Here is a 115,343-nt window from a genome sequence, read left to right on the forward strand (position 1 = left end):
GATAATGACTCTTTAGTCTTTAGTAAATTTAGTTGTGTAGTTATGAACTATATAAATGATAATCAGATTAAGTTTATTATAAACTTTAAATCAAAGTAGAATACCTCTATCAATAGAGCTTTTACTCATTCCTTTTACAAAATATTAAAGAATACCATTATCTTGGTGTTCCTATATCTCCTAAATCCATAAACCTAAAAATCATTATATTTGCGAAAAATACAACTATGAACCCTTTTATAGAAGAACTTAAATGGCGTGGTTTAGTCCACGATATGATGCCTGGCACAGAAGACTTGCTAAATAAAGAAATGACGAAGGCTTATATCGGTTTTGACCCTACAGCCGACTCACTGCATATCGGAAGTTTAATTCCTATTAAAATATTGGCTCATTTTCAGCAACATGGGCACAAGCCTATCGCACTAGTAGGTGGTGCTACAGGAATGATTGGAGACCCTTCTGGAAAGTCTGCAGAAAGAAATCTTTTAGATGAAGCTACATTAAAACATTATGAAGAATGTATCAAAGGTCAGCTTTCTCGTTTATTAGATTTTGAAAGTGATAGCCCTAACAAAGCAGAACTCGTAAATAATTACGATTGGATGAAATCTATCTCTTTCCTTGAATTTGCTAGAGACATCGGAAAGCACATTACCGTAAATTATATGATGGCAAAAGATTCTGTAAAGAAAAGATTTTCTGGCGATGCAGGTGTTGAAGGTATGAGCTTTACGGAGTTTACCTATCAGCTTCTACAAGGGTATGACTTTCTTCATCTTTACCAAAATCAAGGTGTTAAACTTCAGATGGGAGGTTCAGACCAATGGGGAAATATCACTACCGGTACTGAACTCATTAGAAGAAAAGCACAAGGAGAGGCTTATGCACTTACAGTTCCGCTAATTACGAAAGCTGATGGTACCAAATTCGGAAAGAGTGAAGCTGGTGAAAATATTTGGCTAGATGCTAAAAAGACTTCTCCGTACCGTTTTTATCAGTTTTGGCTTAATGCTACTGATGAAGATGCAGAACGCTTTATTAAATTCTATACTTTCCTTAATAAAGAGGAAATAGAAGCCCTCATAAACGGGCATAGAGAAGCTCCTCACGAAAGAAAATTACAAAAGAAACTGGCACAAGAAGTAACCTCTTGGGTACACGGAGAAGCAGAGTATCAAAAAGCGGTTAAGGCTTCTGAAATTCTCTTTGGTCATTCTACAGCAGAGGATTTGGTGGCACTAGATGAGACCACATTTTTGGATATTTTTGATGGTGTACCTCAGCAAGAACTATCTAGAAAGGAACTTGTTGGAATAAACATTACCGACTTATTAGCGGATTCAGGTTTTTTAAAATCAAAAGGAGAGGCTAAAAGAGAACTAAAAGGAAATGCCATTTCTGTCAACAAATCCAAAGTAAATGAGGAGTTTTGTCTATCTGAAAAGGATTTTATAGACGATAAGTTTATTCTTTTACAAAAAGGGAAAAAGAGTTATTTCATAGTAAAAGCCATTTAATTTTTAAATGATGGATTTGTACCACTTAGTTAGAGAGCCACAGAATATCACCTCTGAAACTCCAATGCTTGTTCTTCTGCACGGATATGGTAGTAATGAGGAGGATTTGTTTTCATTCGTGCCTAATCTACCAGAAGATTGGCTTATCGTGAGTTTTAGAGCTCCTAAGTCTACGCCTTATCAAGGTTACGCTTGGTTTGATATTAACCTTATGGACGAAAATAACCTTATAGATGTAGAACAGGCAAAAGTAGCAATAGAAGAACTTTATACTAATATACAGGCTTTAAAACAGCATTATGGCATTAGTTCTAAAGTTCATTTATGTGGGTTTAGTCAGGGCGGTATGCTAAGCTATGCTTTGGCATTTAGGTTTCCTTCATTATTTAGTAAAGTAGCTTGTATGAGCTGTTACCCTGAACTAAAATTATTGGAAGGGTATCCAAAATCAAAAAAGGAAATAGAACATCTTAGATTTTTTGTTTCGCACGGTACAGATGATGTTATTATTCCTTTGGAATGGGGACGAAAGGCAGCCGATTTACTCTATGATTTAGGGGCTTATTTTACTTTTAGAGAGTATATGAGTGGACACGGCATCAATCAAAAAAATTATATAGATTTAATGGAATTTATGGGAACACCTTAGGCGTTCCCATTTTTATTTATTTTTTCAATCAAATTGATTAGGGTGCTGAGTTTTAATGTACTCTATACTATCCAATACTTTATTTTTTAAACTTTCTTGATAATTTTCTAATGAATTAGAAATACTTTCGTCCGCTGAGCCTAAAATTTTGGCAGCTAGTATTCCAGCATTAGTGGCTCCGTTAAGAGCTACCGTTGCTACAGGTATTCCCGAAGGCATTTGTAATATAGATAGTACCGAATCCCAGCCATCAATAGAATTACTACTAAGTATTGGCACTCCAATTACAGGAAGTGTAGTACAACTTGCCACCATACCTGGGAGGTGAGCCGCTCCACCAGCTCCCGCTATAATAACTTTAAGACCTCTTTCTTTAGCGGTTTTAGCATAATCAAACATTCTTTCTGGAGTTCTGTGTGCAGACACCACCGTAAGTTCATACGGTATCTCCATAGATTGTAAAAAATCTGCTGCTTGTTGCATTATTGGTAAATCGCTTTGGCTGCCCATAATAATTCCTACCATTCTTTATTCTTTTTATATAAAATTAGATTTATTTAGCACTTACTTTTACTAATGCTTTAATTTCGGTTAATTCTTGTATCAACTGTTCCCTACTATCAGACAAAACATTAATGTGTCCCATTTTTCTACCAGGTTTCGTTTCCTTTTTCCCGTAAAGATGAACATAGGTGTTGGGGCGTTTTAGCACTTCATCCAAACCTTTATAAACTACTGCTCCAGAAGCATTTTCTTCTCCCACCAAATTCAGCATACCCGAAAATCCTCTAGTGGTAACTTCAGCGAGTGGTAAGTTTTTTATCACTCTATAAAATTGTTCAAACTGTGAGTTGTAATTGCCTTCTTGAGTTTGATGCCCACTATTATGCAAACGAGGAGCCGTTTCATTTACCCATACTTGCCCTTCTTTATCTAAAAATAATTCTATGGCAAAAAGTCCAGCAGAATCAGTGGCAGATATAAACTTAGAAACAATAGCATCTATTTGTAATTGAGTGTCTTCTGATATAAATGCAGGACAAATATTAAAATCTAAAAGGTTGAGCTTAGGGTCTGCCACCATTTCCGTTACTGGGAAAGTTTTTATTTCTCCGTTTTCGTTTTTAGCAACGATGACTGAAAGCTCTTTATCAATATCTACCAATTTTTCTAAAACAGAAGGTGCGTCCCAAAGTTTAGTTAAATCGTTCTCATTTTTAATGACTTGTACCCCTTTACCATCATAGCCTCCTTTGTCCAATTTCTGAACAAAAGGAAACGGAAAATCCACTTCCAAAGCATTATGAATGATTTGAAAATCAGGTGTTGGAATTTGATGTTTTTGGTAAAATAATTTTTGAAGCGTTTTATGTTGTATAATTTTAATAATGCTAGAGCTGGGAACAACTTTAACGCCTTGCTGCTCCAGTTGTTCTAGAGCCTCTGTATTGATGTGTTCTATCTCTATGGTAACAATATCTTTATCTTTACCAAAATTGAGTACAGTTTCGTAATCATTAAAATCACCTTGCGTAAGATTTGAAATAGACGCACAAGAACATTCAAGGCTAGGGTCTAGGGTATAAAAATCGTCATCATATTTCAGAGCTTCTTGTATTAACATTCTTCCTAGCTGTCCGCCTCCTAAAATTCCTATTTTCATTTTGTTACTTTTATTATGATTTATTTGGATATTTTACTTTTCGTAGAATTCTATCGGAAGTCCATCTGGGTCTTGCGTGAAAAAGAACTTTTTATTCGTCCATTCATCTACCCGAATAGCTTCACAACTGATATTTAATTTTAGTAACTTCTCTCTTTGCTCCTCCACAGAGTCCACAGAAAAAGCCAAATGTCTTAATCCACACGCCTCTGGTCTGGTAAGTCTTTTAGGAGGATCAGGGAATGAAAAAAGTTCAATAACATAATCACTACCAATGCCTAAATCCAATTTATAGGAGTTTCTTTCTTCTCTATAAACTTCTTGTAGAATATTTAACCCTAAAACTTCGGTATAAAAAGATTTTGAAACCGAATAATCAGAGCAAATAATGGCAATGTGATGAAGTTTCATTTAATTTTTAAAAATTTAAAAATCTATACTGTCTTTTACTACTTTTCCATTTTGGGTATGAGGTAATAATTCTTTTTCAATAAAAGTAGTTATTTTTTCAGCCTCTTGATTTTCAGGGAAAAGCAAATGCACATTAGCACCAGCGTCTAGGGTAAAGAATAACGGCAATCCTGTTGATTTTCTAAATTCCCAAATTTTATTGATGACCTCTAAAGTACCTGTTTTCATAAGGATAAATGCAGGTTCACTCATCATCATCATAGCGTGTAGTGTAAGGGCTTCGTGCTCTACTAGGGTAATGAATTTTTCTAAATCTCCAGACTTCAAAATTTCTTTTAGTGGAACAAAGTTTTCCCTAGCCTCCTGAAAGCGTCTTTCAGCGTAAGGGTTGGTATTCATTAGCCCGTGTCCTACGGTAGAGGATACGCTCTTTTGCCCTTCGTGAATAAGTAATACCCAATCGTTAAACTTTCTAAATACTTCAGCAACTTTTTCCGTAGGATAGGGTACAGCAAATAAGTCAGAGCTGCTCTCCACTTCTGGTGTTTCTCCCCAAACCACTAAGCCGTTGTATAAACTTCTACAAGCACTTCCGCTTCCTAATCTAGCTAAAAAACTAGCTTTTTTCAACCTGAAATCGTGGGTTGTAGCTTCTTTAGAAAAAGCCTCATCTATCTTCATTAAACATTTGGCTATCGCTCCAAACCCCGATGCCGAACTGGCGATTCCTGAACTATGAGGAAAAGTATTTTCAGTTCTAATTTCGTAGCTTCCGCTAAGAATCCAAGGGAGATAAGGCTCAATAGTTTTAAAATATTTTTCTATTTTAGATGAAAATTGAGTTTCTTCCTTTCCCGCCAAGTAAGTCTTTACTCCAAAAGGTTCATCAGCATTAAAAACGATATTGGTAGTTGTTTTAGCATTATTTAGTGTAAAACTGATGCTAGGGTTAGCAGGTATTTGTTGTGCATACTTTCCCCAATATTTTATCAAAGCAATATTGGACGGACAAGTCTCGGAAACTTGTATGTTTTTGACTTCAAAATCTGGCGTTCCTAAAAATTGTTCTAACATAAAATTTAATTATTAAAGTTAAAATACTTTAAAAATTAAGCATACAACTGCTCTATTAAGTTACTGTATTTAGACATTACTACATTTCTTTTAACCTTAAGCGTTGGGGTAATCTCTCCTGTATGAATTTCAAACTCACTAGGAAGTAATACAAATTTTTTAACTCTCTCAAATGCAGATAGCTCTTTCTGAATATCATGTAATATATCATGATAAAACTGAGTTATTTTTTCGGAAGAGACAATTTCATTCCAATCGGTCATAGACAACTTCATAGCTTTTACCTTCTCTTTCAGTGCTTCAAAGTTAGGAACTATAACTGCCGTTACAAAAGGTCTGCCTTCTGCCACTACCATAGCTTGTTGAATGTAGTTGCTGTTGGTTAATATATTTTCTATGACCTGTGGTGTAATATATTTACCATTGGAAGTTTTCATTAAATCTTTGATACGGTCAGTAATTTTTAAAGTACCATTCTCTATAACTCCAGCGTCTCCTGTTCGGAACCAACCGTCCTCAGTAAAGGCTTTGGCAGTTTCTTCTGGAAGGTTATAGTATCCTTTCATCACCCCACTACCTTTAACTAAAATTTCGTTGTTTTCACCTATTTTTATTTGTGTGTCACCTATCGGGATACCTGCAGTTTCGTATTCGTAATTGTATGCAGGGAAACAAGTTAAAGTAGCTGTAGTTTCAGTAAGACCATAGCCTACGGTAATATGGACCCCCATAGCATCAAAAAATTTAAGAATCTCAGGAGATATAGAAGCACCACCGCAAGGCATAAACCAAAGATTACCACCTAATTTCTGTTTTATTTTACTAAATACCAGTTTATTGGCTATTTTATTTTTAAGCTCCAATCCAAATGGTACGGATTTCCCTTGTCGTCTGTACTCACTACATTGCGTGCCTATATTGAGTGCCCAGTCAAAAATTTTCTTTTTGATAGAAGAGCCTTTCTCCACCATTTCTCTAAGAGCCCCATAAATTTTCTGATAAAACCTAGGTACAGCACACATCATTGTTGGTTTAACCTCTTCTAAAGCATGAGCTATAAGTTTCGTATTTTCTAAAAAAGAAACCTTAGCTCCTCTGCTAAGACAATACAATGTCCAACTTCTTTCAAAAATGTGGCTCAGTGGTAAAAAAGCTAAAGACGTTTCATTTTCAAAATTTTTGAATTTGAAGAAATCAGTGTGAGCTTGAAAGCAATCTATTAAATTTCCGTGAGTAAGCATCACTCCTTTAGGTGTACCTGAAGTACCTGAAGTGTAAAGTATTGTGGAAAGATCGCTTTTATCTCTTGGGTAAACTTCAAAGTCTTCGCTTCCTTTTTGAGTTAAATTTTCTAAATGAATGCTATTAGTATGTCTTAATACTATGTGTTTTTTTGCTGCCACTATAAATTTCAAAGAAGACACTTCATTCATTATCTCAGAACAAATATCGTACTGCTCCTGATTCCCAACTAGTACTACCGAAGCTTCAGAATCTTGTAAGCAATATTGTACCTGTTGCTTTCCGTTGGTACTATAGATAGGCACACTTATAGCACCTAAGGATAAAACCGCCAAATCGAAGATAATCCACTCTGCTGAATTATCAGAATAAATAGCAACTTTAGAACCTTCCTTCACCCCTTTCTCTTTAAGGGCATTAGCGGTTTTAAAGATGGTTCTTTTAAACATAGTCCAACTAAGCGATTTCCATTCATCATATTTCTTAAAACCAATGGCAGGTTTAGAGAGATATTTCTCAGCATTAACACTTACAAACGCAGCTAAATTCATTTAAAATTAAGTTTAAAATTGTATATTCAAAATAAGTGCCTAAAGGTAGGCATTTTTTTCGAAAAATAAATCTTGCAAATATTGATTTATTAATGTAACAAACTCATCATACTTAAAAAAAATAGGATTTAGCACATCACAACTATACACCTGTTAATCAATATCTTAAATTTATAATGATTTTATTTTAAATATGAGATTAAACAAAGCATCAATTTATCCTCAATTTTGGAATAATAATTGTTTATTTTGCACTACAATAATTTATCAAAACAACACCTATGAAAATTAAAACTTTATTAGGAGCGAGTGTCTTAACTTTAGGATTAGTAGCATGTGCTACCAATCCTCTTACAGGAAGAAAATCTTTCCAATTTATGGATAATAGCCAACTGGCTAGCATGTCGTTAGAACAGTACCAATCTACACTATCAAAAGCCAAAGTTATATCAGGAACTACAGAGGCTAGACAAGTGAAAAATGTAGGATTAAGAATTAAAAATGCTGCAGAGAATTATTACCGTTCAATCGGAAGAGAAGGAGATTTAGCATCGTATCAGTGGGAATTTAATTTAATAGATGATAAACAACTAAATGCTTGGTGTATGCCTGGTGGAAAGGTAGCTTTCTACACTGGAATAATGCCTATATGTAAAAACGAAACAGGGGTAGCAGTAGTTATGGGTCACGAAGTAGCTCATGCATTAGCAGGACATGGAAACGAAAGAATATCATCAGCAATGGTAGCACAGGGCTTAGGCATGGTAGCTGGAGCAAGTATAAAAAATCAAGCTTTAAGACAAGTATTCTCGGTAGCTTATCCTCTAGGTTCTCAGGCAGCACAACTTGCTTATGGAAGAAAACAAGAGTTAGAAGCTGACGAGATGGGCTTATACATTATGGCTATGGCTGGTTATGACCCAAGAGAAGCTCAGCCTTTCTGGCAAAGAATGGAGTCTGCATCTGGAGGAAGTGCTTCTAGACAACCAGAGTTTCTATCTACCCACCCAAACCCTGAACACAGAAGAGCTGATATACAGCTACATTTACCTAAAGCGTTAGAATATTATAAAACTGCAGGAGGTAAAATATAGTTATTCGAGTTAATTTTCTTATCTTTGGGAAGTAAATAAATTCACTTTGATTATGAAAAGTTTAACAACTGTAGGAATTATACTTTTAACTGTCGCTGCTCTTTTATTTTATTTCACAACTGACTTTAAAATAGAGCTTTCTCATCTTATAGGAGTTTTGGGCGGTATCGGTATCGGTCTCATTATTGGTGGGGTTATAGGATACATTAGCAAAGGTAGTGCCGTGAGAGAAGCTGCTAAAAGAAAAGAATTTGAGCGACTACAGAAAGAGAAAATTGAAATAGAAAGACAAGCTGCAGAATTAGCCGCACAACAAAATACTTACAACAAAAATACTCAGAGTTAATCTCTGAGTATTTTTTTGTTTCTTATTAAAAAAAATAAAAAGGTGTGTATTAAAACTGATAACCTAAACCTACAATAAAGAAGCTAGGACGGTTGTCATATCTTACCACTTCATCTGTACTACTAGATACTGTTCTTATAAAATCTCTTTGATCTTTAGAGAAAGCTCCTTCGTAACGAGCATTGAAAACGAAATCGGATACTCTTACATTAGCACCTATCTGATAGCCTACTGTAAATGTTTTAGAAATATTCTCTTTAAAATCTTTAAAAGTTTGCTCTGAAGTCAAGTTATAAGAAGCTACAGGTCCTGTAAATAAGCTTAGTTTTTCGCCCAAAATGTTATAACCTACTAAAACAGGGACATCTAGTCTATCACTTTTAGCTTTTAATTCTAAATCACCTAAAGATGTTTTGCTACCAAATTGTGTATAGTAAACCTCTGGCATTAAAAATAATGAAGTAATAGGTAAATTAATTTTAGCAGATAAACCAATGTTAAAACCTGTAATGTTATTACCTTTAGTATTTAATGATTCAGAAATGTTATCCTTTAAATCTGACCAGCTTGGAGAACTAGCGTTAAGTAATGCGTTAGCTCTTACCCCAAAACTCACTTGCCCCATCATCAAAGATGAAGCTGCAATAGCTAAACCTACGAATACTTTTTTCATAATGTTTTATTTTTATAAATTAGTTTGATTATTTCTTAACATTGTTTCCCTTACTTGCTTAAACAAAGCCGAAGAATAAACAAAATCTATCAAATGTTCATTTTCTGCTTTGATAATAAGGTCTTTGTTACCTTCCCACTCTTTAACACCTTTTCTTAAATAAACTATTTTCTCACCTATAGTAAGTACAGAGTTCATATCGTGAGTGTTAATAATCGTCGTCGTATTATATTCCTCTGTAATTTCTTTTATAAGCTCATCTATCACAATGGCGGTGTTAGGGTCTAAACCAGAATTTGGTTCGTCACAAAAGAGATATTTTGGATTGTTTACAATTGCTCTAGCGATTGCCACTCGTTTTTGCATTCCGCCTGATATTTCGGAAGGAAATTTGGTGTTAGCATTTTCTAAATGAACTCTTCCAATTACTTCCTTTACTCTTTTTCTTTTTTCGGTATAAGTAAGATTAGTAAACATATCCAAAGGGAAAGATATATTTTCTTCTACCGTCATAGAGTCAAATAAAGCACTTCCTTGGAACACTGTTCCTATCTCAGAACGAATTTCTTGTTTCTCCGTTCGTCCCATAATGCTTAAATTCCTTCCATCAAATAAAATATCTCCTGAAGAAGGATCAAAAACATTGAGTAAACACTTCAAAAATACTGTCTTACCAGAACCCGATTGACCAATGACAAGGTTTATTTTTCCTGTTTCAAAAGTAGTAGTAATCCCTTTGAGAACCTCTACATCATTAAAACTTTTTCTTAAATCTTTAACTTCAATCATTAGCTTAAAAATAATTGGGTTGATACAAGTTCGGCAATAATAATTGCCACCATAGTCCAAACTACCGCCTGGGTACTAGCTCTACCTACTTCTAAAGACCCTCCTTTTACATTATAACCAAAATAAGCTGGAATTGTAGCAATAAGGAACGCAAACACCACCGTTTTAAAAAAGGCATACCATATAAAATAGTCTGGGATATATCTTTGTATACCTGTAATATAGTCGGCTTCTGTCCAATTACCCGTAGCAACACCTGCTAAATAGCCTCCATAAATACCAAAAACAATACTAATGGCTATGAGTAATGGGTTAAAAATAACATTGGCTACTATCTTTGGAAGAATCAAAAAGTTAGGGGAATTAACACCCATAATATCTAAAGCATCTATCTGCTCCGTTACTCTCATCGTTCCTATACTAGACGCTATATAAGACCCTACTTTACCTGCCAAAATAAGGCTAATGATAGTAGGTGAAAACTCTAAAATAAGTACTACCTTAGTAGCATAACCTATAAAGTACAGTGGAATGGGAATGGTAGATGCCTTAAAGTTATTATACATTTGTATTGCGACTACAGCCCCCACAAATATGGAAGTAAATAATACCAAACCAAAAGAGTTAACGCCTAAATCGTTAATCTCTCTCATCAAGAGTTTAAAAAAAATATTATGTTTCTGCGGGCGTTTTATTACTTTTCCTAGTAACAAAACATATTCTCCCACAGAGGTAAGCATTCTTTTTGACAACTTTAACATTCTGCGAAGTTAATATTTTTAATTGATATTTTCAGTAACTACTGAGCATTTTCGTCTCCTCTGATAATCAAAAAAATGGTTTTTAATATAATTACGATATCTAAACTTATGCTCCAATTTTTAATATAAAAAACATCGGCTAGTAGCCTTTTTTTCATCTTTTCATCTAGATTTTCTCCACCATCACCTCTCAAACCATTTACTTGAGCTAACCCTGTTATCCCTGGTTTTACTAAACTTCGTGTACTGTATTGTTCTATCTGAGATTTATAAAAATCATCTACAGAAAGCATATGAGGGCGTGGACCTACCACAGACATATCCCCGAATAGAACATTTATAAATTGAGGCATCTCATCAAGGCTGGTTTTTCTAAGAAACCTTCCCACTTTTGTAACTCTTTTCTCACAAGATTGATAGTCATCAACCATTGTTCTGAATTTAAAACATTGGAAGACTTTCGCCCGATAACCATATCTTTTTTGTATAAATAAGATAGGACTACCGCTTTCTAACCAAATAAAAAATGAGATAATAGGGAAAAGCCAAATACCCACAAACACCAATACTAAAATTGAAAATAAAATATCAAATAACCTTTTAATTATTTGATTACTAACAAAACTTAGCGGATATCTTTCTGGAATAAGCACAGGCGATACTCCAAAATATTGAAGATGGTAGTTAAAAAAACTTTGGTTAAAGGTGTTAGGTACAAGATTTACATTAACTTTATGTATTTCTGCTAGTTTTAGTATTTTTTTTATTTGATGAGTTTCATTTTCTGAAGATAAAAATAATGTATCTATGCCATTGATTTTCCAAAAAAGAGTAAGCTCTTGCTCAGTGATATTTCCATTAAAACTATATACTTTATAGCCATAATCCTTACGCTCTAGAAGAGTTTGTTTTAAAATGGTAGAAAGATTATCATCTGAAAAAAACATCACATTTCTGTGATTTTTACCTAGACTTCTATAATATTTAAGAAGAAAAAAAGTAAACGACTTAAATGATAATATCAAAATCAAGAAATATCCCCAAAAAGTTAATTCATTTTGACTGAAATTTACTTTTGTAGACAATAACTCCAGCATCCATATTCCTAAAAAGAAAAACAAAGTATGTTTTAAAATCCTCTCTAAATGAAGTGTATAGGTAAGTGTGCGAGGCACATGATACAAACGAGTGTAACCACTTAATAATCCCCAAAATACACAAACAATAGACAAGAAAATAAGGCTTTCAGTTCTCCACAGCCATTCTCCTTCTTTATTAGGGAAAAGTATATAAAAACAAGTAATTATAGCAAAAACATCTGCTCCTATAAATAAAAATTTTAAATATCTAGAATAGCGGATATTCTGCATTCGTATACTATGGGATATTAAGATATTTGTGCGTTTGTACCGAAGCCTGCCATTTAGGATTTTCTAAAATATAATCGGTTATTTTAGGATACATTTCATCTCTTTTACTCCATTCGCTTTGGAGATAAAATTTACAATTTTGAGAAACTTTAGAGGCTTGTTCTTCAGCAAACTTAAAATCGTGATTATTGAAAACAATTACTTTTAACTCATTTGCCTTTGCATATATACTTTCTTTAGGCAAACCTGTTTTCTTAGGAGAAAGGCAAACCCAGTCTATATGCCCAGTCATTTCATAAGCACCAGAAGTTTCTATGTGTATAGTGCAACCTAAGTCTTTTAATTTTTTTGTAAGTATTTCTAAATTCCACATAAGTGGCTCTCCACCTGTCAAAACAATGGTTTTAGAATGGTTTGCTGCTATTTGGGCTACTTCTTCTGCGTCCATTAAAGGATGCAAGTTAGGATCCCAACTTTCTTTAACATCACACCAATGACAACCAACATCACAACCTCCTAAACGAATAAAATATGCCGCTTTGCCCGTATGTGCACCTTCGCCTTGTATTGTATAGAAATGCTCCATTACAGGGAGTAGCTTCCCTAACTTTAGTAATTCTTTTTCAGTATTAGTCATCATTAAAAACCTATTCTTTTGAACGTGTAAATTGTAAAAACCTACATAGAAGATTATAAACACAAAATCTACTACAAAAGTAGTGATTTTAACTTAAGCCACTAGGAAATATTAAGGAAAAACGCAATAATATCGTAATAATAATAGAAGACTTATACCTCAAATACTTCTAGAAGTCCTTCTGGCAATTGCATAGAAATTACTTTTTCATCTCTATTAACCTTCAGAATCCAATCTTTGATAATAGGAATGATAACTTCCTTACCTTGATTATTAAGAATAAAATAGTGTTGTGTGGTTTGGTCGTTAATCTCTTTGATTGAACCACAGAAGTTTTCAGATTCGTCAAAGATGTCAAAACCTATTACTTCGTGGTAATAGAATTGGTTACCGTCTAGCGGAGGTAAAGTAGAAAGTGGTAAAAAAACACTTTTACCCAGTGCTTGTTCTACCATAGCATCCGACACATTTTTAAAAGTAATGATTTTAGAGTCTGATTTTTGCCACTGCTGTTTTTCTATAAAAAAAGGAACCAATAACCCGTTGATTTCAACGAATATTGATTCCAATTTGTTGTAGAATTCGGGTTGGTCTGTATCTAACTTCAAGATAACATTCCCCGAAAGACCATGCTTACGAGTGATTTTTCCAAGAAAATAGCAATCCTCCTTTCGCATGATTAAATTTTAATTCTTAAGCTTCTGCTTCGTTTCCTTCAGTTGCAGGAGCTTCTGTACTTTCTTCAGCAACTTCTTCTGCTGGTTCTGCAGTAGCTTCAGCTTCTTTTCTAGCATTTAGTCTAGCCTCGCTTACTTTTTGCTCAGCTTCTAGTGCCGCTTTCTTAGCTTCTTCTTTAGATTTAGCTAAGTTTTCTTTTTTACCTTGTACTTTAGCTTCTTTTTCTTCTAACCAAGCATTGAATCTCTTCTCTGCTTCAGCTTCATCAAAAGCACCTTTAGCTACTCCTCCAAGTAAGTGTTTCTTGTAAAGAGCACCTTTGTACGATAAGATAGCTCTAGCGGTATCCGTAGGCTGAGCTCCTTTGTTTAACCAATCTACCGCTGCATTTACATCTAAATCAATAGTAGCTGGGTTAGTAATTGGGTTGTAAGTTCCTAGTTTTTGGATGAATCTACCATCTCTTTTAGCTCTAGAATCTGCAACCACGATGTGGTAAAACGGTTTTCCTTTTTTACCGTGTCTTTGTAATCTAATTTTTACTGACATAAAATATTGATTTTATGGGATCTCGTCCCTGTTAATAATTAGTTGGCAAAAGTAGTATTTTTTTTTGAACTAACCAACACAAAATTTACTGTTTTATAATTTGTGTAACCTGTTGAGTATTATCACTTAGAGTATATTTTATAAGATACTTACCGTATATAAGCTTGTCTAATCTAATTTCAACATAATTTGAATTAGGAAAAACCTCCATCACCTGAGCTCCAACTATAGAGTAAAAAGTAACACTTTTAACCCTTGTTGATGGATTTTTAGTTTTTAATACAATGAAATCTTTAGCTGGGTTAGGGTAAGCTACCACAAGAACATCATCAGATTTTTGTTGATTATTGATATAATCTCTCACATTCTGAGCCTTCATTATAGAAGGTAATCCAAAAAATGCAATTGATAAAAATATAGAGAATAAAAATTGTTTCATAGTATTGATTTAAAAATATTTACAAATATATCTAAAATAAAATCAGCTTACAAGATTTAATTCTGCTAAAGTCTTGTTAAATTTGCACAACAAATACAATTCCAAAAATGATTATATATTCAAGAAATAGAAGGTTAAGACAAAACGACAGTTTTAGAAGTCTTGTGAGAGAAAGCCATCTTTCTGCATCAGATTTTGTAATGCCTATGTTTGTGATGGAAGGAGAAAAAAGACAAGAAGCTATTTCATCTATGCCAGGCATCTATCGTAGAAGTATAGATTTGACGGTGGAAGAATGCAAAGAACTATTTTCTCTAGGCGTAAAAGCAGTTAATATCTATATGAAGGTTTCAGACCATCTTAAAGATAACACAGGAAAGGAAGCGTGGAATCCTAATGGGTTGATGCAAAACACTATACGAGCTATTAAGGACGCAGTTCCAGAAATGGTAGTAATGCCTGATGTCGCTTTAGACCCTTATTCCATCTACGGACACGATGGTATTGTAACCAATGGTGTGGTGGATAATGATGCTACGGTGGAGGCCTTGGTTAAAATGTCTATTTCACAAGCCGAAGCTGGAGCAGATATTGTAGCTCCAAGTGATATGATGGACGGTAGAGTAATGGCTATAAGAGAAGGATTAGAGGAAAATGGATTTCATAATGTAGGTATTTTGTCTTATGCGGCTAAATATGCTAGTTATTTTTATGGACCTTTCAGAAGTGCGTTGGATAGTGCTCCGAAGGAAACTGCAAATATTCCTAAGGATAAAAAAACTTATCAAATGGATTTTCATAATACTAGAGAAGCTATAAACGAGGTAATTAAAGATGTAGAAGAAGGGGCTGATATTATTATGATAAAACCAGGTATGCCTTACTTAGATATCGTTTCTAAAGTTAGAGAGCTAATAGATGTTCCTATTGCCGTGTATCAAGTAAGTGGAGAGTATGCTATGCTAAAAGCCGCTTCGCAGAATGGCTGGCTAGATAATGATAAAGTCTTAATCGAAAGCCTTACTTGCTTTAAGAGAGCCGGAGCTGATATGATTTTCACCTATGCAGCAAAAGAAGCTGCAATGCTTCTACAGAAATAAAACAAAATAGCGACCTGATTAACGGTCGCTATTTTTATTTATAATTATAATATAAACGATTTATCTAAAAAAATCAATTAAATTAGTTCGATATACATCAAAATTTACAGTATCTTTTCTGTCGTAAAAAAGGTAACTCACACCTAATCTTTCATTCAAAATAACTTTGTAGAACTTTTTTTGAATTTCAATGTCAATTTCATCAGTATCAAGTGTATTTATTGAATTTATTTTTCTAGATTTTATAACTTTATAATCTAGATTTTTTGATTTTAAATATTTTGTAAAACTCTCTAAATTAGTAAATTTATCAAAATCAGAATCAAGTCTGTATTCAAAATAAAAATTTCTAAAAACAATTTTATTATTTATCTCTAAATACGATAAATTTTTACCTTTTAATTCCTTATCAAAATAGTTGATGCTTTTTTTCCACTTGTGTCGCCTTATTATACCAAAAATTCTTTTGGGTAAATTTTCATCCTCTTCTAAAGGTTCTACAATCGTATAAATGTAAGAACGAAAAGAATCTATATCTTGTGGCTTGTTTCTAAAAAAACCATTATCATACTTATAATAATTATTTTTAGAAAATGGCTTGGTTTCGATAAATCCTAAATCTTGATTTTTCTTTCTCTCTTGACAGGAGATAACAAGAATAAAGATGCTGATGTAATAGATAGTCGTTTTCATTCTATTTCAATAGTTGGTTCTTTTATATTTTTAATATGCCCTGCTACAACTGTCTTTAACTCTAGAAATCTTCTCAAAGCAGAATCACCGCTATTACTATCATAACTAGAGTCTTTTACAGGTACCGGTATAATGTTATTATATAAATTAAGACGTTGATTTATATAAACTTCATCATGCACTTCGGAGATTACCACAGGACCTCTAAAGTCGAATAGTTTGTCCGTGAGCTTCATCACATCATCTACCGTGCACAAATAGCTAATTAGAGAAATACTTTCTTGTAAAGCCTTTAACCAAGGATAGGCTTTTATAGCTATCGGAATAGATACAATCCCTACAATTTTTTTTAAAATTATCCAGCATAGCCTTTTCTCCCTGAGCGATAGAATACACAAAAGACATATCCATACTGCGATTGTAGATAGACACCGTTTGTAAAAGCTTATAAAATTCGGATTAGGTATTTATTATTTTAAAGTACTTTAAGTTCTAAATCTATACTCTTCCCAAAAAACTTTTTAGATATTTTTTCAAAGTTTTTGGTTAAATCAGAAAGGTAAAACTTCATCTCTGTTGTTTTCTGTTCAGAATTAAGTAAGTGGTGTTTTTCTAAAGAGATTTTAATGTAATTAGCCACAATACTAGGCGAATCAATCACTCTTACTCTACTGCCATAATATTGCTTAATTTCCTCTAATAATAGTGGATAGTGTGTACACCCTAAAATCAGTGTTTCAATGTTCTTTAGCTTACTATTACTCAAATAATGATACAAAATAGAATGAGTAATAGGGTGATTCTTAAAACCTTCTTCTATTGCTGGAACTAAAAGTGGTGTGGCTAGTTCATCTACCTTGATAAATTTATTAAAGCGTCTGATACTTTTCTTATAAATCCCTGCATTTACAGTAGCTTTAGTTGCTATAACACCCACATTAGTATGGATTTCATAAGCTATTTTCTCTGCAACAGGATTAACCACATCAAAAACAATAGCTCTATCCCCTACCAATTCTTTAACCTCTTTCAGTGCATTAGCCGTAGCAGAATTACAAGCGATTACAATGGCTTTACAGTTTTGCTCTAGTAAAAACTCAGCTATTTTTTCTGAAAATCTAACGATAGCTTCTTTAGATTTATCTCCATAAGGTAAATGTTTGGTATCCCCAAAATAAATGATATTTTCGTGAGGCATTTGCCTTTTGATTTCTTTGGCTACAGTAAGTCCTCCCACACCAGAATCAAACACGCCTATAGGTTGCTGAGGAGAGAGGTTATCTACCAACATTAAATGATTCGTATGTTTCAATGCTAATTCTTTAGATTGCAAAAATAAGGATTTTTAAAGTTGAACCTAAACTATTGTTAATAATAAAATCCTAAAAATAAATTTTTAAGGTCATAAAATCAGCCAATAGTAGCTTTATTAAAAATAAAAACTCCTAGACATAAAATCTAGGAGTTTTATATTTAAAAACAAGATTATAATTCTAAATTAAATATGTATTACCTCACCATAAGCCGCTGCTACAGCCTCCATAACCGCTTCTGACAATGTAGGGTGTGGGTGAACAGATTTCAAAATCTCATGCCCTGTAGTTTCTAATTTTCTAGCAACTACGGCCTCTGCTATCATTTCGGTAACGCCATTACCTATCATATGACAGCCTAACCACTCACCATATTTAGCATCAAAAATTACTTTTACAAAACCATCTGTATCTCCGTTTGCAGTCGCTTTTCCACTAGCTGAGAATGGGAATTTCCCTACCTTGATATCATAGCCTTTCTCTTTGGCTTGTTTTTCGGTAAGACCAACTGATGCTATTTCAGGAAGGCAGTATGTACACCCTGGAATATTACCATAGTCTATAGTTTCTGTATGTAGCCCTTTGATTTTTTCCACACAAGTGATTCCTTCCGCAGAAGCCACATGAGCCAAGGCTTGAGTAGGAATAATATCTCCTATCGCATAATAACCTGGCACTGAAGTTTGATACCATTCATTTACTAAAACTCTACCTTTATCTGTTTTAATTCCAACTTCTTCTAGTCCTATGTTTTCAATATTAGCTGTAATACCAACTGCTGAAAGTACCACATCAGCCTCTAATGTTACGTTACCTTTAGCTGTTTTTACATTAGCTTTAACACCGTTACCAGAAGTATCCACAGACTCTACAGAAGCGTTAGTCATTACCTCTATACCCGCTTTCTTAAGAGATTTTTCTAAATGTTTAGAAACCTCCTCGTCCTCCACAGGTACGATGTTTGGCATAAACTCTACAATAGTTACTTTAGTCCCCATAGTAGCGTAGAAATATGCAAACTCTACTCCGATAGCCCCAGAACCTACCACTATCATAGATTTAGGCTGTTCTGGTAAAGAAAGTGCTTGTCTATACCCAATTACTTTTTTGCCGTCTTGAGGAAGGTTTGGAAGCTCTCTAGAACGAGCTCCTGTTGCCAAGATGATGTGCTCTGCAGAATATTCTTTTGTAGCACCATCTTTTTCCACTAAAACTTTTTTACCTTTTTGAACTTTAGCAGTACCGAATATAACATCTATCTTATTCTTTTTCATAAGGAATTCAATCCCTTTGCTCATCTTACTCGCTACACCACGACTTCTCTGAATTACATTAGGAAATTCAAAACTAGCTTCTACTTTATTAAGACCGAAATCTTCTGCATGGTTGATATACTTAAACACTTGTGCAGATTTCAATAATGCCTTTGTAGGAATACACCCCCAGTTAAGGCAGATACCTCCTAAGTTTTCCTTTTCTACAATAGCTGTTTTGAAACCTAATTGTGCTGCTCTAATGGCTGTTACATAACCACCAGGACCACTCCCTATAACTATAATATCGTAATTCATTGATTAAAAATTTAGTGCGAATTTACAAAAAATTATTGATATTAAAATTTCTAAAAAAATACACTCCCACACCTCATTCATTTCAAATATTAACTTTAAACAAAAAGCCGAAAGAAAAAATATTCTCTCGGCTTTTTATAATAATTACTCCCAATACTTACGAATGTCTAATCCACTTCCAAAGTTCTTTTAGAGTTGCTTTATTACCGTGCATTAGTATGCCTACACGGTATATTTTTGCAGCAATAAAGACCATCAGTAATGTAGTAATAAATAATAACGCAACCGACAATACCAACTCCCAAATAGACACTCCAAAGGGTATCCTTGCAATCATAGCTACTGGAGAAGTTAACGGAATCATAGAAAGCCAAAAGCCCATAGGTCCATCTGGATTATTCATAATAGAAATGCTACCATAAAGCCCCAACATCAAAGGAATGGTTACAAATAAAGTAAACTGTTGAGTTTCGGTATCGTTATCCACCGCAGAACCAATAGCAGCATAAATAGAACTATAAAAAATATAGCCTAAAAGGAAAAACACAAGAAACACCCCAATAATAAGCCCATAATTGAGTTCCAACAAAGTATGAGATATATGAGCCACTACCTCCTGTATATTTTCCATTTGTTCCAAAGTGTTTCCAGTAGACATTGGGCTAAAACTTTGATTAAAAAATACTGCCGCTGTTACCGCCATTCCTATCCATATAACAAACTGAGTAAGCGCCACTAAAGTAACCCCTAAGATTTTACCCATCATTAAATCAAACGGTTTAACCGAAGAAATAATAATCTCTACCACACGATTATTTTTTTCTTCCAAAACGCTACGCATTACCCTTACTCCATAAATCAAAATAAACATAAAAGTAGCGTACATCAATAACATACTTAACCCAGACTTCACTCCAAACGCAAGGCTATCGTCCTGCTGATGATTATCTAAAACATTGGTGGTTTTAAGTTCAAAAGATTTATCTAAGTCGTTAACTTGAGTTTCGGTGATTCCAAGTACTTTTATTTTTTCTTTCTTAATGACTTCCGACATAGAAGATGCTAAGGCTTTCCTTACATCAAAACCTATTTTTTTGTTTACCAATAGCTGAGCTTGATTCTGTAAAGCTTCATAATCTTGTTCTTGCATAGGTGGAATAATCAACACTCCATCAATAGCTTCAGAAGTCTTTAATCCTTCCTTCAAAGATGCCTCGGTGTTAGGAGATGCATACACAAGGGAAACATCTTGTGGAGCTTTCATTCGGTTTTCAAACACCCCACTTTTATCTATGACAGAAAACTGATATTCCGTTTCGTTAGCTTTAAACATCAATCCTATAACAGCCCCGAAAACTATCATTAAAATTGGAGCTAGCAAAGTGAGTACAATAAAAGATTTCTTTTTAACCTGAGTAAGAAATTCTCTTTTGGTTATGATAATAATATTTTTCATACGATATTAGTTTTGTACAGCAGTAATGAACACTTCGTTCATACTAGGTATTTTCTCATTAAAACTTCTAATGCTTCCTAACGGCATTAGCTTTGACAACAGCTGGTTTTGTTCGCCTTGATATTTTAGATTAAAACTAATAAGTCCATCTTTTTCTTGCCAATCAGAAGGCGAAAATTCCGACTTAAAGCTTTCCAACAATTCAGAGTTAGAGTGAGCGAGTACGACTTCGTAAACATTTTGTTTGAAACGCTCTCTTACTTCAAACACTTTTCCGTCTAAGATTTTTTTTGAATGATTAACCAACGCTACATAATCGCACATTTCTTCCACGCTTTCCATTCTATGTGTAGAAAGTATGATGGTTGTCCCGTTATTTTTAAGATTGATGATTTGGTCTTTGATGAGATTAGCGTTTACAGGGTCAAACCCAGAGAAAGGCTCATCTAAAATAAGTAATTTAGGACGATGCAACACCGTTACCACAAACTGTATTTTCTGTGCCATACCCTTTGAAAGCTCGGAGAGTTTCTTTTTCCACCATTGGTCTATGTTTAGGCGTTCAAACCAATATTTAGCTTGAGTAAGTGCCTCATTTTTAGACATACCTTTAAGCTCTCCAAAATAAAGAATTTGGTCGCCCACCGTCATATTTTTATAAAGGCCTCTTTCTTCTGGCATATAGCCAATAGTCTTGATATGATGAGGGCTTAAAATTTCGTTATCTATAAAAACTTTACCACTATCCGCTTGAGTAATCTGATTGATAATTCTAATAAAAGAAGTCTTACCTGCTCCGTTAGGTCCTAACAGCCCGCAGATGCTTCCCGTAGGGACTTCTATACTAAAGTCAGACAAAGCTACTTTTCTGCCTGCATCATAGGTTTTTGTAATATGTTCTGCTCTAAGCATTTTTATATTTTTATTTTAGTTAGTACAAAGAAAAGAGTTTTTGTTAAAATTATCCTAATAGCTCATAAAAAAAGAGACTTTTAAAAGTCTCTTTTTATCATTATTATAATTCTAGTTAAACAAATCTCTCACCTTATCAAAGAATGTTTTTTCTTTCCCTGAAGGTTCAGCTTTCATTTCGCCACTGCTCAGCTGTTTTTCAAAAAACTCTTTTTGTTCCTTTGTAAGGTTTTGTGGCGTCCATACATTGATGTGTACAAACATATCTCCCCTACCATAGCTATCTATACTAGGAAGCCCTTTACCTGCAAGTCGTAAAATCTTACCTGATTGCGTACCTGCATCCACCTTTATTTTAACCTTGCCACCTACTACTGGGATTTCTTTAGAAGTACCCAACGCTGCTTCTGCGAAAGAAATGTATAACTCTTGGTGAAGGTTATCTCCTTCTCTCTTGATGTTTACATCTTCCTCTTCCTCTACCACCACAAGCAAATCCCCTGGAGTTCCGCCGAAAGGAGCGTCGTTACCTTTACCTCTTACACTTAGTTGTATACCATCTCTAGCTCCAGCAGGGATATTGATACTCACTTCTTCATCAGCCTTAATAAGCCCTTGAGCATTTGCTCCCGCTGGTATTTTATCTGCTACCTTACCGATGCCATTACACGCCCCACAAGTGGTTTGCGTTTGCATTTGTCCAAACATTGTGTTCATCACTTTCATTTGGACACCATTACCGTTACAAGTAGGGCAAGTCTTAGAAGTTACCCCAGTGGCAAGTTTCATTTTTTTGATTTTGATGGTTTTCTGTGTTCCATTCATCATCTCCTCTAGGCTTAGCTTGATACGAACTCTAAGGTTAGTACCTCTAGACTCTTGTCTCCTAGCTCCACCGCCGAAACCTCCAAAATGACCTCCAAAGATATCTCCAAACTGACTGAAAATATCTTCCATATTCATACCGCCGCCGAAGCCTCCACCACCGAAGCCTCCGCTACCACCTACTCCCGCATGACCATATTGGTCATATCTAGCTCTCTTATTCTCATCGCTAAGAACTTCGTAGGCTTCCGCTGCTTCTTTAAATTTTTCCTCAGCCTCTTTATCTCCTGGATTTTTATCGGGGTGATATTTAAGTGCTTGTCTTCGGTAAGCTTTTTTAATAGCGTCTGCCGTTGCATTTTTTTCTACCCCTAATATCTCGTAGTAATCTCTTTTTGACATTATTTATTTTAGTTTTATAATAAATGAAAGTTTCATTTATAATGTAAGATTTATTGCCCTGTAACTACTTTAGTAAATCTAATGACTCTATCGTACAGCATATATCCAGACTCTATTACATCTACAATTTTACCTTTTAAATCTTCGGTAGGAGCTGGTATTTGGGTAATAGCTTCGTGGAAATCTACATTAAAGTTGTCTCCTACATTTACCTCTATAGGCTTTAATCCTTTTTCTACCAGTTTATTTTTGAATTTTTGATAGATAAGTTCTACTCCTTTTAAGTCTTCTTCTTTACCTGTTTTTGCTATTTCTTTTAAGGCTCTTTCAAAATCATCTAAAATAGCGAGCATACTCACCATCATATCCTGATTAGCATATTGGAAAAACTCCATTCGCTCTTTAGAAGTTCTTTTCTTATAGTTTTCAAACTCAGCATATAGACGAATGTAACGGTCTTTCTCCTCTGCCAAAAGTTCTTCCGTTGTAGGTTCTTTTGTCAGATTTTCTTCGCTGTCAATATTTATATTTTGAGTTTCTTCGTTTAGGCTTTCTTCAGAAACATTAAGTTTTTCTTCGTGCAAATCTTTATTATCTTCCATTCTTTTTTGGTTTTATTACTCAAATATTGTCAAAGATATTGCCAAATTAAGATTTAGGACAAATTGACAGACCTAAGAAACTTACTCTAACCTATTTCGGTATAAACCAAATAAATATTCAGTACAATAATGATAAAACTAATGATGATAGCGGTGTATTTCAAAAAACCTTGATTAGCAAATGCTCCCATCTTAAGTTTATTATTAGTTAGCATTACCAGCGGTACTACTGCAAAACTCAACTGTAAGGAAAGTATAACTTGACTTAATATTAAAAGGTCAGTAGTTCCTTTTTCACCATAGATAGTAGCGACTATCAACGCTGGTATTACAGCTATCAATCTTGTAATCAATCGTCTTAACCAAGGTTTTAATTTAATATTGAGAAAACCCTCCATTACAATCTGCCCAGCCAAAGTGCCTGTAAGGGTTGAGTTTTGCCCAGAAGCCAACAAAGCTATAGCAAACACAATACTAGCGAGGCTCGTTCCTAAAATTGGAGACAAAAGTTGATGAGCGTCTGTAATGTCAGCAACATCTTGATAGCCTGTGTGATGAAATGCCGCCGATGAAATAATAAGTATAGCCGCATTGATTAAAAATGCTAACAACAAAGAAATATTACTATCCAAAGTAGCGAATTTAATAGCTTCCCTCTTCCCCTTATCATCTCTAGAATAGTTTCTAGTCTGTACAATACTGCTATGCAAGTACAAGTTATGAGGCATTACAGTAGCTCCTAAAATACCTATTGCTATATAGAGCATACTTGGATTAAATACAATTTCTTTCTGCGGAACTAAACCCTTCAATATAGGAAACCACTCAGGATTACTTACCACTATTTCGTATAGAAAACAAAAGAAGATAATTGCTATCAAACCACCCACAACACTTTCTAACCATCTAAAACCTTTAGCTTGAAGTATCAAAATAATAAAAACATCTATCACAGTAATAGCTATCCCAACAGTAAGTGGTAACCCAAACAAAAGATTAAGAGCTATGGCTGCACCTATCACTTCCGCAAGATCTGTAGCCGCAATGGCTATTTCAGCAAAAATCCAAAGTAGAAAATTAACAGGTCGAGAATAACTATCTCTACAAGCTTGAGCCAAATCTCTTTCGGCAACAATACCTAACTTTAAAGACAAATGCTGTAATAACATCGCAAAAAGATTAGATATAAGAATTACTGATAGTAAAGTATATCCAAACTTAGCACCGCCTGCAATGCCTGTTGCCCAGTTACCTGGATCCATATAGCCTACCGCTACCATAAGCCCTGGACCTACAAATGCTAAAAATTTCTTCCAAAAACCTGCATCTTTAGGTACCTCAATACTAGAAAACGATTCTGACAAAGAATTACCAGAACGCTCTTTTTTCCACATTCTATCTTTGAAGTATTTTTTCATCACTCAAACAAAAGTTAGATAAGTCTAACAAAATTATAAAAAATATCTAATCCAGCAAAAAAAATAGAGAGACTACTCAATTATAAGTAGCCTCTCTATTTCTATTTAAATGTAACTTTTTTTAAAATCTCCAACCGACAGTAAACACAAAGTTATTTCTTACTGTTTTAACATCAGAAACAATACTTCTCTTCTGTGTTACACCATCTCCTTCGTTAAACACACTATTCTCCACTGGAGAAGCGTAATCTCCCGCATAAAATGGATTAGCAAACTTAGAACTTGCATTCTGATAGGCCGCATCTACATAGAAAGATTTAAAATTATACCCTAGTCCCAGACCTAAAGTCTGTCTATTTGAAAGATATAAATTACTAAATGTTCTATCAGAATATAAATTACTTGTTGGATCAATAACACTTAAAGACGAAGTAGAGAAAGGATTAGATTGATATGCATAACCTCCTCTAAATCTCCAGTTATCTAACCTGTATTCTGCACCCAATCTTAACTCAGAAGTATTAGAATACACTTTGTTAAAAAACTCATTTAATTGCTTCTCTGCATCTCCCTGTACATTATACTGGGGTTTTGTAACACCTAAAGTATAATCCACATTTACTGCAAAATTCTTGTTAGCTATATAAGCACCACTCAGAGTAGCTTTCATTGGAGTACTCAACCTTCTATTCTCATTTCCCAACGCCGTTCCCATAACTCCATTATTATCAAATCCATAATAGTTATAAGCCCTCTCTATATTCCACCAAGTAGGAGACTCTAGTGCTAAACCTACACGAAAGTTTTTATCTATTTTACCTATAACCCCTGCTGAAATTGCTACCCCTCCGGAAGATTCTTGAAAAGGAGTATCTTGTTTTTGGTATAGCCCCTTAGTACCTGCCGTTTGAGACTGCATTCTAAAAAAATCTCCTTGCTCTATATTTGCTGAATGGAAGTGCACTCCACCACCTACATACCACTTATGGTCGTAATTACCACCAAATGCGAAGGATAATTTTGAAGTATGCCCTACTCTATTATAAGCATGCCCATCGTAAAGTAGTAAATCCGTTTGCGAATTACCATTACTATCTGTATAATCTATAGCTTCATTTATAGTGTGATTTTCAGGAGTTCTGATATAACTATCAACATCCTTAGCACTATAATTAAACCCTAGGCTAATAAACTTCCATTTAGAATTATTGCTAGTTTGCATTACAACAACCCCTCCTAAATGTCCTAAATTAGTTTTCTTATAAACTTCATCATAAGATTTATTTGCTAGAGTTGAGGTATTTTTATTTCCCAAAGCATTAAGCGTTCCAGAAAATTCACCCACAATATTAACAGCTATACCTGCAGGGTTAACATTTATAGAAGAAGCATCTCCTCCCATTGCTCCCATTGCTCCTGCCATACCCATGTATTTTGCAGAACCATTAGGTTGTGTATCAGAATAAACATCTACCGTATTCCTAATTACAGAAACATCTTGAGAGTAAAATAAAGCTCCAACAGACAGCCCTAATATTGAAAATATCTTCTTATTCATTATCTTATTTTTATTTTTTAGCATTCAATTAAATTAAACTATCTAAAACCACCTGTTCTAAAACCTCCCCCTGATCTCATACCACCTCCTGAGCTACCAGAACCAAAGCCGCCACTTCTATTGGAACCTCCGCCCCAGCCAGAATTGTTTCTAAATCCATCGTTTCTTGGTATAGATTGTGTACGAGGTGTCATTCCTCTATCCTGATAATTATAGTTCGGCTCAGATCTTCTTAATGTTCTTGTTTGAGGCATTGAGTAGCCATTATTACTGTTATTACGGTTAATCCTATTGTCTCCTCTTCCAAAGCCTGAGTCTCTAAATCCGCCAAAGTTTCTTCCTGAATTACTATTACTATTTGGATTTCTATAAATTGGGTTATTAAACCCTCCGTTATTATATCTAGTAATACTGTCTACACCACTTCTTCTATAGTTGTACTGACGAGGCGCTACTCCCCAATAAGGATTTCCCCATACACCATAACCACCCCAATATGGGTTGCCCCAGCCTGTTCCCCAGTAAGGGTTCCAACCAAATCTTCCACCCCAATAAGGATTTCCCCAACCCCATCTGTTCCAGCCTGACCCCCAGCCCATGCCGAAGCCCATATTCCAACCCCAGCCTGAACTCCAACCAAAGCCCATATTCCAGCTATTCCAGCCGCCAAAACCTCCCCAATAAGGATCCCAGCCAAAGCCTGTTCCCCAGAAAGGTGTATTCCAGCCCCAGCCAGTATAGCGTCTTTCAACTCCTGCAAAGGCACCCCAATCTGAATCGGATTGTACAGGAGTATCCGTCCATTCTTGATATTTGTTATTTTGATTTTGCTGTAATTGTCTAGAGTTTTCTACCACTCTATAATCATTACTATAGTCGTAGTAATCTCCTACATTATTACGGTCATTCACAACTACCCCTTCCGGAATTACATCTTTACTTGGATCATAGTAAACACCATCAGTCTCTGTATAGCCTCCCATTTGTGCTCCACAAGAGGTCAACAAAAAACTAACAGAAGTGGCTAATGCTAGTCTAACAGCCCATTTTCTTTTTAAGAAATTATAATCTATTTTTTTCATAATCTTATGTAGGTTTTATTTATCTTTGTGCTTGAATTGAGGTGGATATAGCTAAAACTATACCAAAAAAATCTCTCAAATTACAAATCATAACTTAGGTGTTATTTAGCCATTTAACTAGATACACCTACAAAATTATAAAATAAAAGTTAAAAGTAAATTTATGGCAAAATTAACATCAAGAAGCGAGGATTATAGCAAATGGTATAATGAGTTGGTAGTGAAGGCTGATTTAGCCGAAAACTCAGGTGTAAGAGGCTGTATGGTAATTAAACCCTATGGCTATGCTATTTGGGAAAAAATGCGTGACGAACTAGATAAAAAATTTAAAGAAACTGGTCACGAAAATGCTTACTTCCCTATTTTTGTTCCTAAAAGTCTTTTTGAAGCGGAGGAAAAAAATGCAGAAGGTTTTGCCAAAGAATGTGCTGTAGTAACCCACTACCGTCTAAAAACAGACCCTGAAAATCCACAAAAACTTATGGTAGATCCTGAGGCTAAACTAGAGGAAGAACTTATTGTAAGACCTACTTCTGAGGCTATTATTTGGAATACTTATAAAAACTGGGTACAATCTTACAGAGATTTACCTATCCTAATTAACCAATGGGCTAATGTGGTAAGATGGGAGATGAGAACAAGGCTTTTCCTAAGAACTGCCGAATTTTTATGGCAAGAAGGTCACACCGCCCACGCTACAAAAGAAGAAGCTATTGCAGAAACAGAGCAAATGCTAAATATTTATGCTGATTTTGCTGAAAATTTTATGGCTGTACCTGTAGTAAGAGGAATAAAATCGCCTAGTGAAAGATTTGCAGGAGCAGAAGAGACTTACTGCATCGAAGCTCTTATGCAAGACGGAAAAGCTTTACAAGCAGGAACTTCTCACTTTTTGGGTCAAAACTTTGCTAAAGCATTTGATGTTAAATTCACTAATAAGGAAGGCAAAATAGAGTATGCTTGGGCAACTTCTTGGGGCGTTTCAACAAGGCTTATGGGTGCTTTAATCATGTCTCACTCTGATGACAACGGTCTAGTACTTCCACCATCTTTAGCACCTATACAAGTAGTTATTGTACCTATATTTAAAGGCGAAGAACAGCTTAAACAAATAGATGAAGTAGCCTACGAACTACAATCTAAACTAAAAGCCTTAGGCATTTCTGTAAAATATGATAATAGAGACACCCAAAAGCCAGGTTGGAAGTTCGCAGAATATGAGATGAAAGGTGTCCCTGTAAGAATAGCAATAGGAGCAAGAGATTTAGAAAATAAAACAGTAGAAATAGCTAGAAGAGATACCCTTTCTAAAGAAGTTAAACCTTTAGATAATATAGAAATTTATATCCAAGAACTTTTAGAAGAAATCCAAAAGGCCATTTATAACAAGGCTCTTAAATTTAGAGACGAAAACATCACTAAAGTTGATTCTTACGAAGAATTTAAAGAAGTTTTAGAAACCAAAGGAGGCTTTATTTTAGCACACTGGGACGGAACGGAAGAAGAAGAAGAAAGAATAAAAGAAGAAACTAAAGCTACTATCCGTTGCATTCCTCTAGAGGGAGAAAAAGAAGAGGGCGTTTCTATGATTTCAGGAAAACCATCTAAACAAAGAGTGCTTTTTGCTAAAGCCTACTAATTATTAACCTATTAAAAATTTAAAATTATGTCAATCAACATTATAGAGCTCATTAAAGGGCAATTCGGACACGGTGTCACTAGCCAACTTGCCTCTCAATTAGGCGAAAAAGAAGAAGCTGTTTCTAAAGCCACCAATGCACTTATCCCAGCTGTATTAGGTGGGATTGTATCTCAGTCCGACAAATCATCTCTTTTACAAGAAATTACACAATTAGCAGATACTAACACTTTATCTAAACTAAGCCAAGAAAGTTCTTTTGCCAACGAACTACTTAGCAAATTACTAACCATGGTTTTTGGGGATAAAATAAAAAGTATCACTTCTGGGATTTCCTCTTTTGCAGGGATTAAAGAATCTTCTGCCGATGCTCTTTTAGGATTTACCTCACTAACTTCTTTAGCAACCATAGGAAGATATGCAAAAGACCAAAATTTAGACAGTAATGGACTTGAAACTCTTTTAAATAAAGAGAAAACTAATATATCTAATCTTGTTCCTGTAGGTTTCTCATTAGGTGCTATAGGACTTGGAAATCTAGAAAACAAAACAGAAGAGGCTAAAGCTACCTTAACTGAAAATATTCAAGATAAAGTTTCGGACATTAAAGATGGATTTTCTGAAAAGTTAGATGAGTCTAAAGAAAAACTTGCACAGTTTAAAGACAATGCTTCCGAAAAGTTATCTGAAACTTCGGATTCAATTAAAAAAGGTTTTTCTGATTTCAAAGAAAGTGCTTCTAACAAGTTGGATAACTTAAAAGAAAAGGTAGAAGAAAAAACAGGCGAAGACGTTAAAGAAGTTTCTGTATGGAAATGGCTTCTCCCGCTAATCCTTCTTCTGCTTATGGGCTGGTTTGTTTGGAAACAAATTAACAAAAACAACCAAGAAGAAACTCCTAGAGAAATCCCAGTTGAAAAAATAGATTCTATAAATCAAGCTAACGCTCAACAAAATATAGATTCTGTAAACTCAAAATAAATCTAAAAAAAGCCGTTTCAAAATTGATTGAAACGGCTTAAATATTTTCATTTATAGCGAATTCTAGAGTAATATATTTAGAATTGTTTCTATTTCTTTAGCTTCATATTCAGTTATTTCCCCACTTACAATTTTAATAATTCCATTTTTATCCAAAATCATGTTGGTAGGATAAGCACTAATTCCTAAATCATCAATTTGGCTTTTAGAATTTGGAATATGTTTGTAATCATAATTATATTTTTTAATAAAATTATCGACTGATTTTTGATTTTCAAACGTTATACTTATGAAATTAACCCTATCGCCAAATTTTTCTTTAATCTTTCGTAAGGCTGGAATTTCTTCAATGCAGGGAGGACATCTAGTAAACCAAAAATTAATCAATGTAGGCTTTCCAATAAGATTTTCCTTTAAAAAGAATTCTGAATTTTCATCCTTAAATTTTTCTATTGGAAATTTTTTCCCAATAAATTTCTTCGTTTCACCATAGGGATCTATTCCGTCAGGATTTGTGCTCACAATATCTATCTTAATGTAGTTAATTACGGAATCCTTTTTTGTTTCTGTTTTTAGCAAAAACTCTTCAATTTTCCCTTCTTTTAAGTAAAGTTCTTTCAGTTTAGAATATTGAGATTTATCTATAGGATGTTTTCCATTTACCCTATAATATTCATTTTGTGCAAAAGAATTGCTCCATACTAAAACTAGTAAACCTAAAACTATCAATTTTATTTCTTTACTCATTTTTAAGTGTATTTGATAAATTATTACAAATAAAAAATTGCTTAACTATACTATTCCTTAACTTTTAAGAAGTTCTATTATACTTTCTGGATTTTCCGCCGAGAAGACTGCATTTCCTGCAACAAGAACATCAGCGCCTGCCTCAAACAGCTTAGAAGCATTGTCTGTATTTACTCCGCCATCTATTTGGATTAAAGCTGTAGCATTTTGGTCTAAAATTAAATCTTTAGTTTGCTTTATTTTTTTGTAGGTGTTTTCTATAAATTTCTGTCCACCGAACCCTGGATTAACACTCATCAACAATACTAAATCTACCTCCCCTATAATATCCTCTAATACGCTTACAGGTGTAGATGGATTAAGCACTACTCCTGCTTTAGCTCCCTTACTTTGTATTAGTTTAATTGTTCGATGTAAATGAGTACACGCCTCATAATGCACCGAAACCAAATCAGCTCCGCTATCAATAAATTCTTCCACATATTTCTCTGGCTCTACAATCATAAGATGCACATCTACAAACTTTTTAGCGTGCTCCTTTATCGTTTTCATTATAGGGAAACCGAAAGATATATTAGGCACAAACCTACCATCCATCACATCTACATGAAACCAATCGGCTTGGCTACGGTTAAGCATTTCTATATCTCTTTGGAGATTACCAAAGTCAGCGGAAAGTAAAGATGGGGCAATTAGTCTTGTTTTCATTTCTAAATTTAAAATTAATTGATATTTAATTATTTATAATAAAAAAAAGGATAACGCTACAATGCATCATCCTTTTACAGTTTTATTTTCCTAAATAAGACTTCAAAATCTTACTTCTTGAATTGTGTTTTAACCTTTTGATAGCCTTTTCTTTAATCTGACGAACACGTTCTCTCGTAAGGTCAAAAGTTTCGCCTATTTCCTCTAAAGTCATAGGGTGTTTGCCGTTAAGCCCGAAGTAAAGTCTTACTAAATCTGCTTCTCTAGGCGTAAGTGTTTGTAACGCTCTTTCAATCTCTATTTGTAAAGATTCTAGCATCAACTCTTTGTCTGGGCTAGGAGATTCTCCTGAACGAAGAACATCATAAAGGTTAGAGTCTTCTCCTTCTACTAACGGTGCGTCCATAGAAAGGTGTCTTCCGCTGTTTTTCATAGACTCCTTAATATCCTCCTCACTCATATCTAGAACCTCTGCCAACTCTTCTGGGGAAGGTGGTCTTTCATTCTCTTGCTCTAAGTGAGCGTATGCTTTGTTAATCTTATTGATTGACCCAATCTTATTCAATGGTAAACGAACAATTCTAGACTGCTCTGCCAAAGCCTGTAAGATAGACTGTCTAATCCACCACACTGCATAAGATATAAACTTGAAACCTCTCGTTTCGTCATATCTTTTAGCAGCTTTCATCAATCCTAAATTACCTTCGTTGATTAAATCTGGTAATGATAAGCCTTGATTTTGATATTGTTTAGACACAGAAACTACGAAACGAAGGTTAGCTTTGATAAGCTTTTCTAGAGCTACCTTATCTCCAGCACGAATCTTTTGTGCCAGTTCCACTTCCTCATCTGCAGTAATTAGGTCTACTTTACCTATCTCCTGCAAATATTTATCTAATGATGCCGTTTCCCTATTGGTAACCTGCTTGGTAATTTTAAGTTGTCTCATAATATTTTTTGCTCAAAAAAAGAGTTACGGCATAGTGTACGACCATACCACTAAAAAGGTTACACTAAAAATGAAAAAGTTTTCAGTTTCTCTTTTTATTTATTTTAAATGTTTCGTAATCGCTTCGCTATCAGGTTTAGTAGTACTTAGATAGCTTTCTATTATTTTTCCGTTTTCGTCTAGAAGAAATTTGGTAAAATTCCAAAGTATGGTGGTATCTTTAACTCCGTTTAATTCCTTTTTAGTAAGAAACTGAAAAATAGGTGCTATATCTTCTCCTTTCACAGAAACCTTAGCTGCCATAGGAAAAGTTACACCATAGTTCATTTGACAAAAGGTTTTAATTTCGGTATTAGTTCCTGGTTCTTGCCCTCCAAAGTTATTAGCTGGGAAGCCTACTACCACTAGCCTATCTTTATATTTTTGATAGAGCTTTTCCAAGGCTTCATACTGAGGTGTAAAACCACACTCAGACGCTGTATTTACAATAAGTATTTTTTTGCCTTTGAAATCCGCAAAATTAATTTCTCCACCATCTAAACTTTCCACTTTATAATCGTAGATACTTTTAGAAAGCTTAGATGTATCCTGTTGTACCTCACTTTTTTTGCTAGAGCACTGCACTAAAGCAATTACAGATAGCATAAGTATAAAGAGCTTTTTCATTATATCTTTTATTTTATTTTAAAGGTATTGTCAGGGAATGCTTTATTAACCTCTATTTTATTAAGTAACATCACATAATCTCCTTCTTTTTTAGGAGTAGAAGCCTCTATTCTAAAAGGCATTGTAAGCCCATTTACCTTTTTAAAATCCGAGTATAAAAGCGTTTCTCCTTTCTTCACTTCTTTAAGAAGCATATAGTTTTCAGTATCAAAATAATACAGAGTTTTATTTACATTTTTAGTAAGCTCTACCTTATAGCACAATCTTTCCCCTACTTTATCCTTACCCAAAATCACAGCCGTGAATCCTTTAGCCTCAAAATCAATAAAATCTGTATCAAAACTTTCAGGTTGGTAGCTCTCAAATTCCTGTAACTTATTGTTAGCATAGTTCATTGCATAGCCTTTTTTACCATCATAAGCCTCTATAACACTCTCTTTATTATTGATAATGATAGATGTTTTGGTAAGATTAGGACGCTGCTGATAGATTTTAATAGGATACTCTTCCTGTACTCCTAAAACCACTTTACCTTGTAACATTATGGAATTTAATAACTTCCATTTAGTAAGTCCTCCTGTTAGTTCTATATTTTTGTCTATAATTTCTTTGGCTGTCTGTGTATAAAAAAACTGTGCCAAAGCTAATAATACAACTAATGCTATCTTCTTTATCATTATCTTCTTTTTTTAAATTAAAGTCTAAGCAATTGCTTTGCTTTTTCTAAATCTTCTGGAACATCTATACCAACACCAACGAAATCGGTTTCTATCATTTTTATTTTCATGCCATATTCCAAATACCTGATGCACTCTATTTTTTCTGCTATTTCGAGAGGTTTCATTGCTAAACTAGAAAACTCTAGCAACGCTTCCCTTCTAAAAGCATAAACGCCAATATGTTTAAAATATTGCAAATCATCTGTTTTCTCTCTAGGAAAAGGAATAACGGAACGACTGAAATAAAGAGCAAAGCCATTATTATCCGTAATTACTTTTACATTATTAGGATTTTCTATATCGTCCCACTGTTCTAGTTTTATTTTAAGCGAAGCTAAAGAAATACTCTTATCCTTATCTTCATCAAAAACTGAAATCAATTGTTTTAGAGGTTCTTTTTTAAGAAACGGCTCATCACCTTGCACATTTACAACAATATCACACTCAATATCTTTTACGGCTTCGGCTATTCTATCACTTCCCGTTTCGTGTGTACCTGTCATTACTGCCTTTCCACCGTTTTCCTTAATTTCATTAAAAATAATCTCGGAATCTGTTGCTACAAAAACTTCATCAAAAAGCCCTGTTTCCACCACATTTTGATAAGTTGTAGAAATAACAGTTTTATCTCCCAACAATTCCATTAGCTTGCCAGGAAATCTACTTGCTTGATAACGAGCAGGAATTACAGCAATTATTCTTTGTTTCATTCTTTTTTATTTATAATTGAGAAACATTTCCGTCTTTGAAAAGATAGACTTTTTTGGATTTTCTAATGTGCTCTTTATCCTTCTCATCTTTTTCCATCTCTTCAGTTTTCATGATAATCTTACCTTTAACTCCTCCCTTATCTTTTGGAAAAACATACTCTTCTGAATGATAAAAAATATCAGCATCAGCAACGGACATCAGCACTGGTAACGCTACCATTTTATCCCCATTTAATAGTATATACTGCTCATAGTTAGGAATACCACACGCCTCGCCAGAAACACTCGCCAACAGAATATCTGAAACCCCATCTAATCCTTTGTTTCCTTGCCATTTAAAGGCTACCGAAGTTAAACTTTCTGTCCCTACATTAAATGAAACTTTTTGTATGCTTTGCTTATCCTTTAGCATCACAACATCTAGTTTAACCTCATCTTTCTCCTTAGCAGAAGCTCCAAAAAGAAAATCATAACCATCTCTAGACCTGTATCCTAAACTTAAATTAGCTCCCCAGATATACCCAGATTTGGTTTCACCTTCTTTGATATAATTTATTCTATACCAACTTGCAGAACGTTTACCCAAAGACAATACTTGCTCTGTCTTTTGGAGAATTTTCACTACCTGCCCTATATCTAGACTATCTACCTTAAGCGATTGTAAGTTAGGTTCAGCCCTTACATTCGTCTTATCTATCAAAACTTTTTGGCTGCTATTTTCTTCAAACATAAATACCCATTGCCCTTCTTGAGCAAGAAGAAAAGAACTTATACTGAAGAAAACCAGTAAGAATAAACTAGAAAAGCTTTTCATTTTTATATTATTTGAGCTTTGACAAAGCTCCTTCTAATACAGGTAACATATTTTTAATATCTTCTAAAGAACAGCCACCTACTGAAGCTCTAAACCAAGGTGTTTCTCTAGAATTACCAAATGCCGAAAATGGCACTAACGCCATACCCGCCTCTCGGATAAGATAAAACACAACATCAGTGGTATCCTTCAACACCTCTCCATCTGGAGTAGTCTTACCTACATAATCCATCTTAATGGTAAGATACAATGCACCCATAGGCTCTACACTATCTACCGCAAAACCTTTGTTTTTAAGCTCTTGAATACCTTGATGTAATGTATTTAAGCTCAGCTGTATTCTTCCTTTAAAATCATTTACATAAGCATCTACCTCATCTGTTTTAGATAAGAATTTAGCTGTAGCTTCTTGCTCTGGCTTCGGTGCCCACGCTCCAATATGCGTTAAAAAAGCTTTCATCTTATTGATGATTACCGAAGGACCAAAGCCCCAACCCACTCTTACTCCTGTAGCTGCAAAACATTTAGACGAACCATCTATAAATATGGTATAATCTTTCATTTCTGGTACTAAACTCACAGGGTTGAAATGCTCATGACCAAAAAATAACATAGCGTAAATTTGGTCATACATCAAATAGAGCGGTTTTTCATTTTCGCCTCTTCTTTTATTTTCAGCAACTACCATCTCGCAGATTTCTCTCAGTTGTTGTTCGGTAAACATAGTTCCCGTGGGGTTTGAAGGAGAACAAAGAGCCAATAATACTGCTCCTTCCAAATGAGGTTTTAATTCTTCTGCAGTAGGTAAAAAGTTATTTTCTTTTTTAGTTTCTATTTCTACTTTTTCTGCGGAAGTAAGATAGGCATAGTGATTATTATTCCAAGAAGGAAGAGGATAAACTACTTTATCACCTGCATCTACAACACTCATATATGCCGCATAAATAAGCGGACGAGAGCCTCCTGCTACTAATATTTCCTCTGGTGAATAATCTAACTGATAACGCTTCTTTAAATCCGAAGATACACTTTCCCTAAGGCTTAACAAACCATTAGCTGGAGGATAATTGGTTAAATTATTTTCGTAAGCCTTTTGTATTTCTTCTTTTAGAATAGAAGGTATAGGATAAATATTAGCATTTAAATCCCCTATGGTAAGATTAGCTATCTGAGCACCTTTAGCCTTAAGCTCATTAACTTCGTTTCCTATTTTTACTATTTCTGAGCCTACTAGATTAGCTGCTAAACGAGATACTTTCATAAGAATTCTTGTATATATAGTGTTATTATTTATACCTTAATTTGATAGTTTATGCTAGACCTAAATCTTTTTTGATAACTTCTATTTTCGCATTGAGAGTTTCTATCTTGGATTTAAAATCTTTTTCTGACTCTATTTTGTCTAATGCACTAAAATAGAATTTAATTTTAGGCTCTGTTCCCGAAGGTCTTATCGCTACCTTTGTACCATCTTCTGTGTAGTAAATAAGCACATTAGACTTAGGAATATCCGTCATTGGTTGTTTTTCGTTTTTGTTCAAATCCCAAGCGGTTTGCTCCTGATAATCTTTAACCAAAACCACTTTAGAACCTGCCAACGAGGTTACAGGGTTATTTCTAAAATCCGTCATCATTTTTTTGATTTGCTCTGCACCTTCTTTACCCTTTTTCACCACATTTACAAGCGCCTCTTGATAAAGACCTAATCTTTGGTAGATTTCTATCATATACTGATACATCGTTTTACCTTGAGCCTTGCACCAAGCTGCTATTTCACAAGCCAATAGTATAGAACCACAAGAGTCTTTATCTCTCACAAAATCTCCTGTCATAAAGCCAAAACTTTCCTCTCCTCCACAAATAAATTTCTGCTTACCTTCTACCTCTCTTATCATTTTACCTATCCATTTAAAGCCTGTAAGCCCTACCTTACATTCAACTCCATAGGATTTTGCCAAATCAAAAAATACATCAGAAGTTACAATAGTAGAACCTATAAATTCTGTCCCCGTAATACGACCTTGCTTTTGCCATTGAGACAAAATATAATCCGTAAGAATCATATTGGTCTGATTTCCATTGAGGAGTTGCATTTCTCCATCTAGATTTCTTACCGCTATCCCTAATCGGTCTCCGTCTGGATCTGTACCTATTACAATATCTGCATTAGTAACCTTTGCTAAATCCATTGCCATAGTTAATGCTGCTGGCTCTTCAGGATTTGGACTTTCTACCGTAGGGAAGTTCCCGCTAGGAATCATTTGTTCTTTTACTAAATCTACCTTAGTAAAACCAGCCTTTGCTAAAGCCTGTGGAATGGCAGTGTAAGTAGTCCCATGAATAGAGGTAAATACAATATTAAGATTATCATACCCCAACTTATCTTCTTGATAAAGAGAGTTCTCTATACATGTTCTTATATAAACTTCATCTTGCTCCTCTCCTACCCATTCTATAAGGCTATCATTACCATTAAAGTTGATGTCTTCATATTTAGTATTAAGTACTTCATTGATGATTTCTGCATCATTAGGTGGTACTATCTGAGCTCCATCGTTCCAATATACTTTATACCCATTGTACTCTGGTGGATTGTGTGAAGCGGTAAGCACAATACCTGCATTACATTTTTTATCTCTCACCGTAAACGAAAGCTCTGGTGTAGGGCGGTGTTCTTTAAACAACAATACTTTAATCCCATTAGCAGTAAGTACATCTGCTACTATTTTACCAAATTCTTTAGAGTTATTTCTTACATCATACGCTATGGCTACCTTTATCTCTTGGTTAGGGAACTGCTGATGCAAATAGTTAGCAAGACCTTGCGTTGCTTGTCCTAAAGTATATTTATTAAGTCTGTTGGTTCCAACGCCCATAATCCCACGCATTCCACCTGTACCAAACTCCAAGTTTTTATAAAATGCATCTTCTAACTCTGGTGAGTTAGTATCTATCAATTGTTTTACAGTCTGTCTAGTTTCTTCATCAAATGCCTCTGTAAGCCAAAGTTTAGCTTTATCCACTGTATTCATATCTTTATATTTTTATGTTAAAATTAAGGTTTTTCTTTATTTTCTACTTTTGTGTCTTTATCTATTTTGAGCTTTCTTATTGGATTTCCGTAATAGACCAACTTAGCTGTATTTTCTACCTTTCCAGAAATTTCTTCTTTAGTATTGATTTCTGCATAGTTCCCATTTTTAGACTGAATATCAAAATAATCTACCGTCCAATAAGGAGCTATAATACTCGCTGTATCCGAGATTTTAAGCACAGCCTCTTTAGTAACGCCTGAAAAATTAGCTCTTGATTTCTCCGTCATTTGCACTTCTGCTTTAGAAGCCTTTATTGCACCTATAAATTTCCCCTGATTCTTTAGATTGATTTTCAAAGTAGGCGTTTTAATATCTCCAGAAACATTCATTTCCACAGAGTCAGAAATACTTATCTGTTTCAATGGTGTTTTGGAGTAAACCGTTACTGTGTAAAAATCTACATTTCCAGTAGGTCTTTTCTCAATGATTTTGAGTGTACTGTCTTCAACTTTAATTTTTAAATTGCTAATAAGATTAGGATAAGTTTCTACATTAACAAAGTTCTCCTCTCCTTGAGTGAAAAACAACCTGTATTTACCTTCTAGCTCAAGTTTATTAAATACTTCCAAAGGAGTGTCTTCAGATTTTATCTCACCTTCTGGAGTTACCTTTCCACAAGAACTCCATAAGAATACTGATACCAAAAGATAAATATAATGTTTCATCTTACTCACAATTAAATAATTTCTTCTATGTGATAATTTTTATGTTCTCTATTAGTCCTGATAATCAGTTCTCCTAAAAAACCTGCTATAAAGAGTAAAGTCCCCATTATCATCATCGTTAAAGCTATATAAAACCAAGGATTATCAGCTATTAAATGCCCATAAACACCTTTGGAGATATCTATTAGTTTAGACACACCTAGCCAAAGGGACGATAAAAAACCAATAACAAACATCAGTGTGCCTACCGCTCCAAAGAAATGCATTGGTCTGCCTCCAAATCTACTTACAAACCAAAGTGTTACCAAATCTAAGAAGCCTCTTATAAATCGTTCTGTACCAAATTTTGAACTTCCGTAAGGTCTTGCCTGATGTTGTACTTCTTTCTCTGTAATTTTCCTAAAACCTGCATTGGCTGCCAATACAGGGATATATCTGTGCATATCTCCATATACATCTATGGATTTCACCACTTGCTTTCGGTACGCTTTAAGTCCACAGTTAAAATCGTGTAGAAACACTCCTGAAACCTTTCTCGCTGCTGCATTGAATAGTTTAGATGGAATATTTTTAGTCATTACATTATCGTAGCGTTTCTTTTTCCAGCCGCTCACAATATCATAACCTTCATTAACCACTTTATGATATAAAGCTGGTATCTCTTCTGGAAAATCTTGTAAATCCGCATCCATAGTAATTACCACTTCTCCCTTCACCCTCGCGAAAGCCGCATGAAGTGCTTGGGATTTCCCATAGTTTCTAGAAAATTTAATCCCTTGTATATTAGGATTTCTATTTTTAAGAAACATTATTGTCCCCCAAGAGCTATCAGTACTCCCATCGTCCACAAACCAAATTTCGTAAGATAAACCAGCCTCACTGCAGACATTTTCTATCCTATTATAAAGTTCTTCTAAAGATTGTTCCTCATTAAGAAGAGGTATGACAATAGATAAATCCATTTTTTCTAAAAAATAAGTTAATAAACCGTTTTGCTTCTAAAGAAACTTCCAAAGAAAACAGACAATATCAAAAAGAAAGCACAATATCCTGCAAATACCAAAGAAAAATGATATAAAGAAAACATATCTTCCTTTTTCTTCACTTTCTCTTCAATTCGTTTTTTGCCTTCTTCATATTTTTGTTCTAGCTCTTTTGCTTCTTCTGTATTGGGTTTGGTAATTTGTTTCGCTTTAGTATATTCTTCTTCCAAAGAAGCCCTAAAACTTTCTATATATTGATGATTTAAAAGCGATTTAACATCTTTATCAACATAACTGATAAACACAAAGATACTGGAAATAGATAAAAATCCCGCCAAAAACATCGGTGCAAATGCTTTTCCAAAAGCCTCCTTAAAGGTAAGCCTAACTTTTTCTTTTTTGTAAGAATAAACAGAAATAAACGCCCCAATACCAAAAATAAGAGGCAGAATGAAAGAATTAGCTATCATCGTAGTGCGAAAATAATTAACATCCATAAAGAAAAAATACACCACAAAAAACACCAACAGGATTGCCCCACTCATCGCTAATCCGTTATTGATTGTACTTTTACCCATCTATCACTTAGTTTAAATTACAATTTTGAACTGGTAAAATTACGGATTATTTTTGAGAAATTTTCGCTTATTCTCTTGCATTTCTAATTTAACTAGATAAGTCTTCTTCTAAATATTTCTCTATCTTTGCAGACAATAACAAAGGCGGCTTGTTGCTTTGTTTTTTTCTTACGATTAAACAAAGAGGAAAGTCCGGACACCATAGGGCAGCATAGCGGCTAACCGCCGTCCACAGCGATGTGAGGACTAGTGCAACAGAAAGCAAGTACAGTACGGCTGTAGTGAAATCAGGTAAACTCTATGCGGTGCAATGCTAAGTATATCGGCAACTAAGGGTAGCTCGTCCAATGCCGAGGGGTAAGCAGCTAAAGCTTAATAGCAATATTAAGCATAGATAAATAACAGGCGTTCTTAAATTTGTTTAGAATACAGAATCCGGCTTATAGCCTTTGTTATTTTTTCAAAACAAAAATCCGCCTTCGTAAAAAAGCGGATTTTTTTAATTTATTTTGATACTAAATATTTCTATTTACTTGTTTCCACAACTTCTCCCTGAATCCAAATAACACTTCTGTTAGCTTTAGGGTCGTTAGAGAAAACTTCTATAAGTTTCTTGAATGGGTTTACCAAATTGGTATTATAACCTACTTTAATTTTAGAAGTTTTACCTGGTAAAATAGGCGTTTTGTCCCATTCTGGAGTTGTACATCCACAAGATGCCTTTACATTACTAATTACCAAAGGCTTGTCACCTGTATTAGTTACTGTAAAATAACGGTGTCCTTCTGACCCTTTTTCTACTTTACCATAATCTACTGTTGTTTTATCGAAGCTAATAGTTTGGGCAGAAGCCACAAAACCTACCACTAAAACTAGCCCTGTTAAAATCTTTTTCATAATTCTTATACTTTTAAAGTTATGCAAAGTTAAAATTATTTTTCAACTTTGGTTATTTTCCATTCTTAATTGCAAATTACACGCCAAACTGAAATTTATTTTCCGACAATTTTCTCCATACAAATTTGTATCAAAAAGTTAGCTTCCTTATTATCTTTATCTTATTTTTGCAGAATAAAGTAAAAATAACGATTATAAATAGACTAAAATATGCAGATTTCAGAGAAATATACCCCTTCTTCTACCGAACAAAAATGGTACAACTACTGGTTAGAAAACAAATATTTTCATTCTGAACCTAATCATAAACCACCCTATACCATTGTCATTCCACCGCCTAATGTAACGGGGATTTTGCATATGGGACATATGCTAAATAATACCATTCAAGATGTGTTGATTAGACGAGCAAGAATGAGAGGCTACAATGCTTGTTGGGTACCAGGAACCGACCACGCCTCTATTGCTACAGAAGCGAAGGTCGTGGCTAAACTTAAAGCAGAAGGCATTAACAAATCGGATATTTCTCGTGAAGAATTCCTAAAGCACGCTTGGGAATGGACGCATAAATATGGTGGAACAATTTTAGAACAACTAAAAAAATTAGGCTGTTCTTGCGACTGGGATAGAACTCGCTTTACGATGGAGGATAAACTCTCCGAGCAAGTGATAAAATCTTTTGTAGATTTATATAACAAAGGGCTTATCTACAGAGGTTACCGTATGGTTAACTGGGACCCAGAAGCCAAAACCAACATTTCCGATGAGGAAGTTATCTTTAAAGAGCAAAACGGAAAACTGTATCACTTAAAATATCAGATTGAGGGAACACAAGATTTTCTTACCGTGGCTACCACGCGTCCTGAAACTATTTTCGGTGATGTGGCCGTATGCGTAAACCCTAACGACGAACGCTACCAAAAACTTATCGGCAAGACCGTTATCGTGCCTATCGTTAATCGTGCAGTGCCAATTATTGCCGATGAATATGTAGATATTGAATTCGGAACAGGAACTTTAAAAATAACGCCTGCCCACGATGTTAATGATTACGAAATTGGTCAAAAACATCAACTTCAAATCATTGATGCTATTGATGATGATGGTAAACTAAATCATCACGGAATGCACTACGAAGGAAAAGACCGTTTCGTAGTTCGTAAAGAAATTGCAAAAGAGTTGGACGAGAAAGGGCTTCTCGCCAAGGCGGAAGACTATGTAAACAAGGTAGGAACTTCCGAAAGAACAGGAGCGGTGATAGAGCCTAAAATCTCTCAACAATGGTTCTTAAAAATGTCCGAAATTGCAAAACCAGCTTTAGAGGTGGTAATGAACGACGAGATTAAATTCTATCCTGATAAATTTAAAAACACCTACAAATATTGGATGGAAAACATCCGAGACTGGAATATCTCTCGTCAGCTTTGGTGGGGGCAACAAATCCCTGCCTATTACTACGGAGAAGGCGAAAACGATTTTGTAGTGGCGGAAAACGCTGAAAAAGCATTGGAATTAGCAAAAGAAAAGTCTCAAAATCCAAATCTAAGCCTTACCGACTTAAAACAAGACGAAGACGCTTTAGACACTTGGTTCTCTTCTTGGTTATGGCCAATGTCTGTATTTGACGGATTATTAGACCCTAACAGTGAAGAAATCAACTATTATTATCCTACTACCGACCTCGTTACAGGTCCAGACATCATTTTCTTTTGGGTAGCCAGAATGATTATGGCAGGATTGGAATGGAGAGGTAAAGTTCCTTTCAAAAATGTGTATTTCACAGGGATTGTAAGAGATAAACAAAGACGCAAAATGTCTAAATCTTTAGGCAATTCACCTGACCCAATAGAGCTCATTGATAAATACGGTGCAGATAGCGTAAGAGTGGGAATTCTGTTAAGTTCTGCGGCTGGAAATGACCTTTTGTTTGATGAAGACTTAATGCTACAAGGGCGAAATTTCGCTACTAAAATATGGAACGCTTTCCGTCTAGTACAAGGATGGAAACAAGAAAATAAACCTGCTGGTGCGGTTGAAAACCAAACGATAGAATGGTTTGGGCATCTATTGGATAAAACCGTAAAAGAGATTAACGAGCAGTTTGAAAAATTCAGAATATCAGACGCCTTACATCTTATTTATAAATTAATTTGGGACGATTTCTGTTCTTGGTATTTGGAAGCCATTAAACCAAATTACGGCGAGGGTATTTCTAAGGAAATTTACGACAAAACCATTGCTTATTTTGAGGAGTTGATGAAATTGCTCCACCCTTTTATGCCTTTCTTAACCGAGGAGCTTTGGCAAAATATTATCTCAAGAAATACAGACGAAGCCCTCATTATCGCTCAACAAAGAGAGGCATCAGAATTTGATGTAAATATTATCAACCAATTTGATATTGCTAAAGAGTGGATTTCTGGTGTGAGAAATTACAGACAAAGCAAAGGTATTTCTCCTAAAGAAACCGTAGAACTCTACACCAATGCCTCTGAAAATAGCAACGAAGCACTCATAAAGAAACTGGCTAATGTTTCAAATATTTATTTCAATGAAAAAACAGACAAACCAAGTTTCTCTTTCTTAGTGGGTTCTACAGAACTTTCTATACCACTTAGCGAAACGCTTGATTTGGAAGAAGAGAAAAAGAAAACAGAGGAGGAACTCTCTTACCTTAAAGGCTTTTTAGCTTCGGTTGAGAAAAAGCTAAGCAACGAAAAATTCGTTAGTGGAGCTCCTGAAAAAGTGGTAGAAATGGAACGAAAAAAACAAAAAGATGCTCAAGACAAAATAGCTCTTTTAGAAGAAAAATTAAAAACACTGGGATAAAAAATAATGAATCACATTAAAAACATCGCAAAACTATTTTCTAAGCCATTTGTAGAAAGTCCTCTGCTAGAAACTTTCAATGGCGGAATGATATACCTTTCCTCTGGAGAGCTAGTTGCTTGCGACCCACTTATCACCCCTGATAAAGAGCCGTTTAGTTTTACTTTCCCAAAAGGTGAATTCGCTGTTTTAATACATAAGGAACAGGCGAGTAACTGCATCGCCTATGCGGAGATTGCATTCTCCGAGGAAACCGTTTCTAAATGGGAACTTGCCGTATGCAGTGGGCAAAATATTAAAGACTTAAAAGAAGATGAAATCTTTGGTTTCCCAGTAGAAACAGGAATGGGCTGTCTTATGGATAAAGATACCCAAAAATACCTTAATCAATTAGAGTTAGAATTATTCCAAAAGAAAGGCGATGATTTTATGGGTATTTATGAAGAATTTTTCCACGCTCACTTTTTTGATGAAAACGGAGCTATAGACCAATTTGCATCTTTGATACCTAACGAGCAGCATAAGAATAATATTATTGCTTTTGAAACAGGCTACGGAGAAGGTTTCTATGCCTCGTATATAGGTTTTAATGAAAGCCATCAACCCGTAAAAATTATTTCGGAATTTATAGAAATACAAGTTGATTAAAAAATTACAACAAATATGAAACTTAGTAAAGAACAACCTAGAATCCTTGTAGTAGGAAGCTCATCTGTGGATTTGGTTTTAAAAACAGAGCACTATCCTGAGTTGGGAGAAACAGTGATGGCTAACTCCTCCGAAAATTTCTTCGGTGGAAAAGGGGCTAATCAGGCTGTGGGAACTGCAAGACTAGGGGCTAGTGTTTACTTTGTAGGATGTGTAGGTATGGACCCTTACGGTCAACAAATATTAAGAAATCTTGTAGAAGAAAATGTAAATGTAGGATTTGTTGTAGAAGACCCTGATATAGAAACTGGTACAGCATATGTTACCACTTCTAAAGGTAAAAATGCCATTGTTGTAATTCCATCAGCTAACTATGCCTTGAGTCCTAAACATCTAGAAAATCCCAAACACCTGTTTGAAACCGCAGATTTAGTTTTAGTTCAACTAGAAATCACAGACATTGTTATAGAAAAAGTGTTAGAGCTTTGCAAAAAAAATGGCACTAAACTTGGCATATATGCGGCTCCCGCAAGACCACTTTCTAAAGAATTAGTAGAGTACGCTAGTTTCATAGTAGCTAAAAGCAACGACTTATCTACGCTTTTTGGAGATGACCACAGAGATGCGGTTTTACAAAAATTACCTAATAAACTTTTTGTAAGAGATGATACCAATTCTACCATATATTACAATGGTTCTGAAATGAAATATTTCCGTAACGACCCAGAAGAAGCGGCTTACAGAATGGGAATGGGTGATGCCTTTACTTCAGGATTTGCAGTAGCTCTGTGCCACGGAAATCCCATCAACGAATGTGTGAAATTTGGCAACGATGTCTCACTAAAAGTATCTCAGCATAGAGGTTCGCAAAAAGGGCTACCTTATTTAAAGGATTTTAATCTAGCTTAAAAAAATTATTGATGCTTTCTATTTTTGATATTAACACAGAAAAAGCTTTTAAAGACGCCTGTATAGAAACCTTTTTGTACCAATATGAAAAGGTAGAAATTTATCAGAAATTCGTGGATTTTCTCAATGTCAATCCTAAAAAAATAGAGCATATAGAAGAGATTCCTTTTCTACCAATAGAAATGTTTAAAAATCATACCGTGTTAGAAAAAGGATTAACGCCTCCTTTATATTTCCAAAGTTCAGGCACTACCCAGATGAATTTATCTAAACATTGGATTGCAAATGAAGAGTTATATCAACATAGCATTTATAAAAGTTTTAAGCAATTTATAGGTACTCCTGAAGATTTTGTTTTTTTAGGCTTGCTACCCAACTATCTAGAACGCCAAAACTCCTCTTTAGTCTATATGGTTGATTTTCTCATGAAAACCTCATCTAAAGAAGAAAACGGTTATTTTTTATACAATCATCAAGAGTTATACAAACTTCTCAATGATTTACAACAACAAAACAAGAAGGTAATTCTATTTGGAGTTTCGTTTGCCTTACTTGATTTTTTGGATACCTTAGCGGATAACAAATGGGAACTTTCTTATCATCAACACCTTACTATAATAGAAACTGGTGGCATGAAAGGAAGAAAAGAAGAAATGACTAAAGACGAACTTCTTAACATTCTGAAGGAAGGGTTTAAAACTCAGAAAATTTATTCGGAATACTCTATGACAGAACTTCTGTCTCAGGCCTACTCATTAGGAGATAATCTTTATCAAACGCCTCATTGGATGAGGATTTTAATTCGTAATACAGAAGACCCTCTTTCGTATGTTGAAAATGGGAGAACAGGAGCTATTAACATTATAGATTTAGCCAACCTCCATAGTTGTAGTTTTATTGCTACACAAGATTTAGGCAAAATAACTCACTTACAAAGCGTTGATTACTTTCAAGTTCTGGGAAGAATAGACCATTCTGACATTAGAGGTTGTAGCCTTTTGGTTTCTTAGGTTCAAACTTTGGCATTATTTTTGAAACTTTCCCAACCAATAAAATTAAACTCAATTATGAAAATCAAAAATGTTTTATTGCCTGTTGCGGCATTAGTATTATTCTCTTGTAACACAGATAAAAACAAAGTAACAGAAACTCCTGCTAATGATAGTATTTCTACGGTAGAAACTCCTGTAGCAGATTCTCTAACAACAGAAACAAATGAAGCTTTAGCGCTTCGAGTGAAAGACTATCTTAACAATAGTTTTTTAACAAAAGAAGATGCTAAAACCATTACACCAGAAGACAAAAAGTTTAAGTTAGCTCAAGTAGATTTAAACAATGATGGCAAGAATGAAATTTTTGTACATCTAACCTCTTCTTCTTTTTGTGGTAGTGGTGGTTGTACCGTGTTGCTTTTACAAAATGATTTAAAGCCTATTACCACGTTTACTGTTACTACACCTCCATTCTGGGTACAGTCTAAAGAAGAAAATGGCTGGAAGGTATTATCTGTCCAAGATAGGGAAGGCTGGAAAACCCTAACATTCAATAACGGAACTTATCCTAGCAATCCTTCGTTATTAGATGCTTCCAAAGAGCCTAATAAAGCTGAAGCAACCGAAGTATTAAGTGAAACCAATACAGAAGTTTATACTTTCTAATATCTATATTTATTATAACAAAAAAGCTCCGTAAATTACGGAGCGATTTTTTATTATGTATCTTATTAAATACTAACCAACCTTTTTTTCGTTCAAGAATCTTATAAATACAATCCCCAAGAAAAAGAAAACAACCATAGACAAAGCTGCATATCTCATATTATTAAAATGCTCTATAAGAGTCGCAAAAATAAATGTTCCTAAAATAATAGCTACCTTTTCTAAAACATCATAAAAACTAAAATAGGTTGTATTTTCCATACCATTTTCTGGCAATAGCTTAGAATATGTAGAACGAGACATCGCCTGTAAACCTCCCATTACTAAGCCAATAATACCCGCTACTCCGTAGAATTTATATTCTGCATCAGGGCTATGCTTATCTATCATATACGCAGCTACACACGCCACAATCCATAAAAAAACTGCTATTGAAATCACATTTTTATTGCCTATTTTTTTAGATAATCTAGAAAACAATACAGCTCCCATAATCGCTTCAATCTGAATAACTAAAAGAACTAGAATAAGTTTTTCTTGAGGCAAGTTAATTTCGCTTTTTCCGAACAAAGTCGCCATTAGGAAAATCGTCTGCATTCCTACACTATAAAAGAAAAAACTTGTAAGGAAAAACTTAAGATTAGGCGTTTTAAACAATTGTTTTCCAACCTTGTGCAACTCTCTAAAGCTCTCTTTTACAATCTCTATATAGAAGATAATATTACTTTTAAAAACTACCCAAAAACCACCTTGTTCTTTATGACTTTTAAAAACATTCTTTAAATTCAGTAGTACCAAGTCTTTAGGGAGTTGTTCTTTAACATTCCCAAACTTAGGTAAATGCTTAAATGTGTAATATGAAAAACCAAACCACCAAGCTCCTGTAAGTAAGAAACTTACACGCGTCATTATCAAGGCTTGTTTAGGGGTTTCCGCAAGAACTTGAATCAATAATAAACATATAATCACCAATATTACAGAGCCAATATAACCATAGACATAACCTCTTGCAGAAAGTGCGTCTTGTTTATCTGGTGTGGCAATATCTGGTAGAAATGAGTTATAAAAAACCAAACTCCCCCAAAATCCTACACTAGCAGTAATACTAAAAAGAAGTCCTAAAAATACCGTATGCATATTAACAAACATCGCTAAGCCCATACACGAAGTTGCTCCTAAATAACAGAAAAATTGCAAAAAAGATTTTTTATTACCGATAGTATCCGCCAAAGAAGATAATATGGGCGATAAGAAAACTACTATAAGAAAAGAAATGGTAAGCGAATATCCATAAATAGCATCTGGATGATAATTTTCCCCAAATATTTTAATGCTATTTCTTACAGGTACTTTTATCCATTGCCCCGTTTCGTTTATATATTCATTTTTTTCGTAGGCTGTGGTAATAATACTGTAATAAATCGGAAAAATAGTAGAAGTAATGACTAAAGAATATACAGAATTAGCCCAGTCGTACACTGCCCAAGCCCTCATTACTTTAGGATTGTTTTTAATATTTTTACTAGGGTGATTTTCCTTTATGTTTGACATACTATAACTGAATTTAATCTCGCAAAAATAACAAAACCATTAAGAACTTAGATATAAATCGTATGATTTATTCTTAATGGTTTTTTATAATCAATTTGAACAATAGCAAATACTAGCAATTCTCTATCACTAGAGCAGAAGCACCGCCGCCTCCGTTACAGATAGCCGCAGCTCCTATTTTACCATTATTCTGCTTAAGTACATTGATAAGTGTAACCAAAATTCTAGAACCCGAACTTCCTAGAGGGTGTCCTAATGCCACTGCTCCCCCATTTACATTAACCTTAGATTCGTCTAAACCAAGAATTTTATTATTTGCCAAACCTACCACAGAAAACGCTTCGTTGAATTCAAAAAAATCTACCTCAGACAGACTAACCCCTGCTTTGTCTAAGGCTTTTGGTAAGGCTTTAGCTGGTGCTGTTGTAAACCATTCTGGCTCTTGTGCAGCATCTGCATAACCTATAATTTTAGCCAAAGGCTTTAATCCTAGTTCTTCCATTTTTTCTTTGGACATTAAAATAAGAGCAGAAGCACCATCATTAAGTGTAGAAGCATTAGCTGCTGTTACGGTGCCATTTTCTCTTTGGAATACCGTTGGCAAGGTAGGTATCCTATCAAAGTTCACATTTTTATACTCTTCGTCTTCGGTAAAGAGAATTGGTTCTCCCTTTCTTTGTGGAATTTCCACTGGTACTATTTCATCTGAAAACTTACCTTCTTTCCAAGCATTGGCTGCTCTTTGGTAAGATTGTACCGCAAATTTATCTTGAGCCTCCCTAGAAAATCCATACTCCGAAGCACATTTTTCTGCACATACGCCCATATGCACTTTGTTATATACATCGGTAAGTCCGTCTAAAACCATTCCGTCCTGCATTTTTACATCGCCTAACTTTACGGCTTGTCTAGCATTATAATAATGAGGCACCAAACTCATATTCTCCATACCTCCTGCTACGACCACATCAGCATCTCCCGCTTTTATCGCTTGTGTTGCCATCATCACGGCTTTCATACCAGAAGCACAAACTTTATTGATAGTAGTACACGGTGTTTCTTTAGAAAGTCCAGCTCCCAAAGCCGCTTGCCTAGCGGGTGCTTGTCCCTCTCCCGCTTGCAATACATTCCCCATATAAACTTCCTGAACTTCTTTAGGGTCTAGATTTATTTTAGCTAAAGCTCCTTTAATAGCTGTTGCTCCCAATTGTGGTGCTGGTACATTAGATAACGAACCTAAAAAACTTCCCATCGGTGTTCTTACTGCCGATACTATAAATACTTCTTTCATTTTATTTCATATTAAAATTTACTTTGCCAAAGTACAAAAAAAAATATAGCCCAAAAAGTAAATACCATTAAAAATGAAAAACAAGGATTTACATTTGTTAAAGAAGAATAACAGTAGTAAGTAGAGAAATTTTTAAAACTCTACTATAATACCGAAATAAGGTAATACTCTCAACCTATCCTGCTCTCCCGTTACCAGCTGATATCTCTGTTGTAAATAAGGTTCTGCTGGGTTGATAACAACAGCTTCACCTTGCTCATTTCTATTAAGATTTACCACAGGAAGATTGCTTGGATTAGCGGAAGTAAAGGCATTGATGATATCTAAATATCCACTAAGTTGCCATTTTTTAAATATCCATTTTTTCTCTAGTCTAATATCCATTTGGCTGGTACTATTACCTCTGAAAGCATTAGTCTGTGCAAAATCTCTTACAGGAGCGTTAGAAATATCCCATACCGCTACCATTTGGCTCAAAGCTAGATTGTAAGGCGTTTCTGGCAAAGCAGACTGAAATCTAAACCTTACACCCAAATTCCAATTTTTCTGAAAATTTTTACCTGCCGTAAGACTCAAAATATGTCTGGAATCCCAACTAGAAGGCAGTAGTTTACCTTCCGCATTACTAAATCTAGAATAACCATAAGTGTAGGCCAATATCCCATAAAAATCGTTAAGGGTTCGCTTTTGAGCAAGAAACTCAATCCCGTAAGTTTCGCCTATTCCTCTAGCGTCCAAAGGTTCTGTGCCTATGACACCGAAACCTCCCCCCAAATTAGCCAAAGAAACTCCGTTTCTAAGCGAAAAAGGAAGGTAGTTGTACTTTTTGTAATAAGTTTCTAAAGTTACACGCAGGTTATTAGGCGCCTTATACTCTAAACCGCCCACCATTTGAGCATTTCGGCTATATCTGAGGTAAGGGCGATTAACCAAAACCTGATTTTCCTGATATCCCAAAGCCGTGTAAGACGGCAGTTGATAATAAATTCCCGTATTAAAATTAAGCGACCAAGCATTATTAATAACATAACTCACCGCCAAACGAGGCGACCATTGCTCCAAAAGATTACGCGTTCCTGCGGAATAATCCGAGCCATCCGCCCTAAGCCCTGCGGAAATGTTCCACTGGTTTATTCTATAATTACCCTGCACGTAAAGCCCGTATTGAGATAAGTTAAAATCCGTGCTATATTGGTCTGATACCTGCCCCACTTGAGTAATCTGCTGTACAAAAGACTGATTGTAATACCTTGACAAACTATAATTTCCTCCCGCAGTAAATCTTATATCACCCAATCGAAAATTACGGTCTATACGAATTTTATTTTCCTGCTCTTTGGAATGGTAATCCAATAACTTATTTTCTGGTTTTTCTATATTTCTAAAATATTTGTAGGCCGAATTATCCAACTCACTTCTACTCATTGTAAAAAGCCAATAGCCATTTTCTCTTAAATGACGATACCCCGCCCCTAAAGTATAACTCCATTGATTATTGATGGGCAACTGTTCAATCAGCGTAAGGTTAGCCAATGTTGGTTTGGCGTTTTCGTTAAATTTAAAATGATCCAACGCCCCCAGACCAAGTACATAAAACTCATCTCCGGAGTTAAACTTTTTAGAAACCTTAAAATTAGTATCATAGTACGAAGGTAAAAAAGGCAAACCCACCGCTTTGAACAGAAGCTGAAGGTTGGATTTCCTAACGCTAAAAAACCCCGTCCAAGATTGGTCTTTAGAAAGCGGCCCGTCTGCCATTAGCTACATATCGTCAAGCCCTATCACCGCCTTGTAGCCGATCTTATCCCTTCTGGCAGATTTTAAATTAAACTCAAATAAAGAAGAAAGCACGCCGTTTCTGTTCGCGGGAAAAGCCCCACTGTAAAAATCGACATCTTTTATAAAATCTACCGTTACAATTCCTCTAGGTCCGCCGCTAGCTCCCTGAGTCTGAAAGTGATTGATGACAGGAACTTCTATTCCATCAATATAAAATTTATTTTCTTGTGAGGCCCCTCCTCGGATAAACAAATCATTCCGAAAAGTAGCGGTACTCCCTACTCCTGGTAAACTTAATAAGGCTTTGGATATATCCCGATTAGACCCTGGATTTTTTTGCACTTCCTCCGCAGAAAGTGTCCTTAAAGACAATGGGCTTTCTGCTGTTTTTTTATAGGCACTTTTAGAAATCACCACCTCCTGAATGTTCTTTGCCTTTTTCTCAAGAGTGGCACTTAAACTAATGTTTTGGTTAGGCACTACATCTATATCGTTAAGATAAACCGATTGATACCCTTCTGACTCCACTAAGAAACTATAACTTCCTGCGGGTAAATCTTGTATCTGTACTTTACCCTCGCCATTAAAAGACTGTTGAGTTTTAAGTACCGTTACCTTAGCCAGTAAACCTTTTTTATTGAAAAAATCATATACACTGATATTTACACTCCCTACTTGGGCAAACAACCAGCTCCCAACCAAAAGGAAACAAAGTGATAATTGAGTCTTCATAAGTATCTATTTATGCAAAAATAATTTAATTTTAAATAAAAAAGAGAACCCTAAATTATTGATTAGAGTTCTCCTTTTATTAAATCTAAGATTGAATCTACATAGGCTTTACCAAATCTAAAAACCAATCTTTAACATCACCCTCTAAATAAGGACTTAGCTTTTCTTCACAAGTTTTATGATAAGTATTTAACCAATTTTTCTCTTCCTCAGTAAGTAGTTCTATATTGATAACTTCCCTAAAAAATGGACAAAGCGTAAGAGTTTCAAATCCATAAAATACTCCATAAGGCGTTGTCTCCAACTCTTTTACCGCTACTAAATTTTCGTGTCTAATACCATATTCGTTTTCTACATAAAACCCTGGCTCGTTGGAACAAACCATACCAGGAAGTAACTCTTGTGGGTTCATATCCTTTCTAATATTTTGAGGTCCTTCGTGTACATTCATAAAACTCCCCACACCATGCCCTGTGCCATGAGCGTAATCTTTACCTCTTTGCCAAAGCGGTAACCTAGCAATAGTATCTAAATGGAAACCTCTAGTTCCTTTTGGAAACTTAGCTATACTCAAATCTATCATTCCCTTGAGTGCCAAAGTACAATCATCTATAAAAGATTGAGACACTGCTCCCAATGCTAATGTTCTAGTAATATCAGTAGTACCCTCTAAATATTGCCCTCCAGAATCAATTAAGATACTTCCTTCATTAGTAACTTCTTTACTTCCTTCCGCTTTCGCAGAGTAATGCACAATCGCTCCATTACCCTTGTAGCCTATAATACTTCCAAAACTTTCGCCCACAAAATTCTCTCCTTCGGCACGGAACTCTTTTAATTTCTTCCCTATGGAATATTCTGTCATAGGCTCTTTGCCTACATTATGTTTCAGCCAGTATAAAAATTTAACCATGGCCACTCCATCTCTCACCATTACCGTTCTAAAACCTTCTAGTTCCGTGCTGTTTTTAACCGCCTTCATTAGGTTAGCAGGTACAGGAGCTATAACAAAACTATTTCCTTCTAAAGCGTTATATATAGCTTGATTAGCATTAGGAGATACTAGTACTTTCTCGTTTTTAAATTGAGCTAAATATCCAAAGAAAGATTCGTAAGGCATTAGCTTAACTCCTGAAACTTCCATTTGTTCTTTAGCTTCGTTATTGAGTTTTTCTAAATCAACAAAAAGAACCGCTTCCGTTTCGCCAATCACTAAATAACTTAAAAAAACAGGATTACAAGCCACATCGCTTCCTCGTAAGTTAAGCGTCCAAGCCACATCGTCTAAACTAGACATAATATGCACAGAAGCCTCTTTTTCTTTCATTTTCTGCCTAATGGAAGCTATCTTATCCACCACAGATTGCCCTGCCCATTTTAAAGGGTGAACAAAGACTTCGTTTTTTGAAGGTACACCTCTGTCTGTCCATATTTCTTCCAATAAAGGCTGATTGACCAAAGAAATATGTTTCTGTTCTAGTTTATTTTCTAAATCCATCCAATTGGAGTGAGCCGTAGCCAAAGCATTCACTGCCACTTTTCCATTCTGTGGAATTTGTGACGCTATCCAATCTATATAATTTGGAGTACCTTCTTCTCCTTCTTTCATTAGTTCTATCCCAGATCCAGCCAACTCTTGCGGAGCCTGTACAAAGTAACGTCCATCAGTCCAAAGAGCCGCCTTATCTTCCGTAACCACCACAAAACCTGCCGAACCAGTAAATCCTGTAAGCCAAATTCTCTCTTGCCACTCCTTGGGAAGATATTCACTCATGTGTGGGTCTGCAGAGTACACTACAAATGCGTTTATATTATATTCTTTCATTTTAGAGCGTAACGCTCCCAATTTTTCTATAACTGTCATAACTTTTCTGAAATTTTGAGGTAAAGTTAAGAAAATCTTTTGTTAGTAGCATTTATACTTTTAACCATTAAAGAAATAAAAAATTTCAACAATTACACTTCACCATCAAATCCAACAAAGATTCAAAAAAACTAAAAATTGGTAGTTTACCTTAATTATATTAACTTTGTAGAAAATCGTTTTCAACATAAAAAATATATACAATGTCAAAAGCTATTTCGCAAGTACCATTTGCAACTAACGAGCCTGTAAGAGCCTATGCTCCAGGGTCTGACGAAGTAAACTCTCTAATTGCCACTTATAAGAAAATGTGGACAGAGAAAGTGGAAGTCCCAATGATTATCAACGGAAAAGAGGTAAAAACAGACCATAAGGTAGAAATGTTTTCTCCACAAGACCACCAGCACAGCTTAGGTTTCTACTACAAAGGAGATATGAAAACCGTAGATGAAGCTATAGAAACTGCTCTTGCCGCTAAAGAAAAGTGGAACGCACTAGGTTGGGAACAGAGAGCTTCTATCTTCTTAAAAGCAGCAGACCTCATCGCTGGTCCTTACAGAGATAAACTGAACGCAGCTACAATGATTGCCCAGTCTAAAAATGTACATCAAGCAGAAATAGACTCTGCTTGTGAGTTCATAGACTTTTTAAGATTTAATGTAGAGTTTATGACAGAACTCTACTCTGAGCAACCTGTTTCTGATAATGGCATTTGGAACCGTTCAGAGTACCGTCCGTTAGAAGGGTTCTGCTTTGCCGTAACACCATTCAACTTTACTGCTATTTCTGGTAACTTACCTACTTGTATGGCAATGCTAGGAAATGTAGTAGTATGGAAGCCTTCTGACAAACAAATCTACTCTGCAAAAGTAATTATGGAGGTACTTAAAGAGGCTGGCTTACCAGACGGTGTTATCAATATGATTTTCACTGACGGAAAAGAAACAGCAGAAAAAGTATTAGCACACCCTGATTTTGCAGGTCTCCACTTCACAGGTTCTACTAAAGTGTTCCAAGGTATGTGGAAACTGATTGGAGACAATATTCACAACTATAAATCTTACCCAAGAATCGTTGGAGAAACAGGAGGTAAAGATTTCGTAGTTGCTCACCCATCTGCTAATGTAGAAGCCGTAGCTACTGCCCTAGTAAGAGGTGCTTTTGAATATCAAGGACAAAAATGTTCAGCTGCTTCTCGTGCTTACATTCCTAAATCTATATGGAATGATGTAAAAGCGGTAATGGAAGCTCAACTTAGCACTGTAAAAGTAGGTTCTCCAGAAGACCCATCTAACTTTGTAAACGCCGTGATAGATAAAAACTCTTTTGAAAAATGCAAAGGCTACATCGAAAGAGCTAACCAAGCTAGCGATGCAGAAGTTATCTTAGGAGGTAAAACCGATGACAGCAAAGGTTGGTTTGTACACCCAACTGTAATTCTTACTACCAACCCTAAATATGAAAGTATGGTAGAAGAAATCTTCGGACCTATCCTTACCGTTTATGTTTACGAAGATGCAGATTGGGCTGAAATGCTTAAATTGGTAGATAGCACTTCTCCTTATTCATTAACGGGGGCTATCTTCTCACAATGTCGTTATGCAATAGACGAGGCTTATAAAGCATTAGAAAACGCTGCTGGTAACTTCTATATCAACGACAAGCCTACAGGAGCCGTAGTGGGACAACAGCCATTCGGTGGTGGTAGAGCTTCAGGAACTAACGATAAAGCTGGTTCTAAAATGAATCTACTTCGTTGGGTTTCTGCAAGAAGTGTTAAAGAAACTTTTGTTTCCCCTAAAGATTACAAATATCCTTATTTGGGATAATATACCTTAACACATAAGTCTAAAACAAAAGCTGCTCAATTGAGCAGCTTTTGTTATTTTATTTCTTCAATCTAAATTTAATGTAAGTAATTGTTTTACCTTTTGATGAAAACAATTCTTCATAATAAGTTCTTATGTCTCTCAATAGTGGCGTTTCAGGGTCGTATTCTGGAGCTCCATAAATATCGTGATGAGCAGAAATTATCTCGTGTCCTAGACCTTGCAACAAACCTAAAGTATAGCCGTGTAGAAATTCAGAATCTGTTTTTAAATGAATCACACCATCTTTTTTGAGTATTTTATGGTATCTGTCCAAAAATTCAGGGTGAGTAAGCCTATGTTTGGTTCTGCGATATTTTATTTGAGGGTCTGGAAAGGTAATCCAAATTTCGTCTATTTCATCTGTTGTGAAAAAGCGGTCAATAAGTTCAATTTGGGTTCTTAAAAAAACAACATTGTCTAACCCTTTAGCCAAAGCCGCTTTAGCACCAAACCAAAACCTGGCACCTTTAATATCTACTCCTATAAAATTTTTATTCGGAAATGCTTCTGCCAAGCCTACACTATATTCGCCCTTCCCACAGCCTAACTCCAGCACTATAGGATTATCATTTTTAAAAACCTTTTCTCGCCACTGCCCTGCCAAAGGATATCCTTCTAAAGCCTCCTCTCTAGTTGGCTGAAATACATTTTTAAGTATTTTATTCTCGGCAAAACGCTCTAATTTATTTTTTCCCACAACTTATTTTTTAACGAGTGCAAAAATACAATTTTAAAGTCTATTTAACGACTTCCATTATGGTGGTATTTTTCATTCTCTTTTGGAATATTGGCAAGTATTTTTCAAAATAGACTTTAACTCCTTCGTACTTATTGTTTTGTACTAAAGCAAAAACACTCTCCTCCGAAGAATATACAAATTGTAGAAAATCATCTATCATATGTTTAGGAATTTTCATAGAAACAAAATAGTCGTCCCCATAATAATTTCTAATAGCCGCCGTGGTTTTCATCATTTTTTCGTAGGCATATAAGCGGCGTTTTCTTTTTCTATCTCCCGAAATCACATCATAAATAGCATCTACACTAATAACCACCCCACCCCCTACAAATGCAATAGGTGGAGCCTCTGGTGGTGTTCCGTCTCCTTTAGATTCTGGAAGTCCTATGATTTGCTTGAGAGCCAACGGTGACTTTTTATCATCTAGTGCTATAACATCGTTTTTCAGAATACCACTAGGCTTAAATTTAGACAATTTAACTTCAGGAATTACATTATACGCCATTTTCAGCTCCACAATATTATTATAGGTTGCTAGATGTTTTTCGGTAATGGTGATATCGGTTCTATCCGTAGTAATAGAGGTAAATCTAATAACATCGCCTTTGGAAGCCGCTATTTTAAAAGCTCCTTTGTAATCACACAATACTGTCTTTCTAGTTTCTAAGTTGGTAACATAGATTGGCGTTAAATAAACCTCCGAGCGGTCTTCCACAAGAACTTCTCCTACAAAAAATTGAGACTTGACACACACGCTCATCAACAAGAGTAAAAATAATAAACTTCGATACATCAACTAAAATAATATCGACAAAATTAAGCGTTACCCTCTAAAGCACGAGTTAATTTTTTACTAAAAATAAAAGCTAAACTTCTAAATTCTTGTTAATTCTAATACCATTTAATTTCTCTGCAGTACCTTTCGTAACTCCACACGATTGACTTTACCATTTGGAGTTCTAGGAATTTTGTCTAAAAAAACAATCTCTTTTGGTGCATAGTAGGGCTTATCATACGCTATCTCGCCAAGTAATTTTTGAGTTTCTTGGGTTATTTTTCCTTCTATTACCAACACTAATTTTTCGCCTAAAACAGCATCAGAAACACTAGTAAATACCAACTCATTTGGGATTATTTTCTTTAATTTATCCTCTAATTGCTCTGGGATTATCTTCACTCCACCAGAGTTGATAACATTATCCACTCTACCCAAAAAACTAAAAACTCCTCCTTCTTTTAGTTCTACCAAATCATTAGTAATGAGCTTTTCCGAAGTAAGAAGAGGCGCCTCTATACAGAGACACCCTCGTTCATCTTGAGTTAAAAATATATTTTGCAATGGTTTAAAATCAAGTTCCTCATTTGGCGTTATCTGTTTTAACGCAATGTGAGAAAGCGTTTCGCTCATTCCGTAAGTTTCATAGATGTGAGATGTAACACCTTTTAGCTTTGCTTTAAGAGACTCCGAAACAGCCGCACCGCCAATGATAAGTTTTTTAATTAAATCTATCTTTCCCAAAGAATACTCCACTTGGAGTGGCGTCATCGCACAGAAATCAACCTCTTCGTCTAAATCTTCTAAAGGACTAACGGAAGGCGTTTTTATCAATAACTTCAAACCTCGCTCCATAGCCCTTACCAACATCATTTTTCCCGATATGTATTCTACAGGCAAACAGAGCAATGCCTTATCTGACCTATTTAAACCTAAAAAATCGCAGGTCATAGTCGCAGATGCCTTCATTCTTTCCTTTTCTACCTCAAATACCTTAGGCACACCCGTGGAGCCTGATGTTTTCACCGAAACGCAAGGCTTCTCCGAATACCAATCTTCTAAAAAATTCAGAACTTGATATTCAAAATCGGTATTGGGTTGAAGTTGTTTTAAATCTACCTCTTTAGAAAAGTCAATCAGCATCATAGGAGTACTTATAATTTACCTCAAAAATAAACTATAAATACCAAATGCTAAAATCTACTCCTTTATAATTAAAGATTAAAATTGATGTAAACAGAATGTCTCGCATTTATCCTAACGGAATTAATGGCTATTTCGGAACGCAAAGGCAATTGACTTTCCAAACCTATATTAAACTTACGAAAAGAAAACTCCGCTCCCAATTTACTCAATACCAAATAACCACCTGTATGAGGCACTTTTTCTCCCACCTGTACATTTTGGAAATACTTTTCCGTAGAAATCCCTACTCTAGGAGACAATCTAAAACTATCAAAATCTTTGATATAATACCCTGTAACAGAAGTATTCCATTGGTCTCCAAAGCGATAATAATACTTATTCTGATTTTTAAAAATATAATCGGTAGAGAGTGCCACAGCCCATTGTCCTTTCATATAAGTATAATTAACAATGGCGGAATAGTCCCAACTTCCCGTACCTCTTTGAAAACTCGGATTATAGGAGTTAGCCGTTTTCTCATCAAATTTAGCTAATGGTACTTTAACCCCAACTCCAAAATTAAGCCGATGCGAATCTTGTTTATCTAAATTAAGTTTATAAATAACCGATGCCGACGCATCTCCCACACCACTTAATTCTTGTTTGGTATCCGTGTATCTGGTATGAAAATGAAATGGCAAATTGGCATAAACATCTACATTTTTATGAAGTGGAATACGCCCCCAGATTTGTACCGTGTTGTAATGTTCTGGGACGGAAAAATGAGCGTCTAAAATATTACTTTTAGATTCATACGATTGGTAAAGATATTTAACGCCAATAAACTGAGGATTGAGTATGCTTTCAAAACCAGAAGCCGCATTACCTACCGCACAACCACACGCATCGCAATCTTCCTCTAACCATCTTAGAGATTGGATAGGAAAACTAGCTGGTTTAACACTAATACTATCTTTAGCCTGTAAAATCAATAGACTAAATAAATTAAAAATTAAAATTATCTGTTTCATCATCTATTCTGAAAATGCTGGATTAGTAATAAATTGAGTATCACTTAATGTTTTTAAAAATGAAATAAGGTCATATTTTTCTTGCTCTGTTAAAGGAATCCCTACTCTACCTTTAACCTTTCTAAACTCAGGGTCTAAGTTAGGATTGTCTATAACTCCTGAATCATAAAAATCAAGTAAAGCCTTTAATGTGTAAAATCTACCATCGTGAGTATATGGAGCGGTATATTCCACATTTCTAAGACTAGGCACTCTAAACTTCAAAAAATCAGAATCTTTACCTGTTACTCTTTTTCTACCTTCGTCTTTTAATATCGGATTATAAGGCAGCCCTGTATTTCTGTAACTTTGGTCTGTAAACAAATCTGTGGAATGACATGCCACGCATTTTTGCTTAAAAATAGTATAACCTCTTGCCTCCTCCTCTGTAAATTTTTCTCCTTCATTTCTTACCACTTTATCATACTTACTGTTAGCCGAAATCATTATAGACATAAATTGTGTGAGAGATTTCAAAATTCTTTCAGCCGTAACTTTGTCATCGCCATATACAATGGTGAAAAGTCTTTTATAATCTTTATCGTCTTTAATCTTTTGTGTAATATTTTCTATGGTTTCGTCCATTTCCTCATGTGCTGAAATAGGAATAATAGGTTGCATCTCTAAATCGGTTACAGAACCGTCCCACATATATTTATCCAAGAAAATCATATTTTGAATTGGCAAAGCGTTCCTAAAACCTTCTCTACCTTCTACTCCGTGGCTCACCGTATGCCCATGATGTGTAAAGGCATCTTCTTGAATATGACAAAAAGCACACGCCACAGCATTGTCTTTAGCCAACCTCCCGTCATAAAATAGCTTTTTACCTAGCCGAACACCATATTCCGTAGGTTTATTAGCTTGTAAATTATACTTCACTTCTGGAAAATTAGATGGTACTCCAAATGCGTAAGGTTTATCTATAGGATACTGAACTTCTGCTTCATCATTCCGACAAGAAAGCACAGAAACAAGAACTACCAGCCCTGTGATAATGTAGCTTTTCATTTTTTCCGTAATTTATTTAAACCCTACCCAAAGATTGGGCTTCAGGTAGAGTTTATAATTAAAAATAATTTATTGGAAATAGCAGCCTAGTTATTATGAACATGGTCTACACTGAACATAAGCGAAAGGTTTTCTGCTGTTTCCTTTACTATAGACTTACTAGGGTGCATCGCCTGTGCATTATCATCTGATAGAACCACTTTATTCTTACCACTTAAGAATTGATTAATATCCGCCATAATATGTATTTGAGGAGCAATAGCCTTTCTTACCTTAGCCGCTTGCGGTAAGTCTAATGTAACAACTTTATAAACATCAGGAGTATTGCTCTGTTGTGGATTTCCTATGTTACCTATATGTATTTTGAAATTTTTATCTAAAGCATCAGAATAAGTTCCTTCAAAATTCACAAATTTATAGCCACTTGCCCAGCTCCAGCTCATACCGTTAGTCTTAGCTTTATCCCAAAACAAAGCCTGTTTTTCTTGCCCTAAAACGAAAGCATCAGGAGAAATACCTAGCCCAAACTTAACTTGCTTATAATCTCCAGCAGGAATTTCCTCCAACACAAAATTATGCGTTATTGCTTCCTCTGACTGGTCCACGATATAAGCCCCTTTGTCTGGATTTTGGTAATGATATTTAACCTCTGTACCATCGGATTTTACTAGAATAACATCACTCACAATGTATTTTAAAGTACTAAACTTGTGTTTCTGAGATGATGACGAAGTATAAACTCCAGAAAGCCCATACATTGCCTGTCCGTTAAAGAAGTTTTCAAATTTTAGTGTTACAGAATTTTTATCATTAGCGTCTATAGCTGGTTCTTCATCTCTGTTACAAGATACCACCAAACTTAAAATGATTGCGACATAAGCAAACACGATATATTTTTTCATAATTTTTTCTATTTAGTTAAACTGATTAAATTGATTAGATAGAACACCAGAATAAAAAGTGTTCATAATTAGTCCCGAATAAATGACAATTATTATCATGTCCGAAACAATACACACCATCACATAAATCCTTTATCAAAATAAAGGAAACAATGATAGCATAAAAATAAAATGGTTAAACAGCTAACAAAATAGGAGGGCGAAACGATTGGTCAAAAACATCTCCTAAAACAAAGAAGTCTTTGGATATAATCTTGCGTTCAGAATTTTCGTAGAAAACCTCATCAAAGGTAGGCAACCCATTATCCAAAAGCACAAAAACAACTGTTTCATATAAAGATAGACCTACCAAAACATCGTCTTGTTGATTATCTTTAAGTTCTTTTTCTAAGTAACATTTACCATGACAATTCATCTGAGGCTTATCTTTATTAATACAATAATTTGCCTCTATAAAACTTTGGTTGAGCTTAAAATGAACCACAATCATACTCTGCTGGAAAGAAACCAGCATTATAATCGCTAACATTATATAAGCTAAAACCTTTTTCACGAGTACAAAACTAATATTTTTTACAACACCAATTGCCAATATGGATAAAAATCATAGTACGGTTATTTTCCTTATTTTTGTCGTTCGTTAAATTGTTAATCATTTAAAAATTAGACATTGTGCTTTCAGTTCAGAGTTTAGGATTGCATCATTCGGGAAATTATCTGTTCCGTGATGTTAATTTCACTATAAAAAAAGAAGATAAAATAGGTTTAGTTGGGAAAAATGGAGCTGGTAAATCTACACTCCTCAAAATGCTTTCGGGCGAAATAAGTTTCTACGAAGGCGAAGTAATCCCAGAAGGTAACATCAGCATAGGTTTCTTAAAGCAAGATTTAGATTTTGTAAAAGGTAGAACCGTTTGGGACGAAACGATGCAAGCCTTTGAACAAATCAACGCGATGAAAGCAGAGCTAGACGAAGTTAATCATCAACTAGCCACTAGAACCGACTACGAAAGCGATGCCTACCATCAGCTCATTCATCGTATGACGGAGCTTAACGACTTGCTTCATCATCACGATGCTTACAACCTAGAGGGCGATATGGAGAAAATACTTTTGGGACTAGGCTTTAAAGCGGACGACTTCCAAAAGATAACCGATGAGTTTTCTGGCGGTTGGCGTATGAGGATAGAACTCGCCAAACTACTCCTCCAAAAGAACGACCTTATGCTACTGGACGAGCCTACCAACCACTTGGATATGGAATCCATCATTTGGTTAGAAAACTTCCTGAAAGATTATCCTGGGGCTATTGTACTGGTAAGCCACGACAAACAATTTATGACTTCGGTGTGCAACCGAACTTTTGACATCAATAATAAAAAAGTAGATGACTACAAAGCCAACTATACCAAATACCTAGAGCTCCGCAAGGAACGAAGAGAAAAGCTAGAACAAGCTAAAAAGAACCAAGATGCTGAAATCAAGCAAATGGAAGACAACATCAACCGATTTCGTGCTAGTGCCACCAAGGCCTCTTTCGCTCAATCCTTGATTAAAAAACTAGAAAAAATAGAACGCATAGAAATAGATAACGAAGATGTTTCTAAGTTCAACATTAGGTTTGTGCAGAGTATCGTTCCTGGGAAAGTAATCTTTGAAGCTGAGAATTTAGGAAAAGCCTACGGTACAAAACAGGTTTTTGACGGTGTGGACTTTTTCGTCCAAAGAGGCGAAAAAATAGCCTTACTCGGACAAAATGGTCAAGGTAAAACTACCCTTGCCAAAATACTCGCAGGAGAAATTAAAGATTATTCAGGAAGTTGGAATTTAGGACACAATGTGAACATCGGCTACTTTGCCCAAAATCAAGAGGAGGTACTCACTCCAAATAAAACCGTACTAGAAGAAGCCGAAGATGCTGCCACCGAAGAAACCAGACCTAGAGTAAGAGACCTTTTGGGGAGTTTTCTCTTCCAAGGCGATGCCGTAAACAAGAAAACCAAAGTACTTTCTGGAGGCGAAAGAAATAGATTGGCATTATGCAAGTTATTGTTGCGTCCGTTCAATACTTTGATTATGGACGAACCGACTAACCACTTAGACATACAGTCCAAGGAAATTATAAAACTCGCTTTACAGAATTTTGAAGGCACACTTATCGTTATTTCTCACGACAGGGAATTCTTACAAGGGCTTTGCGATAAGATTTTTGAGTTTAGAGATGGTAAAATGAAGGAGTTTTTAGGTAACATAGACGAATACCTAGAATACCGACAAAAAGAAAGCATTAGAGAAATATCCGTAGAGAAATCCAAGCTAGAGGAAAAAGCCAAAACACCTCCTCCAAAAGCGGAGCCTGTAGCGGTAGAGAAACCTCAGTTTATCTCTAAAGAGCAAAAAAATCTACAAAACAAAATAAAGAAGCTAGAGGAGAAAATAGCCGACTACGAAACTGAAATAGCAACTCTAGAGGATATATTTGCAAAGACTAATCCTACGGAACAGGAACTAGAAAAATACCAAACCTTACAAAAGGAACTAGAAGCTATTATGTCTGAATGGGAAAGTCTATCGGAGCAATTGGATTTATTTTAAAATAAAAAAGGCTCTATCTTACTCCAAAAATTGATGCCTATAAAATCTAAACAAGACTTATAGGCATTATTTTTTAGAGGAACTCCCATCAACCACTTAAAACAATACTAAATTATCACCACTCCGCTCTCCGACCTAAAGAAACAGAGACATTAGGTTTGGAACAAGGCTAAAAGGACAGATATATACATCTATCTTCCTTCTTTTGTCTTGAAACAAAAGAACCAAAAATTCAAGGTTCTGGTGGCTATGCCTAAAAAATACTCACAAAGGCTAAAAGTTTTAAAACTCGCACCGCCTCGTTACCCAACGCCTGCTCAAACAGTAAAACTTTTTTAACGCCTTTGCTCCTATTTTTTTAACAGCTACCCACCAAAGACCGTTTAAAATAGTTTTAAATTATAACTACTTAGCTATTATCAACAGTCTGCTGAGCAAAGGTAAGTTTAGGGAATGACCCCGTAGCGGTATTGGGAGCGATAGCTTCCAAATAGCAGGGGGCAGTCCCGTACCGTAGGTAAACCTAACCTTTGCTCTTGAATTTTTCGTTCTTTTGTTTCAAGACAAAAGGACATAAGTATATACTTTATTCCTTCTTTTCCTTGATGAAAAGAATCAAAAATTCAAGACTGTACCCCCCTTTGGCTAAACCTCGTTACTAAAGGCTAAAATCCCCAAAACTCGCTCCAGTGCTTCTGCCCACACCAATGCTCAAACAGTGGGTATTTTTTAACGCCTTTACTAACGAGGTTTTTAACGCCGTCGGGATTAGAGGTCATTCTATAATGTTATACAATAGTCGTCCTATTCTTAAAAGGCATTAGATTTATTTCAAGGCAAAAGAACAGCCTATAAATTCTATGCCTATAAAAATTATTTTTATGCTTATTAAAAAAAATCCGATGCCTATAAGTTTTTGATTTTATAAGCATCGGTTTTTTAAAGGGAGCTTAGGAGTTATTCTAAACCTTCTCGTAAGTGAGTGTCGCTAGGGTATCTTTTATTCCTTTGGCAGGAGTGAAAATCACTTTAGCTTGTTTAATAGCATTAGCAGTTACTTCTTTCTCAGTAGCTTTGCCCTCACTACTAAAACTCACTCGCAGACTGCCCAACTCTCCCAAACGAACAATCTGCCCATTAGCTAAGGACGATTGCATCACATCTACCAAAGCGTAGAGTACCGCTCTGATGTCTGCTCCGCTTACCGTAGAGATTTTCTCTATGTCTCTGGTAAGGTCGGTTAGGGTTTTCTCTCCGCTCATATTAGGAGAAGCATACCATTTTTTGTCGCCGCCACCGCTTACGCCGGGTTGACCTCTTTCTATTGCTTTAAATTTTACTGGCATAATTTCTACTTTTTAATGATTTACAGTAATTGATTTTGATGATAAAAATTCCTCACAATACCGATAGGCATCATAAGGAATCATTAAACTATTTTACTAATAAGGCTTCTAACTTCTGTAAACGAGCTTCTAATTCTGCTATTTTAGCGTCTTTAGCTTTTAACTCTTCTTTTTGAGATTTTAAAGCCTTGTCCTGCTCTATGCTATGCAGATAAAGTTCTTCTATCTTCTCTACATTAGTGAACTGAGTTGCCATAAGGTCTACATAACCTTGTTTTTTGATTTCTGCTGCAGACTGATACCCTGGTAAATGCCCGTTAGCTTTTACAAAATCTTCTACTTGGCTAAGGGTTTTAAAGCTATAATCTGCTTTTAAGCTAGAAGTACCTGTGTAATACTTTTGGAACACATAGTCTGGGAAGATGGCCGCACCGTTAGTTCCCACAAAAGAGGTTGCCTTTACTTTACCTGCTACTTCTAGTTTTTCGGTTGGAGTTGTTGTACCTATACCTAAAGAGCCTGCAAAATGATTAACTTTATCACCCCCCAATATATAAACACCATATTTATTGGTTATTCCTGGTACATTTTCATTTGCTTCTGCATAATAATCATAAGCATCTCCTATGGTTCCTGAAAAACCAGTAGCTAAACCTTGATATCCAGTGTAATAACCATACATCTTACCTATTGAACTAGTAACATTAAACCCTGTTCTTCTTGTAATTCTAGCTCTACTAGCAAAGACATTATCTATAGCCCCTGTTCCATTCAAACGAACTCTATTATGACAAGCCATTACATCACCTACAGGTTTATCTGTATTTACAGCAGCATCTAATTCAGCTCCCATTACCACATTAGCACTAGCATTAAGTCCATTTATAGCGGCCGAAAAATACCCTGCCGTAATGAGTCCAAGTTTTGTATTACCAAAATGCTGTGAATTACCAAAAAAACCCACGAATTCCTTATCTTGAAATATATCATTCTCTGCAATAATATTCAACTTTGTTTCAGCCCAATACTTCTTAATTCCAGCATAATCCTTATCGACATAATATACATCATAGCTTTTCGTCATTCTATTTATATTTTCGTTAACATTTGAAACATCCGAGCTTCTTATAAATGATTTCATAAAACCATTTTGATTTGTCATATCATAAGTTACGTAATTTCTAAGTACATTAGTGACATCTGGAAAAAGAGGTGCTGTTCTCAGCAAATCATATCCCCCATTAGCTTTATATTTAGTAGTATAATTACTTACAGGATATGCTAATTTTGCATCTACATCATCTTTTACCCAAATCGCATCAGTATTACCAGAAGTACTTCCTGCACTCTTTACCCATTTTGCTCCATTCCAAAAATAGTAACCTTTTTCTGTAATATCTGCTACAGCTGCAGTTGCCGCACTCGTCATGGTTAAATCATTAACATACACCAAGGTAGATTCTTGTGGTGGTGTAGTGTTTGCTCCCATTAATAGAGCTTTCTCTTTGTTTACTCTTGGAATCAACAAACCTTCTACTTTTTCACTGGTATTGTCTGTTTTGCCTTTAATATCCAAAGTAGCGTTGGGCTTATCGATGTTAATTCCCACTTTCCCATCATACTGTCCATAAGCTACTAGTCCTAAACCTAGAAAGGCTAATACACTTAATTTCGTCGTTTTTGTTTTCATAAAGTTTAATTTTAAAATTGTTGATATTTAAAGTTTATAAATGTTAGATATTGGATATTGGATATTCGATTTTAGATGTTGGATTTTAGACTTAAGGGTTGAGGTGATACTAGGTTCTAATATCTTACCTCTAAGCTCTGATATAAAAAAACGCCTTCCCCCTCTAAACACACACAAAACGAGAGGAAAGGCTAATACAGAAAGAGCAAAATACTCTCTCTGAACACCAAAAGCACCTAACAAGAACGACCATGTTATTAGACAAAACAATGGTGCTTTTAGTAAGTATTGATGAAAGCTAAAATTAGAATAGGATAAACGCCAAAAGCCCCCAACAAAAGTTAGTGGAACTCTATTTATAATTAACAATAAAAGTTGAAATAATTTTCTAGATAATACGACGCATACGCAGGTAATTACTGTGTGTGTGTGTGTGTGTGTGTGTGTGTGTTTACACAATTATTTGGAAGTACCAAATTTTTGTGTAAGTTTTTTTCACTTTTTTGTATGTCACTGATAGTGTATCGCATAAATATGAAGCAAACTTATAACCTTTTAAGCAAGTATGCAAGTTTTAGCATAAGATTTTATCTCTATCTACCTCTAAATTAAAAGCACAAAAAAGACTACCCCCATAAAAGGAGGTAGTTTTTTTATTGTACTGTTTATTTGTAGAAAAAGTAATCCTTACATATAATTCTCTATAGGTGCACAAGTACACACTAAGTTTCTGTCTCCATAAGCCTCATCTACTCTAGATACAGATGCAAAGAATTTATGCTCTCGTACCCAATCTAAAGGATAAGCCGCCTTCTCTCTAGAGTAAGGTTTGTCCCAAGAGTCAGAAAGTACCACTTGCTCTGTGTGTGGTGCATTTTTAAGCACATTATTTTGAGCATCAGCTTGTCCGTTAGCAATTTCTTCTATCTCTTTCTTAATAGAAATAAGAGCTTCTGCAAAACGGTCTAGTTCAGCCTTACTTTCAGATTCGGTTGGCTCTATCATCAGCGTACCTGCCACAGGGAAACTCACTGTAGGTGCGTGGAAACCGTAGTCCATCAATCGTTTAGCAACATCGGCTACCTCTATACCCAATGTCTTAAATTGTCGGAAGTCCACAATACACTCATGTGCTACTCTGCCTTGAGCATTAGTATAAAGAATTGGGAAATGCTCCTTTAGAACATCTTTTAAATAGTTGGCATTAAGTATGGCGTGTTCCGTAGCCTTTTTAAGACCTTGAGCTCCCAACATCTTGATATAAGCATACGAGATATTAAGTACTAATGACGACCCATAAGGTGCAGAAGAAATTGCCTGAATTGCCTGTGAACCACCTACCCCAATATTAGGATTAGACGGTAAAAACGGAACTAAATGTTCTGCCACACAGATAGGTCCTACCCCTGGACCACCTCCACCGTGAGGGATTGCAAATGTTTTATGAAGGTTAAGGTGGCACACATCTGCCCCAATAAGCCCTGGGCTTGTAAAGCCTACTTGAGCGTTCATATTTGCCCCGTCCATATAAACTTGTCCGCCGTATTGGTGTACTAAACTGGTAATTTGTCTGATATTAGCATCAAAGAAACCATAAGTAGAAGGATAGGTAATCATTACCGCAGAAAGGTTTTCGCTGTGTTCTTCTGCCTTAGCTTTAAAGTCTTCAAAATCTATTTCTCCGTTTTCTAGGTTTTTCACTACAATCACTTTCATACCTGCCATTACTGCCGATGCTGGGTTGGTACCGTGAGCAGACTGAGGAATTAACACTATATTTCTATGCCCCTCTCCTCTAGATTTATGATATTCACGAATGACCATAAGCCCCGCATACTCACCTTGAGCTCCAGAGTTAGGCTGTAAAGAAGTTCCTGCAAAACCTGTAATTTCGGCTAAATCTTTTTCTAATTCTTTAATCAATAACTGATAACCACCTGCTTGTTCCGTAGGTACAAATGGATGAACACTACCCCACTCTGCCCAAGATAATGGCAACATTTCAGTAGCAGCATTCAGTTTCATTGTACAAGACCCTAGCGAAATCATAGAGTGAGTTAGAGATAAATCCTTCCTCTCTAATCTCTTGATATAACGCATCAACTCTGTTTCTGTATGGTACTTATTGAAGACTTCATCTTTCAATATTTCGTCTGTTCTTAATAAGTCTTTAGGTAAAGTACACGCTTCTTTTATATTGATTTTGAAACTTTGCTTCGCTTTAAAGTTTGCAAAAGCATCTAATAATTTTTGTAACTTATCTTCAGTACAAGCCTCATTGAGTGCAATACTTACGATGCCTTCGGTAAAGTAATTCAGATTGATACTCTGACCTCTCATTAGCATCATTAAGTTGAGTTTTTCTTCCTCTGACAATGCTATTTTAACAGTATCAAAACTTGCTTCTTCTACTACTTGGTAACCTAACATTTTTAAAGACTCCGCAAGTGCATTAGCTTTATAATGAATTTGGTCTGCAATAAACTCTAGACCTTTAGGTCCGTGATACACACAGTACATTCCTGCCATTACCGCCAAAAGAACCTGTGCTGTACAGATGTTAGAAGTCGCTTTTTCTCTTTTGATATGTTGTTCTCTGGTTTGTAATGCCATTCTTAACGCTCTCTTACCATACATATCTTGAGAAACGCCTATAATTCTACCAGGTATATTTCTCTTGTAAGATTCTTGACAAGCAAAAAATGCTGCGTGTGGACCACCATATCCCATAGGAATACCAAATCTTTGTGTAGTACCAACCGCACAATCCGCGCCCATAGAGGCAGGAGATTTCAGCTTAACCAATGCCATTGGGTCACAAGCCACCGCTACTTGTAGATTGTTTTCTTTATACTTAGCTATAGACTCTGTATAGTCTAATACGACTCCGTTTTTACCTGGATACTGAAGTAGCACACCAAAAAAGCCTTCGCTTAGATTTTCTTTCTCATGGCAACCTACTACGATTTCTATCCCTAGTCCGTCTGCTTTAGTTTGAAGTACAGCTACCGTCTGCGGTAATACTAACTCTGACACAAAAAAACGATTACCTTCTGCTTTTTTCTGCTCTCTAGTTCGGTTTTCAAAGAACATATGCATAGCCTCTGCCGCTGCTGTACCTTCATCTAATAAAGAAGCATTAGCTAAAGGAAAGCCCGTTAATGAAGACACCACTGTTTGGAAATTAAGTAGTGCTTCTAGCCTACCTTGTGCTATCTCTGCCTGATATGGCGTATAAGCCGTGTACCAACTAGGATTTTCTAAAATATTTCTCTGAATTACCGACGGCAATATAACATTGTGATAACCAAACCCAATGTAATTATCAAAAAGATAATTCTTAGAGGCTAACTCCTTAGAATGAGAAAGCATTTCGTACTCCGATAAGGGTTCTGAAATGCTTAAATCTTTGTCCGCTCTAATATCTGCTGGTATGGTTTGAGAAATGAGTTCCTCTATTGAAGATACTCCTATCTTAGAAAGCATCGCCTGTGTGTCTTGCTCGTTAAGACTAATGTGACGATTAACAAAGGCTTGTGTATTCATAAATTTTCTATTGTTTTTTTATTAGATTACAGAGCGTAAATTTATTACTTTTTGGTTTTCTATACAAAGATTTTGTGTGCTTATATACCAATATTTTGTATTTGCACCGTGCTAATAGCCCTATTTACTGAATTTTAAAAATCCCTCCACAAAAACACTTGACAAAAAAATCACAAGAACCAAAAATCCTTGCGATTTTAATAAATTAAATATTTAGGCTAACCCTTTCTAAATTATTTATCAGGATACGCTACTTTAAAATCCAAGTGAATAGGATTTTGTTTTCTCAATCTATTTTTAATCACTTCTTCACTTACTTTTAAATTATCCTTGGTCAATAGAGTACCATCTTCTAATCGAATAGGTTGATTCCTATTTATCAAGCCTTTGGTAATACTACCAAAAGGGTCATTGTAATTTTGGAGGAGCATTTTCTTAAATTTATCAATAGAAATAGTTACAGAATTGGTTTCTAATGTGGTTAAGAAATCAATGGTCTGAGTAGCAGGGAAATTTTGAACACCAATTAATTCAAAATGAAAATGATTCTGCGTATCCTTCAGACTCACTATCAATCCTGGTAAACCACTAAAAAGGTACGGTCCTACATAAAGAGGAAAATCCTTATCCCACCAAGCTTCCCATTGTCTTCCTCCGTAGTCTATCGTTGCTTTTTGCAGTGTCCTATTCCCCTCCAGACGAGTTTCTTTTTCCATCTTCCAATCTTTTGATTTTTTTATGTGGATTTTAAAAACATCTACACTCAGTATTTTATATTCTTCTGCATCGTCATTATTGGCAAAATTCACTTTTACAAAATCCGTCATTTTGAAGTCTGAAAATCCAAACTCTCCTGTCTTTTTAAAAATAGAATCATTTACAAAGTAATTTCTATTGTAATAAATCCCAGTTTTCTTATGGGTATCTACATCAAGATAGTAAATTTCATCAACCCGTTCAGAATCAACACCTGATGACACCCTGTACACCAATCTCGTGGTTTGAGCATGAATAAAAATACTGGTAAAAAAGATAAAAAAATATAAATATTTCATGATAATCAATTAAAAGGCTATTATAAACAATTTTTTTATGATTTAAGATTCGAATTAGAACTCTTCCATTAGGTTTTACTTAACTGCTTTTTTGAAAACTTTGTTAAATTCTTCATAATTGTAAAAACATTTAATTATGTGACTCTTAGCTTCTCAAATATAGAAATAATTTCTAATTGAACAAGATTTTTTTCATAACATTATAAACACACTATGTAATACAAATAAAATATCATTAAAAATTCCCATATAATAATTAGACAAATATAAGTTCTATTTTTAGGCTAATCTCTCACTAAACTATTTATCAATATACGCTACTTTAAAATCTGAGTAAATATCTCCAAGAGCTTCTCCACTGGCTTTTAAATTATCCTTGATCGGTTTTAATCAAATAAACTGACATCTATTCATCAAGCCTTTGGTAATATCCAAAAGGGTCATGATAATTTTGAATAAACATTATTATGTACAAATTATTTTTTATTCATAATCTATTTTATGATTAGACTCTATTGGGATAGTATTACGAATGGATTTTCTAATTCCTTCTATTTTTTCTCTAAAATTTATTTTTTTCATTCCACCATTACCATCATCTTCCATTGCTTTAGCACCAATTAGTCTTACATAAGAGAAAGGGTCTGTATAATAATCTTTTCTTATTTTATTTAGTTCTTCCCAGCTTACTTCTTTACCAGTATTGGGAAGATATAAGTTTTCTTTTCTATTATTTTTAATGCTGACTAAACTAAAATCAAAAATCCCCTCACTATCATTAATCTGTACAATTAACCCTGGTAAACCATTAAACACATAAGGTCCTTCTGAAAGAGACACATCTCTAGTAAACCAACCTACCCAATGTCTGCCTCCGTAGTCTGTTTCTATTTTTTGACAATTAAAGGTCCCAATTTTTTGAGTATCTGGAAGAATAGTCCAATTGACAGCATCTGAAATCTTAACAAAAACTTTATCTCTCGTAATAGGGGAAACTACTACTTTTTTAATTTCTCTATCAGCTAATTTTTTATGAATGTAAACTTGTTCATCAATATTTGTACTATAACCATAGCCATATCCAGTCGTGGTCAATAAAGAATCGGATATTCTCTGATGACTAGAGCGAAATACAGACTCATGCTTTAAAACATCTAAATAATAGATTTTAGTTTTTGTAAAGTCCTTGTTGTCTTTGAACTTAAACTCGTATAAAATACTTAAGTTCTGCCCATAAATAAAAGGAACAAAACAAATTAAAAGATAGATTTTTAAAATTAACCTTATTTTCTTCATATAAAAAATATATACATTTCCTAAGAGAATAATATAACGATATAAACAGCTTCAATGCAAACCACTCACAAACTGCAATAAACCACCACAGGATAGACCATATTACTCACAAACTGACATACACATGTCTTCATAGCTCCCACCATTCACTTTTTTCAATTATTCTTTTCCTAGTGTTAAAATTAATTGTTATATGTAATACTCACAACCGAAATTAATTAAGTAAGTATTGTTGTACATTTAGCACAAATTAATTTTTAATTTATTCAAACTTCACTTGAATACAAAAAAAGGCGAGCAAAGTGCTACTATTATGGTGCAACACTTAAGATTTGTCCTGAAATAGCCCCGATAGAAGCGGATACCCCACAGCGAAGAGGCGGAGCGAAGCGGAGCCTCTGAGCGAGGAGTATGAGCGGATAGCGGGAAATAGCTCCTAAATAAAATCTGATAAATATCAGCTAATTGATGAGTTTATTTTTATTTGTATTTAATCTAAATTATGTTATATTTGCAACATGAATACAGCAGTAATTCCTTTTAAAGTACCTGTGCTTACGCCTGCGTTTTCGGCTGAACAAGAGATGTTTTGCAGCAAAAAGAAATGTTGTAAAAAGTTTAAAAAGGGTAAAAGGTGCAAAAAATGCCCTGGCAGATTGAAAATGGCTTAACGAAAAAGCCAAAATAAAAGTAGTATCGCCAACAACAGAGCTAGGATATACGGAAGTTTACTAGGTCGGTTGGCAGTGTTTGATTGCTGTTTTGTATTGGTAAAATGAGTTTCAGAGAGAGGTGTTTCCACTTCCTGTATTTCTTTTATAGTGATACCTTTGGCAACGGTTTTTTGCAATAGTGTATTGGTAGCGTTCAGTAAAATTTTACACTCTCCGTTGGTATCAAACTGTGTGATTTTCACCTTTTTTTCTCCATAGTTTTTTACTAGACCAAAAGGGATTATTTTTATTACATCGGCATTTTGTGTCTGCCAATTTAGGATAATTTCTTCGCCTTTTTTCACTCTGAGTTTATTTGCGTGGAAGGTTTTGATATAAGGTGGTTGGTCGGATTTTATGTTTTGTTGTATTTGTGCTAATTTTTGGTCGTATAAACTTCTACTATTTGCGTTGATAAGCACCTCGTAAGCCTCCTGAACTTCTCTGAAACGCTCCACAAAAAATGAATCGTTTTCGTTTTTATCAGGGTGATATTTAAGTGATAACTTTCGGTAAGCCTTCTTGATGTCTTCCGATGTAGCCTCTTCCGAAATTCCTAAAAAGTAATAGTAATTCTTCACCTTAAACCAATTCCAAAATTTGTTTTAGTTCTAAAATATGAGTACCTGCTTTGTACCTTTCCACCGACTTAACCATTGCTTTACTTAAATCTTCCACTGATATAGGTTGATATTTTTTCAGCAATCCTATTTTATTAAAAGTATTTAATATAGGTAGTGAAATACGCTCTCCTAATCTCTTTGTTTCAGGGCGTATAAGTAAACTTGGTCTTAAAATAATGAGGCTAGGGAAATTAAGTTCTGCAATTGCCTCCTCTAGTTTACCCTTCATTTTAGAATAGAAAATTGGCGACTTTTTATCTGCTCCCATAGAAGAAATTAAAACCAATGTAGAAACACCGTTTTCTTTAGCTATTTTAGCAAAAGTGTATTGGTAATCATAATCCACACGCCACTGAGCGTCTTGACTCCCAGCGTCTTTAAGCGTAGTTCCTAAACAAGAAAATGCAACATCTCCGCTGATAATAGCCGAACTTTGCTCTAAATGATTGAAATCTACTTTACAAATTTCCACTTTTGGCAACAACGAAGTACCCTCTCTCCTAGATAATGCCACCACCGACTGATACGACAAATCATTAGAAAGTGTATTTAATAGAGCCTTACCCGTAGCTCCCGTCCCACCAATAACTACTGCTTTTTTCATCTCGCTAAAATACAAAAAGGGAGAGCCAGTGCAGACTCTCCCTTCAAAAATAATTTATTTTAAGCTTGCTAGAGCGGCTTCGTAGTTAGGCTCGTTAGTAATTTCGGATACTTGTTCTGTGTAAATCACTTTATCATTTTCATCAGTGATAACAACCGCTCTACTCAACAATCCTTTGAGCGGTGAGTCTGCTAAAGTAACGCCAAATTCTTCCCCAAAATTACTTCTAAAATCAGATAGTGTTTCTACATTATTTAAACCTTCTGCAGCACAAAAACGCCCTAATGCAAATGGTAAATCTCTAGATATGTTTATTACTACCGTATTATCTAACTTAGACGCTTCTTCATTAAATTTTCTCGCTGAAGCCGCACATACTCCCGTGTCTATACTTGGGAAAATGTTAAGTACTTTTCTTTTTCCTGAGAAGTCATTTTTAGTTTTTTCGCTTAAATCTGAAGCTACTAGATTAAAGTCTTTTATTGTTTCTCCTAGTTTAGGAAGTTCTCCTACACTACTAATTTCATTACCTTTTAATGTTAGTTTTGCCATTTTAAATGTTTTAATATTTATCAAAAATAAATATAAATTTCTTACAAACCTATTGTTAGCTTTACTATCCTAATAAACACCAATAAAAAAGCATAAACTCCGAAAAGTTTATGCTCTCTATATCAACTGATTGATTCTTATTTTATTTCCTAATAAAGTCCAAATTGCATAGCAAATAAATCTGGATACACTCCCATCGCTACCAATAACAATACAAGCACCACCGCCATAATGTTATAAGTAATACTTACCTTTTCACTAGTTTTAAATGAACTTTCTTGATAAAAGAACATCGCTATAATCAATCTTAAATAATAAGCGATACTCAAGGCAGAACCCAAGATAGCTACAACTACCAGTACAGTAGCGTTACCTGAAATAGCTTGACTAAAAACATTAAACTTACCTATAAACCCTGCCGTAAGCGGAATACCAGCCATTGATAACAGAGATACAGAAGCTACAACAGCTAATAAAGGTTCTGTCTTTGCCAAACCATTAAATGCCTCGAAAGAAGTTTCTCTCTTTATTTTTTCTACCCATATCAAACACATAAATACCCCAACTGTTGCTAAAGAATAAGCAAATAGATAGAACGCTAAATTATATACAGAAAGACTATTAAATCCGAAAAATATGAGAGCTATATATCCTGCATGAGAAACACTAGAGTAAGCCAACATTCTCTTAGCATTGGTTTGTGCTAATCCCATAATATTAGACAGAATAAGTGTTAAGATAATAAGCACAGCCACAATGTTAATCCACATAGAAAAACCTCCGATAAATGCTAAAGTCATCACTTTGAAAAACGCATAAAATCCTGCTATCTTAACCACTGATGCCATAAAACCTGTTATAATAGACGGTGCTCCTTGATACACGTCTGGACTCCACATATGGAATGGTGCTAAAGATACTTTAAATGCCATAGCCACCAACATCATTACAATTCCTAATAAAAACATTTTGCTTGTAGCTCCGTGTGCTCCTCCAAAAAGGTGGATAGTAGCTAAATCAAAACTTCCTGTACTACCATAAATTAACGCAATACCGAAAAGCAAAAAGCCCGTAGCAAAAGCACCCATCAAAAAGTATTTCATAGACGCTTCTACAGAACGAAGATTGGTTTTAGCACTTCCTGCCATAACATAAAGCGGTATAGACAGTATCTCTATCCCTAAAAATAGAGTAACCATATTTTGGAATCCAAACAAAATAATACCTCCACAAAGAGAAAATAGCATTAAAGCATAAAGCTCCGACTGGTGACTTCTATGATTACTAAATGCAAAACCTGCAATAAAAAATAATAAAAGAGTTACCACCAAAGATATTTTGGTAAATAATGCTGTATTAGCACTATAGCTAAACATTGCATTGTATTTTTCAAAAAAAGTACAATCAGGAAGGAAACTAACATATAACGCAATTCCCAAACCAAGAATTCCTACATACCTAGCATATTTACCCTGATTAAAAACACCCGTAAACAAAGCAATAACTGCTGTGATAAATATAGTAATTAAAACACTCATCTTTTTAAAATATCATTTTGTTAACTTATCACAGATAAGTAAATAAACTTTAACGAACTTTGCACCATCTCTATAATGAGGTTAGGATATACTCCCAATACTATTACAAAAACAGATAACCCTGCCAATACCGAAAATTCTACCGCCGAAAGGTCTTTAACTTGTGATAAAACAGTTTCATCTCCTTCCCCAAACATTGCTTTACCATAAAGTCTTAGCATATATACTGCTGCTAAGATTACTGTTAATCCAGAAACTATTACTGCTAATGTATTGTAGCTAAATACGGCTTTTAGTAACATAAATTCTCCGATAAATCCATTAGTCAACGGAACTGCCATAGAACCTAATAAAATAATCATAAACAGAACTGCAAACTTAGGTGCTACTCTAGCTAATCCACCCATCTGACGAAGGTCTCTTGTACCAAATCTTTTGATGAGAATATCAGCACAGTAGAATAATCCTACTACATTGATACCGTGTGCAAAAGTTTGTACCATAGCACCCTCAGCACCTTCGTAAGTAAATGTCCCATTAAGTGTAACAATAGCAGAAGCAAAAATTCCTGCTACCATAAGCCCCACATGCGATAGAGATGAATAAGCGATAATTCTTTTAACATCATTATTTACAATAGCTATTAAAGCTCCATAAATAATCCCAACTATTGCCATTACCATTATTATCTTACCAGAAAGACCTAATACAGCCTCTGGAGCTATTGGTAACAAATATCTTAATACTCCATAGACTGCCATTTTAAGCATAATCCCTGACAGAAGCATAGAGCCTTGCGTTGGTGCATAAGTATATGTATCTGGCTGCCAAGTATGGAAGGGAAACAACGGCAGCTTAACTGCAAATGCCATCATAATTAACCAGAAAACAAAGGTCTGTTGTTCAGTGTTTAAAGCTGCGTTATACAAATCTATCAAAGCAAAAGAGTCTGAATGATTGTATAAATAAACTAAACCTACCAACATGAATAAAGAACCGAAGAAAGTATAAACAAAGAACTTAGTAGTTGTTTTAATTCTTTGGTCTTCTTGCCCCCAAATTCCGCATATAAACCATATCGGAATAAGGGTAACTTCCCAAAATATATAGAATAATAGACCATCTAACGCAGTGAAAACGCCTAAAAGACCAAACTGCATCAATAAGATAAGTCCATAAAAAGTATTTCTATAAGATGTCTGTTGATTAAACGAAGACAGAATGATAAAAGGCACTAAAATATTGGTAAGCAATATCATTAGCATTCCCATACCATCTACACCGAAACTTAAGCTACTTCTTATCAAATAACTCCAATCGTATTGTATTTGGTACTGCATTTCGCCATCTACAGAATCTGCGTAGTTGAAATTAAACAACATCACAAATGCCAGCAACAACTGAGCTAAAGCTATACCAAATGCCAAATACCTACTCTGAGAGCTCTTCCAAGCAAAAACCAATCCTGAACCTACAAGAGGTAATAGTAATAATGATAATAACATCTATTATAGAACTAAAAAGTTAATAATTAAAATAATACCTATCGCCAAAGACATAATTAAAATGTAGTTTTCTACATTTCCATTCTGAACTTTTTTGAATGCTCTACCTGAACCTACCGAACCTAAACCTACAAGTGTTACTAAACGGTCTAAAATTCCTTTATCAAACATAGAAGCCAATTTACCCAAACCTTCTACTGGTTTTACCACAGCAGCATTGTAAATTTCGTCTATATACAATTTTTGAGCAGACAGTTTTTCCCAACCTGTATATTCAGCTTTAGGCTGTTTGTTTTTAGTAACATACAGATATCTAACCACAAACCAAACTACAAAGAACATTAGTACTGTAAGCCCTAGTAAAATCATTTCTACATTAAATGGAACTTCAACCGTTTCCTTTGTGTAAACATAATACAACCCTTCTAACCAATGGTGTAAAGTTTGGTATTCTCCGTGAGCTATAAAATGAGGCAGATTTAAGAAACCTCCCAGCAAAGACAGCACTGATAAAACCATCAATGGTAAAGTCATATTAAGTGGACTTTCGTGGAGATGATGTTTTTGCTCCTCCGTTCCTCTGAAAGAACCGTGAAAAGTAAGGTAATACAATCTAAACATATAAGTAGCCGTCATAGCTGCTATTACGAAAAGAATTACCCAAAATATCGGATTTTTAGCATACGCAGACACCAATATTTCATCTTTAGAAATCATACCTGAAAATAACGGCATTCCCGATATAGCCAATGTACCTATAAGAAAAGTAGCGTGAGTTATAGGAATATACTTTTTAAGTCCTCCCATAAATCTCATATCTTGCTCTCCACTCATCGCGTGGATTACGGAACCCGAACCTAAGAATAGTAATGCCTTGAAGAAAGCGTGTGTCATCAAATGGAACATAGCCGCTGTATAAGCTCCTACTCCCAAAGCTACAAACATAAACCCTAGCTGAGATACTGTAGAGTAAGCCAATACCTTTTTAATGTCGTTTTGTCTTAATGCCATAAACGCTGCTAAAGCTGCTGTAAGCAATGCTATATACAAGATAACATCTAATGTTGTAGGTGCTAAAGAATATAAGAAGTTAGAACGAACTACCAAATAAATCCCCGCTGTAACCATCGTAGCTGCGTGGATAAGGGCAGACACTGGAGTAGGCCCTGCCATGGCATCTGGTAACCATGTAAATAGTGGCAATTGTGCTGATTTACCTACCGCTCCTACAAATAAACTCAATGTGATGAAGATAACCACTGGGCTATCAATAGCAAATTTAGATGAGTTTTGAGCTACACTTAGATAATCTACCGCATTTACTTCGGAAGCTAACATAAAAATACCTATCAACAAGCCTAAATCACCTATACGGTTCATAATGAAAGCCTTTCTAGCCGCCTTACCATACTCTTGATTTTTATACCAAAAACCAATCAATAAATAAGAACAAAGACCAACACCTTCCCAACCGATAAACAGAATCAAATAGTTACTTCCCATTACTAGAAGTAACATAGAGAATATAAACAGGTTAAGATAAGTAAAGAATTTATAGAAGCCCTCATCGTGGCTCATATATCCAATAGAATACAAATGGATTAAAGAACCAATCCCTGTAATGATCATCATCATCATTAAAGAAAGCTGGTCTACCTGAAACCCAAAATTAACCTGCATACCATTAACACGGAACCATTCAAAAGCCTTTACCACTAAAGCTGGGCTATCCGAATTGAACTGTGTAAAGATATAAACCGAAAGTAAAAATGAAACAAATACCACTGCAGTAGCCAAACCGCCTACCACAATTTTAGGTAATCTTTTCCCTAATAATCCGTTGATTAAAAAGCCTAATAAAGGAAAAAGAACAATTGCATAAACTATATTTTCCATATTTCTTTTATCCTTTTAATTTATTTAAAATACTAATATCTACTGATTTTATATTTCGGTACATCATAGTAATAATAGCCAGTCCCACAGCTACTTCTGCCGCAGCTACCACCATAATGAAAAATACTAACATCTGCCCATGAGCATCTCCGTAATAGGTAGAAAATGCTACTAATAATAGATTTACAGAATTAAGCATAAGCTCTACGCATCCCAAAATAACAATGGCATTTTTTCTTAACAAAACACCCAAAACACCCAAACAGAATAAAAATGTAGATAAAACTACATAATAATCCAAAGGAATGTTCTGTACAAAAGAATTCATTTCCATAATATTTTATAAATCTTTTTTACCAATTAGCACCGCTCCTACAATCCCCGAAAGAATTAAAATTGAAGCCAACTCAAACGGCAATACATATTCATTAAACAATAATCTTCCCAAATTTTTGGTAAGCCCTACACCTTCTGTAATCTCAGTTACAGGCAATTCATTTCCTACATAACCTCTTAAAGCTCCTAAAAAACCCACTAAAAGAAGTCCTGCAGAGAAAATTCCTGCAAATTTCATTAGGTTATTCTTTTTGCCTTCGTCTTTCTCCTTTAGATTAAGCATCATAAGCACATATAAGAATAAAACCATAATAGCTCCTGCATATACTATAATCTGCACAATTCCCAAAAATTGGGCATTAAGTAATATATACAATCCTGCTATAGAAAAAAATGTAATTACTAAAGACAATATGCTATACAACGGATTTTTAGCTGCTACAAAATAAATAGCACTAATAACCGCTAAACCTGAAATAATATAAAAAACAATCTGCTCCATTACTTAATAAGATTTCTTTTGTCTTTCACTAATATCTATTCTATTGTTCATATCCTCCACTAGTTTGTCTTTTCCATAGACAAAAGAACCACGGTTAGACTCTACATCTACTAATCTATCTGTAAGATAAATCGCTGATTTAGGACAAGCCTCCTCACACAATCCGCAGAAAATACACCTCAACATATTAATTTCGTAGGTAGAAGCATATTTTTCTTCTCTATAAAGATGTTTTTCTTCCTTAGTTCTTTCAGCCGAAGTCATCGTAATGGCTTCCGCAGGGCAAGCAACCGCACAAAGTCCGCAAGCGGTACATCTTTCTCTCCCTTCATCATCTCTTTTAAGAACATGTCTCCCACGCCATACTTTAGCCCTTGGCTTTTCCTGTTCTGGATATTGTATCGTTCTATCTTTCTTAAAAAAATGCTTTAGTGTAATGCTCATACCCTTAATTATAGCAGGGAGATAAGCCTTTTCCGCCAAAGTCATCTTTTTATTAGAAACTACTTTTGATCTATTTGTTAATTTCATTATCTATTAGATATTAGATGTTAGACATTATTTAATTGTCTTTATCTTGTATTTCAATTTTATAAATTTGGTATTAACTTCCAAATGCTAATATTACCGCTCCTGTTATAAATAAATTAACTAATGCTAATGGGATTAAAGTCTTCCAACCAAGGTGCATCAATTGGTCGTAACGGAAACGAGGAAGCGTCCATCTAATCCACATAAACAAGAAGATACCGAAGAATGTTTTGCTCAAAAACGCAACAATACTTAAAATTCCGGCTACATTTTCACCATAGGTAGTTGTTACCCATTCTATCCCTGGATAGTTGTAACCACCAAAGAATAAAACCACCATTAAAGCATTGGAGATAAACATATTAACATACTCTCCAAACATATATAATCCTAGCTTCATCGCAGAATACTCTGTCATAAAACCAGCCACAAGTTCAGCCTCACATTCTGGTAAGTCGAACGGATGTCGGTTACACTCTGCCAATGCAGCTACCAAGAAAACTAAGAAGGCTACTGGTTGATAAAAAATATTCCAATTCATTCCAGAGCCTACAGGAATTATACCCCATAGTTTGCCTGTGCCTTGTGCTTCTGTGATTACTCTTAAATCTAATGAACCTGCCATCATAATGATAGACAATAATGCTAATCCCATAGCCAATTCATAAGATATCATCTGAGAAGACGCACGAATAGCACCTATAAGAGAATATTTATTGTTAGAAGCCCAACCACCTATCATAATACCATAAACTCCCACAGACACCATACCTATAAGGTAAAGCACCCCAACATCTATGTTAGCTACTTGTAAACTAAACGATTCTCCACCTATGTTAAGGCTTTTCCCCCAAGGGATAACCGCTCCTGTAATAAGTGATATAAACATCACTAAACCAGGACCTAAAATAAATAAAAACTTCTCTGAATTTTTAGGAATAAAATCTTCCTTAAAGAAAAATTTACCACCGTCAGCCAAAGGCTGTAATAATCCCAATGGACCAGTCCTATTAGGACCAATGCGGTCTTGCATCAACGCAGCCACCTTTCTTTCTGCCCAAGTAGAATAAGCTGCTACCGTAAGAGACAGAATAAAAAGAGAGATTACTAATATCGTTTTAAAAATCAATAAATCCATAACTTATTTTTCTTCTTCTTGATTTCTATTTTCTGTAGAATTTTCTATTTCCTTCGCTGTATTATCCTCCAAAAGTTCATAAGCATTCGTTGAGTCTTCGTAATGATTAGCAGAAATTACAGAATGTCTGCTTATATGTCTCGGACCTTCAACATTCCAATACTTAACATCTTTCTTATGAAAACGGCAATCGTTACAAATAAATTCTTCTACTTCACCGTATTCGTCTTTTCTAGCCGTTACTCTGATAACCTCATCACCCTTCATCCACAATACTGCTTTACCACTACATTTTTCGCACTTACAAGTAGCATTCATTGGTTTTGTAAACCATACTCTACTCGCAAAACGAGAAGTGTTATCCGTTAAAGCACCTACAGGACAAACATCAATCACATTTCCTATAAAATCATTCTCCAGTGCTTTATTGAGGTAAGTAGATATTTCGGCGTGATCTCCTCTAAATAATATCCCATGCTCTCTCTCTTTAGTAAGCTGATTAGCCGCTAAGACACATCTAGCACATAGGATACAGCGGTTCATATTAAGTTTAATATAAGGACCTATATCTTCTGGTTCAAAAGTTCGTCTTTCAAACTCCGTTCTTGTATTTTCTACTCCATGCTCATAGCCTAAGTCTTGAAGATGACACTCTCCTGCTTGGTCACAAATTGGACAATCCAAAGGGTGATTGACAAGGAGGAACTCAGTAACTGCCTTTCTGGCCTCCTGAGTTTTCTCAGAAGTTAAATTTTTCACTTCCATTCCATCCATTACCGTTGTACGACAACTTGCCACAAGTTTAGGCATTGGTCTTGGGTCAGCATCAGAGCCTTTAGAAACCTCTACCAAGCAAGTACGACATCTCCCCCCACTAGTTTCCAATTTACTATAATAGCACATTGCAGGCGGCACAGACTTCCCCCCGATTTGTCTAGCAGCCTCTAGAATACTAGTACCAGGAGCAACCTCTGTAGTCTGCCCATCTATAGTTACTTTAAACTTTTTAACTTCCTCACTCATAATATTATACGATTGGTTTATTTGAACCATCAAATAAAACCTATTTGGTTAATTATTTTTAGTATTAAATGTATATCCTATCCCAAAATTAACTTGACCAAACATAAAATCTTGCCAAGCTCTATCTGTATTGTTTAAGGTCGTCTTTATATCAAACATATTTATGTATCCATACTTCACTTCAAGTCTAGCCAAAAAATGCTTCCATAATACTAAATTCAAATTTACTCTGGCGTCAGCTCCAAAACCTGCCAAATGAAATCTATCACTTCTTTCATTTCCAAACAATTTAGCATTAGTCTTAGGATATAAACCACCTATTCCTCCACCATAAGCCCAATAAATATCTACATTTTTAGTATTGACTAAAGAATTATATTTTTCTAGACCAAGATTAACATAGTTAAGTCCATCTGTATGCTCAAAAGTCAAAAACTGTTCATCACTCAAATCCACTTTACTATCTTTAACATAATAGGCATATGGGTTTTTGATTTCACCACTAAAATCAACTACTTGATTTTGCTCCATTACATACTTCATATGGTCAATAGCAAAAACTAATGCCAAATTATCTTTAACGAAGTAAGCTACTCTTGCATTAGTTTGGGGTATTGTAATCTTAGTAGGTCCAAAATAAACTCCTAAATCAAAATCTGTGGGTCTATCCGCTGCTTTTACATTGTGAAGCATAAACTTATATCTAGAACCACTGAAACCTATGTCAGAGTTTGAATACCAAGCCCTATTCCACCCCCAAAAAAGAAACATAGCACCTTTTTTAAAAGGTCTATTATCCCTAACTTGAGAGCTAACAGAACTCCAAGCAAATAAGAGCAAAAATATGTATATATACTTAGTTTTCATTCTAATTACTTTCTTCCACTTTTAAAGGAATAGGATCTGCATAGCTCCCTAAACCATAGTTTTGAGTTAATGCCAACTCTGGGTTTTTAACATACCATTCAAACTCATCACGGAAATGGCGAATAGCTGCTGCTACAGGCCACGCTGCCGCATCTCCTAACGGACAAATGGTATTACCCTCTATTTTTCTTTGAATATCCCATAGTAAATCTATATCGGACATTTCTCCTTTACCTTCTACAATCTTTTTCAGGATACGATACATCCACCCTGTTCCTTCTCTACAAGGTGTACATTGTCCACAGCTTTCGTGGTTGTAGAAACGAGCTAAAGTCATGGTGTGTTTTACCACAGATTGGTCTTCGTCTAAAACGATGAAACCTCCTGACCCCATCATCGTACCAGTTGCAAAGCCCCCTTCCGAAAGAGATTCATAATTCATATATCTTGGTTTGCCATCTATGGTTCTCAGCAATAAATTAGCTGGTACAATAGGCACAGAACTTCCTCCAGGAATACACGCCTTAAGACGCTTTCCGTTAGGTATTCCACCACAATATTCATCAGAATATATAAATTCTTCTACGGTAATGGTCATATCAATCTCATAAACCCCCGGCTTGTTGATATTACCACACGCAGAAATGAGTTTAGTTCCTGTAGAACGCCCAACTCCAATTTTAGCATACTCTGCTCCAGAAATATTGATAATAGGCACTACCGCCGCAATAGACTCCACATTGTTAACCACCGTAGGTCTTTCCCAAAGCCCTTTAACCGCTGGGAATGGAGGTTTTAGTCTAGGATTACCTCTTCTTCCTTCTAATGATTCTAGAAGAGCTGTTTCCTCTCCACAGATGTAAGCCCCACCTCCTCTTTGGACATAAATTTCCAAATCAAAGCCAGAACCTAATATATTTTTACCTAAAAATCCTGCTTTTTTAGCTTCCTCAATAGCTTCCTCTAAAATATCAGGAATCCAAGAATACTCACCTCTAATATAGATGTAAGAAGCATTAGAACCTAAACAATAAGACGAAATTAACATTCCCTCAATTAAAAGATGAGGAATAAACTCCATCAAATATCTGTCCTTGAAAGTACCTGGCTCTGACTCATCGGCATTCACTACCAAGTGTCTAGGCACCCCTTCTGGCTTAGCTAAAAAGCTCCACTTAAGTCCCGTAGGGAAACCTGCTCCCCCACGACCTCTAAGTCCAGAAGTTTTTACTTCTTCTAAAATTTCTTCAGGAGTCATCTTAAGTGCCTTTTCTGCTGCTTGATAACCTCCCTGTTTGCGGTAAACATCAAAATAACGAATACCCTCTATATGTGCATCTTTAAGTAAAAGTTTTTTACTCATTTTTTCTTTTATTTAATCCAAAGCAATGGCTCCTTGTCTGCATAGCTCAAGGATTTCATCTACTTTTTCTTTAGTTAAGTGTTCATGATAAAATTTTCCTAACTGCATCATCGGTGCATAGCCACAAGCTCCTAAGCATTCCGCTGGTTTTAATGTAAACAAACCATCTTCCGTAGTCTCTCCATCCTTAATGTTAAGTGTTTTACGGATATGGTCTAAAATATCATCACTCCCATTGAGCATACAAGGTCCTGTTCTACACACTTCTAGCACATATTTACCTACCGGCTTCATATTAAACATCGTGTAGAAAGTAGCCACTTCGTACACCTCTATTGGCAATATGTTAAGCACCTCCGCCACATAGTCCATCACAGGAACACTAAGCCACCCTCCAAATTCCTTTTGTGCAATATGCAAAACAGGAATTAGTGCCGACTTTTGTTTCCCTTCAGGATATCTAGCGATGATTTTATGAACCTTTTCTAAGGTTTCTGGCTTAAAAGCTATAACTGTCTCGTTCATTTTTTTATCTTGTAAAAGTACTTTGTACTCTAATTCTTTTTTAGTTTTAGCAAAATTTAGGCGTCTAACTCTCCTGCAATTACATTCATACTACTCATAGTTACAATAGCATCAGAAATCATAGAGCCTTTTATCATCTCTGGGAACGCTTGATAGTATATAAAACACGGTCTTCTAAAGTGTAGTCTGTATGGCGTTCTTCCACCATCACTAATAAGATAGAAACCTAACTCTCCGTTTCCTCCCTCTACACAATGGTACACCTCTCCTTTAGGAATATCTTGCTCTCCCATAACAATTTTAAAGTGATAGATAAGAGCTTCCATTTTGGTGTAAACATCTGCTTTAGCTGGCAAATAAAATTCTGGAACATCTGCGTGATAATCACCTTCTGGAAGGTTTTCGTAAGCATTTTTAACCAACTTATAACTTTCCCATATCTCCTGCTGACGAACCATAAATCTATCATAAGTATCTCCTGCCGTTCCTACTGGAATGATAAAATCAAAATCATCATAAGATGAGTAAGGTTGTGCTACACGCACATCGTAATCTACCCCAGCTGCACGAAGATTCGGTCCTGTAAAGCTGTAATTAAGAGCCCTCTCTGCCGAAATAGGTCCTGCCCCGATAGTTCTATCCATAAAGATTCTGTTTCGTTCCATTAGGTTACAAAACTCTTGGAATCTTTTTGGGAAGTTTTTAATAAAATCTTTAATTAATTCGTGAAATTTAGGGCTAAAATCTCTCTCAAAACCACCAATTCTACCAATATTGGTAGTCATTCTAGCTCCGCAGATTTGCTCGTACATTTCGTAAATACGCTCTCTGTCTTGGAATACATAGGTAAACCCTGTAATAGCTCCTGTATCTACTCCTATTACCCCATTACATACCAAATGGTCTGCAATCCTAGCCAACTCCATAATGATGATACGCATATAATCTACCCTCTTCGGCACTTTACAACCGATGAGTTTTTCTACCGTCATATGCCACCCTAAATTGTTGATTGGAGCTGAACAATAATTAAGACGGTCTGTAAGCGTAGTAATCTGAGCGTAAGGTCTTCTCTCTGATATTTTCTCAAAAGCACGATGAATATAACCTACCGTCTGCTCAGAGTGAAGTATTTTTTCCCCATCCATCGTCAGTACATTTTGGAATATACCATGTGTTGCGGGGTGTGTAGGTCCTAAATTAAGGGTATATAATTGCCCATCAATTTGCTCACTACTTTCGTATTGGTTAAGTATATTAGATAGTTCGTTATCTTTCATAATTCATTTTATTTTGGGTAAAATATCCAATAGTTCTATCTACCAAACATTTTATCATCTTTATCCTCTCTAGTACCATCTTCTAAACGGTACTGTTTAAGCATTGGGTGGTAACCCATATCTGGGTCGTTTAAGATAATTCTTAAATCAGGGTGCCCCTTAAATCTAATACCGTAAAAATCAAAAGTTTCCCTCTCCATCCAGTTAGCTCCTGAATATAAATCTGAAATGGTATCTACCTCTGCTTCTTCTATCGGCATAAACACTTTTAGACGAACTCTAAAATTAGTCTTCATATTATGAAGATGATAGGTAACGCCTAACTCTTTAGCCTTATCTTGAGGATAATGGATACCGCATATATCTGTAAGAAAACCTATTTCTAAAGAAGAATCTTTTAGATGATGAATAAGTTTTTTTACCTCTTCTTTTTTTACCTCTAATGTTAACAGACCATGAGGCTCAGAAACTGACAATACCGCTTCTGGAAATTCTCTATTTATGGCCTCTAAAACAAATTCGTTGTTCATATCTTTTTATATGATAATTTGACAATGATTTAACTTTTTTAATTTTTTGATAATCTAGCTCTCAATTTCAAATTATCTCAATTTATTTAACACCGTAGCTTTCTAACAATGCCTTATACTCTGGCATATCTCTTCTTCTAAGGCTTTCACTCTGTGCCAATGCCTGAACCTGCATAAACCCTTCTAATATCTGCTCTGGTCTAGGCGGACATCCTGGCACATACACATCTACAGGTATAATTTTATCTATACCTTGTAGTACCGAGTAAGTATCAAAAATACCACCACTACTCGCACAAGCTCCCACCGCTATCACCCATTTAGGCTCTGCCATCTGAGAGTAAACTTGCTTAAGTACGGGTGCTAATTTTTTAGATATAGTTCCGCAAACCAAAAGACAATCTGCTTGCCTTGGAGAGAAAGACATTCTTTCCGCACCGAATCTTGCCATATCGTAAGTAGGCATCGCCATTGCCATAAACTCAATACCACAACAAGAAGTTGCAAATGGTAGTGGCCATAAGGAATAAGAACGAGCCATTCCTATAAGGCTACTTAATTTTGTTGCAAAGAACCCCTCTCCTGAATATCCTGAAGGAGCTGGTGCATCTGTTTTTATAATAGGTTTATTAGACATCTCGTTTTTCTAATTTTTAAATATAATAGTTACTTAAACATTCTTACTTATCCCAATCTAAAGCTCCTCTTTTAAGAACATAGAAAAATCCGATAAAAAATACTGCTACAAATGTAAGAACAGCTAAAAAGCCTTCCACCCCAAACTCTCTAAAATTAACCGCATAAGGGTAGAAAAAAACTATTTCTATATCAAATAAAACAAATAAAATAGCTGTAAGAAAATACTTAACAGAGAATGGCGTTCTAGCATCTCCTTCAATCTCTACCCCACACTCAAAGGCATCATCTTTAACTCCGCCATTAAGCCTAGGCCCCAAATAATGAGAAGCTACCAAAGAAATCAACACAAACCCCAAGCCTACAGCAGCTTGTATTAAAATTGGAATATAATTTTCTGGAATACTCATAATAACTTTAATTCTTGACCTGCAAAGCTAAGAAATTAAACCTTAAAACTAAAAAAGCCACCTCCTTTTTAAAAGCAAAATAACTTATATTTAGTTAATTTAGAATTATTTTAAATAGCTATTTTATCTGTTTTTCATTTTCTTTAATATCACCCAAGCTATATAAGCAATATACAAAAACAGAACACTCGCAAAGGTAATATTAACGATAGCATTCACTCTACCGTCTTCGAATTTAAAAACGGTATTATATAACACAAATGCGATAATTAAAATCGCATAGAAATAAAGTTGTTTTTTCATTGAATATGCTTTAAATGTCTAGTGAATAAGTTCTTCTTCGTTTGTGATTAACTGGATTATAATCCTGCCACAAAAGTTGAATATTTTTATTTTCTTCAAGCTCAGGATTGGTTTCTAAAAACCTCACTCCTTTCTTCTTAAACACTTTATAAATTTCTTCAAAGATAATAGAAGTAACCCCTCTACGCTGATAATCTGGACGAATGCCTATTAGATAAAAATTAGCTCTATCATTCTTTTTACTTGCCTGTAGAAAATGCCACCACCCAAACGGTAACAACTTACCTTTAGCCTTTTGCAAAGCTCTAGAATAAGATGGCATTGTGATAGCAAAAGCAATTAAATCATCATGTTCATCAGCAATACAAATAATATAATCTTTATCAATAAAGCCAAAATATTTCTCTTTATAAGTCTTTATTTGCTCATCTGAAATCGGCGTGTAGGTAGACAAGTTTTTATAAGTTTCATCTAGTAGTTTAAACATAGGCTCTACCAAGGGCAATATTTCTTTTTTATGATTAAACCTAAGAACCTTAAGCTTATATTTTTCTTTAATAAGACCACTAAACTTGGTTACTTTTTCTGGTAGTTGCTCTGGAAAATCAATTTCAAACTCTACCCATTCTTTTTCTTTTTTAAGTCCAAGTTTCTCTAAATGAGTGGGATAATATTCAAAATTATATATTCCTATCATAGTTGCCAATTTGTCAAACCCTTTTATCAACATACCCGCTTTATCCAAATTAGTAAACCCCATTGGACCTTCAATCTTGGGAAGATTTTTAGATTTAGCTACTTCTATAGCCTTATCTATCAATACTTTTGAAACCTCTATATCATCTATAAAATCCAGCCACCCAAAACGCAACTTTTTAACACCTAACTCCTTTTCTTCCTTATAATTAACCATAAGTGCAATACGCCCAACCACTTCTCCATTTCTATATGCTAAATATTGTTCTGCGTCAGAGTAAGACAATGCTGGGTTTTCTTTGGCATTCCAAATATTCTTTTCATCATTGTTAAGTGGTGGCACATAGTTAGGATTTTCTCTATAAAGCTTGTTTGGGAATTTTATGAAATCCTGTAATTCTTTGTCGTTAGTTACCTTTTTTACTACTATAGATGCCATATTTCGGTCATTTTTTCACAGCAAATATAACATAAAAGTTTGGCATAATTTTTTCTGAATAGTGGCTAAAAATTAAATTATTATGGGTTATTATATTATTTTAGGAATCATCACTCTAGTAAGTTGGCTTGTTTCGGCGAGGTTAAAATCAAAGTTTAATCACTACTCTAAAGTAATTCTTAGTAACGGACTTTCTGGTAAAGAAGTGGCAGAAAAAATGTTAAGAGATAATGGCATACACGATGTTCAAGTAGTCTCTATTCCTGGGCAACTTACAGACCATTATAATCCTATGAACAAAACGGTAAATCTGTCAGAAGCGGTTTATATGCAGAGAAATGCCGCTGCCGCTGCCGTTGCCGCCCATGAATGTGGACACGCCATACAACATGCCGTAGGGTATTCTATGTTACAACTTCGTTCTAAGTTAGTTCCTATCGTTAATATCAGTTCTAACTTATTGCAATTTATTCTTATAGGCGGTATTGCAGTAATGGCTGCAAGTGGCAACAAAACCCTATTAGCTATAGGTGTTGTGCTATTTGCCATCACAACATTATTCGCCTTTGTTACTCTTCCTGTAGAGTACGATGCAAGTAATCGTGCTTTAAAATGGTTAAAGAGTACAGGCACTGTAACCACAGAAGAATATGCTGGTGCTGAAGACTCTCTAAAATGGGCTGCTAGAACTTATGTAGTTGCAGCGTTAGGCTCATTAGCTCAGCTAATTTATTTTGCTTCTATGCTAATGGATAGGAGAGATTAAAAAAATCATAAATAAAAAAGCCTCAAAATTTTGAGGCTTTTTTTATTTGTATTTAACAAACACTACTAAAATCTATATCCTACACCTAACATCAGCTTTCCTGCCACAGGACTTACCATTTCTCCTTTAGTAAATCTCCTTGCCAAACCGATACTTGTTTCAAAAGTGATATTACTACGCGTTACCCACTTGCCCCCTATACCAAAACCTATACCTATAGTTGTATTAGTTGATTCTGTATATACAGGATAAAATGAGTAGCTATAAGGACTATAATAATAATCTATTTTCTCATCACGAGAGGTTGTTATAGGAAGAAAACCTTCTATAAAAAATCCTGAAGCATATTTTTTTCCAAAATATCTTCTGTAATAAGGAGAAAATTGACTATTACCAGATATGTCTCCTAAACCTAAAATAATATCTAAACCAACACCAGAACTATCATCAATAAGTCTCTCATAAGAAACATTTATAGCTCCTCCAGCTATTAAAGGAAAAGGACTAATCATAACATCATTACTCCTAATAGAAGTGATTGGCTTAGGTTTAGTACTTAACGAATCCGTCTGAGCCTGAACAAAACAAGCAAAGCAGATAAAACTCAAAAACATAAATATTTTTTTCATAGGTCTAATTTTTATGGAGCAAATTTAATAAATTTCATACATTCTACATCCCACAAAAAAGCAGTACAAATAAACTATATGTACTGCTCTTCTAATTTTACTTTCTTAGCAAAAGCCTATTTTAGTTCAATAGGATTATTATTTTCGTTTAAAAACTTTTTCAGTTTCACTTCTGCTTCTTTTATTTTATCTACAAAATAAGAACCATCTGGAAGTTTATACTCTTTCATTGCCGGATTATTAAAATGTGTTTTGATAGAAGCAAAAGGGTCTTGTTTATAGGCTTGATAAGCTTTATCAAACTTCTCGCGAGTTACCTCAATACCATTCCCCATACCAAATTCTTTCATCATTTTTTCAGAGTATGGCGTTGCTTTTTCTTCAGAAAGTTTCTCATTTCCTTTAAGCACCCACTGATAATGGTTTTGGGTATCTTTTATTTTAACAATAAGCCCCGGTAAACCATAAAATTTATACGGTCCATCAGCAAAAGGAATATCTGTAGTAAACCAAGCTATCCAATTTCTTCCACCGAAAGAAGCGGTTGCTTTTTGTGTAGAGTAATTTTCTATGGTTGCTTTTTCTGTTTCTATTTTCCAATCTAGCTTTACAGGCTCTTTATATACAAACTTTTTTTCCAAAATAAAGTCTTCATAAGCCACCTCTTTAATTGGGTAAGGCTTTACTATGGAATAAGTAAATTTACCTTGTTTTAATCCAAATTTTTCTTGGTCAAACATATTACCTGTTTTCTTAACTTGTTCCATAAAAGCCTTCATCAGCGAATCTTGAGAAACCGCCATATAATCTCTATAAACCGATTTATCTTTCCACACATCTAATACCGTAAGCTCTTTTTCCACCTTGTTAGCAGAATCTTTGCTTGGCTTAAAAGTCATTTCATAAAAGAAACGATTAACTTCCTGTGCAGAAAATAATCCCGCTAAAAGAAGTAATACTAAAAGATTTATTTTTTTCATAATTAAAATTTTATTCTAAACAATAAGTAGTAAAATCATCAGATTTGTTACAATACAATTTCACCAAAACTCCTCTTCTTATTTCATTAATTCTCTAGCCTGTTCTAGAGCAGCATCTGTAACCTTTGCTCCTGACAAGATTTGGGCTATCTCGTGTAGTTTTTCATCTTCTGATAACGAGATAATTCTAGACTGCGTTCTGCCTTCCACCTCGCTTTTAACCACTTTGTAATTATGATGTCCTTTAGCCGCCACCTGTGCCAAATGAGTAATCACTATCAGTTGCATATCTTTAGCCATTTCTTTCATCACCTTTCCTATTTCTTCTGCCACCCTTCCAGAAACACCAGTATCTATTTCGTCAAGAATTAAAGTTGGTAAAGCTGTCGTTTCCGCCATTATTTTTTTAACACTCAGCATCACTCTAGAACGCTCTCCGCCAGAAATTGCGGACTGTATAGGTTTAAGCGGAAACCCTGTATTGGCTTGAAATAAGATATTGATGCTCTCTTTCCCAAAGGAATTAAATGTTTCTACCTCCGAAAAACTAACTTCTATTTTTGCTTTCTCTAGACCTAACTGTTTCAGTAGCTGCTCTATTTTATCTTTAAACACAAGACTGGCATTAACTCTAGTTGAAGACAATTCTTTTGACAAAGTTTCTAGATGAGCTAAAGATTGTTCCAATTTTTTAGTAATATCATCTATCCTCTGCTCTAATGTATCAAAGCTGTTTTGCTCTTCGGACAGTTTATTTTTAATAGCCAACAAATCTTCCACCGTATCTACTTGGTGCTTTACAAATAGTGTGTTGATTTTATTAACTATCGTTGTAAGTTCAGACAGTAAATGTGGATTCATTTCTATTTTTTCTGCCCGATTTTCTACTTCGCTTACAATATCTTTAAACTCCTCAAATACAGAATCTAAACGCTGACTAACCTCATCAAACTGAGAGGAAGCCTCCGATACTCTATACAGTTTCGTTTTAGCGTCCGCCAAAGCATCTAATACCCCAATCTCCTCTTGATGAAAACGAGAAATCACCGCAGCTAAATTCCCCGATATAAACTCCGCATTTTCTTGCGTATTTAATTGATTTTTAATCTCTTCAAAATCTATCTTATCTAACGCTAATTCTTCTAACTCTTGGAGTAGAAAAGACTTATAATCTCTCTCTTTAAGTCCTTCTGATAACTGATTTTGAGCTTCTTCTAAATCCTTCTTTAAATTCTGATAAGCCGAAAAAGTCTTTTGATATTCTGCTAAAATAGACTGATTTTGTGCAATGCCATCTATAATCTTAAACTGATAAGCCTCCGTAAATAATAACGAAGTTTCAAACTGCGAATGTATATCTACCAACCTAGATGACAAATTTTTAAGAACATCTAATGTTACGGGAACATCGTTCACAAAAGCCCTAGATTTGCCACTTGGGAGAATCTCTCGTCTGATGATGGTGGGATTTTCAAAGTCCAAATCATTTTCATCAAAAAAGGATTTTAAATCGTTAGAAACTTCAAATTCGGCTTCTACAACACTTTTTTGTTCTGCGTCTGCCACCGCTTTAAGGTCAGCTCTCTCACCAAGTATCAACCTTAAAGCTCCTAAAATAATAGATTTACCAGCTCCCGTTTCTCCTGTAATGACCTGCAAACCCTTATTAAGATTTAAACTCAATTTATCTATAAGGGCAAAATTTTGTATGTAAATTTTATTTAGCATAGGTACAAAAATACGAATTTAACTTTCAGCTCTAAAAGAAAATATTAACTAGGAATCTCCTGTATTTTAAACTCATTTCTGAGCAAGGCTAACTTTATTTCGTTTTTCAAATCAGAAGAAACTTTATCTACTTTTATTTTTAACTTCGAAAGTTTATCGTAAGTGCTTATCTGATGATACCAATCATAAAATCCATAGCCCGACACTTGTCCTTTTTCTATCAACAAAAACGATTTTTCGCCTCTCGTCCTGCCCTGTCCTGTAAGAAGGATATTTTTATCTTTAAAACTTAAAAACTGTTCAAGAGCTTCTTTGTGGTTTAAAACTTCGTGATTTTTAATAAAATTAAGCACTTTTCTCCCCTGCGAATGGGTTTTAAATTTAATCATAGGCGACAATGATATATCTCTACGCACTCGTTTGACTAACCATTCATCATTTTCAAAAAAAAGTCCGTACGGCAAATGTATCTTTTTGGCAAGACCTTTAGTGTTCATAATCAGCTTTGCAAACAACTCTGACGCCACTAGTTCATAGGAAATCTGTTCTACTTCGTTTTGTATTTTTTGCCACTTTTTCGATTTAGCATTAAATACCTTCTTCGCAAACTTGTAAATACCATCTGTAGCTTCAGCTAAAATGACCTTACCTCCAGCATCTTGAAAATAAATAATCCCTCGTTCTGCTGGTAAATCTTGGGTAAGTGTTTTAACTTTATTGAGGTAGGTTTTTGCATTAGCTTCCTCAAAATGGGATTGAATAATCTCGTTATCTTTATCCTTAGTCATTAGCAGTTTAAAAAGGTCTAGCGTTGCTCTAGCATCACTACTTGCCCTGTGATGCTCTGCTAAAGGTATTCCTAAAGATTTTACCAATTTCCCCAAAGAATAACTTTCTTCATTAGGAATAAGTTTTTTGGCTAAAGGTATGGTGTCTAATGTTTCTATACTGAAATGATAGCCCAACCTCTTAAAAGACTGCCTCAACATTCTATAATCAAAATCTACATTATGTCCTACTAAGGTGCTCCCCTCCGTAATTTCTATAATTCTTTTAGCAATTTCGTGGAATTTAGGAGCAGTTTTAACCATTTTAGGTGTAATACCCGTCAGTTTTTGCACAAAATGAGAAATATCGGCTTCTGGATTTACCATAGAGATAAATTGGTCTACTATTTTATGCCCATCATAACGATAGATAGCGACCTCTATAATGCACTCCTCTCGGAATGCACCACCATTACTCTCTATGTCTATTACCGAATACATTTAGTTTTTAAAATAAAACATTCTCACAATATCAAAGGGTGCAAACTTGCGGATATTTTTCATTAAATGCAAATTTAACCACCGCTTAATCCACAAAAAATGATTCAGATTAAATCTGAATCATTCAGCTTTACAAGTTATAATATTAACTTTTAGTACCTTCTCCTAGAAGTGGATTTTAATCCAAGCATACCTAGTATGGCTTTAGCTCCTTCTCTCATTAGAGTTGTACCAAAGGTTTTAGCCATAGGACTTTTCAATACAGTATCAAATATACTAGGTTCTTCTTGTTCTTTAGTCACAGTTGTTTTAGGTGTTTCTTGAGACGCCTGACTTCCCTCGGCTACAGGAACCATTCTTTTAGATAAAATCTCGTAAGCACTTTCTTTATCTATACTATTCTGATATTTCTTAACTAAAGCCGACCCTGCCGTTAGATTATCTATCTCGGTAGCCGTTAATACTCCCATTCTACTTTCTGGTGAAATAAGGTAAGTCTGCACCAAAGGTGTTGGGATACCTTTTTCATCTAATGCCGTTACAAACGCCTCTCCTATTCCTAAATTTTGGATGAGTTCTTCTGCTTTATAATACTCTGTAACAGGATAGTTTTGTATGGCTTTTTCTATTTCTTTTCTATCTTTAGCTGTAAATCCTCTCAATGCATGCTGAATCTTAAGACCTAACTGACTTAAAACATTCTCTGGCACATCTCCAGGTATTTGAGTAATAAAATAAATACCAACTCCTTTAGAACGGATAAGTTTCACCATAGTTTCTATCTGTGAAAGCAAGGTTTTGGAGGCTTCTTTAAAAATTAAGTGAGCTTCATCTATAAAAAGCACCAATTTGGGTTTTCCACTATCGCCTTCTTCTGGGAAAGTAAGATAAATTTCGGCAAACAAAGACAGCATGAAGGTAGAAAATAAGTTTGGTTTATTCTGAATGTCATCTACACGCATAATATTTACCACACCTTTCCCTTCTCTAGTTTGTAGTAAATCATTAACCTCAAAGCTCGGCTCACCAAAGAACGCTGTTGCTCCCTCTTGTTCTAAAGCTACAATAGACCTCAAAATAGCCCCTAACGATGCTGGTGCAATAGAGCCGTAGTTTTCTGCTATTTCTTTCTTACCATTATCGTCCGTAGTTACATACTGCAATACTTTTTTAATATCTTCTAAATCAATTAGAGGTAAGCCTTTATCATCACAATATTTAAAAACTATCGACATAATGCTACTTTGGGTATCATTAAGCCCCAATATTTTACTAAGTAGCACCGGTCCAAATTCTGTAACCGTAGCTCTTAACTGAACACCTTTAGCCCCAGAAATCGTCATTAACTCTACCGGAAAAGGCTGAGCTTTATACGGCAACTCTGTTTTAGCATAGCGTTCTTTAATGATGTTATTTTCTTCCCCTGCCTCTGCTATTCCTGAAAAATCACCTTTAATATCCATTACTAAAGACGGTATCCCTGCATGAGAAAGTTGCTCTACAAAGACCTGTATAGTCTTAGTTTTTCCTGTCCCTGTAGCCCCAGCTATAAGACCATGACGGTTTAAGGTTTTTAACGGAAGTTTTACATCTACCTCTTTTATTACCTCTCCATCTAGCATTCCCTTCCCTAAGATAATACTATCTCCTTTGGAACTATATCTACTGCTTAGTTCTTCTATAAATTTAGTTTTGTCTGCCATTTTACATTTTTTGATGGATAAAATTAAGAAATAAAACTGAATAATAGCTCTTTTATCTATCTTAAATAATCTCATCTAGGACAAACCAGTCCTAAATATGGTAGATTTTGCTTATATTTGTTACTCTATAAAAGATATAATCCTTATGGAAAAAGAAATCATTTTAAAAGCTATTGCTAACGAGCAACAAAAGATAGTGGATAACTTACAAAAATCTGTAGAGCGCTACCGTATAGAGTCTGACATAGATGAAGATGCTACCCACGACCCTGAAGACTTTTCACATCAAACAGAGGCTAAAGATATGCAGCTTAGGTTTGAACAGATGGCAAATACAGCAAAAAATCATTTAGCATTCATAGAAAATTCCGCTCAAGAACACCATACAAGTATTGAAAGTGGTTGCCTTATTAAAACCGACAAAAGTTATATTTTTATTGGGATTTCAGTGCCACCATTCAAATACGAAGGAAAAGATGTAATTTGTATTTCTGAAGAGGCTCCTATTTATTCAAAAATAAAAGACACTAAAGTTGGCGATAAGGTTAATTTTGGCTCTCATCAAATTGAAATTATGGAAATAGCCTAATCCAAAAATGGACTTCTGTAACCCAAGTTTCATAACTTGTGGAGTGGAAGTCTTACCTTTGTAGAAAATTATGGAGCTACTAGGTTATTTTTTTGCTGTCATCATTGGTTTGGTACTCGGTCTTATGGGTGGCGGTGGGAGTATTTTAAGCGTACCTGTTTTTGCTTACCTTTTTGGGTTAGATGCCGTTACCTCAACCACACTCTCTTTATTTGTAGTGGCTTGTAATGGGTTGGTAGGCTCTTTGGGACATTTTAAAGAGAAACAAATACACCTCAATACTGCTTTACTATTTGGTATCCCTTCCGTCTTAGGAGTGCTTTTCTCTAGGAGAGTGGTTGTGCCACATCTACCCGAATACATCATCAACCGTTGGGGCATTTGTCTTACTAAAGATATGTTCCTTCTCATTTTATTTGCCTCACTAATGCTTTTGGCTTCCTACAAAATGATTGTAGGGAGTAAAGCTGAACCTCATACTCTAACAGCTTCTCCTGCTAGAAATATGATGCTTATTTCTCAAGGACTATTGGTGGGCATTATTACAGGACTAGTAGGTGCTGGTGGAGGATTTCTTATCATCCCTGCTTTAGTAATGATTTTAGGGTTAAAAATGAAGGAAGCTATTGGTACCTCGCTACTGATTATTACCCTTAGTAGTACCATAGGTTTTATAAGCTCTTTAGACAAAGTTGCCATAGACTGGCAATTTCTCTTATCTTTTACAGGGCTATCTATTCTAGGAGTTTTATTGGGTTTGGCTTTATCTAAAAGAGTAGATGGTAAAAAACTCAAACCTGCTTTTGGTTGGTTTGTGTTAGGTATGGGAGTTTATATCCTAATTAAAGAATTAATTTTGAAATAAAAATAGTATCATTATGAAAATAGAACAAATATACACAGGTTGCCTTGCACAAGGAGCTTACTACATTACTTCTAACGGCGAAGCAGCCATTATAGACCCACTGCGTGAAGTACAACCTTACTTAGAGCGTTTAGAGAAAGATGGTGTTACCCTAAAATACATCTTTGAAACTCACTTCCATGCTGATTTTGTATCAGGACATTTAGATTTGAGTAAAAAAACAGGAGCTCCTATTATCTACGGACCTACTGCAAAACCTAGCTTTGAAGCCATTATTGCGGAGGACAATCAAATTTTTGAGTTAGGAAATGTTAAAATAAAAGTGCTACACACTCCAGGACATACGATGGAAAGTGCGTGTTTTCTACTCCTTGATGAAAACGGAAAAGAAACCGCATTGTTTAGTGGTGACACACTATTTTTAGGTGATGTAGGGCGTCCTGACTTGGCACAAAAAGCCACTAATCTTACTCAAGAAGAGTTAGCGGGACTATTGTACGAAAGCCTTTATAACAAAATACTTCCCCTACCAGATGAGGTTACCGTATATCCAGCACACGGAGCAGGTTCTGCTTGTGGCAAAAATATGATGAAGGAAACCGTGGATAGTCTTGGCAACCAAAAGAAAATGAACTATGCCCTCAACCAGCCTAGCAAAGAGGCTTTTATAGAGGCTGTTTTGGACGGACTTACCGCTCCACCGCAATACTTCGGAATGAATGTGGCTATGAACAAAGGAGGCTACACCAGCTTTGATGAAGTTTTAAAAAACGGTAAAGAGGCTCTATCCGTAGAAGATTTTGAAACCGTGGCAGAGAATACAGGAGCTTTAATCCTTGACACTAGAAATGCGGCTGATTTCCACCAAGGTTTTATACCTAACTCCATCAATATTGGTCTTAAAGGCAGTTTTGCCCCTTGGGTAGGTGCGATGATTGTAGATGTCAAACAACCTCTGCTACTAGTCTGTGAGGAAGGTACCGTAGAAGAAGCCATTACTAGACTTGCTCGTGTAGGGTTTGATAATGTAGTGGGCTACCTCAAAGGGGGTTTTGACTCGTGGAAAAATTCAGGTAAAGAAATAGATACCGTTAAAAGAATTTCTGCCGAAACCTTTGCGAATGAATACCATAAAGATGCAAAAGTGGTAGATGTAAGAAATATAGGAGAATACTCTGCTGAGCATGTAGAAGATGCCCTTAACCGTCCGCTTATGGAAATTAACGATTGGGCAAAAGAACTAGGCGACACACATTTCTACATCCATTGTGCAGGTGGTTACCGTAGCATGATAGCCTCTAGTATACTCAATTCTAGAGGTATCCGAAACTTTACAGAAGTAGATGGTGGTTTTGCTAAAATTAAGGAGACCTCTGTGCCTACCACTGATTTTGTATGTCAATCTAAAGTTAAGTTCTAGATTATGAAAGTCATACACCAAATGATACTTGGCGGAGGTTTAGTTCTAGGGCTTACCTCCTGCCAAACAACTGGCAAAGCCAAAGATACTGGAATTATCTGGTGTGCAGCCGATACAAAAAGTACTAACGAAGCAAATCTCTCGAAAATTATAAATGCTCCCAATAGTATTTTAGTGGATGTAAGAACTCCAGAAGAATTTGCAGAAGGCAGTGCTAATGGAGCCATCAACATACCTTTAGACCAATTAGAAAATCATTTAGATAAACTAAATTCTTCGCAGGATATTGTACTTTTCTGTCGCTCTGGAAGACGCTCCGAAGAAGCTAAGACTATTCTAGAGAAACACGGCTTTAAAAAAGTATATAACGCTGGGACTTGGAACGAAGTAAAAGCACTTCAAAAAGAAACCAAATGAATATTATAGAAAACATCGTATATAGTAATAATAAACCCTCTGTGGTCATTATTAAAAAGTCGGATACCCTCAAACAATTTGCCGTAGGACTAGGAAAAGATGCCGTATTGAAAAAACACATCACTCCTGTCCCTGCTACATTGGTAGTGCTAAAAGGCAATATCAATTTTGAGATTGAAGGTAAAACACACCACTTTAAAGCGTGGGACACATACGAAATCCCTGTGAATATCTCTCACGAAGTCGTAGGAGTATCAGACGAAAATCTTTTTATGGTAACCCAAGAACTTTAACTCTTTACTGACGCCACTTCGTTGCCTTACCATACAACACACCAGCGTAGCCTAAGACGACATACCGTTGTACGGTAAGACAACGAAGCGGCGTAAAAAATAACTGTCGGTTCTCAAAATTTGAGAACCGACAGTTGTGGTTATAAAAACGAACTACCCCAACTACCCAATAACAATAGGAGCAGATAAAATTTCTGTCCTAGGCTCTTTAAGTAAGGTATTACCTTTAGAAAATTGTGTTGTAAGACTTACCTCATAATTCCCTGCTTCTAAATCCGAAGGCACAAGAATAAGCACCCTTGACGGCTCGTTAAGAACAATATGCTCTGCTGAGAGTTTCACTTCTTGTTGAGTGTCTAGATTTTTAAATACAATGCCATTTTTAGGATTATCGCCGTCTATTTTAATGTAAGTGCCTTTGATTTCGGCGTTCTTACCTTTGGTAAGGGTGCCGTCTGCTTTGCCTGTGGCTTTGTCGGTAATGCTGAACACACTCATAGGGCTAGATTGTTCGCCTAGGATTTCTACTTTGGTATCGTTGGCGGCTTTTCTTAGGTCGGTGCCTTGGTTTACATTTACATATACGGAATGCTTCTCTTTATCCCAAGTTTTGTCGTAAAATACGCCCTTAATCGCAGGACGCATATACACTAGTCCAGTATTTACGCTATAACCGTTGAGTACCAACTCCGATGCCTTACGGTTAAAACGGGTGATGATATCCACCGCCGTTTCGGTTTTTATCTCCATACCCTCTTTTTTAAGGGCTTCTACAATTTCTGTAATACCAAGGCTACCACCTAGAAGTGGCACGGCTACAAAATCATTAGGGTCGTCTTTCGTTAATAGGTTGGGACGCAACCACGCTTTTAGTGTATTCATAAGCTTTATAATTTTTTGAGGTTAAACTTTTATTTTGTTTTGAGATATAAAAAAGCCCCATTGCGATACTGTCACAATGGGGAAAGTTATAAACTATTTTACTAATAAGGCTTCTAACTTCTGTAAACGAGACTCTAACTCTTCATTCTTTGCTTTTAGGTCTTTTACTTCTTTATCTTTTTCTAAAAGGTGTAAGTAAAGTTCCTCTATCTTCTCTACATTCGTCAATTGAGTTGCCATAATATCTACATAACCTTGCTTTTTGATTTCTGCAGCAGATTGGTACCCTGGTAAATGCCCATTAGCTTTTACAAAGTCTTCCACTTGGCTAAGGGTTTTAAAGCTATAATCTGCTTTAATGCTAGAAGTACCTGTATAATACTTTTGGAACACATAGTCTGGGAAGATAGAAGCATTAGAGCCAATAAAGCCTGTTGCCTTAACATTACCCGCAACTTCTAATTTTTCTGCTGGAGCTTCTACCCCTATACCTACATTATCTCCAAAATGAATTTTTCCAGCATTGGTATAAATCGAGTAGTTTAATTCTGAACCTTTATTTACGTTGTCTAAGAATATTCCGTACATTTTGACCGGAGAAAATGCTGCATTCAATTTGTGCCAAAATCTAAACCCATAAAAGTTTTCTACATTTGCTGCTCCATCTGCATACGCGTAAGTAGATACTCCAGCATAACTTTTAACAACAGCTCCTTCACTGAAAACTCCTGAGGCTCCTACTCCTATTGCTTCATCAGAAACATTACTACCTGTGTTTGCCCTGAAATAAGCATAATTAGCAAAGGCTCTATTAACTGTAGTGTTAGGTCTTACCATCAATTGAGCTCTATTTCCCATCATTTCATATAAAGTATTTGCTGACCAAGCACCATTTGTTGCCTCAGCTAAGCTTGATACCATTGAGTCTACTCCATACATATCATTTACTTTTCCTCCGAATATCTTAGGTTCTGCATATATCCCCTTCATAACTTTAGAAATCGCATTTTGATAGTTTCTCGGATACACTCTTAGTCCTTCATTAACCTCCATTACAGGCGCTACAGAACCATCAACCAACCCCGCTGCTGTATACACTGTACTTCCACCTAAATATTTTAAATTATTTGTGGTGTAGTTTCCTGCACTAGAAATATGTGCTATGATAGTACCTATATCTCCCGAAGAATTTCTTGATATTATTCTTGATTCATCTCCTATGTATGCCTTTGTTCCAACAGCCTCACCTAACGAAGGATGCTCATTATTAATAGTGGATAATTTTTGATTAAAATAGAAAAGACCTCTACTACCAGGTTTACCACCTAAAGAATTATTAGGAAAACGATTAGAACTGATTGCTGTGGAATTAGGAATAGATTTTTCATCAAACCCAACAAATTCTCCATCTTCAAAAAGAGATTCTTTAACTGCATCCACATTTCCAAAATTTAAATGCAAACCATTATCTGAATAATAAAATTTGTTTTGATCATCAGCTGCAGGTTTTAGATAAGTTTCTACAATATTGTTATTGGTTCTTTGAGCCCAAAGTTGGTCGTTAGCTTGGGTATCACTTAGTCTTACCCATTTACCATTAGTAATATTACCAATGGTTTTGCCTGTAGGATTAGAGAAATAGTAGAACCCTTTTTGTAGATTATCCGTTACCTGTATGTTAGTGTCTGAAGTCTTACCTCCCTCTTTAGTATTATACACTATCATACCATCAAAATAAGTAGGATAGTTAATCCCATCAGCAGCATTAACATCTAGTTTAAAGGTAGAAAGGTCAGTCTGAGGAAATAATAACCCTTTACCTATACTTGGTAATTGACTTTCTGTATTCTCTGAAGCATCTAAAAAAGTATTAGATTTAGGATCTATTGTTGTAGGTTGGTTAGTTTTTACTTGACCATAAGCTGTGGCTCCAGCCAAAAAACATAAAACGGATATATATTTTAAATTCATTTTAGTATTATTTTAAGTTAGTTGTGATTTTAAATATGGAAATTATCTTCCGATAGGATACCATGTTTTACCTGTACTTACAAAAGCGACTCCTGAACGATTAGCTAATGTTCCGAAATTATATGGATACTTATCACTTGTACCATCTAAATTTACTCCAGAGAAAGCTAATCCAATAGGAGTTCCATTGATGAGATAAATAATTCTACCTGGGTTAGCAGAAGCACTAGGCAATTCTATCTTACCACTTACTCCATCGTTAGTCAAAACAATCATATAATCGTACTCTGAGTAAGTTATAGCATCTGCACCATCATGGTTTCTAAGGTTAGCTCCTGCTTTCGCAACATTATACAAACCATTAACTCCCTGAGTCTGTGTCGCTGGATTCGTAGCGTCTTGTTGGTTATTAGGTACTACATATACCCTACTTTGAAGATATAAATTACCGTTTACATTTAGTTTTCCTGTAGTTCCTGTAGTAAAAGTCAGAGCATTGTTGTTTTGGTTAATAGTTGTCGCTTCCGTAAGTGCACCTCCTAGCTTAACATTACTAGAAGCTAAAGTAAGACCGTTAGTAGCCCCTACAGAAGAACCTCCTCCATTCTTTACCCACTTTGTACCGCTCCAGTAGTAATAGCCCTTTTCTGTAATGTCCGCTACTTTAGCATCAGAACCTGTATAGTCTGAAATATCATTTACATAGATAAGTGTAGACTCCTTAAGAGACATATCTGCATTAGTCGTCATTAGATAAGCCTTATTTTTACTCACATTAGGGATAATAAGTCCTTCTAAAGTTGTAGCAGCATTAGTAGATTTACCTTTAATTTCTAAAGTAGCACTAGGTTTATCATAATTAATCCCTACCTTACCGCTGTAGTCTTGACCGTAAACTACTAGTCCTAAACCTAAAAAGGCAAACACACTCAATTTTGTCGTTTTTGTTGTCATAAAATTTGATTTTAAAATTGTTGATATTTAAAGTTTATAGATGTTAGATATTGGATATTATATTTTAGAGGTTGGATGTTGGGCTTAAGGGTTGATGAAGCCATACTAAGTTCTAAACTCTCATATCTCACCTCTAACCTAAAAAAACGCCTTTCCCCTCTAAACACACACAAAATGAGAGGAAAGGCTGATATAGAAAGAGCAGAACGCTCTCTCTGAACACTAGAAGCACTAAACAAGAACGACCATGTTGTTTTAAAAAACAAAAATGCTTCTAGTAGATGGGTATATAAATTATCTTGTAAATAATACAAACACGAGAAACCTCCAATGAATACTGGCGGTATATTTTTTCTAAACGATAAAAGTTGAAATATTTTTCTAGATAATAGAAGACATATACACGAAACTATGTGTGTGTGTTTACACAATTATTCGGAAGTACCAAATTTTTGTGCAAGTTTTTTTTATTTTTTTGTATGTCGCTGATAGTGTATCGCATAAATCTAGAGCAAATGTATAAGCATTTTTTAATATATGCAAATTATATGTAGCAAATATTAAATCTCTAAGCCTACCCGCTTTTGCTCAATTAAAATATCCTGCTTACTTTTGTGGCTTTATAAGAGACTTTAATGAAACCTTTACATAGAATTTTAAGCTTCGCCAAACCGCATCAAAAGTACCTTTGGGGAAGTATGTTTTTTAATATTTTGTACTCTGTACTTCAAATATTTTCGGTGCTTTCTATGCTCCCTGTTTTAAGGATTATCCTAAGATTAGATAAAATAGACACTACCAAAGAGCCCTTCTACGATGGTAACATGAGTAATTATTTTGGTTACTTAAAAGATTTAGTCTATTATAAAATACAGGTATATAACGATATTTATGGCGGTAGCACCGTTTTGGCTTGGGTTTGTGTAATTACAGGTGTGGCGTTTTTGCTTCGTAATATCTCTAGATACCTTGGGTCTTTTCTCCTTGTAAACTACCGTGTGGGGATTACTAAAGATTTAAGAAGTGCCATCTATCACAAATTTCTAAAACTCCCTGTATCGTTCTTCACAGAACAAAGGAAAGGCGATATGATGTCCAGAATTTCTAACGATGTCGGTGCTATAGAAAGTGGTATTATGGGAGCCTTAGTAGATATTGTGAATGCTCCATTCATGATTATTTTTTCTCTCACCGCACTCTTCTTATTAGATGCCCAGCTTACGCTGTTTTCCCTGATTGTCTTCCCTGTGATGGGTTGGCTGATTTCGTGGGTGGGTAAAAGTTTAAAAAGACAAGCCAACTCGGCTCAAGAGGAACTCGGCAACTTATTCTCCTTAGTAGATGAAACTTTAAAATCTTCCAAAGTCATCAAAATATTTAATGCCGATAAAATCCTAGAAAAAAGATTTGATACCACCACCAATCTTTGGCAAAAATACGCCATAGGTATGAGCCGAAGACGAGAACTTGCCTCTCCAATGAGTGAGTTTTTAGGATCTATCACAATGTTGCTTATCGCTTGGTTTTCGGGCATCAGCGTTATCAACGGAACTAATAACGACCCTGCAACCTTCCTTATTTTCTTAGGAATTTTCTACCAAATCCTTGCTCCTGCTAAACAGCTATCTAATTCTATATCTTCTATACAAAGCGGAATGGCAAGTCTAGAGAGAGTTTCAGAAGTTTTAGATTATGATTTAAAAGTGGAAGAAACTGCCAATCCTGTTGCTATCCAAAATCTCAACCACAACATTGAGTTTAAGAATATCAGCTTTTTCTACGACCAAGACCATAAGATTTTAGAGGACTTCTCTATGTCTTTACCAAAAGGGAAAACCGTGGCATTGGTGGGTCAGTCTGGAAGTGGTAAAACTACCGTCGCCAACCTTTTGGCAAGGTTCTACGATGTTAATAAAGGAAGTATAGAAGTAGATGGCAACAACATCAAAGATTTAAAACTAAAAGACTACCGAAGCCTGCTAGGAATGGTTACGCAAGAGTCAGTATTATTTAACGATACAGTCTATAATAATATCTTAATGGGTAAGCCAGAGGCTTCCAAGGAAGAAGTCATCGCTGCGGCTAAAATAGCCAACGCACACCAGTTTATAGAAAGCCTTTCTGAAGGCTACAACACCAACATAGGCGATGATGGCAACAAACTATCAGGAGGACAAAAGCAGAGAATTTCCATCGCAAGAGCGGTACTCAAAAATCCACCCGTGATGATTTTAGACGAAGCTACCTCTGCCCTAGACACCGAAAGCGAAAGAGCCGTACAAGATGCCTTAGATAAAATGATGGAGAACAGAACATCGCTCATCATTGCCCACCGACTGTCCACCATACAAAAAGCCGACTTAATCCTAGTAATGGAAAAAGGCAAGGTAATAGAACAAGGCAACCACAACGACTTAATGGCTAGAAATGGTGTTTACAAAAAGCTAGTAGAGCTACAAAATTTTGATTAAATCTCCTTAACATTGGGAGGCTAAGATGATTTTCTTTTGTAAGATTAAATAAAAAGCCTTAGTTTTGCAAAGAAAGTGCTATGCCTATACAAGACAAAATTGTAGAATCTGCCATCACTTTTGATGATGTGCTTCTAGTACCGTCCTTTTCTGAGGTACTTCCCAATCAAGTTTCGCTTAAATCTCGTCTTACCGACAAAATAACGCTGAATGTGCCTATCGTTTCCGCAGCGATGGATACCGTTACCGAATCCGACTTAGCTATTGCTTTAGCTCGTGTGGGAGGTTTAGGTTTTATCCATAAAAATATGCCGATAGAGGAACAAGCCGCTCAAGTGAACAAGGTAAAACGCTCCGAAAACGGAATGATAGCCGACCCTGTAACACTTTCTAAAGATTACACTCTAAGAGAAGCCAGAGAGCTGATGGCCAGATACAAAATTTCTGGTCTGCCTGTGGTAGATGACAATAATACGCTTATAGGCATCATTACCAATAGAGATGTAAAATACCAAGAAAATTTGGATATGAAGGTGGAAGAGCTGATGACTAAAGATAATCTAGTAACTTCGGACAAGAATACCACTCTTGAAACGGCTAAAAATATCCTTCTAGAAAACAGAGTAGAGAAGCTCCCTATCGTTGATGAAAATTTTAAACTCGTAGGGCTTATCACTATTAAAGATATAGACAATCAACTAGAATATCCTCACGCCAATAAAGACAAAAACGGCAGACTCATCGTAGGTGCAGGTGTAGGTGTAGGCGAAGACACTATGGAGCGTGTAACCGCCTTAGTCAAAGCTGGGGTGGATATTATTGCCATAGATTCTGCACACGGACATTCTAAAGGAGTTTTAGATAAAATAAAGGAAATCCGACAAGCCTTCCCAGACCTAGATATCGTGGGTGGAAATATTGTAACCGCAGAAGCTGCCAAAGACCTCATTGAGGCTGGTGCTAATGTTCTAAAGGTTGGTGTAGGTCCAGGTTCTATTTGTACCACAAGAGTAGTAGCTGGTGTAGGTGTACCTCAACTTTCGGCAATATATAATGTGTATGAGTACGCTCAATCTAAAAATGTTGCTGTAATCGCAGATGGCGGAATTAAACTTTCTGGCGACATCGTAAAGGCTATCGCAAGTGGCGCTAATGCAGTAATGCTAGGCTCTCTATTCGCAGGAACCGATGAAGCTCCAGGTGAAGAAATTATTTTCCAAGGAAGAAAATTCAAATCTTACCAAGGTATGGGGAGCTTAGCTGCGATGAAAAGAGGCGGTAAAGAGCGTTATTTCCAAAGCGAAGCTAAAAAATTTGTACCCGAAGGCATAGAAGGTAGAGTGCCACACAAAGGTAAGTTAGAAGATGTGGTATTCCAGCTCACAGGCGGACTAAGAGCAGGTATGGGATACTGCGGTGCGAAAGATATTAAATCACTCCAAACCGATTCTAAAATGGTAAAAATAACAGGTAGTGGTCTTAAAGAATCTCACCCTCACGATGTGATTATTACTCAAGAAGCTCCTAATTACTCCTTGTAGTCATAAAAGTAAAAAAGCGATAATCAAGTTTTGATTATCGCTTTTTTTGTTAAATACTGATTTTTTGCTTGTCTATTTCAAAATAAAATTTAACTTTGCATCTCAAAGTTCTTTTATGATTAAAAATAATTATCAAGAAGATTTATCTCATATCCGCTCTATGATGGAGCGAAGTACTCGTTTCATTTCGTTAAGTGGTTTTTCTGGTATTTCAGCAGGGCTATTTGCAATACTTGGAGCGTCTTATGTTTATTTCTTATTTAAAAAGTCTGGTATTGAATATTTTAATCCTTATCAGAATATTGAACTTGCTCCACTTATCCCTCATTTAATTATTACCGCCATTGTAGTATTGGTTCTGTCCATTGGGTTTGGAATATTTTTTACCGTAAACAAGAGCAGAAAGAAAAACCTCCCTATTTGGACGAATACTACGAAAGATTTACTTTACAATTTATTTATGCCATTGGTTATTGGTGGACTATTTTGTATCGGACTGATGTACCATAGTTATTTTGTACTATTAGCTCCTGCTACGCTTATTTTTTACGGGTTGGCACTCATCAATGCTTCAAAATATACTTACTCTGACATCAAATTTTTAGGAATTACAGAGTGTATTATAGGAGTACTTTCTATGTTTTTATTAGGCTGGGGATTACTGTTTTGGAGTTTGGGTTTTGGAGTCGCTCACATTGTGTATGGGATTATTATGTATAAAAAATACGACTAGTCTATTTTACACTTTAAATCTATTTTATGATTGATATTAACCAACTCAACAAAGAATTTGAAAATAGGGTAAGACTAGGAATAATGTCTGTACTCATAGTGAATGAATGGGTTGATTTTACGGAAATGAAAACAATTTTACAAGTAACCGATGGTAACTTGGCAAGCCATAGTAATGCACTAGAAAAAGCAGGATATATAGAAGTGAAAAAAGAATTTGTAGGAAAAAAGCCTAAAACCTCTTACCACGCTACACTAGAAGGTAAAGAAGCATTTAGTAATCATATCAATTTATTAGAGCAACTTTTAAAAAAATAAACTTTTTTTTACTCTTTAACTTTGAAATTCAAAGAACTTTAAAATAAAAATATTATGAAAAAACATTATTTAATTTTCGGTAGCACACTTGTGTTTGTTATTCTTTTTTACCAAGAGAATCTCGGTGTCAATCTAGGAATTTTGGGAGTCTTACTAAGTCTTGTTACTCTCATCATCACTCCAAAACAAAGAAAAACCAAAACCTTCCTAACTCTCTTTGTGCTAAGTTTATTTTCGTCTTTTGCTTTTGCTTGGTATGGGGACTTTGTTTCTTTTGCCGCACTTATCATTTCCGTTTTATTACTTAGATATAAAGCTCAAAACAGAAATATGAAGGCAATCCTAGCACTTCCCATAGGCATTATAAACGGTTTTACATTTGTGTGCAAATTCTTTAATTTTGACTATTGGCTTGATGTAAAATCTTCTTCTTCAGACTCAAGAAAAGGACGATTATTTATCTGGCTTATTCCTTTGTTATTTTTTGTTACCTTTTTCTTCATCTACAGTACTGCTAGTAAACATTTTTCCGATTTGCTCAACTTTGATTGGAATCTAGATTTTCCTCAAATCCTTGCACTAAGTGCTTTAGGTTTCTACCTCACTTTTAACTATTGGTTATTCTCTGCTGAAAAATTTAGTTTAAAATACAACTGTTTACTTAGCAATCAATTTGAGAAAAATTTTCATTTAAAAAAGCCTACTTCCACCTATTTTTTTATTGATATAGATTCTGAAAGAATGAGCGGTGTAGCCTCTTTTGTTGTACTTAATTTACTTCTCCTCATCTTTATTTGCACCTTTAATTATGAACAATTTTTTGAAAACAGAATCTCTGCAAGTCAACTTTCTTCAGATACTCATCAGCGCATCAACACCATCATCATTTCCATTATTATGGCGGTATTGGTAATATTATTTTATTTTAAATCTCACTTTAATTTTGATGAAAAAGCCAAACACCTAAAACTATTAGCTAAAGTTTGGCTATTACTCAATGCTGTTTTGGTAATATCAGCAGGCATAAAAAACACTGAATATATCTTACATTTTGGACTTACTTACAAAAGATTAGGTGTTTATACATTCCTTATTTTATGCATCATAGGACTATTTTTCACCTATCTCAAGGTCATCAATAAAAAAACTAACGCCTACCTTTTCAACCATATGTTTTGGTATTTCTACGGCACTGTTCTAGTTTGCAGTTTCATCAACTGGGGAAGCCTAATTACGACCTATAATATAAATACTGGAAAAGGACAAGATTATGATTTTATCCAAGGTCTTAACTTTAATCATCAGCAAATTATTGATAACTACTACCGTAAAAATCCACAAATATATTTCCACGATAAGGAATATATGAAGCAAGACATCAAGAGTAACAAAAATAATTCGTTCCTATCCAAAAGCATTTATTATGAAACTCTGCCTTCTAATTTTTAGATAGCTATTACCTCTCATAAATACAAAAACCAAAGGATTTTCACCTTTGGTTTTTTAGTTCACTTTAATGGTTGGAAAGCTATTACTACTTATTACCTTCTCTTCTTTGAGCGTCTAGCACCGCTATTGTGGCTAAGTTTACAATTTCATCTACACTAGAACGCATTTGTAATACGTGTACAGGTTGTTTCAGCCCCATAAGGATAGGTCCTATGGTTTGTGCCACTCTCATTCCTCTAATAATCTTATACGAAATGTTAGCCGACTCCAAATTCGGGAAAATAAACACATTAGCTGGGGTATCTCCTAATTTAGAAAACGGATAATCTGCTAGGTGGTCAGAGTTCATCGCAAAATCTGGCTGAATTTCCCCATCTACCACCATATTAGGGTATTTCTTATGTAAAATCTCTACCGCTTTAGCTACCTTTTGGGAGGTCTCGGAAATACTAGAAAAATTCTCGTAAGACAACATCGCTATTCTTGGCTCTATGGCAAAAGATTTCACGGTAAGCTCCGACATTTTAGCAATATTAACTAAATCTTCCGCGGTAGGGTTTTTGTTAATGGAAGTATCCGCAAAAAATCTCGGCTTTTTCCCTGAAAGTATCATCATCATAGAGGCCACCTTATCCACGCCCGGCTCTTTTTCTATCACTTCCAAAACAGGCTTCAGTACAGAAGAATAATTCTTTGAGAAACCAACAATCAGGGCATCAGTATCACCGTGTTTCAGCATTAAAGGTCCGAAATAATCTCTGTTTCTCACAAACCTTTTGGCTTTATACTCGTTGATTCCTTTTCTATTGCGTAGTTTCCAAAGGGTTTCTCGGTACTTTCTTCTGTTCTCTTGCTGCTCCTCATCGTTAGGGTCTACAATCTTGACATTAAGCTCTATACCGAACTCCTTCATCTTCTCTTTGATGAGCTTTTTATCTCCCAATAAAATAGGCTCTGCAATGCCTTCTTCGTAAAGGATTTGTGCCGCTTTAATCACATTGTACTCTTCCCCATTGCCTAGTGCTACCCTCTTAGGATTAGAACGAGCCCTATTCTGCATCATTCTGATGAGTTTTTCATCTTTGCCCATTCTGTCTAAAAGATGATTTTCGTAGGCTTCAAAATCTTCTATGTTTTTTCTAGCAATACCGCTTTCCATTGCAGCCTTTGCTACTGCCACGGACACTCTAGTTATTAACCTATTATCAAAAGGTTTCGGAATGAAATAATCTCTACCAAAGCTCAACCCTTTAAGGTTGTAAGCCAAAATAACCGCTTCTGGCACTGGCTCCTTCGCCAAATCTGCAATCGCTTTTACGGCAGCGAGTTTCATTGCCTCGTTAATCCCTTTAGCCTGAACATCTAATGCTCCACGGAAAATGTACGGAAAGCCTAAAACATTGTTCACCTGATTAGGATAATCGCTTCGTCCAGTTGCCATAATTACATCACTTCTGGTGGCTTTAGCTAAATTGTAGTCTATTTCTGGCGTTGGGTTTGCCAAACCGAATACAATAGGATTTTCTGCCATAGAACTCAACATTTCTGCCGACATTACATCGCCTTTGGATAGCCCTACAAAAACATCGGCTCCTTTAAGAGCATCTTCTAAAGTTTCTAAATCGGTTTCGGCTACAAAGTCTAGTTTTTCAGGCGTTAAGTTTTGTCTTTTGTGATTGATAACGCCCTTGCTATCGCACATCAAGATATTTTCTTTTCTAAGCCCTAGCTCCATATAAAGTTTGGTACACGCTATGGCTGCCGCTCCTGCCCCATTTACCACGAGTTTTACATCTTCTATCTTCTTCCCTGCCAACTCTAGTGCGTTGATGAGCGCCGCCGCAGAGATGATTGCCGTCCCGTGCTGGTCGTCGTGCATTAGCGGAATATCTAGCTCTTCCTTTAGTCTTTGCTCTATATAGAACGCCTCTGGAGCTTTGATGTCTTCTAGGTTGATACCGCCAAAAGTTGGGGCTATCGCTTTTACAATCTGAATGAATTTATCTGGGTCTTTCTCGTCTATTTCAATATCAAATACATTGATGTCTGCAAAGATTTTAAATAGCAACCCTTTGCCTTCCATCACGGGTTTAGAAGCCTCTGCACCTATATCTCCTAAGCCTAAAACGGCTGTTCCGTTAGAAATTACTGCTACTAGATTGCTCTTCCCGGTGTATTCGTAAGCCATTGCAGGGTCTTTTTCTATCTCAAGGCAAGGCTCTGCCACCCCTGGTGAATACGCCAAACTTAAATCTCTCTGTGAGGAGTGTGGTTTTGATGGGATTACTTCTATTTTACCTTTAGGCTCTGCTCTATGATAATCTAAAGCGGCTTGTCTAAAGTTTTTTTCGTCTCTATTGGTTTTACTTGACATATAAATCGTTATATAATTAAGTTTAAATTTCTAGTATGTATTTTTTGTGATAATTTACCAAACTTTCTATGGGTCTTTGCACGATAGTCCCTACCCTAAGATTGAGTTCTGCCGCTGCTGCTCTTAAAGAATCTTCGTACACATAAGCTATGGAGCCTATAAAATTAATTTC

At 35.4% G+C, this 115,343-nt stretch carries 110 protein-coding genes and 1 other RNA gene (2 of these 111 cut by a window edge); 27 read left to right on the forward strand and 84 right to left on the reverse strand.

The features are described from left to right. From D1J36_RS01590 to D1J36_RS01600, 3 genes are all read left to right on the forward strand, one after another. Nucleotides 1–99: the end of a hypothetical protein gene (locus D1J36_RS01590; RefSeq protein ID WP_154137184.1), read on the forward strand. It extends 615 nt beyond the left edge of the window; only the last 99 of its 714 coding nucleotides appear in the window; its start codon lies off the left edge, out of view; it ends in the stop codon at nt 97–99. A gap of 128 nt (nt 100–227) precedes the next feature. Beyond that, entirely contained in the window at nt 228–1,520 is a 1,293-nt protein-coding gene (gene tyrS / locus D1J36_RS01595) for a tyrosine--tRNA ligase (RefSeq protein WP_154137185.1), read from the forward strand. Between the two features lie 7 nt (nt 1,521–1,527). Continuing rightward, nucleotides 1,528–2,169, forward strand: coding sequence for an alpha/beta hydrolase (locus D1J36_RS01600; protein ID WP_154137186.1), 642 nt, complete (start codon nt 1,528–1,530; stop codon nt 2,167–2,169). A gap of 24 nt (nt 2,170–2,193) precedes the next feature. Here D1J36_RS01600 and purE read toward each other — a convergent pair whose 3' ends face one another. From purE to D1J36_RS01625, 5 genes are read right to left on the reverse strand one after another with little or no spacing between them, the layout of a single operon-like run. Then, nucleotides 2,194–2,694 (reverse strand): 5-(carboxyamino)imidazole ribonucleotide mutase, encoded by a 501-nt coding sequence (gene purE, locus D1J36_RS01605; protein WP_052910076.1) that lies wholly within the window; start codon nt 2,692–2,694, stop codon nt 2,194–2,196. A gap of 28 nt (nt 2,695–2,722) precedes the next feature. Next, nucleotides 2,723–3,832, reverse strand: coding sequence for a 5-(carboxyamino)imidazole ribonucleotide synthase (locus D1J36_RS01610; RefSeq protein WP_154137187.1), 1,110 nt, complete (start codon nt 3,830–3,832; stop codon nt 2,723–2,725). Nucleotides 3,833–3,865: 33 nt separating this feature from the next. Then, complete coding sequence (gloA2, locus tag D1J36_RS01615) at nt 3,866–4,243, reverse strand: SMU1112c/YaeR family gloxylase I-like metalloprotein (protein ID WP_154137188.1); 378 nt, start codon at nt 4,241–4,243, stop codon at nt 3,866–3,868. A 15-nt stretch (nt 4,244–4,258) separates the two neighbouring features. Next, nucleotides 4,259–5,317 (reverse strand): diphosphomevalonate/mevalonate 3,5-bisphosphate decarboxylase family protein, encoded by a 1,059-nt coding sequence (locus D1J36_RS01620; RefSeq protein ID WP_154137189.1) that lies wholly within the window; start codon nt 5,315–5,317, stop codon nt 4,259–4,261. A gap of 35 nt (nt 5,318–5,352) precedes the next feature. Beyond that, nucleotides 5,353–7,110, reverse strand: coding sequence for an AMP-dependent synthetase/ligase (locus tag D1J36_RS01625; RefSeq protein WP_154137190.1), 1,758 nt, complete (start codon nt 7,108–7,110; stop codon nt 5,353–5,355). Nucleotides 7,111–7,391: 281 nt separating this feature from the next. Here D1J36_RS01625 and D1J36_RS01630 point away from each other — a divergent pair, with 281 nt between their 5' ends. After that, on the forward strand, nt 7,392–8,204 hold the full coding sequence (locus D1J36_RS01630) for a M48 family metallopeptidase (protein WP_154137191.1): 813 nt from the start codon (nt 7,392–7,394) through the stop codon (nt 8,202–8,204). 52 nt (nt 8,205–8,256) lie between these two features. Continuing rightward, complete coding sequence (locus D1J36_RS01635) at nt 8,257–8,550, forward strand: hypothetical protein (RefSeq protein ID WP_154137192.1); 294 nt, start codon at nt 8,257–8,259, stop codon at nt 8,548–8,550. Nucleotides 8,551–8,599: 49 nt separating this feature from the next. Here the strand turns inward: D1J36_RS01635 and D1J36_RS01640 are convergent, their stop codons facing one another. The 8 genes from D1J36_RS01640 to D1J36_RS01675 all read right to left on the reverse strand — a co-directional run bounded on the left by D1J36_RS01640 (nt 8,600) and on the right by D1J36_RS01675 (nt 14,446). After that, nucleotides 8,600–9,223 carry an outer membrane beta-barrel protein gene (locus D1J36_RS01640; RefSeq protein WP_154137193.1) on the reverse strand — a complete coding sequence of 208 codons (624 nt, stop codon included), beginning with the start codon at nt 9,221–9,223 and terminating at the stop codon, nt 8,600–8,602. 12 nt (nt 9,224–9,235) lie between these two features. Beyond that, on the reverse strand, nt 9,236–10,012 hold the full coding sequence (locus D1J36_RS01645; RefSeq protein ID WP_004918725.1) for a multidrug efflux ABC transporter ATP-binding subunit RanA: 777 nt from the start codon (nt 10,010–10,012) through the stop codon (nt 9,236–9,238). After that, nucleotides 10,012–10,773, reverse strand: a complete 762-nt coding sequence (locus D1J36_RS01650) for an MlaE family ABC transporter permease (protein ID WP_013446861.1) — start codon at nt 10,771–10,773, stop codon at nt 10,012–10,014. Before D1J36_RS01650 ends, D1J36_RS01645 begins: the two co-directional genes overlap by 1 nt. Before the next feature lie 38 nt (nt 10,774–10,811). Continuing rightward, entirely contained in the window at nt 10,812–12,143 is a 1,332-nt protein-coding gene (locus D1J36_RS01655; protein ID WP_154137194.1) for an exopolysaccharide biosynthesis polyprenyl glycosylphosphotransferase, read from the reverse strand. A 7-nt stretch (nt 12,144–12,150) separates the two neighbouring features. Continuing rightward, entirely contained in the window at nt 12,151–12,783 is a 633-nt protein-coding gene (locus D1J36_RS01660) for a 7-carboxy-7-deazaguanine synthase QueE (RefSeq protein WP_154137195.1), read from the reverse strand. A 149-nt stretch (nt 12,784–12,932) separates the two neighbouring features. Further along, entirely contained in the window at nt 12,933–13,457 is a 525-nt protein-coding gene (rimM, locus tag D1J36_RS01665) for a ribosome maturation factor RimM (protein ID WP_154137196.1), read from the reverse strand. 16 nt (nt 13,458–13,473) lie between these two features. Continuing rightward, complete coding sequence (locus D1J36_RS01670) at nt 13,474–14,007, reverse strand: 30S ribosomal protein S16 (RefSeq protein ID WP_154137197.1); 534 nt, start codon at nt 14,005–14,007, stop codon at nt 13,474–13,476. 85 nt (nt 14,008–14,092) lie between these two features. Continuing rightward, nucleotides 14,093–14,446: a T9SS type A sorting domain-containing protein gene (locus D1J36_RS01675; protein ID WP_154137198.1), complete on the reverse strand. Its 354-nt coding sequence runs from the start codon at nt 14,444–14,446 to the stop codon at nt 14,093–14,095. Nucleotides 14,447–14,553: 107 nt separating this feature from the next. Here D1J36_RS01675 and hemB point away from each other — a divergent pair, with 107 nt between their 5' ends. Further along, nucleotides 14,554–15,546 carry a porphobilinogen synthase gene (hemB, locus tag D1J36_RS01680; RefSeq protein ID WP_154137199.1) on the forward strand — a complete coding sequence of 331 codons (993 nt, stop codon included), beginning with the start codon at nt 14,554–14,556 and terminating at the stop codon, nt 15,544–15,546. A gap of 60 nt (nt 15,547–15,606) precedes the next feature. Here hemB and D1J36_RS01685 read toward each other — a convergent pair whose 3' ends face one another. From D1J36_RS01685 to D1J36_RS01735, 11 genes are all read right to left on the reverse strand, one after another. Further along, a complete protein-coding gene (locus tag D1J36_RS01685; RefSeq protein WP_154137200.1) occupies nt 15,607–16,239 on the reverse strand; it encodes a hypothetical protein in 633 nt (210 codons plus the stop codon). Then, nucleotides 16,236–16,496: a hypothetical protein gene (locus D1J36_RS01690; RefSeq protein WP_154137201.1), complete on the reverse strand. Its 261-nt coding sequence runs from the start codon at nt 16,494–16,496 to the stop codon at nt 16,236–16,238. The genes D1J36_RS01685 and D1J36_RS01690 overlap by 4 nt, the downstream gene beginning before the upstream one ends. A gap of 218 nt (nt 16,497–16,714) precedes the next feature. Beyond that, nucleotides 16,715–17,530, reverse strand: a complete 816-nt coding sequence (gene murI, locus D1J36_RS01695) for a glutamate racemase (protein WP_154137299.1) — start codon at nt 17,528–17,530, stop codon at nt 16,715–16,717. Between the two features lie 207 nt (nt 17,531–17,737). Beyond that, complete coding sequence (gene lpdA, locus D1J36_RS01700) at nt 17,738–19,123, reverse strand: dihydrolipoyl dehydrogenase (protein WP_004918449.1); 1,386 nt, start codon at nt 19,121–19,123, stop codon at nt 17,738–17,740. A gap of 157 nt (nt 19,124–19,280) precedes the next feature. After that, nucleotides 19,281–20,579 carry an ABC transporter permease gene (locus D1J36_RS01705; RefSeq protein ID WP_154137202.1) on the reverse strand — a complete coding sequence of 433 codons (1,299 nt, stop codon included), beginning with the start codon at nt 20,577–20,579 and terminating at the stop codon, nt 19,281–19,283. A 6-nt stretch (nt 20,580–20,585) separates the two neighbouring features. After that, nucleotides 20,586–21,491 carry an ABC transporter ATP-binding protein gene (locus tag D1J36_RS01710; protein WP_154137203.1) on the reverse strand — a complete coding sequence of 302 codons (906 nt, stop codon included), beginning with the start codon at nt 21,489–21,491 and terminating at the stop codon, nt 20,586–20,588. Between the two features lie 111 nt (nt 21,492–21,602). After that, complete coding sequence (gene dnaJ, locus D1J36_RS01715; RefSeq protein WP_154137204.1) at nt 21,603–22,718, reverse strand: molecular chaperone DnaJ; 1,116 nt, start codon at nt 22,716–22,718, stop codon at nt 21,603–21,605. A 50-nt stretch (nt 22,719–22,768) separates the two neighbouring features. Continuing rightward, nucleotides 22,769–23,320 carry a nucleotide exchange factor GrpE gene (locus D1J36_RS01720; protein WP_154137205.1) on the reverse strand — a complete coding sequence of 184 codons (552 nt, stop codon included), beginning with the start codon at nt 23,318–23,320 and terminating at the stop codon, nt 22,769–22,771. Nucleotides 23,321–23,406: 86 nt separating this feature from the next. Further along, nucleotides 23,407–24,738, reverse strand: a complete 1,332-nt coding sequence (locus D1J36_RS01725) for an Nramp family divalent metal transporter (protein WP_154137206.1) — start codon at nt 24,736–24,738, stop codon at nt 23,407–23,409. Between the two features lie 121 nt (nt 24,739–24,859). Continuing rightward, a complete protein-coding gene (locus tag D1J36_RS01730; protein ID WP_154137207.1) occupies nt 24,860–26,296 on the reverse strand; it encodes an OmpP1/FadL family transporter in 1,437 nt (478 codons plus the stop codon). A 38-nt stretch (nt 26,297–26,334) separates the two neighbouring features. Next, nucleotides 26,335–27,378 carry a Vitellogenin II precursor gene (locus tag D1J36_RS01735; RefSeq protein ID WP_154137208.1) on the reverse strand — a complete coding sequence of 348 codons (1,044 nt, stop codon included), beginning with the start codon at nt 27,376–27,378 and terminating at the stop codon, nt 26,335–26,337. Between the two features lie 163 nt (nt 27,379–27,541). Between D1J36_RS01735 and proS the strand changes: the two genes are divergently transcribed. Together proS and D1J36_RS01745 are read left to right on the forward strand one after the other, a co-directional pair. Then, nucleotides 27,542–29,017: a proline--tRNA ligase gene (gene proS, locus D1J36_RS01740; RefSeq protein WP_154137209.1), complete on the forward strand. Its 1,476-nt coding sequence runs from the start codon at nt 27,542–27,544 to the stop codon at nt 29,015–29,017. 27 nt (nt 29,018–29,044) lie between these two features. Continuing rightward, nucleotides 29,045–29,998, forward strand: a complete 954-nt coding sequence (locus tag D1J36_RS01745) for a DUF937 domain-containing protein (RefSeq protein ID WP_154137210.1) — start codon at nt 29,045–29,047, stop codon at nt 29,996–29,998. A gap of 63 nt (nt 29,999–30,061) precedes the next feature. Here D1J36_RS01745 and D1J36_RS01750 read toward each other — a convergent pair whose 3' ends face one another. From D1J36_RS01750 to D1J36_RS01805, 12 genes are all read right to left on the reverse strand, one after another. Continuing rightward, a complete protein-coding gene (locus D1J36_RS01750) occupies nt 30,062–30,745 on the reverse strand; it encodes a TlpA family protein disulfide reductase (RefSeq protein WP_080985989.1) in 684 nt (227 codons plus the stop codon). A gap of 57 nt (nt 30,746–30,802) precedes the next feature. Beyond that, nucleotides 30,803–31,453, reverse strand: a complete 651-nt coding sequence (gene rpe / locus D1J36_RS01755; RefSeq protein ID WP_154137211.1) for a ribulose-phosphate 3-epimerase — start codon at nt 31,451–31,453, stop codon at nt 30,803–30,805. A gap of 82 nt (nt 31,454–31,535) precedes the next feature. Next, nucleotides 31,536–32,402, reverse strand: coding sequence for a sigma-70 family RNA polymerase sigma factor (locus tag D1J36_RS01760; protein WP_004918429.1), 867 nt, complete (start codon nt 32,400–32,402; stop codon nt 31,536–31,538). A 99-nt stretch (nt 32,403–32,501) separates the two neighbouring features. Then, a complete protein-coding gene (locus D1J36_RS01765) occupies nt 32,502–33,068 on the reverse strand; it encodes a glutathione peroxidase (protein WP_154137212.1) in 567 nt (188 codons plus the stop codon). A gap of 8 nt (nt 33,069–33,076) precedes the next feature. Then, the gene (locus D1J36_RS01770; protein WP_154137213.1) at nt 33,077–33,745 is read right to left on the reverse strand and encodes a histidine kinase; all 669 of its coding nucleotides are present in this window, start codon (nt 33,743–33,745) and stop codon (nt 33,077–33,079) included. A 17-nt stretch (nt 33,746–33,762) separates the two neighbouring features. After that, nucleotides 33,763–34,497 (reverse strand): 3-deoxy-manno-octulosonate cytidylyltransferase, encoded by a 735-nt coding sequence (kdsB, locus tag D1J36_RS01775; RefSeq protein WP_154137214.1) that lies wholly within the window; start codon nt 34,495–34,497, stop codon nt 33,763–33,765. A 10-nt stretch (nt 34,498–34,507) separates the two neighbouring features. Beyond that, nucleotides 34,508–35,311 (reverse strand): SH3 domain-containing protein, encoded by an 804-nt coding sequence (locus D1J36_RS01780; RefSeq protein ID WP_154137215.1) that lies wholly within the window; start codon nt 35,309–35,311, stop codon nt 34,508–34,510. 7 nt (nt 35,312–35,318) lie between these two features. Further along, nucleotides 35,319–36,572: a pyridoxal phosphate-dependent aminotransferase gene (locus D1J36_RS01785; RefSeq protein ID WP_154137216.1), complete on the reverse strand. Its 1,254-nt coding sequence runs from the start codon at nt 36,570–36,572 to the stop codon at nt 35,319–35,321. Between the two features lie 49 nt (nt 36,573–36,621). Further along, nucleotides 36,622–38,343 carry a phospho-sugar mutase gene (locus D1J36_RS01790; RefSeq protein WP_154137217.1) on the reverse strand — a complete coding sequence of 574 codons (1,722 nt, stop codon included), beginning with the start codon at nt 38,341–38,343 and terminating at the stop codon, nt 36,622–36,624. A gap of 23 nt (nt 38,344–38,366) precedes the next feature. After that, nucleotides 38,367–39,071 (reverse strand): GIN domain-containing protein, encoded by a 705-nt coding sequence (locus tag D1J36_RS01795; RefSeq protein ID WP_013446873.1) that lies wholly within the window; start codon nt 39,069–39,071, stop codon nt 38,367–38,369. Nucleotides 39,072–39,082: 11 nt separating this feature from the next. After that, nucleotides 39,083–40,033 (reverse strand): glycosyltransferase family 2 protein, encoded by a 951-nt coding sequence (locus D1J36_RS01800; RefSeq protein WP_154137218.1) that lies wholly within the window; start codon nt 40,031–40,033, stop codon nt 39,083–39,085. Nucleotides 40,034–40,050: 17 nt separating this feature from the next. Next, nucleotides 40,051–40,632: a DUF4199 domain-containing protein gene (locus D1J36_RS01805; RefSeq protein ID WP_154137219.1), complete on the reverse strand. Its 582-nt coding sequence runs from the start codon at nt 40,630–40,632 to the stop codon at nt 40,051–40,053. Nucleotides 40,633–40,768: 136 nt separating this feature from the next. Here D1J36_RS01805 and rnpB point away from each other — a divergent pair. Then, nucleotides 40,769–41,091: RNase P RNA component class A (gene rnpB / locus D1J36_RS01810), an RNA gene on the forward strand. A 66-nt stretch (nt 41,092–41,157) separates the two neighbouring features. Here the strand turns inward: rnpB and D1J36_RS01815 are convergent. Then, complete coding sequence (locus D1J36_RS01815; RefSeq protein WP_154137220.1) at nt 41,158–41,529, reverse strand: DUF1573 domain-containing protein; 372 nt, start codon at nt 41,527–41,529, stop codon at nt 41,158–41,160. 210 nt (nt 41,530–41,739) lie between these two features. Between D1J36_RS01815 and D1J36_RS01820 the strand changes: the two genes are divergently transcribed. From D1J36_RS01820 to D1J36_RS01840, 5 genes are read left to right on the forward strand one after another with little or no spacing between them, the layout of a single operon-like run. Next, a complete protein-coding gene (locus D1J36_RS01820) occupies nt 41,740–44,358 on the forward strand; it encodes a valine--tRNA ligase (protein ID WP_154137221.1) in 2,619 nt (872 codons plus the stop codon). A 6-nt stretch (nt 44,359–44,364) separates the two neighbouring features. After that, a complete protein-coding gene (locus D1J36_RS01825; protein WP_154137222.1) occupies nt 44,365–45,006 on the forward strand; it encodes a DUF4241 domain-containing protein in 642 nt (213 codons plus the stop codon). 15 nt (nt 45,007–45,021) lie between these two features. Further along, nucleotides 45,022–45,915: a ribokinase gene (locus D1J36_RS01830; protein ID WP_154137223.1), complete on the forward strand. Its 894-nt coding sequence runs from the start codon at nt 45,022–45,024 to the stop codon at nt 45,913–45,915. Nucleotides 45,916–45,926: 11 nt separating this feature from the next. Then, nucleotides 45,927–46,925, forward strand: a complete 999-nt coding sequence (locus D1J36_RS01835) for an acyl transferase (RefSeq protein ID WP_154137224.1) — start codon at nt 45,927–45,929, stop codon at nt 46,923–46,925. 57 nt (nt 46,926–46,982) lie between these two features. Next, complete coding sequence (locus tag D1J36_RS01840) at nt 46,983–47,573, forward strand: hypothetical protein (protein WP_154137225.1); 591 nt, start codon at nt 46,983–46,985, stop codon at nt 47,571–47,573. 72 nt (nt 47,574–47,645) lie between these two features. Here D1J36_RS01840 and D1J36_RS01845 read toward each other — a convergent pair whose 3' ends face one another. The 5 genes from D1J36_RS01845 to D1J36_RS01865 all read right to left on the reverse strand — a co-directional run bounded on the left by D1J36_RS01845 (nt 47,646) and on the right by D1J36_RS01865 (nt 54,790). Further along, entirely contained in the window at nt 47,646–49,124 is a 1,479-nt protein-coding gene (locus tag D1J36_RS01845; protein WP_154137226.1) for an MFS transporter, read from the reverse strand. Between the two features lie 112 nt (nt 49,125–49,236). Continuing rightward, nucleotides 49,237–50,415 (reverse strand): acetyl-CoA C-acyltransferase, encoded by a 1,179-nt coding sequence (locus D1J36_RS01850; RefSeq protein ID WP_052911737.1) that lies wholly within the window; start codon nt 50,413–50,415, stop codon nt 49,237–49,239. 132 nt (nt 50,416–50,547) lie between these two features. Beyond that, entirely contained in the window at nt 50,548–52,173 is a 1,626-nt protein-coding gene (locus D1J36_RS01855; protein WP_252339403.1) for a TonB-dependent receptor plug domain-containing protein, read from the reverse strand. 3 nt (nt 52,174–52,176) lie between these two features. Further along, nucleotides 52,177–52,926, reverse strand: coding sequence for a carboxypeptidase-like regulatory domain-containing protein (locus D1J36_RS01860; RefSeq protein WP_252339405.1), 750 nt, complete (start codon nt 52,924–52,926; stop codon nt 52,177–52,179). Between the two features lie 97 nt (nt 52,927–53,023). Next, entirely contained in the window at nt 53,024–54,790 is a 1,767-nt protein-coding gene (locus tag D1J36_RS01865) for an aminopeptidase P family protein (protein WP_154137227.1), read from the reverse strand. A 203-nt stretch (nt 54,791–54,993) separates the two neighbouring features. On the opposite strand from D1J36_RS01865, the gene pruA reads away from it, so the two are divergent. Further along, nucleotides 54,994–56,619, forward strand: coding sequence for an L-glutamate gamma-semialdehyde dehydrogenase (gene pruA / locus D1J36_RS01870; RefSeq protein ID WP_154137228.1), 1,626 nt, complete (start codon nt 54,994–54,996; stop codon nt 56,617–56,619). A 58-nt stretch (nt 56,620–56,677) separates the two neighbouring features. Here the strand turns inward: pruA and trmB are convergent, their stop codons facing one another. The 7 genes from trmB to D1J36_RS01905 form a co-directional block, all read right to left on the reverse strand. Beyond that, the gene (trmB, locus tag D1J36_RS01875) at nt 56,678–57,358 is read right to left on the reverse strand and encodes a tRNA (guanosine(46)-N7)-methyltransferase TrmB (protein ID WP_052911740.1); all 681 of its coding nucleotides are present in this window, start codon (nt 57,356–57,358) and stop codon (nt 56,678–56,680) included. A 40-nt stretch (nt 57,359–57,398) separates the two neighbouring features. Further along, complete coding sequence (locus tag D1J36_RS01880; protein ID WP_154137229.1) at nt 57,399–58,193, reverse strand: hypothetical protein; 795 nt, start codon at nt 58,191–58,193, stop codon at nt 57,399–57,401. 108 nt (nt 58,194–58,301) lie between these two features. Beyond that, a complete protein-coding gene (locus tag D1J36_RS01885) occupies nt 58,302–59,321 on the reverse strand; it encodes an AMP-binding protein (protein ID WP_154137230.1) in 1,020 nt (339 codons plus the stop codon). 68 nt (nt 59,322–59,389) lie between these two features. Next, nucleotides 59,390–60,334: a transporter gene (locus D1J36_RS01890; protein WP_154137231.1), complete on the reverse strand. Its 945-nt coding sequence runs from the start codon at nt 60,332–60,334 to the stop codon at nt 59,390–59,392. Continuing rightward, nucleotides 60,335–61,381, reverse strand: coding sequence for a cytochrome-c peroxidase (locus D1J36_RS01895; protein ID WP_154137232.1), 1,047 nt, complete (start codon nt 61,379–61,381; stop codon nt 60,335–60,337). An 86-nt stretch (nt 61,382–61,467) separates the two neighbouring features. Then, nucleotides 61,468–62,283: an MbnP family protein gene (locus D1J36_RS01900; protein ID WP_154137233.1), complete on the reverse strand. Its 816-nt coding sequence runs from the start codon at nt 62,281–62,283 to the stop codon at nt 61,468–61,470. Between the two features lie 175 nt (nt 62,284–62,458). After that, nucleotides 62,459–62,812 (reverse strand): hypothetical protein, encoded by a 354-nt coding sequence (locus D1J36_RS01905; protein WP_154137234.1) that lies wholly within the window; start codon nt 62,810–62,812, stop codon nt 62,459–62,461. Nucleotides 62,813–62,955: 143 nt separating this feature from the next. Between D1J36_RS01905 and D1J36_RS01910 the strand changes: the two genes are divergently transcribed. Then, the gene (locus tag D1J36_RS01910; protein ID WP_252339406.1) at nt 62,956–64,878 is read left to right on the forward strand and encodes an ABC-F family ATP-binding cassette domain-containing protein; all 1,923 of its coding nucleotides are present in this window, start codon (nt 62,956–62,958) and stop codon (nt 64,876–64,878) included. A gap of 962 nt (nt 64,879–65,840) precedes the next feature. On the opposite strand, the gene D1J36_RS01915 is transcribed toward D1J36_RS01910, so the two are convergent. The 25 genes from D1J36_RS01915 to D1J36_RS02035 all read right to left on the reverse strand — a co-directional run bounded on the left by D1J36_RS01915 (nt 65,841) and on the right by D1J36_RS02035 (nt 91,821). Next, nucleotides 65,841–66,224 (reverse strand): HU family DNA-binding protein, encoded by a 384-nt coding sequence (locus tag D1J36_RS01915; RefSeq protein WP_154137235.1) that lies wholly within the window; start codon nt 66,222–66,224, stop codon nt 65,841–65,843. Nucleotides 66,225–66,312: 88 nt separating this feature from the next. Next, on the reverse strand, nt 66,313–67,914 hold the full coding sequence (locus D1J36_RS01920; protein ID WP_154137236.1) for a hypothetical protein: 1,602 nt from the start codon (nt 67,912–67,914) through the stop codon (nt 66,313–66,315). Between the two features lie 687 nt (nt 67,915–68,601). Then, complete coding sequence (gcvP, locus tag D1J36_RS01925) at nt 68,602–71,460, reverse strand: aminomethyl-transferring glycine dehydrogenase (RefSeq protein WP_154137237.1); 2,859 nt, start codon at nt 71,458–71,460, stop codon at nt 68,602–68,604. Between the two features lie 233 nt (nt 71,461–71,693). Then, the gene (locus tag D1J36_RS01930; protein ID WP_154137238.1) at nt 71,694–72,515 is read right to left on the reverse strand and encodes a GLPGLI family protein; all 822 of its coding nucleotides are present in this window, start codon (nt 72,513–72,515) and stop codon (nt 71,694–71,696) included. 483 nt (nt 72,516–72,998) lie between these two features. Beyond that, nucleotides 72,999–73,811 (reverse strand): GLPGLI family protein, encoded by an 813-nt coding sequence (locus D1J36_RS01935; RefSeq protein WP_154137239.1) that lies wholly within the window; start codon nt 73,809–73,811, stop codon nt 72,999–73,001. A gap of 667 nt (nt 73,812–74,478) precedes the next feature. Continuing rightward, nucleotides 74,479–75,105, reverse strand: a complete 627-nt coding sequence (locus D1J36_RS01940) for a J domain-containing protein (protein ID WP_252339407.1) — start codon at nt 75,103–75,105, stop codon at nt 74,479–74,481. 1 nt (nt 75,106) lies between these two features. Next, entirely contained in the window at nt 75,107–75,751 is a 645-nt protein-coding gene (locus D1J36_RS01945) for an NAD(P)H-binding protein (protein ID WP_052911755.1), read from the reverse strand. 54 nt (nt 75,752–75,805) lie between these two features. Continuing rightward, a complete protein-coding gene (gene tpx, locus D1J36_RS01950) occupies nt 75,806–76,303 on the reverse strand; it encodes a thiol peroxidase (RefSeq protein WP_154137240.1) in 498 nt (165 codons plus the stop codon). A 149-nt stretch (nt 76,304–76,452) separates the two neighbouring features. Then, the gene (locus D1J36_RS01955) at nt 76,453–77,841 is read right to left on the reverse strand and encodes an NADH-quinone oxidoreductase subunit N (RefSeq protein WP_154137241.1); all 1,389 of its coding nucleotides are present in this window, start codon (nt 77,839–77,841) and stop codon (nt 76,453–76,455) included. A gap of 20 nt (nt 77,842–77,861) precedes the next feature. Beyond that, the gene (locus D1J36_RS01960) at nt 77,862–79,346 is read right to left on the reverse strand and encodes a complex I subunit 4 family protein (RefSeq protein WP_154137242.1); all 1,485 of its coding nucleotides are present in this window, start codon (nt 79,344–79,346) and stop codon (nt 77,862–77,864) included. Between the two features lie 3 nt (nt 79,347–79,349). Then, nucleotides 79,350–81,242, reverse strand: coding sequence for an NADH-quinone oxidoreductase subunit L (gene nuoL / locus D1J36_RS01965; RefSeq protein ID WP_154137243.1), 1,893 nt, complete (start codon nt 81,240–81,242; stop codon nt 79,350–79,352). Between the two features lie 7 nt (nt 81,243–81,249). After that, nucleotides 81,250–81,576, reverse strand: coding sequence for an NADH-quinone oxidoreductase subunit NuoK (gene nuoK / locus D1J36_RS01970; protein WP_004918357.1), 327 nt, complete (start codon nt 81,574–81,576; stop codon nt 81,250–81,252). 6 nt (nt 81,577–81,582) lie between these two features. Further along, nucleotides 81,583–82,080, reverse strand: a complete 498-nt coding sequence (locus tag D1J36_RS01975) for an NADH-quinone oxidoreductase subunit J family protein (RefSeq protein WP_154137244.1) — start codon at nt 82,078–82,080, stop codon at nt 81,583–81,585. Nucleotides 82,081–82,083: 3 nt separating this feature from the next. Continuing rightward, on the reverse strand, nt 82,084–82,611 hold the full coding sequence (locus tag D1J36_RS01980) for a NuoI/complex I 23 kDa subunit family protein (protein WP_154137245.1): 528 nt from the start codon (nt 82,609–82,611) through the stop codon (nt 82,084–82,086). Between the two features lie 73 nt (nt 82,612–82,684). Beyond that, a complete protein-coding gene (gene nuoH / locus D1J36_RS01985; RefSeq protein WP_154137246.1) occupies nt 82,685–83,749 on the reverse strand; it encodes an NADH-quinone oxidoreductase subunit NuoH in 1,065 nt (354 codons plus the stop codon). 3 nt (nt 83,750–83,752) lie between these two features. Then, nucleotides 83,753–84,772, reverse strand: coding sequence for a 2Fe-2S iron-sulfur cluster-binding protein (locus tag D1J36_RS01990; RefSeq protein WP_154137301.1), 1,020 nt, complete (start codon nt 84,770–84,772; stop codon nt 83,753–83,755). Between the two features lie 48 nt (nt 84,773–84,820). Then, nucleotides 84,821–85,543, reverse strand: a complete 723-nt coding sequence (locus D1J36_RS01995) for a hypothetical protein (RefSeq protein ID WP_252339408.1) — start codon at nt 85,541–85,543, stop codon at nt 84,821–84,823. A gap of 97 nt (nt 85,544–85,640) precedes the next feature. Then, complete coding sequence (nuoF, locus tag D1J36_RS02000; protein ID WP_153936359.1) at nt 85,641–87,002, reverse strand: NADH-quinone oxidoreductase subunit NuoF; 1,362 nt, start codon at nt 87,000–87,002, stop codon at nt 85,641–85,643. A 12-nt stretch (nt 87,003–87,014) separates the two neighbouring features. Beyond that, nucleotides 87,015–87,527 carry an NADH-quinone oxidoreductase subunit NuoE family protein gene (locus D1J36_RS02005; RefSeq protein ID WP_004918343.1) on the reverse strand — a complete coding sequence of 171 codons (513 nt, stop codon included), beginning with the start codon at nt 87,525–87,527 and terminating at the stop codon, nt 87,015–87,017. A 56-nt stretch (nt 87,528–87,583) separates the two neighbouring features. After that, nucleotides 87,584–88,807, reverse strand: a complete 1,224-nt coding sequence (locus D1J36_RS02010) for an NADH-quinone oxidoreductase subunit D (protein WP_064970368.1) — start codon at nt 88,805–88,807, stop codon at nt 87,584–87,586. Between the two features lie 35 nt (nt 88,808–88,842). Beyond that, nucleotides 88,843–89,337 (reverse strand): NADH-quinone oxidoreductase subunit C, encoded by a 495-nt coding sequence (locus D1J36_RS02015; protein ID WP_154137247.1) that lies wholly within the window; start codon nt 89,335–89,337, stop codon nt 88,843–88,845. Between the two features lie 82 nt (nt 89,338–89,419). Further along, on the reverse strand, nt 89,420–89,974 hold the full coding sequence (locus tag D1J36_RS02020; protein WP_154137248.1) for an NADH-quinone oxidoreductase subunit B: 555 nt from the start codon (nt 89,972–89,974) through the stop codon (nt 89,420–89,422). A gap of 43 nt (nt 89,975–90,017) precedes the next feature. After that, complete coding sequence (locus D1J36_RS02025; RefSeq protein WP_004918335.1) at nt 90,018–90,383, reverse strand: NADH-quinone oxidoreductase subunit A; 366 nt, start codon at nt 90,381–90,383, stop codon at nt 90,018–90,020. 123 nt (nt 90,384–90,506) lie between these two features. Next, on the reverse strand, nt 90,507–90,686 hold the full coding sequence (locus D1J36_RS02030; protein ID WP_154137249.1) for a hypothetical protein: 180 nt from the start codon (nt 90,684–90,686) through the stop codon (nt 90,507–90,509). Nucleotides 90,687–90,696: 10 nt separating this feature from the next. Further along, a complete protein-coding gene (locus D1J36_RS02035; RefSeq protein ID WP_154137250.1) occupies nt 90,697–91,821 on the reverse strand; it encodes a GNAT family N-acetyltransferase in 1,125 nt (374 codons plus the stop codon). Between the two features lie 82 nt (nt 91,822–91,903). On the opposite strand from D1J36_RS02035, the gene D1J36_RS02040 reads away from it, so the two are divergent. Beyond that, nucleotides 91,904–92,587, forward strand: coding sequence for a zinc metallopeptidase (locus D1J36_RS02040; RefSeq protein ID WP_154137251.1), 684 nt, complete (start codon nt 91,904–91,906; stop codon nt 92,585–92,587). A gap of 65 nt (nt 92,588–92,652) precedes the next feature. Here D1J36_RS02040 and D1J36_RS02045 read toward each other — a convergent pair whose 3' ends face one another. From D1J36_RS02045 to D1J36_RS02065, 5 genes are all read right to left on the reverse strand, one after another. Beyond that, nucleotides 92,653–93,216, reverse strand: coding sequence for a DUF3575 domain-containing protein (locus D1J36_RS02045; protein ID WP_154137252.1), 564 nt, complete (start codon nt 93,214–93,216; stop codon nt 92,653–92,655). 116 nt (nt 93,217–93,332) lie between these two features. Next, on the reverse strand, nt 93,333–94,196 hold the full coding sequence (locus D1J36_RS02050) for a GLPGLI family protein (RefSeq protein WP_154137253.1): 864 nt from the start codon (nt 94,194–94,196) through the stop codon (nt 93,333–93,335). Between the two features lie 78 nt (nt 94,197–94,274). Further along, nucleotides 94,275–95,924, reverse strand: coding sequence for a DNA repair protein RecN (locus tag D1J36_RS02055; protein WP_154137254.1), 1,650 nt, complete (start codon nt 95,922–95,924; stop codon nt 94,275–94,277). A gap of 44 nt (nt 95,925–95,968) precedes the next feature. Next, entirely contained in the window at nt 95,969–97,192 is a 1,224-nt protein-coding gene (locus tag D1J36_RS02060) for a 3'-5' exonuclease (RefSeq protein ID WP_154137255.1), read from the reverse strand. 152 nt (nt 97,193–97,344) lie between these two features. Beyond that, a complete protein-coding gene (locus D1J36_RS02065; RefSeq protein WP_154137256.1) occupies nt 97,345–98,895 on the reverse strand; it encodes a helicase HerA-like domain-containing protein in 1,551 nt (516 codons plus the stop codon). A gap of 145 nt (nt 98,896–99,040) precedes the next feature. Between D1J36_RS02065 and D1J36_RS02070 the strand changes: the two genes are divergently transcribed. From D1J36_RS02070 to D1J36_RS02090, 5 genes are all read left to right on the forward strand, one after another. Further along, nucleotides 99,041–99,484 (forward strand): hypothetical protein, encoded by a 444-nt coding sequence (locus tag D1J36_RS02070; RefSeq protein ID WP_185147733.1) that lies wholly within the window; start codon nt 99,041–99,043, stop codon nt 99,482–99,484. A 70-nt stretch (nt 99,485–99,554) separates the two neighbouring features. Beyond that, nucleotides 99,555–100,349, forward strand: a complete 795-nt coding sequence (locus D1J36_RS02075; protein ID WP_154137258.1) for a sulfite exporter TauE/SafE family protein — start codon at nt 99,555–99,557, stop codon at nt 100,347–100,349. A 13-nt stretch (nt 100,350–100,362) separates the two neighbouring features. Then, nucleotides 100,363–101,769: an MBL fold metallo-hydrolase gene (locus D1J36_RS02080; protein WP_154137259.1), complete on the forward strand. Its 1,407-nt coding sequence runs from the start codon at nt 100,363–100,365 to the stop codon at nt 101,767–101,769. Between the two features lie 3 nt (nt 101,770–101,772). Then, a complete protein-coding gene (locus tag D1J36_RS02085) occupies nt 101,773–102,186 on the forward strand; it encodes a rhodanese-like domain-containing protein (RefSeq protein WP_154137260.1) in 414 nt (137 codons plus the stop codon). Continuing rightward, nucleotides 102,183–102,479, forward strand: a complete 297-nt coding sequence (locus D1J36_RS02090; RefSeq protein WP_154137261.1) for a cupin domain-containing protein — start codon at nt 102,183–102,185, stop codon at nt 102,477–102,479. The genes D1J36_RS02085 and D1J36_RS02090 overlap by 4 nt, the downstream gene beginning before the upstream one ends. Nucleotides 102,480–102,641: 162 nt before the next feature. Here D1J36_RS02090 and D1J36_RS02095 read toward each other — a convergent pair whose 3' ends face one another. The 3 genes from D1J36_RS02095 to D1J36_RS02105 form a co-directional block, all read right to left on the reverse strand. Further along, the gene (locus tag D1J36_RS02095) at nt 102,642–103,361 is read right to left on the reverse strand and encodes a DNA-binding domain-containing protein (RefSeq protein ID WP_154137262.1); all 720 of its coding nucleotides are present in this window, start codon (nt 103,359–103,361) and stop codon (nt 102,642–102,644) included. Between the two features lie 93 nt (nt 103,362–103,454). After that, nucleotides 103,455–105,332 (reverse strand): hypothetical protein, encoded by a 1,878-nt coding sequence (locus D1J36_RS02100; protein ID WP_154137263.1) that lies wholly within the window; start codon nt 105,330–105,332, stop codon nt 103,455–103,457. Nucleotides 105,333–105,374: 42 nt separating this feature from the next. After that, nucleotides 105,375–106,286: a hypothetical protein gene (locus tag D1J36_RS02105; RefSeq protein WP_252339410.1), complete on the reverse strand. Its 912-nt coding sequence runs from the start codon at nt 106,284–106,286 to the stop codon at nt 105,375–105,377. Between the two features lie 635 nt (nt 106,287–106,921). Between D1J36_RS02105 and D1J36_RS02110 the strand changes: the two genes are divergently transcribed. From D1J36_RS02110 to D1J36_RS02130, 5 genes are all read left to right on the forward strand, one after another. Further along, the gene (locus D1J36_RS02110; RefSeq protein WP_154137264.1) at nt 106,922–108,757 is read left to right on the forward strand and encodes an ABC transporter ATP-binding protein; all 1,836 of its coding nucleotides are present in this window, start codon (nt 106,922–106,924) and stop codon (nt 108,755–108,757) included. Between the two features lie 80 nt (nt 108,758–108,837). Further along, nucleotides 108,838–110,298 carry an IMP dehydrogenase gene (gene guaB, locus D1J36_RS02115; RefSeq protein WP_154137265.1) on the forward strand — a complete coding sequence of 487 codons (1,461 nt, stop codon included), beginning with the start codon at nt 108,838–108,840 and terminating at the stop codon, nt 110,296–110,298. A gap of 115 nt (nt 110,299–110,413) precedes the next feature. Next, a complete protein-coding gene (locus D1J36_RS02120) occupies nt 110,414–111,031 on the forward strand; it encodes a hypothetical protein (RefSeq protein WP_185147734.1) in 618 nt (205 codons plus the stop codon). Nucleotides 111,032–111,057: 26 nt separating this feature from the next. Next, nucleotides 111,058–111,348 carry a winged helix-turn-helix domain-containing protein gene (locus D1J36_RS02125; protein WP_052911635.1) on the forward strand — a complete coding sequence of 97 codons (291 nt, stop codon included), beginning with the start codon at nt 111,058–111,060 and terminating at the stop codon, nt 111,346–111,348. A gap of 54 nt (nt 111,349–111,402) precedes the next feature. Next, complete coding sequence (locus D1J36_RS02130; RefSeq protein ID WP_154137267.1) at nt 111,403–112,797, forward strand: DUF4153 domain-containing protein; 1,395 nt, start codon at nt 111,403–111,405, stop codon at nt 112,795–112,797. 85 nt (nt 112,798–112,882) lie between these two features. On the opposite strand, the gene D1J36_RS02135 is transcribed toward D1J36_RS02130, so the two are convergent. Together D1J36_RS02135 and D1J36_RS02140 are read right to left on the reverse strand one after the other, a co-directional pair. After that, nucleotides 112,883–115,171, reverse strand: coding sequence for an NADP-dependent malic enzyme (locus D1J36_RS02135; protein WP_154137268.1), 2,289 nt, complete (start codon nt 115,169–115,171; stop codon nt 112,883–112,885). Between the two features lie 22 nt (nt 115,172–115,193). Continuing rightward, on the reverse strand, nt 115,194–115,343 hold the end of the coding sequence (locus D1J36_RS02140) for a BadF/BadG/BcrA/BcrD ATPase family protein (protein WP_004916658.1). The gene runs 708 nt beyond the window's last position; the window shows 150 of its 858 coding nt (coding positions 709–858); its start codon lies beyond the right edge, outside the window; it ends in the stop codon at nt 115,194–115,196.

The organism is Riemerella anatipestifer, assembly GCF_009670965.2.
Taxonomy (GTDB): Bacteria; Bacteroidota; Bacteroidia; order Flavobacteriales; family Weeksellaceae; genus Riemerella; species Riemerella anatipestifer_B.

Coding starts and splice junctions, on each gene's coding strand:
- tyrS (WP_154137185.1), top strand. CDS start 228: ATGAACCCTTTTATAGAAGAACTTAAATGGCGTGGTTTAGTCCACGAT.
- D1J36_RS01600 (WP_154137186.1), top strand. CDS start 1,528: ATGATGGATTTGTACCACTTAGTTAGAGAGCCACAGAATATCACCTCT.
- purE (WP_052910076.1), bottom strand. CDS start 2,694: ATGGTAGGAATTATTATGGGCAGCCAAAGCGATTTACCAATAATGCAA.
- D1J36_RS01610 (WP_154137187.1), bottom strand. CDS start 3,832: ATGAAAATAGGAATTTTAGGAGGCGGACAGCTAGGAAGAATGTTAATA.
- gloA2 (WP_154137188.1), bottom strand. CDS start 4,243: ATGAAACTTCATCACATTGCCATTATTTGCTCTGATTATTCGGTTTCA.
- D1J36_RS01620 (WP_154137189.1), bottom strand. CDS start 5,317: ATGTTAGAACAATTTTTAGGAACGCCAGATTTTGAAGTCAAAAACATA.
- D1J36_RS01625 (WP_154137190.1), bottom strand. CDS start 7,110: ATGAATTTAGCTGCGTTTGTAAGTGTTAATGCTGAGAAATATCTCTCT.
- D1J36_RS01630 (WP_154137191.1), top strand. CDS start 7,392: ATGAAAATTAAAACTTTATTAGGAGCGAGTGTCTTAACTTTAGGATTA.
- D1J36_RS01635 (WP_154137192.1), top strand. CDS start 8,257: ATGAAAAGTTTAACAACTGTAGGAATTATACTTTTAACTGTCGCTGCT.
- D1J36_RS01640 (WP_154137193.1), bottom strand. CDS start 9,223: ATGAAAAAAGTATTCGTAGGTTTAGCTATTGCAGCTTCATCTTTGATG.
- D1J36_RS01645 (WP_004918725.1), bottom strand. CDS start 10,012: ATGATTGAAGTTAAAGATTTAAGAAAAAGTTTTAATGATGTAGAGGTT.
- D1J36_RS01650 (WP_013446861.1), bottom strand. CDS start 10,773: ATGTTAAAGTTGTCAAAAAGAATGCTTACCTCTGTGGGAGAATATGTT.
- D1J36_RS01655 (WP_154137194.1), bottom strand. CDS start 12,143: ATGCAGAATATCCGCTATTCTAGATATTTAAAATTTTTATTTATAGGA.
- D1J36_RS01660 (WP_154137195.1), bottom strand. CDS start 12,783: ATGATGACTAATACTGAAAAAGAATTACTAAAGTTAGGGAAGCTACTC.
- rimM (WP_154137196.1), bottom strand. CDS start 13,457: ATGCGAAAGGAGGATTGCTATTTTCTTGGAAAAATCACTCGTAAGCAT.
- D1J36_RS01670 (WP_154137197.1), bottom strand. CDS start 14,007: ATGTCAGTAAAAATTAGATTACAAAGACACGGTAAAAAAGGAAAACCG.
- D1J36_RS01675 (WP_154137198.1), bottom strand. CDS start 14,446: ATGAAACAATTTTTATTCTCTATATTTTTATCAATTGCATTTTTTGGA.
- hemB (WP_154137199.1), top strand. CDS start 14,554: ATGATTATATATTCAAGAAATAGAAGGTTAAGACAAAACGACAGTTTT.
- D1J36_RS01685 (WP_154137200.1), bottom strand. CDS start 16,239: ATGAAAACGACTATCTATTACATCAGCATCTTTATTCTTGTTATCTCC.
- murI (WP_154137299.1), bottom strand. CDS start 17,530: ATGTTGGTAGATAACCTCTCTCCTCAGCAACCTATAGGCGTGTTTGAT.
- lpdA (WP_004918449.1), bottom strand. CDS start 19,123: ATGAATTACGATATTATAGTTATAGGGAGTGGTCCTGGTGGTTATGTA.
- D1J36_RS01705 (WP_154137202.1), bottom strand. CDS start 20,579: ATGAAAAATATTATTATCATAACCAAAAGAGAATTTCTTACTCAGGTT.
- D1J36_RS01710 (WP_154137203.1), bottom strand. CDS start 21,491: ATGCTTAGAGCAGAACATATTACAAAAACCTATGATGCAGGCAGAAAA.
- dnaJ (WP_154137204.1), bottom strand. CDS start 22,718: ATGTCAAAAAGAGATTACTACGAGATATTAGGGGTAGAAAAAAATGCA.
- D1J36_RS01720 (WP_154137205.1), bottom strand. CDS start 23,320: ATGGAAGATAATAAAGATTTGCACGAAGAAAAACTTAATGTTTCTGAA.
- D1J36_RS01725 (WP_154137206.1), bottom strand. CDS start 24,738: ATGAAAAAATACTTCAAAGATAGAATGTGGAAAAAAGAGCGTTCTGGT.
- D1J36_RS01730 (WP_154137207.1), bottom strand. CDS start 26,296: ATGAATAAGAAGATATTTTCAATATTAGGGCTGTCTGTTGGAGCTTTA.
- D1J36_RS01735 (WP_154137208.1), bottom strand. CDS start 27,378: ATGAAAAAAATAGATTATAATTTCTTAAAAAGAAAATGGGCTGTTAGA.
- proS (WP_154137209.1), top strand. CDS start 27,542: ATGGCAAAATTAACATCAAGAAGCGAGGATTATAGCAAATGGTATAAT.
- D1J36_RS01745 (WP_154137210.1), top strand. CDS start 29,045: ATGTCAATCAACATTATAGAGCTCATTAAAGGGCAATTCGGACACGGT.
- D1J36_RS01750 (WP_080985989.1), bottom strand. CDS start 30,745: ATGAGTAAAGAAATAAAATTGATAGTTTTAGGTTTACTAGTTTTAGTA.
- rpe (WP_154137211.1), bottom strand. CDS start 31,453: ATGAAAACAAGACTAATTGCCCCATCTTTACTTTCCGCTGACTTTGGT.
- D1J36_RS01760 (WP_004918429.1), bottom strand. CDS start 32,402: ATGAGACAACTTAAAATTACCAAGCAGGTTACCAATAGGGAAACGGCA.
- D1J36_RS01765 (WP_154137212.1), bottom strand. CDS start 33,068: ATGAAAAAGCTCTTTATACTTATGCTATCTGTAATTGCTTTAGTGCAG.
- D1J36_RS01770 (WP_154137213.1), bottom strand. CDS start 33,745: ATGATAAAGAAGATAGCATTAGTTGTATTATTAGCTTTGGCACAGTTT.
- kdsB (WP_154137214.1), bottom strand. CDS start 34,497: ATGAAACAAAGAATAATTGCTGTAATTCCTGCTCGTTATCAAGCAAGT.
- D1J36_RS01780 (WP_154137215.1), bottom strand. CDS start 35,311: ATGAAAAGCTTTTCTAGTTTATTCTTACTGGTTTTCTTCAGTATAAGT.
- D1J36_RS01785 (WP_154137216.1), bottom strand. CDS start 36,572: ATGAAAGTATCTCGTTTAGCAGCTAATCTAGTAGGCTCAGAAATAGTA.
- D1J36_RS01790 (WP_154137217.1), bottom strand. CDS start 38,343: ATGAATACAGTGGATAAAGCTAAACTTTGGCTTACAGAGGCATTTGAT.
- D1J36_RS01795 (WP_013446873.1), bottom strand. CDS start 39,071: ATGAAACATTATATTTATCTTTTGGTATCAGTATTCTTATGGAGTTCT.
- D1J36_RS01800 (WP_154137218.1), bottom strand. CDS start 40,033: ATGGATTTATCTATTGTCATACCTCTTCTTAATGAGGAACAATCTTTA.
- D1J36_RS01805 (WP_154137219.1), bottom strand. CDS start 40,632: ATGGGTAAAAGTACAATCAATAACGGATTAGCGATGAGTGGGGCAATC.
- D1J36_RS01815 (WP_154137220.1), bottom strand. CDS start 41,529: ATGAAAAAGATTTTAACAGGGCTAGTTTTAGTGGTAGGTTTTGTGGCT.
- D1J36_RS01820 (WP_154137221.1), top strand. CDS start 41,740: ATGCAGATTTCAGAGAAATATACCCCTTCTTCTACCGAACAAAAATGG.
- D1J36_RS01825 (WP_154137222.1), top strand. CDS start 44,365: ATGAATCACATTAAAAACATCGCAAAACTATTTTCTAAGCCATTTGTA.
- D1J36_RS01830 (WP_154137223.1), top strand. CDS start 45,022: ATGAAACTTAGTAAAGAACAACCTAGAATCCTTGTAGTAGGAAGCTCA.
- D1J36_RS01835 (WP_154137224.1), top strand. CDS start 45,927: ATGCTTTCTATTTTTGATATTAACACAGAAAAAGCTTTTAAAGACGCC.
- D1J36_RS01840 (WP_154137225.1), top strand. CDS start 46,983: ATGAAAATCAAAAATGTTTTATTGCCTGTTGCGGCATTAGTATTATTC.
- D1J36_RS01845 (WP_154137226.1), bottom strand. CDS start 49,124: ATGTCAAACATAAAGGAAAATCACCCTAGTAAAAATATTAAAAACAAT.
- D1J36_RS01850 (WP_052911737.1), bottom strand. CDS start 50,415: ATGAAAGAAGTATTTATAGTATCGGCAGTAAGAACACCGATGGGAAGT.
- D1J36_RS01855 (WP_252339403.1), bottom strand. CDS start 52,173: ATGGCAGACGGGCCGCTTTCTAAAGACCAATCTTGGACGGGGTTTTTT.
- D1J36_RS01860 (WP_252339405.1), bottom strand. CDS start 52,926: ATGAAGACTCAATTATCACTTTGTTTCCTTTTGGTTGGGAGCTGGTTG.
- D1J36_RS01865 (WP_154137227.1), bottom strand. CDS start 54,790: ATGACAGTTATAGAAAAATTGGGAGCGTTACGCTCTAAAATGAAAGAA.
- pruA (WP_154137228.1), top strand. CDS start 54,994: ATGTCAAAAGCTATTTCGCAAGTACCATTTGCAACTAACGAGCCTGTA.
- D1J36_RS01880 (WP_154137229.1), bottom strand. CDS start 58,193: ATGTATCGAAGTTTATTATTTTTACTCTTGTTGATGAGCGTGTGTGTC.
- D1J36_RS01885 (WP_154137230.1), bottom strand. CDS start 59,321: ATGATGCTGATTGACTTTTCTAAAGAGGTAGATTTAAAACAACTTCAA.
- D1J36_RS01890 (WP_154137231.1), bottom strand. CDS start 60,334: ATGATGAAACAGATAATTTTAATTTTTAATTTATTTAGTCTATTGATT.
- D1J36_RS01895 (WP_154137232.1), bottom strand. CDS start 61,381: ATGAAAAGCTACATTATCACAGGGCTGGTAGTTCTTGTTTCTGTGCTT.
- D1J36_RS01900 (WP_154137233.1), bottom strand. CDS start 62,283: ATGAAAAAATATATCGTGTTTGCTTATGTCGCAATCATTTTAAGTTTG.
- D1J36_RS01905 (WP_154137234.1), bottom strand. CDS start 62,812: ATGTTAGCGATTATAATGCTGGTTTCTTTCCAGCAGAGTATGATTGTG.
- D1J36_RS01915 (WP_154137235.1), bottom strand. CDS start 66,224: ATGCCAGTAAAATTTAAAGCAATAGAAAGAGGTCAACCCGGCGTAAGC.
- D1J36_RS01920 (WP_154137236.1), bottom strand. CDS start 67,914: ATGAAAACAAAAACGACGAAATTAAGTGTATTAGCCTTTCTAGGTTTA.
- gcvP (WP_154137237.1), bottom strand. CDS start 71,460: ATGAATACACAAGCCTTTGTTAATCGTCACATTAGTCTTAACGAGCAA.
- D1J36_RS01930 (WP_154137238.1), bottom strand. CDS start 72,515: ATGAAATATTTATATTTTTTTATCTTTTTTACCAGTATTTTTATTCAT.
- D1J36_RS01935 (WP_154137239.1), bottom strand. CDS start 73,811: ATGAAGAAAATAAGGTTAATTTTAAAAATCTATCTTTTAATTTGTTTT.
- D1J36_RS01945 (WP_052911755.1), bottom strand. CDS start 75,751: ATGAAAAAAGCAGTAGTTATTGGTGGGACGGGAGCTACGGGTAAGGCT.
- tpx (WP_154137240.1), bottom strand. CDS start 76,303: ATGGCAAAACTAACATTAAAAGGTAATGAAATTAGTAGTGTAGGAGAA.
- D1J36_RS01955 (WP_154137241.1), bottom strand. CDS start 77,841: ATGAGTGTTTTAATTACTATATTTATCACAGCAGTTATTGCTTTGTTT.
- D1J36_RS01960 (WP_154137242.1), bottom strand. CDS start 79,346: ATGTTATTATCATTATTACTATTACCTCTTGTAGGTTCAGGATTGGTT.
- nuoL (WP_154137243.1), bottom strand. CDS start 81,242: ATGGAAAATATAGTTTATGCAATTGTTCTTTTTCCTTTATTAGGCTTT.
- nuoK (WP_004918357.1), bottom strand. CDS start 81,576: ATGGAAATGAATTCTTTTGTACAGAACATTCCTTTGGATTATTATGTA.
- D1J36_RS01975 (WP_154137244.1), bottom strand. CDS start 82,080: ATGGAGCAGATTGTTTTTTATATTATTTCAGGTTTAGCGGTTATTAGT.
- D1J36_RS01980 (WP_154137245.1), bottom strand. CDS start 82,611: ATGAAATTAACAAATAGATCAAAAGTAGTTTCTAATAAAAAGATGACT.
- nuoH (WP_154137246.1), bottom strand. CDS start 83,749: ATGGATTTATTGATTTTTAAAACGATATTAGTAATCTCTCTTTTTATT.
- D1J36_RS01990 (WP_154137301.1), bottom strand. CDS start 84,772: ATGAGTGAGGAAGTTAAAAAGTTTAAAGTAACTATAGATGGGCAGACT.
- D1J36_RS01995 (WP_252339408.1), bottom strand. CDS start 85,543: ATGTTTCTTTTTTGGGGGTGGAATAGGGCTTGGTATTCAAACTCTGAC.
- nuoF (WP_153936359.1), bottom strand. CDS start 87,002: ATGAGTAAAAAACTTTTACTTAAAGATGCACATATAGAGGGTATTCGT.
- D1J36_RS02005 (WP_004918343.1), bottom strand. CDS start 87,527: ATGAACGAGACAGTTATAGCTTTTAAGCCAGAAACCTTAGAAAAGGTT.
- D1J36_RS02010 (WP_064970368.1), bottom strand. CDS start 88,807: ATGAAAGATAACGAACTATCTAATATACTTAACCAATACGAAAGTAGT.
- D1J36_RS02015 (WP_154137247.1), bottom strand. CDS start 89,337: ATGAACAACGAATTTGTTTTAGAGGCCATAAATAGAGAATTTCCAGAA.
- D1J36_RS02020 (WP_154137248.1), bottom strand. CDS start 89,974: ATGTCTAATAAACCTATTATAAAAACAGATGCACCAGCTCCTTCAGGA.
- D1J36_RS02025 (WP_004918335.1), bottom strand. CDS start 90,383: ATGAGTATTCCAGAAAATTATATTCCAATTTTAATACAAGCTGCTGTA.
- D1J36_RS02030 (WP_154137249.1), bottom strand. CDS start 90,686: ATGAAAAAACAACTTTATTTCTATGCGATTTTAATTATCGCATTTGTG.
- D1J36_RS02035 (WP_154137250.1), bottom strand. CDS start 91,821: ATGGCATCTATAGTAGTAAAAAAGGTAACTAACGACAAAGAATTACAG.
- D1J36_RS02040 (WP_154137251.1), top strand. CDS start 91,904: ATGGGTTATTATATTATTTTAGGAATCATCACTCTAGTAAGTTGGCTT.
- D1J36_RS02045 (WP_154137252.1), bottom strand. CDS start 93,216: ATGAAAAAAATATTTATGTTTTTGAGTTTTATCTGCTTTGCTTGTTTT.
- D1J36_RS02050 (WP_154137253.1), bottom strand. CDS start 94,196: ATGAAAAAAATAAATCTTTTAGTATTACTTCTTTTAGCGGGATTATTT.
- D1J36_RS02055 (WP_154137254.1), bottom strand. CDS start 95,924: ATGCTAAATAAAATTTACATACAAAATTTTGCCCTTATAGATAAATTG.
- D1J36_RS02060 (WP_154137255.1), bottom strand. CDS start 97,192: ATGTATTCGGTAATAGACATAGAGAGTAATGGTGGTGCATTCCGAGAG.
- D1J36_RS02065 (WP_154137256.1), bottom strand. CDS start 98,895: ATGGCAGACAAAACTAAATTTATAGAAGAACTAAGCAGTAGATATAGT.
- D1J36_RS02070 (WP_185147733.1), top strand. CDS start 99,041: ATGGAAAAAGAAATCATTTTAAAAGCTATTGCTAACGAGCAACAAAAG.
- D1J36_RS02075 (WP_154137258.1), top strand. CDS start 99,555: ATGGAGCTACTAGGTTATTTTTTTGCTGTCATCATTGGTTTGGTACTC.
- D1J36_RS02080 (WP_154137259.1), top strand. CDS start 100,363: ATGAAAATAGAACAAATATACACAGGTTGCCTTGCACAAGGAGCTTAC.
- D1J36_RS02085 (WP_154137260.1), top strand. CDS start 101,773: ATGAAAGTCATACACCAAATGATACTTGGCGGAGGTTTAGTTCTAGGG.
- D1J36_RS02090 (WP_154137261.1), top strand. CDS start 102,183: ATGAATATTATAGAAAACATCGTATATAGTAATAATAAACCCTCTGTG.
- D1J36_RS02095 (WP_154137262.1), bottom strand. CDS start 103,361: ATGAATACACTAAAAGCGTGGTTGCGTCCCAACCTATTAACGAAAGAC.
- D1J36_RS02100 (WP_154137263.1), bottom strand. CDS start 105,332: ATGAATTTAAAATATATATCCGTTTTATGTTTTTTGGCTGGAGCCACA.
- D1J36_RS02105 (WP_252339410.1), bottom strand. CDS start 106,286: ATGACAACAAAAACGACAAAATTGAGTGTGTTTGCCTTTTTAGGTTTA.
- D1J36_RS02110 (WP_154137264.1), top strand. CDS start 106,922: ATGAAACCTTTACATAGAATTTTAAGCTTCGCCAAACCGCATCAAAAG.
- guaB (WP_154137265.1), top strand. CDS start 108,838: ATGCCTATACAAGACAAAATTGTAGAATCTGCCATCACTTTTGATGAT.
- D1J36_RS02120 (WP_185147734.1), top strand. CDS start 110,414: ATGATTAAAAATAATTATCAAGAAGATTTATCTCATATCCGCTCTATG.
- D1J36_RS02125 (WP_052911635.1), top strand. CDS start 111,058: ATGATTGATATTAACCAACTCAACAAAGAATTTGAAAATAGGGTAAGA.
- D1J36_RS02130 (WP_154137267.1), top strand. CDS start 111,403: ATGAAAAAACATTATTTAATTTTCGGTAGCACACTTGTGTTTGTTATT.
- D1J36_RS02135 (WP_154137268.1), bottom strand. CDS start 115,171: ATGTCAAGTAAAACCAATAGAGACGAAAAAAACTTTAGACAAGCCGCT.